This window comes from Clostridioides sp. ES-W-0018-02, assembly GCF_020658175.1.
Classification (GTDB): domain Bacteria; phylum Bacillota; class Clostridia; order Peptostreptococcales; family Peptostreptococcaceae; genus Clostridioides.
Genome location: NZ_JACVVY010000002.1, coordinates 403700 through 519042, shown reverse-complemented (window position 1 = coordinate 519042; position 115343 = coordinate 403700). Strand labels below are relative to the sequence as shown.

Sequence of the window (115343 nt, the reverse complement as noted above, 5' to 3'; positions counted from 1 at the left end):
TAAAATGCTGTTGGGTCTTCTTTTACATATGATGCTATCAAGCCATGTAATTTTGTTGTCATATTTTCCAGATAATCTGAATCCAAGTACTTGGTTACTATTTCTTCTAGATATTCATGATACTTAGCTTTATATGTATCATTTTTTAATAATGCAGATATTAAAGGTCTATCTTCCAAATTACCTGTTGTAGGTTCATCAATAGCTATAGATTGACTACCTCCACCAAAACCACTAAATCCACCAAATGACATATTAAAGTCCCATGGCAACATAGAAAACACTCCATCTTGTTCATATAAATAGTAATTATGAGCGAAACTACCTTGATAACTATCAAGATTTAATAAAGCTGTACTTATTGCTATATTTTTGAGGACAGAATCTACATCAAGATATTTTTCAATATCCTCACCTGTATCTAAAGATTTTAGTAGTTTTGTAACTTTAGACCAATCAGCAGTTTTCTTGTCACTTTCAACGATTAGATTTGAATAACTATCTGGGTCATCACCCTCATATTGTAATGAGGCTCCTTCATCTGATTTGTATAGGTCTCCAGTTACATCTCCAAAATTATTTTCAAGATAAGATTCCTTTAACCCTTCTACTGCCAAATATAATCCATGATATTCACCATTTATAGAAACTTTAGCATATGCAAATTCTGGAGTAGCTAATCCCATCTCCTCACAGACACTATAAGTTAAAAATTCTCTCATATAAGATGGGTCAGAATAACAGTTATTAAGGTTTAATTGAGTAAGACCTTCCATACTTTGACTAGTATTATATTTATCGAAATTAATCTTATAGCTATATCTATCACTATCACTATTTGCTACAGATGTAAGACTTGAATTTCCTTTAGTTCTTATACCAACGTTTCCATATGTGTCTCCATTTACAGTTACTTTTGCAACTTTAAATTCTTCTTTTATAGCATTTTCATTCATATCTTCCAAGTCACTTTCATCTATTTCTATATTAACTTCCATAACCTTGTCTCTGTCAAAATATTTTTCAATATATACATTGCTATATAAATCAACATTTTTATTACCATATGTACTGTAAACTCCAACTACTGCACATAAAAATATAACCATAATTGAGATAAGAAGGGTAAATTTTTTATCTTTCATAAAAGATTACTCCTCTCTATGCTACATAGTCACCATTATAACTTACAAGAACTGCATTAGTAACTCCATCGACTTGGCTTAAGTCATTTATAAGACTTGTTTCTCCGTCTTTCATTCTTACTTCAAATACCAATTCTATACCTTTTTCTGGTGTAACACTTTTTGATTTTATTTGATATTTAGAAAATACTTTTTTAATTTTGTCAGTTGCAATATCTTCTGAATTCTCATTATTACAATTTACCATCAATATATATGGTGTTTCAGATATTGTTTTGTTTGAAAAGAATATTAGAATCAATCCCATGATTATTGAACCCATAACAGCTAATGGAATCAAACCTGCACCTAAAACTATGCCTGAGCCTAATGACCAAAATAGAAATACCAAATCCATTGGGTCTTTAATTGCTGTTCTAAATCTTACTATAGATAAAGCACCAACCATACCTAGAGATAAAACTACATTTGATGTAACTGCCAATATTACGAAAGTTGTAAGCATTGTAAGTGCTACAAGTGACACATTAAATGGTCGAGAATACATAATACCCATATAGGTTTTTTTGTAAATCATATATATAAACAAACCTACTAAAAATGCTGAACCTAGAGCTAAAGCACTATCTACAAATGAAAAACCTGATACATTTTCTATAAAACTTGATTTAAAAATATCGTTAAACGTCATAACTAAAATCATCCTTCCTATTTTTTAATTTTTTTATTTTATTTGGACGCTCTTTACCTAAAATTTGAATTTAAATCCTATATATACAATCTACTTGATGCATACTTTGAAACTGCTGTAGAAGTAGTTTTATTAATCTGAACCAAATCTTTTATAAAATCTGGTATAAACTCATCATATTTAACTTCTAATACAGTCATATTTTCATCAATAACTGATACTGTTGGCAATTCTTTATTGAATAAATTGACTGAATTTACAGAAGTCTTAATATTGCTATCGATTGTAACTCTTACATTTCCAAGTGGATAGACAAAAGCTTCTCTATCATAATCAACTATACTTTTTGCCTCCAATCTTTCACATTTTATTTTTAAATAAAATTCTCTTAATAAGCAGTTTGTCGATTCTTTTAAAAACTCAATGTCATTTTTTAATATCTTCTCTACTTCTTTTTTAGTTAAACTAGCTGACAGTTTTGATGTCATATTATAATGTTTTATTTTCTTCTCCAATTTTATATAAGAAAGGTCATTATTATAAAATCTTATTCTAAACTTTTCTCTCATTGCAACTCCATTTAACTTATCTAAAAGTGCTTTATCTTCAGGAGTGTCAAAATATAAACTTCTGATAAGATACTTTCCATCTTTTGATGCATTTCTATCTTTTTTCATTATTGGATAAAGCCTTGATTTTAAAGCTAGGACATCAGCTTCAGTTATTTTATGTTTCATCTCAAATCTATAGTTTAACTTCTTATCCATTATTATCACCTCTCAATTCATTTAACTATGTTTGATTTATTTTATATTTAGAGTATACTTCACTTGACTTTGTTAAATCTCCGTAAAATAAGTGCATCTTTATGGCATATATGTGGCAAACAAGATTAAGCTGATGAGATTTCTATAAATTTATTAAATTTTATATGGTATTAGATTCTGTATAGTCAATGAATAGTTGTTTTAGAGGTAAAAAAAAGAAGATGTTATTTATAGATAAATTAAATATTTCAAATAAAAAATCAAGTTTCTTATTCAAAATGATATAATCCATAATTCCATCTTCTAAATTTATAATACTAAATAATTAAATTTATATGCTTAATTATGTTAAAATTAGTTTTACTGCACTCCAAACAAGTACTAGTGCCATAATAATATTAATTACTTTATAATGCTTGTTTATATATTTTTGTAAAATACCTCCTGCTAGAGCCCATGTCAAAGTCCCAGATATGCCTACAATACTATTACAAACTGCTGCTGATAATAAATATTCAACTGACTGTGACACAGGTATTACATACCCTGTATATACAGTAATAGCAAATATTATAATTTTTACATTGACAAACTGCAAAATAAATCCAGTCCAAAAGGATTCTTTCTTCACATCACTATCATTGTTTGGTTTGCTCTTAGCTACTTGTATTGCTAACCAAATAATATAAAGTGCTCCTATGTACTTCATAATACCAGTAATCATTGGTATAAACTTTGATAATTCAAGGCATCCAAGAGCACATATAAACATAATACATATAAATCCCATACTAATTCCTATAACCACTGACTTTCCTTTTTTCCATCCATTATTACTAATTGTGTTTAATGCAAGAATATTATTAGGTCCTGGTGTAAAACCTGTAACAAATGCGTATGGTAAAAAAGACAATAAAACTTCACTCAACACTTGTAATCACTCTCCTTTTATATTATAATACTATAAATCAAACAATAAAAAAAATCGAAATATTTAAATCTATACTTCAATTATATTGAATGAAATGAGGATGAGCATGTATTTTAAATACCTACAAACTTTTAAAACCATAATAGAAGAAGGTAGTTTTTCTAAAGCAGCAAATAAACTCAATTACACACAATCAACAATAACATTCCAAGTGCAACAGTTAGAACAAGAGCTATCTACACACTTATTTGAAAAGATAGGAAGAAAAATGGTTCTAACTAAAGCTGGCAAAAATCTAATACCTTATGTGGATGACGTTCTATGTTCTGTTGATAAAATGAAGAATTTTGGTACTGACTTGTCTGAGTTACGTGGTGATTTACATATCGCAATGGGAGAAACTCTTATTTGTTATAAAATACCTCCTATTTTAAAACGTTTTCATGAAATGGCACCAAATGCAAGGCTATTTCTTCGCTCAATGAATTGCTATGATATTAGAAATTCTTTGCTTGCAGGAAGCATTGATTTAGGAATATTTTATAAAGATATTGGAGGCTTGGGAAATTCTATTTCTACCTATACTGTTGGAGAATCACCTTTGACACTAGTTGCATCTCCAAAAGTAAAAAAACAATTCCCTGATTTTATTACTCCAAACCAAGAATTAGATATACCTTTCATAATAGATGAGCCAGCATGTATTTTTAGACAAATGTTTGAATCATATTTAAATGAAAAAAATATTACTCTAGACCATACGATTGAACTCTGGAGTATACCTACTATTAAAAATTTAGTAAAAAATGATATGGGAGTGTCATACCTTCCTACGTTTGCAGTAGAAGATGATTTGAAGACAGGAGAACTATGTGCAATAGATACAGAGTTAGATGATAGAAGCATTGTAGCAGTATGTGGCCATCATAAAAATAAGTGGATTAGTCCCCTTATGCAATTATTTATTGATTTAGTTGTTTCAAATGAAAAATAGATAGACTTATTTAAAATAAGTCTATCTATTTCTTATCATATTAATTATTTTAATTACACAACTTCTTCGTCATATTCACTTGAAAATTGGCTATTATAAAGTTCTTCATAAAATCCTTTATTTTCAATAAGTTCTTTGTGATTTCCTTGTTCAATAATAGTACCTTCTTTCATTACTAATATTAAATCCGCATCACGAATAGTGGATAATCTATGTGCAATAACGAAGCTAGTTCTTCCCTTCATTAAGTTATTCATTGCCTTTTGAATCTCAACCTCTGTTCTAGTATCTACGCTAGAGGTTGCCTCATCAAGAATTAACACTGATGGGTCTGAAAGTATTGCCCTGGCAATTGTTAAAAGTTGTTTCTGACCTTGAGATAGATTAGAAGCATCCTCAGTCAATACGGTATCATAACCTTTAGGTAAAGTTCTTATAAAGTGGTCTACTCTTGCTGATTTTGCTGCATTTACAATCTCATCCATTGTAGCATCTGACTTACTATAAGCAATATTTTCTTTTATACTACCATTAAATAGCCATGTATCTTGTAGAACCATTCCAAACATAGTTCTAAGTTCTCCACGTTTTAAGTCTTTTATATTAACTCCATCAATAGTAATTCTTCCACCTTGTATCTCATAAAACCTCATAAGTAAATTTACAAGAGTTGTCTTCCCAGCTCCTGTAGGTCCAACAATTGCAATCTTATCTCCTGCATTCAATTTAATATTAATATCTTTCATAAGAATAGAATCATCACTATATCCAAATTTAACATGTTCAAATTCCACTTTACCTTTAGGCATATTGATAACTTTTGAATCTTCTTTGTCCTTTATTTCTTCAACTTCATCCATAACTTTAAAAACTCTCTCTGCAGATGCAATTGCAGCTTGAAGCATATTTACAATATAAGATATCTCTGTAGTAGGCTCTGATGCTTGATTTACATATTGTATAAACGCCTGTATACTACCAAGAGTCATTGCTCCAGTTGATGCAAATACACCTCCCACAACTGCTATAATAACATACCCAATTTGATTTATAAATCTAATAATTGGAGATATAGCATATGATGAGAATTGAGCTTTTCTACTAGCATTATAAAGATTTTGATTTAATTCTTTGAAGTTTTTTATAGTATCTTTTTCTTTACTAAATGCCTTGACTACTATTTGACCAGTAAACATCTCTTCTATATTGCTATTTAATTCTCCCAATGCTTTTTGATTTTCTGAAAATCTATTTTGTGATTTTCTTGCAATTATAACAGTAATACCTAAGGAAACAAGCAATGTTACAGCTGATACTATTGTAAGTGGTATACTTATGCTTATCATCATTACAATAGAACCAATCACTGTGACCACTGCCGTAATAAGTTGCATTAACCCTTCTTGTAAACTATCTGCTACCTTCTCTAAATCATTTGTGACGATACTAAGTGTTTCCCCTTTTTTGTGGGAATCATAGTACTTAAGAGGAAGCTTATTTAATTTATCACTTAAATCTTTTCTCATGTTAAGAACTAAATTTTGTGCAACCCCTGACATAATATATTGTTGTATATATATGAATACTGCACTAATCAAATATAACCCTAGAAGTATTGATATTATACCTCCCATAGTACTAAAATTCACACTGAACTTTGTACCTGTTTGAACTGCAGTTTTAATCCCATTAAATAATTGGTCAATAACTTTTCCCATAACCATTGGTGCTAAAACTGTAAGAGCTGAACTTACTAATACTGAAATAAAAATCATTAATAACTTAAATTTTTGTTTCTTCATATATTTCAATAATCTTTTAGTAGTCTTTTTTGCATTTTTAGCTTTTTCTGCTGACATACCATCCTCAAAACTAAGTACATCTACATCTTGTTTTTCTGTTATTTTTTCACTCATATTACACCTCCAAATACACAGATTGATTCTTCACTCTATGCAAGTTCTTCTTTACTAAGCTGTGAATCTGCGATTTGCTTATAAACTTCACAATTTTCAAGTAACTCTTTATGTTTTCCTATACCTACAATTTCTCCATCATTCAAAACTATAATCTGATTAGCATCCATAATTGTACTTATACGCTGTGCTATAATTATGGCTGATGAATCTTTAATTTCATTCTTCAATGCTTTTCTAAGCCTTTTATCTGTATTGAAATCTAATGCAGAAAAGCTATCATCAAAAACATATACTTCTGGTTTTCTAACTAATGCCCTTGCAATAGATATTCTCTGTTTCTGGCCGCCAGATAAGTTATTTCCTCCTTGTGCTACGAACGAATCATACTTATCTTCCATATCAGAAATAAATTCATCAGCTTGGGCTACATTTGCAGCATATTTTACTTCTTCAATACTTGCATCTTCTTTTCCATATCTTATATTTTCTTCTATTGTCCCACTAAATAAAAAGGCTTTTTGTGGTACAAATCCAATCTTGTCTCTAAGCTCTTTTTGAGGCATGTTCTTAATATCTTGACCATTTATAGATATTTCTCCAGATTGAATTTCAAAAAAACGTGGTATTATATTTGCAATAGTAGATTTACCAGAACCAGTGCTTCCTATAATTGCAGTTACTTCTCCAGATTTTGCTTCAAATGTTATATTGTTTAAAACAGGTTCCTCCGACTGTGAATATGAAAAAGTTACATTTTTAAATACTAAATGGCCTCTTTCTGAAGTAATATCTTTATATCCATTTCCATCTACAATTTCAGGTTCTATGTCTAAGATTTGGTTTACTCTATCTGCACAAGCTCCTGCTCTAGGTATGTACATAAATACCATTACTCCCATAATTAAATAAAATAATATTAAGATACAATACTCAACCAGTGCCATTATATGACCTATCTCCATATTTCCATTACTTACTCTCATACCACCAAACCAAATTATACTCACTATACCTAAGTTCATTATTAACATTACAACAGGCATAAGTACTGCAAATATTTTATTTATTGAAATTGCTGTTTCAGAATAATCTATTGCAGTTCTATCAAATCTCTTTTTTTCAAAACGACTTCTATCAAAAGCTCTTATAACTCTTACTCCAGTTACTACTTCACGTAATACTCTATTCATATTATCCATCTTTATTTGCATCATTTTAAACAATCTGATAACTTTTTTACCAACCAAAAACGCAGATAACATGAATAGAAACATTACTGTAACAATAATAATTGTCATTACTTTATCTATAGAATATGCTAAGAATAAACCACAAACTGTTATGATTGGTGCTGGTAATACCAACTGAATAAACATAAACAAAGATTGACCTATTAAAGTAATATCACTAGTACTCCTAGTAATCATTGAAGCTGTTCCTATTTTATTAAAATCATTTATTGATAAATCTTGTGATTTTATAAATACTGCTTCTCTAATATCTCTACAAAATCCAGATGAGAGATTTGATGATACTTTGCAAACTAAAACAGCTGATAAAGCTGTTATACCTGCTGCTATCAACATAATTAAACCTGTCTTTACAATATAATCTACATCCCCCTTTACTACACCATTATTTACTATACTTGCTGTAAGTGTTGGTATATATAAAGTTCCAAGAGTTTGTAAAAATGTAAACATCAGCACTGTAACAATTAAAACTCTATATGGTTTTAAAAAACGAATTAATTTTTTCATACAATCACACTCCTTTATAGAATATTATGATAAACTATACTGTAACAGGATAGTCAAGGAGGAATTTTAATTATGAGTCAAATTTCGAAAAATTATTTCACAACTGGAGAATTTGCAAAGATTTGTGGAGTCAATAAAAAGACGCTTTTTCATTATGATGATATAGGTCTTTTCTCTCCAGAGTTAAAGAAGGAAAACGGATATAGATACTACTCATACCATCAACTCAGTATTTTTGGTATAATTTCTTCTCTTAAGGAAATTAAAATGCCTTTAAAAGAAATTAAAGCTTATATAGATAAACGAACTCCGAATTTACTAATTGAACTTTTAGAAAAGAAAACTCTTGATATTAACAATGAAATTGAAAAATTGAATAATATTAAGGCTTTAATGGAGTCTACTATTTCATTTACTAAAAAAGCATGTAATATAGATGCAAATACGATTACTTTAGAAGAACATGAGGAAGAGTATTTAGTCAAAACGCCTCTTACTTATAAAGAACCCTTTCTTGGAGATGATGATGAAAACTTTTTATATGAATGTATTAACTTTATGGATAACTATGATTTAGGTGATGATGGTATGATTGGTTCAATCATTAAAGGCGAAGATATAATGAATAGAGATTTTGAGTCATATTCATATTTATTTACAAAAGTTAATAAAGACTATAAGAAATATCCTACATCAATCAAACCAAAAGGGCTTTATGTAACTGCTTATCATAAAGGAAGTTATGAAACTATTAATAAAACTTATGAAAAACTATTAGAATTTTTCAATCAAAATAATTTATATATGGGAGATTTTGTTTATGAAGAATATCTTCTATATGATATAAGTGTAAGAGATTCTAATGAATATCTAACTCAAATATCAGCAGAAGTTAAAATGTAAAAGGAGATACTAAAGAATACAAAAATGAATGTAAAGATTAATAATGAGTATAGCAAATTAAATAAATTTTATAATAGTATTATCTAAAGCATACAGAAGTTTATTTAAAAAGATGTAAGTGATTTTATATAAAATCACCTACATCTTTATTTATATTTAAACTAATTTCTAGAGTTATCTAATAGCCATTTTTCTGCATCTTTATAAAGTCTATCAACCTTCTCTGGTCTATCTATTCCGGGGAGTTCTTGATTTATTTTATATCCATCTGTACTAAGCATATAAGAAAGACTTGCATATGAAGGTCTATAATCCTTTATATCTTCCTTAGAAATTTTGACATCCCCATCCTGATAAACAGGTAAAATTATATCTTTTTCATATATAGCATCCATAGATATTATATACCACATATCGTCTATCTTTTGAGTCTTATACAGAAACTTGACATCTGACTGAAGTTCAACTAAATTTCCATCTATTTCATTTCTAATATGGATAGCTCCCATTGTAATTGATACTGCCTTATCTTTATTTACCCAAACTAATGTATCACAAATTTTATGTGGCGCATAAGATTTCATCTTACTTGATTCTTCTACGAACCCCTCTCCACTACCTTGATACCAAGATATTGAAACAGTAGATTCCTTTGCAAAACATTTTTTCATTTCATCCCATAACGCATTATCTCTACAAAACCTTTCAAATTCTATAAGCTCTTTTACACTATTTTTATCCACTATATCTTCTATAGAATTTTTTCCTGGTCTACTTAATAACATGTTCTCAATCTCCTTTAACATAAACTTCTTTTATTTTTAACAATACTCAATTCATTATCTTACTTTATTACCCTTTATCCATACACCTTTTATATTTCTAGTTGCTGCTATATCTTTAATTGGGTCACCTTCAACCATTACTAAATCAGCTCTTTTTCCCTCTTTTATTACTCCACGGTCATTAAGACCTAATAATTTTGCTGGTAAACTTGTTGCACTCTCAAGTACTTCAATTGTATTAAGACCTGCCTTAACTAATAATTCAAATTCACGATGAAGAGATTCCCCATGTTTCACTATACTAATAGAATTTTCATCATTATTTGCATCAGTTCCAGCTAATATCATCACTCTAGCTTTTTTCAATGTAGCTGTATTTTCTATTGCTGTTTCTAACCTAACATCTTCTCTTCCTGTAGCTTTTTTTATATTTGATACTATACTTTCCATCATAACTATAGTTGGAATTGATATAAGATTTTTCTCTTTTATCCTTTTGGCTACATCATCAGATAATTTACCTATAAAAGGAATATGATTTATTACATCAACATTTGCTTTTTCTGCATATTCATAAGCTATAGTTGTAGGTGCATGAGCAAATACTTTTTTACCATGTTCATGAGATATTTCAACTACTCTTTTTATTGTCTCAAAATCAAAAGCCGTTTTAGATGTTTTAGGGTCTTCTATTATGATTTTTACAAAATCTGCTCCTTGTTTAATTTGTTTCTTAGCAAAATTTTCAGCATCTTCAATAGTGTGTATTTTACTATCTTTAAACCCCATTCCCATAAGATGAGGGTGCGATTCTGGTGCAACAGGTTCATATACACTACGAATATCAGTTAATCCGTCTAAATTTCTTAAAGATTCTACTACATCTTTACTATTAGTTGCCATATCAAGCATAGTAGTTATACCCCAATCAGTTGCGTCCTCCAAGTTTTTTAAACTATCCAAATGTATATGAGAATCAATAAATCCTGGAAGTAAAGTGCATCCTTCTCCATCTATAGTAATATCAGATATTGTTTTTGATGATATCACACCATCTTCTATTACAACACTCCTTTGTTCTGAAAGTTTTTCTCCATCAAATATTTTAACATTAGTAATTTTAGTTATTGCCATACTTCACCCTCCCTTTATTTTTATTTATTAAAAATTTAATTCTTATTTAATTAAAAATTTCTTACTTTGATATTTTCTTAATTTATATAACTAATTATATATAAATTAATTTACCTAAACTATGTGTTATAATCTAAACTTTAATGTAAAATATACTATATTGATTGTGCTATAGTACAATCAAGTATAATTAGAGAAGGTTTAGCATGAAATTAACAGATTTAATGAAAGATATATCTCAATATATCTCAGTATTAAAGCCATTTCCAGATGAATATATAGACATTACTAGCTTGAATATTTATAAGAATAATCAAACTGAATTTACTACTGGATGTTTATATTTAGGAAATATATCAGATATTACTGTGGATTTGAACAATATAAATTTTTTAGGTATATTTATACAAAATGAAGTTAACATTGATTTAGAAAGATATAATTTAAACTCAGATATTTGTATCATAAAATCAAAAAAAGAGAAATATGACCTTTTTAGTGAATTGTTAAATATTATGAATCAAGAAATACGTCTTAGTTTATGTTCTCAAAGGTTTTTTGATGTGGTTTCTGAGAATAAAGGCATACAATATTTAATTGATATAGCACATGAAGAATTTGGCTATCCCATGATAATTCGTGACTCTACCTTCAAAATTTTAGCTCATTCTTATGATGTTAGTGATATATTGCAACTTACTGAAGATTCTAATGGAGATAAATATTTAGACGAAGAAACTATAAATTACATAAAATATCAAAATATACATAAAAAAATACATTATAATAAATCTATTAAAGAAGAAAATAAACCAGACAACTGGATTGGTACATTAATCTCATCCGTGTGTGTAGAAGAAATTGAAATAGCTCATATAGCTATCTGTGAATGGAAAATTCCATTTAATAAATTTCACTTCAAATTATTAGAATCGCTTAATAAAGCTTTATCTCTAGAACTGCAAAAAAATAATCTGTTTAATATAGATAAAAAACTTATTCCTAATTATATACTTTCTGATTTGTTGGAAAAAAAGTATCTAGATGATGATACTATAAGCAGAAGATTTCATTATCTAAATTGGACTAAGTCAAATTCATTAAACATAATGGTAATAGTAAACAAAGATAATAATTACTTTGACAGTAAAGTTCCTTTTATTATGCAGTCTTTAAGTGCATTTATACCATCTAATAATTGTGTAGTATACAAGTCTACTTTAGTTGTTTTTATTAATGATTCTTTAATTCATAATTTAATTGAGCATGAAAATAAAGACTTTATTAATTACTTAAAACTAAATTCACTTTATGCTGGAATAAGCCCAAGATTTTCAAAGCTATCTGATAGTTGGAAGTATTATATTCAAGCCAAAAAAGCTAGTGAAATTGCTCAAAAATATGACATAAACTTTTCTCCATTTGGGAAAAGCATACCATATATCCTCTACGAGCTACTTAGTACCAACTATGATTTATATGACCTCAATCATCCTGCTGTAACCAAACTAATTGAAGAAGATAAAAAAAATGGTTCTAATTTTTTAGAGACCTTAAAGCAATATATCTACTTTAATAATTCACCAAGCAAAGCAGCTGAAGTTTTAAATATCCATAGAAATACTCTGTTTTATAGAATTAATAAAATAAAAGAAATTACAGGTATTACACTAGATTATGCTGATGAAATACTTCAGATTTATATTTCTATAAAAATGATTGAAATTAACTCAAGAAATAAGACCTGTTTCAACACATATACAGGCATGTAAAAATATTTTGACACACTTAAATCACTATTGTAAAAGATATTTGATAGATTTTATCCTCTCAATATGACAAAATAATTATAAAAGGAGCGATAGCTACATGGAAATTGGAAAGAAACTGAAAAATGCTCGTATAAATTCTGGATTGACACAGGAAAAAGTTGCAGAAAAAATTAATGTATCACGACAAACAATTTCAAATTGGGAAAATGAGAAATCTTATCCAGATATTATAAGCGTCATCAAACTAAGTGATTTGTATTCAATTAGCTTAGATGAATTATTGAAAGGAGATAATAAAATGATTGAACATTTAAAAGAAAGTACAAATCTAGTTAATAGTAATAAAAAGTTAATAACTGCAATTATTATCAATATTATATTACTTATTTTATTTGTGCTATTTAATAGCTTTATACCAGACAACTACTACTTTATGGTTAGTGTATTTTGTACAGCAATAATAAGTTCATCAGCATTGTTCTACCAAATTATAAGAAAATTTTAGGAGGTGTACTCATTATGGAAGTGAATAAAACTATGCTTATTTTGATATGTTTTGCTGTAGCTCTTGTGGGTTCAGTTGGTGTTGTATATCAAATTTATCATATGACTGTGATTGATGCAAAAGCTCGTGGATTAAAACATCCTAAATTGTGGGGATTATTTGCTATGAATGGTAATAATTCGAGTGGTTTAATAATATACTTAATAGGTAGACGAAAATACCCTATTATAGATATGTCTAAAGAAGATTGTAAAGAAATTGAATCTAGAAAAAAATCAGTTGGAGTTGGATTGATTTTTTTGGCTATCAGCGCTATAGGTTTGGTAATATGTATTACATTATTTTGAGTTAAGAAAATGCTAATTGCTTTTGGAGATACAGATACACAAGAGTATATTGATAATCCTAAAAACATGACAATTGTAGATTTTAATACTCTTGTTAATATTGAACCAACTACTTTAAATATTTTTTATATGCCTATAGGAACAGACCTAGAATTTCGCTCTGATAAAAGTGGAAAATATTTTATTGACACAAACACAAGGAAAGAAATTAGAGAACTAGTTAAACATCCTGCACAAATAGCATTTGAAAAGAATCTAAAATTTTTAAATCAGGAAAATTATCCAGTAGAATTCTTTCAAAACTTGTTTCAGAAAAGCCACAAACTTGAACCCTTCATTGTGGGAGAGACAGATTTTCCAAGTGGAGAAGTCACAGAACTTACAATACCATTTATGAATCCTACATATTTTTAAACTATAAAACTTATTGACAATTTGGTTTTAATAAATAGAATTCTTTTAAAATACATAGTGCTTAATTAGACATGAAAATAAGGCTATGCTTTTTATGGTCATAGCCTTTAACAAATACTTACAAATTCACTACATGAGTCAATTTTTTTAATAATTTAACTATATACTCAAACTATATCTTCTAAATTCACTGTATATATAATTCTTCTTCAAATAAACAGTAAGAATTTTTTCCAGAGGCCTTTACATTATAAAGAGCTCTATCTGCATTTTTAAACAATTCTAAAAATGAATTTCCATTTTGAGGATGTCTTGCAATACCTATACTAACAGAAGCCTCAAAGCTAAAACTTAAATCATTGTAGTTCTCATAAAGTACTCTATTTAATTCTTTAGCTTTTTTATGCAAATTTACTTCTGAATGATAATCTTGCATATATACTACAAATTCATCTCCACCAATTCTTCCAACTAAATCTTCATTCCCAAAACTATCTTGTATCTTCTCAGCAAAAGTTTTTAATACAAAATCACCAAATGGATGCCCAAAATTATCATTTATTTCCTTAAAATCGTCCAAATCAATAATGAATAATGCATCTTTTTTATTGCTTTTATTTGTAGATATAACTTCTTCTACTAATTTTTCAAAGGTACCTTTATTGTATATATTTGTCAATGAGTCACTTTCTGCTCTAGTTTTCAACTCTTCGTATTTTTTTATATCACTATCTACATCTACAATTACGCCTACAACCTTCAAAAGTTCATTTTCATCATTAAAAATCTTTGTTACTGATGTTCTACACCAAAGGTATTCGCCATTAGATTTTTTTAAACGATAGATTACCTGATTATGTTTGTTATTTTCTTTAATACACTTAAGAAACTCTTCAAATCCACTATAATCTTCCTGATGAACTAATTCTTTATCCATAATCTCTTTTAAAAGATTGTCACATTTACTACTATATCCAAATTTTTCATTCCATGCTTGAGATACAAATGATTTATTTTCTTTAGCATTCCATTCAAAGACAACAGAGTCAGTCTGTTCAACAATAATTTTATAACGTTCATTACTGAGCCTTAATTCTTCCTTATGAATTATTTCTTGCTCAAGTATTTCATACTTCATAGATAATTTAGTTTTATCTATAATAGATTTAAATAGATAAAACACGATAAAATTAATATATAAAATACCAACACTTGATATTAAGTTTAGAAATTTTAAACTTTCAGAACTAAAAAAATTATTTACATCAAAGATAGAAATAGTCAGAAATAAGCTGAACAAAGGTATTGCAAGTAAAATAACCCAATACTTTATTGGCATATCTGAATGTACATCTTTTTTAAATAAACAAACTATCTTGCATATAAATAAAAAAACTATCTTAGATAAAATTGTGGCTGGTACTCTTATAGTATTGTTTTCAAACATTATTTCGAAGCCTTCTTTTATAAATAAAACAAAAATACTTGTTACCACAATTTCTGATAATATAAAGAATACATTTAATAAAACAGTCGCAAACAATCGTGTCTTTGTATTTCCTTCATATAAAAATGATGATGAAAAAATAAGGATGAAAATTAAAGGTGTTGTGATTACAGGATTTAAAGTTATTAAATTACAGACTCCTAAACATATTATAAAACCCAATCTAGCATATCTTACAGCTCTTGTATATCCTTCTTTCTGACCTAAAAAATCTGATAAAAACATATGGACAACAAAAGCTTCAAAGATAACTGTTACTAAATTTGTAATATCAAAAAGCAGTTGTTCTTTCATACATATTTTTTATAAAATAAGAAGCTTACTTAAGCTAAATACACTTCAGATTTTACTTTTCCTTTCTGCATATATATTTAAGCACCTACTTTAATTGTCAACCATTATAATATATGTCAGCTTAATATTGTTCTTTTTTCAACAGTATACAATAGATATATGTAAAAAACAACTTCAAATATTGACATATTTCTTTAATATATATCAATATTATCTTTATAACTTAAATACTATAGTAAACTTAGCTCCTTTTTTACCATTTTCCGCATATATACGTCCACCATGTTTATTTACAATAGATTTAACTATTGATAATCCAATTCCATGATTTCCCCCAACTCCCTTATAAAATCGTTCAAAAATATGAGGTAAATCGTCTTTATTAATCCCAATCCCATCATCTTCAACTACAACAACTATATTTTTTTGATTATATTTACATACTATTTTAATTTCACTCTTAGCATACCTTAAAGCATTTTCTATAAGATTCATAAATGCTTTGGATACATTTTTTTCATCACATTCAAATAGAACCATTTCTTCATCAAACTCATAAATAAATTTTATACCTTTATTTGCCGCTCTTACATTTTGTCTAGAACCACAGTTTGAAAGTACTTCCCTTAAATCACATTCTACAAGGTCATAATCTTTAGTTATGTTATCAATTTTAGAAATATATAACAAATCTTCAACCATATCACTCAACCTATCACTTTCTTCAAGTATTATATCACTTGCATGTTTGCTATCTATTACATTATACTTTATGGCTTCTGCATAACCTTTAATGGACATAAGTGGAGTCCTAAGTTCATGAGAAGCATTTTGAAAAAATATTTTTTGTTCATTATCATACTTATCAAGATATTCAGCACTCTTATTCATAATATTTGAAAGTTCTACTAATTCCTTATCTGAAAAGTCAAAGTAAGTTCTTTTAAAATCTCCTTGACCCATTTTTTTTGCAAAACCACATAACTCTTTTATCGGCTTAGCAATTTTTTCAGATAAAACTACTGCTGTAAATATTGCTAATATCCCCGCAAAGCACATTACAAATATCAATACAATATTTATCTTTTGAACTAGATTTAAAGTCTTTGATATATCTATAAAAAGAATCAAATATTTATCTTGTTCTCCATATATACTAGTAATTTTTACAGTAGAAATATAATAATCTTTACTTCCAGTGGATATACGTGTGTTTTCATCTGAGTTTAAGTCGAATTTTTCATTTTGGATACACTTTTTAATCGATTCCATCTCATCAATATTCTTTAAGAAATCATCCTCTCTTGTTGGAAATATCAAGTTATACTTTGAATCAACCACCATAGCATCAGCATCTGATTGTGTTTCTGCCATCCTAACTTTATCTTGTACATTTCTCATAAAATTAGATAATGCTTTTGGAGGAAGCTTTCCATCATCTTGAGGAGGCTTAATAGGTCTAAAATTGCTATCCATATGTTCTACTATTTCTGTAGATTTTGTTAGTTCTTCATTTGCAGTCGTTTTTATGTACGTATCAAGCAATATATTAAAAGATACTAATATTATCATAAAGACTACAATTATTAAACACAATATGCTCAATAAAATTCTAGTTTTTATGCTTATATTTTTCTTTGAAAATTTTAATTTAAATATGGATTTAATCTTATTTCCTCTCTTTTTATCATTTTTATTTTCCATCTGAATTTTTCTCCTTTAATCTAAACCCAAAACCCCAGACAGTTTCTATCAAAATATTTGTATCTAAAATTTTTTTACGTAGTCTCTTTACCGTATCGTCAGCAGCTCTTGTCTCAACTTCTATATCATATCCCCATATTTTATTTAATAATTCATCTCTAGAAACTGCTCTGTCTCTATTTTCAAACAAATAAGTTAATAAGTTGTATTCATTTGGTGTTAAGTCTATATTGTCACTTTTATTTGTAACGATTTTATTTTTTTTATTTATTGTTATATCACCAAATTTCAATTCCATATCTACAGAATCACCATACTTATCATAAATTTGTTTCTTTTCAAATTCTATCCTTCTAAATATCGACTTTACTCTCATAACTAAAGACATTGGGCTAAATGGCTTTGTAAAATAATCATCACTACCCAAAGTTATCCCTGTAATATAATCTATATCTGTATCTCTTGCAGTAAGCATTATTATTGGAACAGTACTCTTCTCACGAAGTTTCGTACATACATCAAAACCACTTAAACCAGGCATCATTATATCTAGGATTACTAAGTCACACTCTTTTTTATTAAATTGCTCTAAAAGTTCGTCACCTGTTTTAAAATCCATAACATCATGGCCTTCATTTTTTAAGAATGTCTTTACCAAATTTCTTATATTATCTTCGTCATCTGCTATATAAATTAACTTATTCATACACTCACTCCTTAATAAACTCTTAATTTAAATTAAATAGTATAAATACATTGATTAAACAATAAAATCCCAATATGTAATATAAATAATATTTTTTACTATATTTAAATTATATCAGCTTTTTATGGTACATTAGTTTTAAAATTGTTTAGATTTTAAGGCAATTTTAAGGCAAAAACAAATTATTATAGAATTTATCAGACTCAATACAAAATGTTATAAAATAATAATCCAACTTCTAACTATATTTATTCATTTTCTACCAAAACTGATATTTCTCAGACTTTTTATTGAATATTCAAACAATTAATATTATAGTTATATTAAGTAATACAGTTTACTTCAAGCATAAAAAACATTTATTCATATATCATACTTATTCCATTCTCAATTAATTTTATGGATTTCTTAAACTCATTGACAAAATTATATTTCAACAAAATAAAACTAGGTAAAGTATCTCTGAAGGGAGAATTTAAAATGAAAAAAACGCTTAGATATCTTTTATTTTTAATTATTCTATTAAGTATGTATTTTTTAGCTGTTAAATTGAATTTTGACTTCTATCGTAAATTTGGCACTGGTTTTATGCAAGACTTTAAAAAATTTATTTTTATTAATTTAATCTCCTCTGGTGGCATTGGTTTATTGTTAGGAACTGAATTATTTATTAAGGAGTATAAAAAAAATGGCAATTGGTATATTGATATTCCAAGATTAATCCTTCTCTGTCTTCCATCTTTTTTACTAACATTAATGCCTGTATTAATATTTATGTTTCCAGTTGGCAAAATTCCAATTATAGGTAGTTTTATTATGCTTGACCGAATACCACTTAATATAATAATTTTTAATATATTATTTGGATACTTCTTGATAACGAGTTTTCGTAAAAAATAATAACTAAATAACTTAAGTAAAAAATAGCTATCTTTAAATAAATTTTATTATTTAAAGATAGCTATTTTTTACTTAAAACCAATTATATTCTTATACTAATTTATAATCTTTTGGATTCAGTTTACTTGCTGCTGCTTCATCTACTATAACTATAGTATCTTTGTGAAGTTGAAGTATAGAACCAGGAACTTCTGGAGTTATATCCCCATAAACAGTTTTATATACTGCATCAGCTTTTTCTTCTCCTGAAGCTAAAAGTAATATTTTTTTAGATTTTAAAATTGAACCAATTCCCATACTTACAGCTTTTTTAGGAACATCTTCTCTTGATTCAAAGAATCTTGCATTAGCTTCTATTGTAGATTCTGTTAATTCAACTACATGAGTTCTTTTTGCAAATTTATTATCAGGTTCATTAAAACCTATATGAGCATTACGACCTATTCCAAGTACTTGTACATCTATACCACCTGCTCTATCAATAGAAGCTTCGTAATTTATACATTCTTTTTCAATATCATCAGCCATTCCATTTGGTAAATGAGTATTTTCTGACTTAATGTTTACATGATTAAACAGATTTTCTTTCATAAAATAATCATAACTTTGGTCATTAGATATTGGCAACTTATAGTATTCATCTAAATTAAAGCTTATTACATCTGAAAAATCTACTATATTTTCATTATATTTCTTAACTAAATCTCTATACATACCTATTGGTGTACTTCCCGTAGCTAATCCTAATATTGAATTTGGCTTTAAAACTATTTGAGCTGCTATCATTTCAGCTGCTTTTTTACTCATTCCATCATAATCTTTACATACTAATACTCTCATTTTGTTCCTCCTAAATTTTAGCTAATACTTTAATTGATATAAGTTTAATTTATTACTATTTTTATATAACTTTTATTTTATTTAAAGCTTATTTTTTACATTCTACATATTTTTGTATACTACTTCACCCAAGCATAGAGTCATCTTGCAGTCCAAGTTTTCATCAAACACAGCTATATCTGCATCTTTACCTATATCTAGACTTCCTTTTTTATCATTTATGCCTAAAGATGTTGCTGGGTTCAAGGATGCTAAATTAATTGCTTCATTTACTCTAAGGTTTGTATTATTTAAAAAGTTAAGTACCATTTTATTTAAAGATAATACACTACCAGCTAATGCACCATTTTCAAGTCTTGCTTCATTGCCTTTTACTATAACTTTTTGACCTCCAAGAGCATAGTTTCCATCTTCAAGCCCACCTGCTTCAATAGAATCCGTTATTAAAATCAATTTTTCTCTACCTTTATTGTTCAATATAAATTGAAATAAATCTTTATTTATATGGATTGTATCTGCTATTAATTCACTATATACATCAGTTGTAAGTGCTGCACCAACAACACCAGGATCTCTATGGTTTAATCCAGTCATTGCATTAAACATATGAGTTATATTTGTTACACCTAAGTTTATAGCTTCTTTAGCTTGCTCATAACTTGCATTACTGTGACCTATAGATAAAACTATATTTGTACATCTTTTGATTTCTCTAGTAAAGTCAAAGTCTATATCCTTTTCTGGAGCATAAGTTATTACCTTTATAACATTCTTGTATTCTTTGATAAATTCATATTTTGAATTTATTATAAATTTTTCATTTTGTGCCCCCTTATAATTTTCATTTATAAAAGGTCCTTCTAAATGTGCTCCTAATACTTGAGCTCCTCCAAGTTTTCTACTTTTAGCTTTTTTGATAACTTCAAGTGCATCATAAACATGCTCTTTATCCATTGTCATTGTAGTTGGAAGAAAAGATGTTACACCATGTCTCATTATTGATTTTGAAATTGTCTCTATAGATTCATCAGTTGAATCCATTGTGTCTTTTCCCATGTTTCCATGTATATGAATATCAATAAGACCTGGAGAGATATATTTACCACCAACATCTATAACTTCACAATCATTTGGTATCTCATCAGATATATCAATTATTTTTTCATCAAATACTAGTACTTTGTTTTCTAAAATTTGATTCTTTAATATTATTTTCCCATTAATTAAACATTTCACCTTATTCACCTACTCACTCAATACTATTTCATATTGATATTTATCTGTTCTAAATATCGATATGGTATACTCTATAGGATTACCTTCTTTATTATAAGAATTCCTATGAAGTTTAAGGGCTAAAGAACCTTCTTCTGTTTCAAGTAGCTTACTTTCTTCATCTGAAAGTATAATTGGCTCCATTACTTGCTCAGCTTTTTGTATCTTATAGCCATATTTCTCATTCAAAACTCTATATAATGAAGAATTATCTAATATTCCTTTTGTAAGACCTTTACACATTTCTTCTGATAGATACACTATTTCTAATCCAAATGGCTCTCCATCTGTATATCTAAGTCTAATAATTTTATATATATTTGTTGTATTATCACTTATTCCAAGCTTTCTTTTTACTAAATCGTCTGGTAGTTCCATCTCAAAGGATAATATATCAGTTCTTATGTTTACTCCTTTTTCTTTCATTACATCAGTAAAACCTTTTACATTTGAAAACTGATACTTCTTTTTTTGCTTTGCGACGAATGTACCCTTTCCTTGTACCCTATAAAGAAGACCTTCTGTAACTAAGCCAACAATAGTTTTATTCACTGTCATGCGACTTACATTTTGTATATTACAAAGTTCTCTTTCTGGTATTATTGCATCACCTTCTTTAAGTTCACCAGTTTCTATCATCTCTCTTATTATGGCACTTAGTTGAGTATGCAATGGTATATTACTAGATTTATCCACTATTTTCATAAAATCACCACTTTTCAATATGGTATATACCAATTTTGGTATATACCAATTATACTTTAAAAGAAAATTTATTTCAATACTTTTAACTTATTTTGTAAAAATTTTAGGGAAATCTAAAGACAAAAAAGAAATTGGAGTTTATACTATATAAGAAGCTAAATAATTGAAAATGCATGAATAATTACATTATTTATTATAAATTTCACTAATACTAATATATATACTGTGAAACACTACTACATAAGAGTAGTATAACTAAATTGTAAATATAAAATGAGAGGATGATTTTAATTTGATAAAAATAGGTGATTTTAATAAACTTATAGTAAAAAGAAAAACAGAATTTGGATATTTCCTAGATGGACAAACTAATAACACCAAGGATGATGTGCTTCTTCACAATAGATTAATAGGAAAAAATGAAATAAATATAGGCGATGAAGTAGATGCTTTCATATTTAAAGATTCTGATGACAGAACTGCTGCAACTTTAATACCTCCTTTAGCTAAAGTTGGAGATGTTGCTTATCTAAAAGTGGTTGATAACACTGACATTGGTACTTTTATAGATATGGGGCTTACAAAAGACATACTAGTTCCTTTTAAATCTAAGACCTATCCATTGTTTAGAGATGAAAAATATTTATTTTATATATATTTGGATAAAAGCGGAAGAATCGCTGCTACTACAGACATAGATTCATATTTAGAAACAGACCATACTTACAATGTAGGAGATATGGTAAATGGAGTTGTATATGGGTTCCAAACCAATAACTCTGCTATGATATGTGTTGACAATAAATATGCTGGTGTAATCCTTCATAATGAATACTTTACAGAATTAAAAGCTGGAGATGTTCTTGAAAATTTACATGTTATAAAAATATATGATGATGGTAAATTAGGGCTTTCTCCTAGAGGAAACAGAAAAGATGAACTTGATACCTTAGAAAATAAAATTTTAAGCTATTTAGAAGGTTCAGATGGATATATGAGATTTAATGATAAATCTGACCCTAAAGATATTTCTATCTTATTTAATTCAAGTAAGAAAAATTTCAAACGTGCTCTTGGAGTACTTATGAAGAAAGATTTAATTTATCAAGATGAAGATGGAACTTATTTAAAATAAATTATATAACACAAAAATCGAAGTAAAAATGAAAGATATTTTCTATTTCATATTTACTTCGATTTTTTATTTAGGTTACTACCTATATTTATTGTGCATTTACTACATCTATTATGTCTAGTTCACAAATCTTTTTAATTGGTTTTCTTACTGAAAGTAAAGTTATTATTATCATAGTTACCACAATGATAAACAGCAAATCAAAAGGTATTTGCCACTCTATATGAAACTTTAATGTTACTAAAGATACAAATATATACCTATGTAATATTAATCCAAGTACACTCCCCAGTAAACAACCACTTAAAGCATATGTACTTGACTCTACTATTACCATTTTTCTTAATTGCTTATTGGACATGCCTATTGCACGCATAATACCATAGTAATTTATTCTACTTGTAACACTTATATTCATACTGTTTATGATATTAAACATACTTATAATGGCAATTATAAATACAAACCCATATACAAAAATTGCCATAGTGTAAAATGAATTTCTAGCTTCTAAGTTACCTTGTCGCTTATCTCGAACCTCTAAATTATCATCTAGTACACTTCTTATATTTTGAATTAAATTTCCAGGAGCATCTTCATCAACTTGAGTATCAATTATTACATAGTCTTTCATACCTGTTACATTTGTAAAAGTATTTTCAGATGTTATAATATTTCCAATATATTTATCTTTATTAGTAGTGAATACTACTGGTATTTTTGATTTATCAACACCCATACTATGTAAGTATCCAGCTATATTATAATCATGTTCTACCAATGCTCTTTTATAATCATTGGTTATATTTACAACTACTATTTGACCTACTACTATAAACATCAATAAAACGGATATAATAACCAAAAAAAATATTTTTATGTCTTTATTAGAAAATATCTTCATATTAACACCCTCACTTTATAACATTCCATTTGTAACCCATTCTTCTAACTGTTAATAGAAATTTTGGATTTTCAGGATTATCTTCAATCTTATTTCTAAGCCTTCTCACATATACTGACAGAGTGTTATCATCTACAAAACTACCATTTCCATCCCATAACTTGTCCAATATATTTTTTCTTGTAAGTACGATATTTTTATTTTTCATAAATAGGCACAATAATTTATATTCTGCTGTAGTAAGCTCCAGCTAAATTTCATTTTTAAAAACACGATTTTCAAGTAATTTAACAGTAATACTATTTGACTTTAGTTCAGTTACATTTTCATTTGTAAAATTATAACGTCTAAGTAAAGCTTTTATTCTTGAAATTAACTCATTTAATTTAAAAGGTTTTGTTATGTAATCATCTCCACCCATATCAAGCCCCATGACTACATTTACTTCTTCATCAGAAGCAGTTAAAAATATAATTGGCACATTAGAAACTTCTCTTACCTTTTTACAAATATCAAAACCATTACCATCAGGTAAGGATACATCCAAAATCAGTAAATCATAATTTTTTTCTTTGTACATTTGCAATGCTTCTTTTACTGTTCTTGCTATATCAACACTAAAGCCACTCTTTTGTATGGAAAATTCTAATCCATATATCAAGCTTAAATCATCTTCAACCAACAATATACTACTCATCTCAATCACTTCCATTTTATTTATTTTTATTTTTCATTTATTATATACTTAACTTATTATATTTTTACTCTTTTAAAAATACAATACTTTGAAATCCTAATAATTAAAAAAGCTTAAAATACACTAAGTATTCTAAGCTTTTTTTAATCACATTTTATCTATTTGTATTATTTATTTTTTAAAATACTATTTTCAATACTGACTTTATCAAACATTTCACTATCTTTACTATTATCTATAAAAATATCACTTATATTTCTAATATTTGTTGAATAGTTACCACTAAGTCCCATCTTATCGAAATTCATATTCCCTAGCTTTTGTATCACAAATCCCATTGATGCAAGTAAAATAGCAAATATTATATACTGACTAAAGTTACTCATATAATAATTTATAATAGTATATTCATTTCCTGTGAATGCCAACTGTTTTGTAGATAGCATAGTATATATGTATTCAGTACAATTTATAAATACATATATACCATAAATAACCAACATGACAGATAAACAATACATTGTAATTGAAACCTTTGATATTTTTTTTAATTGTTTAACTCTAAAAGCTTTTTTCAACTTCTCAATAAAATCTTTCATTTTAACTCCTCCAATACATTATTTAATAAAATATAATAATATTAGTATATAGAGTTAATGTGTTTATAGTATTAAGTTTTCATGAAGTTTATATGAGTTATTGATTTTGTATAAGCTTATTTCCAGCGTTTTAATTTTGGAAAGAAATTATTCATCATACTTCTTGCTTCATCTTCAGTCATACCTTTATTACTTTGAACCATAGGAGGTATACAGATTTCTATCATCTCTTCCATACTTATATCAGCAGTAAATTCACCATCTTTAAAACAATAACTACAGTAATCATCACTTTTACTTCCATCTTTATTTGTTCCATACAATTCATTAGTACATCCCATTGGCATGCCACAACATTGACAAAATCTAGTTTCTTCCATATATAATCACTCCTTGTATATTTTTCTTTGGCTCTTGACCATATTTAAATTATAGCAATATTAATATGACATGATTATGTCATATTAACAATAAAAAGACTAATAAAATTATATATTAATATATAAATTCTATTAGTCTATATTTTATTTACTCACTTAAGTTTTGGATTCTTAAATAAAAATTATATTCTATTTACTTTAGTCTTTATTGCTGCTTCTTTAACTGCTTCAGCAACATTTTTTACTACATTTTTGTTAAATACATCTGGTAATATATATTCTGGACATATTTCTTCATCAGTTATTGTATTAGCAATTGCATATGCAGCTGCTATTTTCATTTCTTCATTTATTTCTTTAGCTTTCACATCAAGTGCCCCTCTAAATATTCCTGGAAATGCTAAAACATTATTAACTTGATTAGGGAAATCTGAACGACCAGTTCCCATTATAAACGCTCCACCTAGTTTTGCTTCCTCTGGCATTATTTCTGGAGTAGGATTTGCCATTGCTAATATTATTGGTTTTTCAGACATACTTTCAACCATTTCTTTTGTTACAGTTTTTGGACCTGAAACACCTATGAATACATCTTTACCTTTTATAACATCTTTCAAAGAACCTTTTTCATTTCTTATATTAGTTACATCTAACATTTCTTTTTGAACCAAATTTAATCTTTCCATGTTGGCTTCCAGTGCACCACTTCTGTTACATAATACTATATTTTTAACATTCATTTTAAGTAATATTTTTGCTATTGCTATACCTGCAGCACCTGCTCCATTTATAACTATTTCTAAATCTTCTATTTTTTTGTTTTCAATTAACTTTATTGCATTTATTATTGCTGCTGCCACTACTATTGCAGTACCGTGTTGGTCATCATGAAAAACAGGTATACTCAAAGATTTTTTTAATCTATCCTCTATTTCAAAACATCTTGGAGAAGATATATCCTCTAAATTTATTCCTCCAAATACTGGTTCCATTAATTCCACAGACTTAACTATTTCATCTACATCATTAGTCTTTAAACATATTGGAAAGGCATCTACATCTCCAAATTGCTTAAATAATATAGATTTACCTTCCATAACAGGTATAGCTGCTTCAGCACCAATATTGCCTAATCCAAGTACAGCACTTCCATCACTAACTACTGCTACTAAATTACCTTTAGAAGTATATCTATAAACATCCTCTTGATTTTCATGTATTTTTAGACAAGGCTCTGCAACACCTGGCGTATATGCTGTTGATAAATCATCCTTAGTTTTAACTTCTACCTTACTTTCTACATTTATTTTCCCTTTATTAATTTCATGCATTTCTAATGCCAATTTTGCATAATCCTTAGACATCAATCTTCCTCCTTAAAATGTTTACAATTAAATTGTTTTGTATATTTAGTATTTATATAAATTTTCAAAATTTATTTACATTCATAAATTGCTCTTCCTTGTTCATAGATATTATTTCCATAACTATCTATAGCTACTGTAAGTTTAAGGTCTTCTACTACAATCTTTCTTATAGCTTCAGGTCCTAAGTCTTCATATGCAATAATTTCACATGATTTTATAGAATTTGAAATGTATGCACCAGCTCCTCCTATTGCTGCAAGGTAAACTGCTCCATACTTCTCCATACCTTGTATAACTTCTTCACTTCTTTTTCCTTTACCTATCATCAATCTAAGACCTCTCTCTAAAAGAGGTATCGTCAAATCATCCATTCTATAACTCGTCGTTGGACCTGCTGCTCCTATAACTTCTCCTGGTTTTGTTGGAGTAGGACCTACATAGTATATACCTTGACCATTTACATCGAATGGTAACTCTTCACCTTTATTTATACAATCTATCAATCTTTTATGAGCTGCATCTCTTGCTGTATAAAGTATACCACTTAGACTAATTGTATCTCCACAATTTAACTTAGCTATATCAATCTCACTTACAGGTGTAGTTATCTTTATCATTTTATTTTTCCTCCTAAATTACTACCTTTTTATGTCTTGATGCATGGCAGTTTATATTTACAACAACAGGAAGACCTGCTATATGTGTAGGAAAAGTCTCTATATTTAAACCTAAAGCTGTTGTAGTTCCTCCTAACCCCTGAGGTCCTATCCCCAATTTATTAATAGAGGCTAATAATTCACTTTCTAATTTTGCAATATTTTCATCTTCATTAAATTCGCCTAGTTCTCTAAAAAGTGCTTTTTTAGCTATTTGAGCACATTTATCTACAGTTCCACCTATACCAACTCCAATTACCATAGGAGGGCATGGATTAGGTCCAGCTTCTGAAACTGTATCAATAATAAATTTTTTAATTCCTTCTAATCCATCTGATGGCTTTAACATCTTCATTTTACTCATATTTTCGCTTCCAAATCCCTTAGCAGCAAACTCTATTTTAATTTCATCGCCTTTTACCATTTCATAATGAATAATGGCAGGAGTATTATCCTTTGTATTTATTCTACTAATTGGACTTACAACAGATTTTCTCAAATATCCTTCCTCGTACCCTTGTCTTACGCCCTCATTTATAGCATCAGTAATTGTATCTCCTTCAACTAAAACCTCTTGTCCTATTTCAACAAAAAATACAGCCATACCAGTATCTTGGCATATTGGTATATTTTTTTCCTTTGCTATTTCAGCATTTTCAACTAATATATTTAATATGTTTTTTCCCACTTCACTTTTTTCAGTTTTAGCTTTCTCTTTTATACAGCTTAAGACATCATCTCCTAAGTATAAACTAGCTTCTATGCAAAGTTTTTTTACTTGTTCAACAATTTGTTCAGATTTTATCTTCCTCAAGCGAACATCCCTCCATTACTTTATAAAAAATATTCGTAATCATATTTACACTTTACCATCATTTTTAAAATTTCTCAATATTTTTATATCAATTACATAATAGTAGTTAAATGTTTATTTTTAAGTCATTATTTATTTTATTAATCATATAATTTTTTGTCATCAATTTTTTATCTGAAATATCTATTTTTTTATTACATCTGTAAACTCTACTTTTATAAGTTTCTGTAAATCAAGTGGTGATAATTCTATTTGGTATCCTATTTTTCCAGCACTTACTATAATTGTATCTAATTGTTTTGCACTTTCATTTACAAAAGTCTTATAAAGCTTCTTCATCCCTACAGGAGAACAACCACCTCTAATATATCCTGTAAGCTTATTTATATCTTTTACATGAATCATATCCACACTTTTTTCTTTAGCTACTTTTGCAGCTTTTTTTAAGTCTAAATTTTCATGTACTGGTATTACATATACATAAATACTATTACTAACTCCTTGAGTTACTAGAGTCTTATATACTTCATTTACATCTCTTCCTATATCATGTGCTACCTCTACACCATCTACATGTTCACTTTTGACTTCATAAGATAGTACCTTATAATCAATTTTGTTTGAATCTAAAATTCTCATAGCATTAGTTTTTACTTTAATCATACATTCACTTCCTTTTTATAAAATACGAACATTATCCATATTTTCGAATATTCTGTACTATTTTAATAGAGTATTATAGTTAAAATAATTATATTTTAAAACAACAATATTATTATAACTCTATATTAACTTCAAAACTTCATTTTTTTCCAATTCACTAGAATTTTTTAGTTCTTTTTTTATTCTCATAGGAGAATCTCCTAAAATAAAGATATTATCTGCTAAAAATAATGCTTCTTCAATATCATGAGTTACAAATAAAACAGTTCTTTTTTCTTTTTTAAGTATGTCTTTAAAATTATCCATTATTATTTGTTTATTCTTTGCATCAATAGATTTAAAAGGTTCATCCATTATAATAGTCTTTGATGGATAGATAAATGCTCTAGCAATATTGACTCTTTGCCTAAGCCCTCCACTAAGCATCTGAGGATAAAAAATTTTATATTTAATAATTCCAACCAAATCTAAATATTCATCACAAATTTTATCTAATTGAGTTTTACTGTAGTATTTATTTACAACTATCTTTATATTTTCTTCTACAGTTAGCCAATCTATTAGCCTATCTTCTTGAAATATGTAACTTACATCTAGCTTACTCCCAATTTTATTTGAACTTTCTTTAATATTTAAATTACAAGTATCATTTTCTATAATACCACTTATTATATTTAAGAGAGTAGTTTTTCCACATCCAGATTTCCCAAGTATACAGTTAACATTATCTATATAAAAATCAATATTAAAATTTTTAAATATAATATGATTATCATATTTTTTATTTATATTCTCAATACTTAACCTTATCTTTTCCATAAAAAAGCTCTCCTTGACAAAAATTTTTGAGCTACTTGTAAAATGACTGATATTAAAACTATTATAATTATCCATGCAAATATCCCAGATGTATTAAAATTAATTTTTTCAGTTTGTATCATAGTCCCAATACCATATGTAGGTTGACTATATACCTCTCCTGCTATAGCGACTTTTAAGCTTAATGAAAATGTCGATACTAATATAGATATAATTTGAAATTTTATAGCTGGTAAATAGATTTTCAACACCTTATCTATAAACCTTATCTTATACACGCTTGCCATTTCTAATAAATTTTTATCAATATTCAATATTGCTCCTAAAACACTCTCGTATAAGATTGGAAAAACTATAGTAAACCCAACTATAAAAGGTGTAGTATCTTTTTTAAACCAAATTAGTGCAAGTATTACTAATATCATCGTTGGTATTGAACGTGCTAGAGCATTAATTGGCTTTAATAAATTTCTAAAAATCCTGCTTAAGTATGCTACTATAGACAATATGATAGCAAAAATCAAAGCAAATAAAAAACTAAAAAAACATCTACCTATTGAGTAAAGTATGTCTATATAGAAATTAGAATTCAATGCTATTTCTTTGATACTACTAGAGACTTGATTTATAGTTGGCAAGAATATATCATTGTTAATTTTTAAAGCAATAATTTGCCACAAAAATAAGAGGATAACACAAGAAAGTGTTACCTCTAATTTGTCTATAAATTGTTCTTTAATTTTCTTATTTTTCAACAAAGTATATTGCTTCATCTGGCACTTTGCCTCCTACTGTCTTATCATCAAAATTAGCTAATTTTTCATAGTAGTTTTTGTAATCATTAATCATATCTTTAACTGGAATATACTTTAAATTAGCTCTTTCAAGAGCTTTGCCTATTATTTTAGGTTCAGTAGATATTTCTATCTCCTCAGAATATTTACCTAATTCCTCAGGATTTTTATTTGCCCAATCTACACTATTTGATAATTGTCCTAAGAAAGAATCTACAAATTCTTTATTATCTCTTAAAAAATCAGATTTGATAATTAATGTAGATTGAGGATATCCATCCTTTGAACCACTTACTTCTTTCCATGAATCATTTAAACTTTTTATAATTTTTATATTTGGATTTTTGGACATTAAAGCACTAAGTGCAGGTTCTGGAACAATCCCTGTTGTAATTTTTCCTGTAGCCAATAATGGTACTAATTCACTTGCAGAGTTTACATAATTAAAATTTATATCTGCTGGATTTATATCCTTTTGTGATAAAAGACTTCTTATTGTTATATCTGGAGTAAGACCTTTCCCTGTACATCCAACTTCTTTCCCAATTAAATCAGAATAATCCTTTATATCATCTGTTGATACTAAATAAAGAGACCCCATACCTACAGTACCAACTATATTATAACTTGAAGTTTTATTATATGCTATTGCAGCCATATTTGATGGAACTATAGCTATATCTACATCTTTTTTCATTACTCTAGTAGAAATTGCCTCTGGTGTTTTCTCAATGCTATAAATTGTTTCATATCCATCTTTAATTGCTGGATTTTCATTTGCTAATTTCGCTACTGCTACCGCTGGCAATCCATCTGGAACAGCTACCTTTACTTCTTTAACAACTGCTGGTTCTTCTTTTGGCTTTTCATTTTGTCCTTGTGAACACCCCACTAAAAAAATTACACTTAATGCTGCTGATAACATTATATAAATATACTTTTTCATCTCTTCCTCCCGAAACTAACTTTTTATAAAATAATTATATTTATTTATATTAATTTCTGTTAATTTATCGAATAATCCTTCTTATTTAAATAATTTTATTTACTATTTACCTACACTCTATTTTAATATTTTTTCTTTCTCTTACTTGGACTTTTTTGTTGTTTTTTATTGTTTCTATTATTTGCATTATATTTTTTATTTTCAGTAGAAGACTTAGACTTATTTTTATTAGAATTATTTCTATTAAAATAAGGTTTCTCATCCTTTGGTTTTATTAGACATCTATGTCCAAAACCTATCAAATCCTCTCTTCCAGCTTCAACTAGTGCAGAATATACCAAGTCATAGTTTCTAGGTGCTCTATACTGTAATAAAGCTCTTTGCATTGCTTTGTCTCGTTTTGATTTTGGGACATAAACTGGCTTCATTGTAAGTGGGTCTATTCCTGTATAAAACATTGTAGTTGACAGTGTCCCAGGAGTTGGATAAAAATCTTGAACTTGCTCTGGTTGATAATGAGTATCCCTCAAATATTCAGCTAACTCTATGGCACTATTTAGTGTAGACCCTGGATGACTAGACATTAAATATGGTATCAAATATTGTTTTTTACCTAATTCTTCATTTATAGCAAAAAATTTCTGTCTAAACTTATCATAAGTTTTTCCTGCTGGCTTTTGCATATATTCTAAAACTTCTTCTGATATATGTTCTGGAGCCACCTTCAATTGACCACTTACATGATGTTCTATTAGCTCTCTAAGAAACTTATTATTTTTATCTGCCATTACATAATCATACCTAATACCAGAGCGTACAAACACTTTTTTTATGTTAGGTAATTTTCTTACAGCTCTAAGTAAATGTAGATACTCACTATGGTCTGCATCTAAGTTTTTACATGGTGATGGTGATAAACATTGTCTATTTTTACATGCACCTTTAGTAATTTGTTTGTTACATGCTGGTCTTCTAAAATTAGCTGTTGGACCTCCAACATCATGTATATATCCTTTAAAATCATTTAATTTTGTTATTCCTACTGCTTCATCAATAATTGATTTCTCACTTCTACTTTGAACAGCTCTTCCCTGATGAAAGGTTATTGCACAAAATGAACAACTACCAAAACACCCTCTTGAACTTACTATGCTAAATTTCACTTCTTCTATAGCTGGTATACCACCAGATTTCTCATATACAGGATGATATGTTTTTTGATATGGTAATCCATAAACTTCATCCAATTCTTCTCTATTTAGAGGTTTCTCTGGCTTATTTTGAACTAAATACTTACTTCCATGAGGTTGAACAATTATGTTTCCTCTAAATGGGTCTTGTTCATCATATTGAATTTTAAAAGCCTCTACATATTTCATTTTATCTTCACATATTTCTTTATATGATGGAATCAATATATAGTTATCGTATATTTCTTCTAGTGTATCTGCAACATAACATGTCCCATCAATATGTCTAATATATTTGGGGTCATATCCATCATTAAGTGCATTAGCTACATCCACAATCTGCTTTTCACTCATTCCATAAACTAATAAATCTGCTCCACTATCTATCAACATTGACTTTCTAACCTTATCACTCCAATAATCATAATGGGCAAATCTTCTTAAACTAGCTTCAATTCCTCCTATTACTATTGCAACATCGCTATATGCTTCTCTTATTTTATTACAATAGACTATTGTGGCTCTATCTGGTCTATAACCCATTTTTCCACCAGGAGAATACATATCCTTATCTCTATGCTTCTTACTCACTGAATAGTGATTCACCATTGAATCCATATTCCCTGCATTAACCAAAAATCCAAGTCTAGGCTTTCCTAATTTCATAAAATCATCTGTCGTCTTCCAATTTGGTTGTGCTATTATACCTACCTTATATCCAGCATTTTCTAAAACTCTAGATATTATTGCTGTACCAAAACTATGATGGTCTACATATGCATCACCTGTAACCAACACAAAGTCTAGCTCTTCCCATCCTCTATCTATCATATCTTGTTTACTTATTGGTAAAAACCTATTTTCCATATCATCACCTGCTCAATGTATATTTAACAAATACTTTCTTAAAATTAAAAATATCTTTTAATTTTGTTCTTAACGCTTAATTATAACACAAAAAATACTTAAAACCACAACTTAAATAATTTATATGAACGTTTTAGGTTCAATAAATCAAAATTGTGATTTTAAGTAAATCTATAATACAGTAGTTTAAACGTTTTATTCAATTAGTTAGGAAATCTTTACAAGAAGCTCATTTAAATATTTGCTTCAGACTCAACACTATTTACTTCACTACCAAATATTAAACATGCATCTTTACCATCAAACCATTTTAAAGCTGTTGCCGTTATATTTACATTTACACCAAACTTTTTGTTACGCATAAATGATTTACAAGTATCAGTTCCATCTTTTAAACAACTCATAGGGCATTTTCTACATTGTTTATTCTGATTGTTCCATAGTACTTTATAACATAAATCACCTACATGTGTATCTGGGGCTGACTCAAGCATCTTTTTATTGATAAATAACAGTTCATATGTGTTTCTGTCAACAACATAAGCCCATATGTCCATGTTATCCATTACAGACTTTTGAACTTCTAAAGATTCCTCTAGCTTACTTTGGATACGCATTTTTAATAAAAACACACTAAGCGTCTTGGAAATAAATGTCAGTGTATCCACTTCATCACTGGTCCACATACGATTATATGAACATTCATCAAATCCTACAAATCCTCTAAATTCATTACCTTCTAAAATTTTACATTGTAATATTGAACATATCCCTTGTGCTTTAAGCAAATTTTTTAAATCGCTATTGAGATTATCAACATCATTACAATAAAATAATCCATCTGCATTAAAATTTAAAAGATAATTGCCTAAATGACCATAGTAAATATTCTTAAGATTATCAATTTCTGCTGTTATTCCTTCATTACACCATTCAAATGTATTTTTACAGTAGAGGTTATCATCTGAGTTTTCAAATATATAGACACGACTCACATTAAAATGTTTACCCACAATATCAAGAATCAAATTTACAGCCATTTCTATATTATTTGATTCATACAATATATCAAATATATAATTTGTAATATGTTCCTTAAAAGACCTTGCTACATTGGTATTTTCATCTGTATTTCTTGTATTTGCTATATATTGTACTTTATCAATTTTTTTATCATACAAGGCATAACGATTCTTTCCTTTACCCTTAGCTGAATAAAGAGCTATGTCCGCATTTCTAAATAACTGCATGTAATCTGTTCCATCTTTTGGAAATCTAGCAATCCCTACACTCAAAGATATTTTATAATTATATCCTTTACCTACAAAAGACCTCTCAAACGTTTTGACCAATTCCTCTGCTTTGTTCATAATATCTTTTGTTTCAGAAATATCTTTCATAAAAACAATGAACTCATCTCCACCAATTCTTCCTACTATATCAGATGCTCTAAATAAATTTATTAAATCACTTGCAATTTCACTTAATACAGCATCACCATATAAATGACCTAAATTATCATTTATACCTTTAAAGTCATCAATATCAATAATCATTAAAGTACCTTGTCTGTTTTTATCCAATGTTATATATTCTTCTATAAGTGCTTGTGATGCTTTTTTATTATATAAACCTGTTAGTGGGTCTTTTTCCGCTCTCTCTTTTAATTTTTCAGCTTCTCGTTTTGATTCATCAATATCAGTTAAACTACCTACAACTTTATAAGGTATCCCATTATCATCAAACAGTGTCGTTGCTTTTATACTAAACCATGCATAAGTGGTATCTCTAAGTCTAATCTCACACTCCTCATACTCACTTCCTGATGAAGTGAGCTTAGTTAATAAAATAAACTTATCTATATCATCATGATATATATCAACTGATTTAATTATATTTTTCGTTGCATTTTCAGTTATAGGGTCATAACCAAATTTATTATACCAATTAGGAGAAATACTCATTTGGTCTTTTTCTATATTCCATTCAACTATAATATTTTGTGTCTGCTTTATAATAATCTCATGACGTTCTTCACTCTTTTTAAGCTCTTGCTCTAATAATTTAGCAGAAGTAATATCGACAATTACACTACATAGTACTGAGTTTCCATTTTCATCAACTATTTTTCTTCCTTTTAATAAAATCCATATAATACTACCATCTCGTTTTTCAACTCTTCGTTCGCATGCAAATGTATCATTTACTTTAAGTTGCTTATTTATATCATCAATCATTCCAGCTCTATCATCTCTGAAAATCAGCTTGATTAATTTATTATCTAATTCATCTTCTAACTGTTTACGTGTGTATCCAATCATATTTAAATAACCTTCATTTAAATATATACTATCAAAATCATCATTTATCTCAGTTATCACTATTCCACCAACAATGCTATCATTGATAGTCTCTATTTCAAACCTTTTTGAGTCTAATTCTTCTTGTATTTTCTTGAGTTCTGTTATATCAGTTAAGACTCCTTGTATATATTCATTCCCTTTACTCTCTTTTATAGATTTACTTCTATCTAAAACCCAAATTATACTTCCATCTTTTTTTACAATTCTATATTCAACTTCAATTTTATCTTGTCTTTTTAATTGATTTAAAACGATACTATTAACCTTGTCTACATCTTCTTTATAAATCATATTTTTAAATTTATTTTTAAAAACTACATCTAAATCCTCTTCAGAATAACCTGTAAGTTCCAAAAACCCCTGACTTACATAAGTCATAGTCATATATTTATCTTTTAAGCAGTTTTTAACACCTCCTAATATATTATCAGTAAGTGCCTTAAATTTTTCTTTTTCATTTATAATAGTCTTAGTATTGTTATTTATAATATAAGCTATATATACAACAAAAATTAATATAACTAATAATATTTCTAATGCAAATATGTATACATCATACGAAATATTATCTGACTGAATATATACTACTTCACTTGGTACAACAGAAAAAATATACCAATCATTAATTCCAAGTGGTTGATAATTTAACATAAATTTCTTATTATCTAAATTATAGTTAGAATATCCAGATTTATCATTTTTAATATTTTCTTTTATAACTTTTAAACAATTTACTTCCTCACAATTATCCTTATTAAAAAGTTTAAATACACATGATAACATTTTACTATTTTCGTTTGTATTTTGAGCAATTACATCTCCATTTTTTTTGGCAATATAAACGTGTGCTTTTTTATCAAATGCAGATAAGCCTAATAATTCATTTAATTTAGTTGAATCATAAGCTCCACTTAAAACACCTGCTACTTTTCCATCTTTATAGATAGGAGTAGCTAAAACTATTATTTCTTTCTTATCAATAATGGATTTTAAAGATTCTGATATGTTTTTTTCTCCATTTTTAGCTTTTTTAAAATAATCTCTATCTTTTAAATTAGTAATAATTCCATCATTAGAATAACTTTTTCCATCCAGTGTAGAAACAGACATTCTAATTAAAGAACTTCGCTTTACTCCAGACTCCATTAAATTAATCATCATATCATTATTTATATTATCTAAATTTCCCATAAAACTAGCAATAGATTCAAGCATGTCAAATTGACCACTAAGTTTTGTCTTAAGATTAATTATGTTATGCTCCGTAAACTCTGACAAATATGTATGCGTGGTCTCTTTCAACTTATTATCCAATTTAAACTTAAACTTAAAAATAGCCCCACAGGTTAAAATAATTATAATAATAAACAAGATACTAATACCTAAAATTTTTGGCTTTAGTCTGTTCACCATACTCACATCCTCATTACATATAATATATTATATGTTTATATTATATCTTCCTATTTTTATACATATTTTATTTCTTCCTATATTAGAATCAAACAACATATAGTTAAATTTATCTATAAAATTTTCATTTTACACTTCTTTTAATTATATATTAATTGATGTATAAAAATTATTCTCTTTTATAATACTTATATTAATAAATTCCTTATAATTCTTTTCATGCTTATAAATACCTCAATCAATTTTTTAAGTTCCTCTTAGATAAGATACTATTTAACATTGTCCCACTTTAATTTAAAGATAAAATTAAACTCAATATATCCTCATTTTCAACACTTTAATTTTAATGAATATTTTAAAAATATAACTTAATTTTCTTTTGATTTTAATAAGGCTTAATAACATAGTATATACTAATTATTATTCATTATTTTTCTAATTAATCACTATACTTTTTATATAATCAATCCTGTTTCCAAATTGAATTACCATTTTCTTAAGCTTCAACACTATAAAATAATTATAAGCTTCATACTCATCCTTGAAACTTAGTTTCCGAATAATAATTCTAGCATGTCACTTTAATATCCTTTTATTTTTCTAATTTTGCTCATATAACAATATAGTCTATAATAATAACAAATATCTTTTAACGCTTATTATAAATACTGTCTATATAAATTTCCATTCTAAATTATAACATACAATATTACTCTATTTCTGTTAAATGTAAATTTTTACCATATAAAAATCTAAAAAAAAAGATAGCTTTTTAGAAAAACTATCTCTTATAATTTAAAATTACTATACTATTATTTTTAATTAAAAATTAAAGGCTAAAAAGTAGTAGAGTTTACTTTTTAGCCTTTAATTTTATTAATTATTCATTTATTTCGTGTAAGAATAGCCCACATCTTACCTTAGGTTCAAACCATGTTGACTTAGCTGGCATTATCTTGCCTGCATCTGCTACTTTTATTAAATCCTCAATACTAGTAGGATACATTGCAAACGCTACCTTCATATCTTCATTAACTCTTCTTTCTAATTCCTCAATTCCTCTAATTCCACCAATAAAATCAATTCTTTTATCTACTCTAGGATTTTCAATTCCTAAAATAGCATCAATCACATAATTTTGTAGTATAGAAATATCTAATGAGTCAACTGGGTCTTCTATGTCTAATAAATTCTTATTTGCCTTCATTTTGTACCATTTATCACCTAGATACATTCCGAAAGTTCCTTTTTTGTCAGGTTTATATTTTTCTTTACCTTTCATTTGTTCTACATCAAAATTTTCTTTTATTTTATTTATAAATTCTTCTTCATTTAAACCATTTAAGTCTTTGATAACTCTATTATAATCTAAAACCATTAGATTTTCATCTGGTGCAATCATTGCTATAAAATAATTAAATTCTTCTTTTCCAGTATAGTTTGGATTTTTAGCTCTCATTTCTTTAGCTACATTTTCTGCTGAAGCTGTTCTATGATGACCATCTGCAATATATAAATAATCTAATTTTCCAAATGCATTTACTAAATTACATATTATATCATCATTATCAATCTTCCACACTGTATGCTCTATCTTGTCATCTGTTATAAAATCATATAAAGGCTCATGATTATCCATAAAATCATTTATCATATCATCTATTAATCTTTGATGTTTGTAAGTTACAAGTATAGTTCCCGTATTAGCATCACAGTATTTTATATGATTAGTTCTATCAACTTCCTTTTCTGGTCTAGTGTACTCATGTTTTTTTATTGTTCCATCTAAGCTTTCATCAACTGAAATACATGCAACTATACCAACTTGAGCTCTGCCATCCATAACTTGTTTGTATATATATATACAATCTTTTTCCTCTTTTACTAGAATTTCTTGTTTTCGAAATTCGTCCAAATTTTCTCGTGCTTTTAAATAAACTTTTTCATCATATAAATTTATATTTTCATCTAAATCAATTTCTGATTTATCTATATGCAAAAATGAATATGGATTCCCTTTTGCAATTTCTCTAGCTTCTTCACTATTCATAACATCGTAAGGAAGTGCTGCTACTTTATCTACTATATATTTATTTGGTCTAATCGCCTTAAATGGTTTAATCGTTGCCATTACTAAATTCCTCCTAATTGTATAAAATATTTTATAATGCTACCCCTATTAGATTGTTGAAGTCAAGAAAGTAGTCTTGAATCACATTTACAATTTCTTCTCCAATTCTTTCTTGAGCCTCTACTGTAGATGCTCCAATATGAGGTGTAGGAGAAACTCTTGGGTGATTTACTAAATCTAGATTTAATGTAGGTTCTTGCTCATAAACATCTATAGCTGCTGCTGATAATTTACCCTCATCTAATGCTTTTAGTAAATCTTTTTCGTCCACCAAACCGCCTCTTGCACAGTTTATTAAATAAGCTCCATTTTTCATCTTATTTATTTCTTTTTCAGTTATTACTGCCCCCTTATTCTTATCAAAAGGTATGTGTAAAGATAAGAAATCTGCTTTTTGTAAAACTTCTTCCATATCACAGAATCTATATTTGTTAAAGCCTTGTGCTTCACCCATTATATCAGTATATATGACATTCATTCCTAATAGTTCTGCCCTCTTTGCAACTTCTTTTGCAATTCTTCCAAAACCTATAAGTCCTAATGTTTTTCCATTAATTTCTGTACCTTTGTATTTTTTCTTTTCCCATTTTCCATCTCTCATAGTTACATTTGCAGTATTTATGAATCTTGCAAGTACAAATAATTGACCTATTGTAAGTTCTGCAACAGATATACTGCTTGCATTTGGAGTATTCATGACTTTTATTCCATTAGCTTCTGCATATTTAACATCTATATTGTCTAATCCTACCCCACCTCTTACTATCAATTTTAACTTTTTACCTTCTAATGCTTTGTCTATTACATCCTTAGTAACCTTAGTAGCTGAACGTACTACAAGCACATCAACATCTTTAAGTTTATCTCCTAAAACATCTTTTTCATAAAACTCTTCTATCACATTAAAATCTAACTCTCTCAATTTTCTCGCTGCATCTTTCTCTATTCCATCAGTAATTAATATATTATACATAACAAACTCCTCCAATTATATTCACTTAATTTTTCCAATTTTTATTTTTTAAAGTATTTTCATCACTAAAAAACTTTATTTAATTACACTTTCTATTTATATAATTTTCAAAATATTTTTTATTAAAGTCATATCAAATTTCATTAATGTTTGTTAAAAATTTAATATGTAATTTTCATAAAACACATTTTATTTTATATATTTTAAATTTAACTTAAAATACACATAATTTTGTAATATTACTTATTAAAACCTAATATATCATCAATATTATCTAATAATTCTTGTACATCTTCGACAGTATAGTCACCCATATGTGAAATTCTAAAAGTTTTTTCTTTTAAATTGCCATAGCCATTTGCTATTTGGAATCCTCGTTCTTGTAATTTTGAATTTAAATTTGATACACTAATACCTTGAGTATTTTCTATAACAGTAAGTGTATTGGATAAGTGATTTTCATTGGTAAAAATTTGGAAGTGTTTTTTAGCCCAGATTCTAACTAAGTTTGCCATGTCTTCATGTCGTTTGAATCTGTTATCTAGGCCTTCATCTAATATATTATCTAATTGGAAATCTAAAGCGAACATGTGAGAAAGAGATGGTGTTGAAGGGTATTGGTAGTTTTTCTTGATTAAGTATTCATACATTTCTAACAAATCAAAATAAACTCCTCTAAAAGGTACTTGCTTAGCTCTATCGATTGCTTTTTGAGAAAATGTGCAAATAGACATTCCTGGTGGTAATCCCAGTGCTTTTTGTAATGATGTTATACAAATATCTATTCCAATCTTATCAACCTCGACTTTTATTCCACCGGCTGAACTTACAGTGTCTACACAGTAGACCACATCTTTATATTTTTTAACAACTTCTCCAATTTCTTCTATTGGATTTCTTATTCCAGTTGAAGTTTCATTGTGAGTTACGGTTATTAAATCATATTCTCCGGTAGAAAGCACCTTATCAACCATTTCTGGTGTTGTTGCCTCTCCTAATTCAACTTTAAATATATCCGCTGGGACATTATTAGCCACTGCCATTTTGTACCATCTATCACCAAAGGACCCACAGGAAAATACTGCTGCCTTTTTGGATGTACAGGAACGAATGGAGCCTTCCATTAAACCAGTTCCGGACGACGTGGATAAAAGTATCGTGTTGTTGGTATAGAATAATTTTTGCATTTTTTCACTTATACTTTTTTGAAGTATAGATGCATCTTTCCCTCTATGTCCTATCATTGGTGTAGCCATCTTTTCCAAGACTTCTGCTCTAACATCAATAGGACCAGGAATAAATAATTTCTTACTCATTATAATTCCCTCCTTTTTTAGTTTGTAATATGGATAGTGTGTTTACTGTCCTTATTTTTAATATCTATAATATCAAGCTAAATTAAGTATGTCAACATAAAAATTATATTTTATATATAATTTATTTTCTATATTTTGTGAAATCATCCATTTTATACCTCATCATTAGTTTGAATTTTCTGAATTTTTCCCATAAAAAAAATACACTTTTTAAATATATAAATTATTTTTTTTAACGTGTAAATTTAATGCTATTATAAGAATTTTTTTTAAGTATAGCTAAGTTATTTTTATCTTATGTTTTTCAATTTTATATTTTTTTACACATCATTTTACATAGCAAATATGTAATCACTTAAATCTCAATATATTCAACTTTTTCTTCTGATTCAGCAAAGAACCATTCTTCATCAGAAAAATCACCTTCTGCTATTTGACCAATAGGCATCTTCATATATTTTCCAGTTGCTGTTACTGCTATCTCTCCATTTGGCAAAATTATTTCTCCTGTACCTTCAAATAATTTTCTATTTTCTTTAGTTATCCTTCCAACTACTTTTATAGTAGCATCTGTTGGTACTGGCTTTTTATATTTCAATTCCAAAGATACTGTAACCCCCCATATTTGGTCATCATTTATACTTACAGCTCTTCCAATAGTCTCATCTAATATTGCAGCAGACATACCTCCATGAACTCTCCCTGGATAACTCTGATGCCAATCTTTTGTATTACAAATTGATACAAGTTCTCCATTTTCAAGTTCATAAAAATCTGCTTTTAATCCTAATTCATTTTGCGTTCCACAAACTAAACAAGATTTACTACTATTTTGCTTTTTTAAAACCTTATATTTTCCCAAAAACTCCATCTCCTAACTAATATTGACAGTCACTTAATATTCATAATACTAAAATATATTATATAATATTAATTAAATCCCTGCAAATTTCTAATAAACAAAAATAGGCTATTTCAGCATTAAAATCTTAATCCAAAGTGTTATTTTATAAAAAAGCACAACGTGATTTTATGTAATTAAAATTACCTAAAATCATGTTGTGCTTTAAAAATAAAATATCTCTTCTACCCCAAATATAAAACTATTTCACAATAAATTTTTTACTAATGCCCCCCATTATATGACCAAATCGTATTATATAAATTAAACTATAATTCTAAATTTCATTTACTATTAATTCTCCCATTTTCTTTGTACCAACAACAGTTCCTATACTATTATATATATCACTAGTTCTGTATCCTTTTCTAAGTACATTTTGTACTGCATCTTCAATGCATTTAGCTTCATCTTCTAGATTAAAGCTATGTCTTAACATCATTGCGACAGATAAAATAGTTGCAATTGGATTTACAATATCTTTTCCAGCTATATCAGGAGCACTCCCATGTATTGGTTCATACATTCCAAAGCTATCTTCTCGAAGTGATGCAGATGGTAACATACCTATAGAACCTGTAACCATGGATGCTTCGTCAGATATTATATCTCCAAAGATGTTATTAGTCACTATTACATCAAATTGGCTAGGGTCTTTCACAACTTGCATAGCAGCATTATCAACATACATATGTGATAGCTCTACATCATCAAATTCTTTAGCTAAGTTCTCCATAATACCTCTCCAAAGTCTTGAACTTTCAAGCACATTTGCTTTATCTATACTGACAAGCTTCTTCTTTCTATCTCTAGCGATTTCAAAAGCCCTTCTTCCAATTCTTCTTATTTCATTTTCATTGTATACCTCTACATCATAAGCCTCTTCAACACCATCAATAATCTTTCTTCCACGTTCTCCAAAATAAATGCCCCCTGTTAACTCCCTCACAACAACAAAATCAATGCCTTTTTCTACTATATCTGCTCTAAGTGGTGAAGATTCCTTTATACTTTCATATATAGTTGCTGGTCTCAAATTTGCAAATAAGCCTAAGGATTCTCTCAATTTCAAAAGACCTGCTTCTGGTCTTGCATCCCCTTTACATTTATCCCACTTTGGACCCCCAACAGCTCCAAGTAATACCGCCTCGTTTTTTCGACATATTTCAACAGTTTTATCAGGTAGAGGTTCTCCAGTTTCATCAATTGCACATCCTCCAGCCAATACATATTCACAATCAAATTTATGATTAAATTTATAACAAATTTTATTTAAGACCTTTATACCTTCTTTTATAATTTCTGGCCCAACACCATCACCTTTTATGACTGCTACTTTACAATTCATACACCATTACCCCCTGTTTACCTTTATTGAGTTAATTAAACCTTCATTTGTTATGATATTTTGCATAAACTCAGGAAATGGTTCAGCCTTATATTTTGTTCCTTTTGTTATGTTTTTTATTACACCTGTTGAAAAATCCACTTCTATAGTATCACCTTCTTCTATGCTATTAGCTGCTTCCTCACATTCAAGTATTGGAAGCCCTATATTTATAGAATTTCTAAAAAATATTCTAGCAAAAGTTGATGCAATTACACAGGATACTCCACTTTCTTTTATTACGATTGGAGCATGTTCTCTTGATGAACCACATCCAAAATTTTTAGTTGCAACTATAATATCTCCTGCCTTTACTTTAGATACAAACTTATCATCAATATCTTCCATACAGTGTGTTGATAGTTCCTTATAATCAGCTATATTTAAATATCTAGCTGGTATTATTACATCTGTATCTATATTATCACCAAATTTAAAAACTCTTCCATTAGCAATCATAAACTTTACCTCCCTTAAATTATTTCTGATGGTTTTGATATTTTTCCAGTTATAGCTGATGCTGCTGCTACAGCTGGACTAGCAAGATAGACTTCTGAATCAACATGACCCATTCTTCCTACAAAGTTCCTATTTGTTGTTGAAACTGACCTTTCTCCTGCTGCAAGTATACCCATATGACCTCCAAGACATGGTCCACATGTTGGTGTAGAAACAGCTGCTCCTGCTTCTATAAAGATAGTAATATATCCTTTTTCTATTGCTTCAAGATATACTTTTTGAGTTCCAGGAAATATCATCACTCTAACCCCATCTGCAACTTTTTTACCTTTCATGATTTCAGCTGCAACTTCAAGGTCTGATATTCTTCCATTTGTACAAGAGCCTATTACAACTTGGTCTATCTTTATATCGTTATCAATCTCATCTACTGTTTTAGTATTTTCAGGAAGATGTGGAAAAGCTACTGTTTCTTTTAATGTAGCTAAGTCAATTTCATATACTTCATCATAAATTGCATCTTCATCTGCTTCGTATACATTTAAAACTTTTTCTGTTGTTGTACATTTATGTGAATTTATATATTCTATAGTTTTATCATCTACTGGAAAAATTCCATTTTTAGCCCCTGCTTCTATTGCCATATTACAAATAGTAAATCTATCATCCATAGATAGATTACTTACTCCATCTCCACAAAATTCCATTGATTTGTAAAGTGCCCCATCAACACCTATCTTCCCTATTATATGAAGTATCACATCTTTTCCAGTTATCCATTTATTTGGCTTATTCTTTAGGACAAATTTTATTGCACCAGGTACCTTAAACCAACATTTTCCTGTAGCCATGCCAGCTCCCATATCAGTTGAACCTACGCCAGTGGAAAAAGCGCCTAATGCTCCATATGTGCAAGTATGAGAATCGGCACCTATGACTACATCTCCTGCTGTTACTATACCTTTTTCAGGAAGAAGAACATGTTCTATTCCCATATCCCCTACATCAAAGAAATTGACCACTCCTTTGGATTTTGCAAAACTTCTTGTAAACTTACACTGCTCTGCACTCTTTATATCTTTATTAGGTGTAAAATGGTCCAAAACTATTGCCACTTTAGATTTATCATAAACATCCTCAATTCCTAACTTTTCAAATTCTCTAATAGCTACTGGTGATGTTATATCATTGCCTAAAACTATATCTAAGTTTGCTTCAATCAATTGTCCTTTCTTAACCTCATTTAAATTAGCATGTTTCGCTAAGATTTTCTGCGTCATAGTCATCCCCATTTTCTGCTTCCTCCTCAATATAACTTTTATTTATTGCATTCATAAGAGCATTAATAGCTGCTGTATTTATATTTTCTGATATGCTTACCCCAAAATAAACTTTATCATTATGTTCTATTCCCACATAGGCCACACCTCTTGAATGTGAACCTTCCTCTAATGCATGTTCCCAATAATATCTAAATTTATAATCTTTCATTCCACATTGTTTTAATGCATTATTAAATGAATCTACTGGCCCATTTCCTATTCCAACAATCCTTTGTTCATTACCCATATAAGTTACTCTTGCAGTCATCTCAATCATATTAGTATCATCAGAATCATCACTTTCATAGTTTATCTCATCCATTGATTTTATCTTATATTTCTTAACTTTATATGGACTCTCAACATCAATATATTCCTTCTTGAATAAGTTAAATATTGACTCACTGCTAAGTTCCGCTCCTATTCTATCAGATTCCATTTTAACCACATTTCCAAAATCAGCATGCATATTTTTAGGTATCATGAAACCATAATCTGTTTCCATTATATAAACAGCTCCACCTTTTCCAGATTGGCTGTTTATTCTAATGATTTCTTTGTATTCTCTTCCTATATCATGAGGGTCTATTGGTAAATATGGAACTTCCCAACAACCATCATTTCTATTGCTAATTGCTATCATACCTTTTCTAATAGCATCCTGGTGAGAACCTGAAAAGGCACAATGTACAAGATTTCCTGCATATGGATGTCTATCATGTACTGTAAGTTTTGTACAGTCTTCATATATTTCTATCATTTTATCAATATTACTAAAGTCTAATTCTGGGTTTATTCCTTGTGTATAAAGATTAAGACCCACATTTACTATGTCCATATTACCAGTTCTTTCACCATTTCCAAATAATGTACCTTCAAGTCTATCTGCTCCAGCTAATAATCCAAGTTCACTTGCTGCTGTACAAGTTCCCCTATCATTATGAGTGTGTAAACTCATTATAATAGAATCTCTACAGCTTATATTTTCACAAAACCATTCTATTTGGTCTGCATATATATTTGGTGTTGCCATTTCTACTGTTGATGGAAGATTTATTATAACTTTCTTTTGTGGCGTTGGTTTCCACACATCTATAACTGCCTCACATATCTCAAGTGCATAATCCATTTCTGTACCTGTGAAACTTTCAGGTGAGTATTCAAAAATAAACTCTGTTTCAGGATATTTCTTTGCTTCTTCATTGAATAATCTTGCTCCCTCAACTGCTATATCTATGATTTCTTGTTTACTCATATTAAAAACCACTTCTCTTTGAAGAACAGATGTAGAATTATATAAATGTATTATTGCTTTCTTACATCCTTTTACTGATTCAAATGTTTTTTCTATAAGATGAGCTCTAGATTGTGTAAGTACTTGTATAGTTACATCATCTGGAATCATATTTTCATCTATTAGCTTTCTTAAAAATGTATACTCTGTATTTGATGCTGATGGAAAGCCTACTTCTATTTCTTTAAACCCTGTATCCAAAAGCATTCGGAACATTCTGACTTTTTCTTCTACATTCATAGGTGTTGGCAGTGATTGATTTCCATCTCTTAAATCGACACTACACCAAACTGGAGCTTTTGTTATTTCGTTATCTGGCCATTTACGATTTACCATTTTCATTCTATTATATTTTTTATATTTTCCATATTTCATGTTATTTTCCCCCTTTTCTGTTTTTTGTATTCAGTATACCTTATATCGACGCAATTCTACCCCTTTTCAATTCATAAGTACAAATGTTAGATTTATCATTAGAATAAAAATAACCCCATCTCTAGTAAAACTAGAGACGAGGTTTTGCTCGCGGTACCACTCTATTTAGCTTTTTAAAAAGCTCCCTTAGTAATAGCTACTACTAATTATTATAATAGCTATTTTTCCTATAACGTGGAAATACGGTTATCCTAAGTTACACAACTCAGGAAACAGCTCCTAGACAAGTTCAGAATTATCAACTGCTAAATCACACCATACTTTAGCTCTCTGGAAGTTTCATGATTCTTACTACTTCTATTCATCGCTTTTAAAATCATTTAAATTTTCTAAATATTTTGATTTAATAGTTATTATATACACATTAAAATGTATTGTCAACATAAAAAAATAATTATCTGTATTTTTTTATTATTTATTTTTGTCAAGTAATATTCTAAATCATGCTAACTATTGAAAATAGTATGGTATTACCCCTTAAATTTTTTTATCTTTTCATCTATTGTACTCAATAATTTTTTTTCATCTTCCAAACTCAATGCATTTAATCTAATTTTGTAATTAAAATTATCAGAACATATATTTAATATATTTTTTGTTACTTCTATTTTTTCTATTACTTTATAGTTAAATTTTTGATTTTTTCTAGCTTTTATACTGAAAATACATTGATTATTTATTGATATTGAATGATTATCAAGAGTAAGATATACTTTTCCCTTATATCTATTTGAAAAATCACGACCTTGCTTAAAAAGAAAAACCGCTGTTATTATACATAAAAGATATAAAAATGTTGTTGAGTATATAAAAATTGTGGCCAAAATTATAAGAGCTAAAACCATATTTATAACCATTCCCTTTTTGAAATAACCATTGTCATAATAATTCATGTAGATAAACTTATTTTTACTCAAATTTTCTCACTCCTAAAATTCTAAAAATTTATATTAAAAAACTCTACAATTTCATCTTCATGATAATTTATTACTAGTTCTTCTGGAAAATCCACTGATTTTAAAACTTTCTCTGCACTTTCAAATTCACCTATAGAGTAACATATATGCGAATCTGTACCAAGAATAACTCTTACACCATATTGTTTACATAATAGTAACATTTCACTTGCATTTTCCCAAGTTCCAGTTCTATGAGAATTTGAACTTAATGAAGAGTTATTTATTTCTAAAAGAATATTTTTATCCTTTGCTTTTTTTACTATAGACTCATAATCTAAAGGATATCTACTATCATCTGGATGCCCAATTATCTTTACTCTAGGTTTATCCATCACTTTTAAAATAGCATTTGTATTTTCTTCTTTTGTACCTGAAGCTATACAAGGTCTATGCAAACTTGCAATTATATAATCTAAATGTTGTAGCATGTCTTCTGGAACATCTAAGTTTCCATCATAATCCATGATATTTCCTTCTATACCTCTAAGAATTTTTAAATCTTGTATTTGGCGTGGAAGTAGATGTAAATTATAGAAGTAAAATGGATGTGGTCCTCCTGGCATATTAGGACCATGGTCTGATATGCCTAAATATTTTATATTTTTTTGAATTGCTTCTTCAACATTTTCTTTAAAAGTACTATGTGCATGTCCACTTATTAAAGTATGACAATGTACATCTATAATAGCTTTTTTCATTAATTTTCCTCCTAATACTGTATATAAATTTTTATAGATAGTTGAAGGGCTATTTTAAAACTAAAGCTGTCAAAATAGACAGAGTAATGTTTTAAAACAGCCCCCCTTTTTGATTATTTTATATTTCTAAGTCTTTAAATTTATCTTTAAATAATTCTCCAATACTTCCTAGAGATTCTTCTACTTCTAAAAACTCTGTTATATCCTCTTCTGGCTCTCTAGTTGCTTCTTTTATCGAAACTAACATTCTCTTAGTTTTTGGTTTAAAATCAAGAATTTTAACTTTAATTTCGTCTCCAATATTAACAACATTAGTAACTTTAGCTACTCTAGTATCACTCAATTCAGAAATTGGTAAATAAGCATCTACACCTTCTTCGATTTGGACAAAAGCTCCCTTTTCTATAATTCTAAGAACTTTAGCATTAACAACATCATCAACTTGTAATTCTTTTGCTATTAAATCCCATGGGTCATTGTTTATATCTTTTAATGCTAGTGCAATTTTTTTAGTTTCTTGATTTACATCTAATACATAAACTTCCACTTCTTGACCTTCAGAGACAACATCTTCCACACTTTCAACTCTTGTCCAAGATAGGTTATTTATATGTGCTAATCCTTCAATTCCACCAATATCTATGAATGCACCATAAGACATTATCTTTGTTACTTTACCATCTCTTTTCTGACCAACTTCAAGGGAATTAAACAATTCTTCTTTAGCTAATTTAATACGAGCTTTTTCTTCTTCTCTTTCATGTTTTATTCTAGCTCTTTCGGCTTCCTTTTCTGCCTTAATTTGAACTCTTCTTTCTTCTCTCTCTTTATTTATACGTTCTTGTAATACGTCTCTATGAGATGCTACAAATCTATTTTTTCTAGCATCCATTTCTTTTATATATACTTCTAAGTTACGACCAACAAATTTAGACGTATCTGTAATAAACTTTGTGTCAAGCTGAGAAATTGGTATAAAAAATGTATATGTATTGTAATTAGCAAATACACCTTTTTCTATATTTTTTTCAACGTTTACAGTTATTATTCTATGTTCATCATAAGCTTTGTGTAAATCAGCAAAATCATTTTTTCTATCTAATTGTAACTTAGATAAAGTTATTGTTCCATCTTTTTGAGATACTTTTGTTATTATAGCAGTTATTTCATCATTTATATGATATAACTCTTCTATAGATTGATTTTTTTCTATGTTTAATTCACTTATAGGTATTATTCCATCAAACCCATAACCTAATTCTAGTTGTACTTCATCATTTCTCACTGCAGTTATTTTTCCAGTTATCAATTCCCCAACTTTCACTTTGCTGAACACTTGCTCTTGTTGCTCAAGTAGCTCTTGCATTGTTAAATCATTTTCCATTATATAAACATCCTTTCCTCTTATTGATTATCATATCTGTAAATATTATACCATTAATATTGCAAATACTTACATTTTTCTTACTATAATTTTAAATTTTAATTCTAGTTTGTATCTTTGTAAATTATAAAAAATATCTTCTTAAATTAAAATACAAATTTTAATTTTTAACTAATAATATATGCTCCTAAAAACTTTCTACTATTTATATTTTACTCCTCTATTACTTTAGGTTTTGATAGAGAACATTTATAAAACACAAAGAAACAAATTGCTGTAATAGTGGCTGCTGTTATATCTGCAATCGGCTCTGCTAAAAGTACAGCAAAAAGTTTTTCATCAAAAAACATTGGAAGTATAAATATTAAAGGTATCAAAAGTACAACTTTTCTAAGAAGAGCTAAAATTAAAGATATTTTTGCTTTTCCAAGCGCTAAAAATGTCTGCTGGCAAGCTAATTGTATTCCAAACATAAAAGAGCCAGCAAAATATATTTTTATACTCCAACTAGTCATACTAAGTAATTGTGGGTTTTTGTTAAATATACTTACAAAGAACGTAGGGAATATCATAAGTAAAATCCACAAAATTGCAGAGTATGTAAAACATGATAATAAACATAACTTAAAAGTCTTTTTTACTCTGTCAATCTGTCCTGAACCATAATTGTAACTTATTATTGGTTGTGCCCCTTGTGTAAATCCCATGTTAGGAAGCATAAGAATTTGCATTATACTACTCATTATTGCCATTGAACCTACTGCTAAATCTCCTCCATACATCTGTAATTTGCTATTTAGGGCTATAAGCACTAAACTTTCTGTAGATTGCATTATAAATGGAGAAATTCCCAGACCTAATACTGGCAAAATAATACTTGCTTTAGGCATCATGTATTTCTTTTTTATCTTAAGTATACTTTTCTTTCCAAATAGAAATACCAATACCCAAATAGCAGAAACTCCTTGTGCAATTATAGTGGCTAATGCAGCTCCTTTTACCCCCATACCAAATCCAAATATAAAAATTGGGTCTAGTATTATGTTTATCAAAGCTCCTATAGCAACCGTAATCATACCAGTTGTCGCAAATCCTTGAGTATTTATAAAGGTATTCATACCTAGTGAAATTTGAACAAATACTGTCCCTATTAAATAAATATTCAAATAATCCATTGAATATCCAATTGTAGATTCGCTTGCTCCAAATAGCCAAAGTAAGGGTTCTTTTCCAATCTGAAAACCTATAGTCAATAGTATCGCCAAAATAACTAATACAGAAAAACTATTACTCATTATTTTCTCTGCCCCATCATTATCTTGTTCCCCCATTTTTATAGCAGCTAAAGGTCCTCCCCCCATACCAATTAAATAACTACATGAAGTTATTATAATTATTATAGGAAATGCTACTCCAACACCTGCCATAGCAACTTCGCCACTTTCCATTCTACCAATAAAGATTCTATCTACTATGTTGTACAAAACATTCACAATTTGTGCAATAATAGCTGGTGTAGCCAATTTAAAAAGCAATTTGCCTACATTCTCACGACCTAAATCAGTATTTGAATTTTCCATCTTAAAACCTCCTTAATAATTTAATGTTTAAATCTATTACTATTAAAAATACATTTTATATAAAAACTTTATTTTATTGATAGGCAAGTTTAAATTAATTTCCTCATAAATACTACTATACTATATTTCTTTTATGATAGTAAACATTTTAAGACCAAATGAATTTAAATATTTTGTCTAAATAAAAAATATTTTTCACATATTTTCATAAAAAAACTATCCAATAGTATATTTGGATAGTTTTATATTATATGTAGAGAAAGGGCTGACACTATGACTCCAGACAATAAATTTCCTAAAAATACTCCTATAAAAGCATCTTTTATTCTCATTTTTAGTATTGAGGCTATCGCAGACGCAGTCCATGTTCCTGTTGTTGGAAGTGGTATGCCTACAAATAGTATTATACCTATTATTGAAACGCTTTTTAATTTCTTCATTCTTGAATTTATTTTTTTATCAATTGTGTTAGCAAGTCCCTTAAATAACTTTTTACCTTTCAAAAATTGCAATATATGTCTAAATGTCAATATCAAAGGAATTGATACTAATGTAGAACCAATCACACTAAATACATAAACCCATATAGGATTTAAGCCCATTGCAATACCTATAGGAATGGCTCCTCTTAACTCTGTTACAGGAACCATAGACAAAATTAATATGTGCAAATATCCCAAACTATCCCCTCCTATTCTAAGTGATATAAAGCTATGAATTTATTTGTTCTATAACCTCACCATTTTTCTTATTAACCAAAAATGCATTTTTAGCTAAGGAAAGCATAGGTAAATCACTTTTAGAGTCTGAATATGCATATGAATTTTCATAATCAATCTCAATTCCAAGTTTATCTAATACAGTATTTATTCTCTGTATTTTTTCAATTCCCTTGCAGTTTTCGCCAATGAATTGGTTTTTGTATCTTGAATTTTCACAAAATAGCTCAGTGCCTATAACCTCATCTGCGAAATCATAATACTTAAAGTACTTCATATATGCATATGGAGATGCAGTTATCATAATTACAACATTATGCTCTTCTTTGTTTTTATAAATTACTTTTTTTATAGACTCATTAATTTTTTTCATTATACAACTATCAAAAAAATCTTTTAACTCGTCTTCGCTAAAATCTACTATTGGATAAAAGATTGCCTCTTTTGCTTTTTTCAAAGGTACTATTTTAACCAAATACATCATTAGAGTAAAAATTATGTATGGCAATTTTATAATAGTCTTAAGTGTTTTATTTTTTAAAGAATAAATAAAAAAGTCTACCATACTATCAGTATTTATAACAGTATAATCTATATCGAGCAATAATACACTTTTTTTCATAAGTATTTTCCCATCCTATCACTAAAAAATTAATATTATTAAACATGTAATTACCCATAAGATTACGTTTATTTTTAAAGCATTATCTTTTAGTATAATGTCAGTAGGATTTCCTTCATTTGTTTTGTTAATTATATAATTATATCTAAGTACACCATAAACTACAAATATTGTTGTAAATATCATATCTGGTTTTTCTGGATTACTTGTAGAATATAATGCATAGCATACAATTGTAGAACTTAGTATAACTATCATCATTTGATTTAAATTTTCTATATCATAATCTTCTAGTATTTTTCTATGCTCAACTGCATTATCTTTTAAAATTATGATTTCTTTTTTGCGCTTTCCAAGAGCTAAATACAGAGATAAAAAAAATGTACATAATATTATCCAGTTTGATAATCTAACATCTATAGCTACACATCCTGCATAAACTCTAAGTATAAAACCAAGAGATATAGAAAACACATCTAATAGAATTATATTCTTTAACTTAAGAGAATATAATATATTATTTATCAAATATAAAATGAGAATTATAGTTAATTTAAAATTAATAACCGTTGACAAGCAAATTGAAATTAAAGCTAAAACAACAAATAATATATTCGCACTTCTTTTACTTATTCTTCCACTTGCTACTGGTCTATTACGTTTTTTAGGATGTCTTTTATCTTTATCCATATCTATAGCATCATTTAATGCATATGCTGATGATGATATCAAACAAAAACACACAAAAGCTATAAATGTATTTAACAATAGACTTATATTTAGTATATTGTTTGAAAATATTATAGCAGCAAATATAAATAAATTCTTTATATACTGCTTTATTCTCATTAATCTTATATAATCTGAAATTTTAGTAAGAAGATTAATTATTATATTTGTCTGTTTCATAAACTTACTACCCTTTCAACATTATTTTTTAAACAGGATATGATTTTATCCCAATATTTAAAATTTCTATAAATCCATTTATATTACTAATTATTATAGTGACTAGCAACAATGATAAAAATATATTGTACATACTTTTTTCATTTTTTCTAAGTGCTTTAGTAAAGTAAGCTAACAAAACTATAACAGCAAAACTAAAATTTATAGTCATTATACTTGAATTAGTCAGATTGTACCCTATTATACCATGTAAAACTAAATTAAATAAAATTATTCCCATACACAATTTAGGAACTCTTTTTTCTGAGTTCTCAATAACAGCTAAAACACAAAAACAAAATGCTAATAAAGTAAGGATAACTGGTATCGTTGCAACTTCTCCATTTTGTAAAAATAGTCCTTTTTTAATCTCTGCTCCAGGAAAATAAAAAACTGAATACAATAATCTTTCTATAATCATTGCAACTTTTTCTAAAATAGGCTCTCCACTTATAAACTTTGTATCATATTGTATTACATTTCCAAGATTCATAAAACTTTCATAAGATTTTGTTGAAACTACACAAATATATGCCATTAAAATAAATGTAATTAAATGCTTTAATATTTTTCCTATTTTTAATTTAAATTCAAATATTATGTTAAGCAAATACAAATATATATTACTAATAGTTATTCCAAATAATGGTATAGCTGCTAATTCTACTAAATAAGAGTTTTTTCCGTTCATTTTATTTGCAATAAATATAAAAAATATTAATGTAAACTGACTATATATAAATCTTTCTACATTTAAGGTCATAAATAGTTGTGGAAAAGAAAATATCATTATCATAGTAAGTAAAATTAAGGTTAACCTCTGCATTTTTATTTTTTTAATATGATTAAAAACTAAAGTTATAGATATAGCACTAGTTACTATTTGTAGACAAATCAATCCAAATCCATAAGCAGTATTAAAATCGGTTGTCCCTGGATTTGCTATCGAAGTACATAGTAAATATATTGGATATGCAAAAATTGATATAATAGCTGAAAATAATACGTGCTTGCTATTGTCTTGATTTATAGCAAATACATTTAAATTGAATAGTACACCTGTATCTGTATCTAATAACACATCATAAGTGTTGTTCAAATCATAAAATATTGTAGTTTTAGAAAAGAATGCTATTGTTATTATTAAATAAGTTATTATGACTAATATAAATAAAAACATCTCATTTTTATATTTAAATATATTATTTTTCAATATATATCACCCTCCATTCATTATATAGGATTTGTTACTACCTACAATTTATTCTTTTAATTATAATAATCACTTTTATAATATCCTTACTTGTTTTATTGTAATTGAATAATTCCTTATTTACAACCACAATATTTACTTTATTAAAAGCTATAATTAAATAAAAATTATTTGTGTAATATATATTGAAAGCTTATAAAATTAGAGTTTGCAAGTAATTTTATTGTAAAATATTGGAATAATTCAATGTGAAAATAGATACTGTCAGTTAGTATAGATAAAATTTACCCATAATAAATTAAAGCATAATATATAAGGAGACAAAATCATAATTTGTCTCCTTATATATTAAACCTTATTAAATACTATACAAATTTTAAGTACAATATAAACTGACTATACTGTGACATTATTGACTCCATGTTCTTCCCATTGCTTAATTTCTCTTAATCTGTCAATTATCGGTAAATGTTGAGTACACTCAATTTCACATTTTCCGCAAGCTATACATTCTTTAGCTTTTGCTTTACTATTCATTGTATAATTCCAATGTGCTAGCCCATAGACCGATTTTGTCATTTCTTCATCACTCTTTTTAAACATCTGTTTTTCATTATAAAAAAGCATATATGCTGGAGTGTTTATATCTTTTGGACATACTTTACAATATCCACAACCTGTACATATTTCATTCATATTTTTACTTAATCTAGTTTCAATATCATGTATATCTTCATCTGAATATATTTTATGCTCATCTGCAATTTTACAAGCATCATCTATATCCTGCTTTTTATTAACTCCTATTAACGATATATTTATTTGTGGAATTCCTATGTTAAATCTTAAGGCTGATTCTATAGTACTTTCACCTTCTCTTGCTAGAAAAGAAAGCTCTTCATTGTACTTTGGAATAGTTCCACCACTTAATGGATTCATAGCTACAACACCATATCCATTTTCAATAGCATGTTTAGCACCTTTTAATCTATATGGAAAGTTTAGTATATTAATTCCCATAGTAACACCTTCAAACTTATTTTCATCAAGAACCTTTATGACTTCATCTCCTGGCTGATGAGATGAAAATACTATGTGGTCTATCAATCCTTCTTCTTTACATTTTAATAGACCCTCATACTGACCTCCAGGTCTCATTGCAAATTCATAATGTTCCATCTTTCTAATATTCCATATATGATAGAAATTTATTTTAGATACGCCCAATCTTTCTATTGACTTTTTCACAGCATCTATTGCTTTTTCTGCTGTGTCGTATACTTTTGGCTTTCCTTTTGTAGATACGTAAAAGTCTGTTTTACCTTCTTTTATCATTTGTCTAAAAGCTAGTCCAAATATATCTTCGCTTCTGTCATCACAATACCCTGGTGCTGTATCAAAATAATTAATGCCCTTTTCATATGCATATTTAATTAAATCTGCATTTTCTTGGTCATTTTTTTCTAAATCAAATCTTAATCCTCCATATCCAACTACCGAAACCATTTTCCCAGTCTTTCCATATTCAACGTATCTCATAATAAATTCCTCCTTAGGTATATTAAGACTTAATTTCTCTATAAAAAATATTATACCATAAATATTTTCTGAAAATATTTATGGTATAATATTTTTTTTATGAATTATAAATTTTTATACTTATGTCTTTATAATCAAATTAAAAGCTATAAAAAGGTTCAATATGCACTATTACCTGAGCATTTTCATTAATTTCTTCTTGTATTTGTTTCTCAATTTTATGTGTTAAGTCATGTGATTGCTCTACACTTATAAATGGGTCTACCATTACATGCATATCAATATAAATAACACTCTTACTACCTCTACTTCTAATATTATGAACATCTCTCACTTCATTAAATTCAAATACAATTTCCCTTATATACTCTTCATCTACAGCTACTCTATCAACTAAAATTCCAATAGACGGTTTAAATATTCCATAAGCTGAATAAATTATAAACCCAGAAATAATAATAGGAACTACAGATTCTATTATTACTGGAAATCCTAACTTAACACCAACTAAAGTAACCAATACTCCTAAAGACACAAATATATCACTTCTTGTATGCAATGAGTCTGAAATTAAGACATAACTATTCAGTTTAGTTCCAACTCTATACTCATATATACAGACAAAAATATTTATAAAAAGAGTAATGACTAGAGCAATTAAACTTTCTATAGTTATAGAAGGTGTAACTGGGTTTGCCAGTCTTGATATAGAACTAAGAATTATCTTAACTGCTATAACAAATAGCATACCACTAATAAATAAACTGGTTATAATTTCAAATTTTTTATGCCCATAAGGATGATCTTTATCTTTTGGTTTAGATGCAAAAAAAATACCTATTAATCCTACTATATTAGATGCTCCATCTGACAGAGAATGAAACCCATCTGCTGTCATACTATAACTTTTAATTTTATTACCAATAATTATTTTTAATAATGCTACAGCAAAATTGGCAAATAAAATTATCCATAACACTTGCTTCACTTTTTTATAATTATCCATAACTGTATACCTCCTCCCTTCGACTTAATCGAAAAAAGACTATGTATCAATATCAATTGACTAGATAAAGCAAATTGTATATATGCACACTTACTATATTTATATTCAAAGTTGGTTGTACTTGTTCATTCAATTTAAAAATTAATTATGAATTAAAAATCATAATATAGGTTTTGTATACAAAAAAATAAGTTATAAATAGTATTTAAAATACTATCTATAACTTAAGTTCATAATATAAACTATTAATTTTCTATACTAAACCTTCTTTAACTAAGAATGAATGAGCAACCTCTTCTGGTGATTTTCCAAGCTCATCAACTTGATAGTTAAGTTCTCTCATAGTTTCTTCATTTATTTTTCCTGAAAGAATATTCATCACTTTTTCTAACTCAGGATATTTCTTAAGAGTATCTTGTCTCACTAATGGAGCCGCATAATATGGAACAAAGAAGTTTTTGTCATCTTCTAATATCTTAAGATTAAACTTCTTAATAAGACCATCAGTTAAAAACGCATCTACAACTTGAGATTCATTATTATCTAAAGCTGTATATCTTAAACTTCCATTCATAGCTTTTATATCTTTGAATTTTAGACCATAATCTCTAGAAATACCTACAAAACCATCTTCTCTATTTTCAAACTCTAAAGTTGGTGAGAAAGTAAAGTCACTACTATATTTAGTTAAATCAGAAATAGTGTTTATTCCATATTTCTCAGCAGTTTTAGGCATCATGGCTAATGTATAAGTATTGTTAAATCCAATAGGGTCAAGTAAAGTTAATTGATTCTCTTTTTCCATAGTATCTTTAACAACTTTATATGCTTCATCAGCATCTTTAATTGGAGCATGCTTCATTACATTTACTAAAAGTGTACCTGTATAATCTACATACATATCAAGTTCACCAGATTTAATAGCATTAAATGCAACAGATGAACCACCTAGATTTAAATTCTTTTTAACATTAAGGTCTGTATTTTTCTCTATCAATTCAGCATAAACATTACCAAGAATAAGTTGTTCTGTATAATCTTTTGAACCTATAGTTATTGTCTCTTTTTTGCTTGAAAAACTTGAACCAAAAGTAACAAATAACATTGCAATAATTATTATAGCAGATACTACTTTAAGCCCTATATAATTTTTCTTTGGAGCCTTTGGATTTAAGCCTTTTGGAGTAACTGCAACTTCAATCTTACTAAATAAATAATCAACTAGCAATGCAATTATACATGATGGAATTGCTCCTGCTAAAATCATATTGTTATTTACAGTTTGTACACCTGAAAATACTAAATATCCCAGACCACCAGCACCTATAAATGCTGCAAGAGTCATAAGACCAACCGCTGTAACAGCAGAAATTCTAACCCCACCCATTATTATAGGCAAAGCTAAAGGAAACTGTATTTTAAATAAAGTTTGATTTCTTGTAAGACCAATACCTTTAGCCGATTCTAATACTACTGGGTCAATACTTGTTATACCTATATATGTGTTCTTTACAATTGGTAATAATGAATATACTACTACCATAAATATTGCTGGTTTGCTTCCTATACCAAGTACTGGTACAAGAAGACCCAAAAGTGCCATTGATGGAACTGCTTGAACTAAGTTTACAAATCCAAGCACAATTTTTCTAAGAGATGGTATTCTTGAAATAATTATTCCTAGAGGAACACCCACTAGTATAGCTATCAAAATAGATGTAACAGTTAAGCTCATATGTTGTATCAAAAGCTCTATAATCTTATCTTTTTGCAATAGTATAAAATTAAAAAAATTATCCAAGGACACTCACCTCCATCTCTAGGAATTGCTCACTTAAAACAGAAAGTAAACTACTTCTAGTAATCAGTCCTACTAATTTATTTTCACTTGAAACAACTGGAATATATCCAACTGAATTACAGTTCATTATATTTAGTATTTCTACTAAATTATCACCTTCATTTACATGCAAAGGCTCTCTTGACATAATATCACCAAGCAATGTCGATTTATCATGACGGTCTTTCATATCTTTTACAGTGACAATACCTTTTAGTGTTCTAGCTCTATCTATGATTAGTAAGCTATCAACCTTACTCGTTCTCATAATTTCTATACCTTGAGTTACAGTTCTTGTTGAATTAACAGCAATAGGATTTTTTATCATAATATCTTTTGCTTTTATATATTCTGGATTATCCCAGACTCTATCTTCTCCAATAAAGTCTTTTACAAAATCATTTGCTGGATTTCTAAGTATGTTCTCTGGAGTATCATACTGCGCTATTCTTCCATCTTTCATAATACAAATCTTATCAGCTATCTTTAAAGCTTCATCCATATCATGAGTTACAAATATTATAGTTTTTTTCAGTTCATCTTGAAGAGAAAATAATTGTTCTTGTAAAGATGTTCTTGTTATTGGGTCTAAAGCACTAAAAGGCTCATCCATTAATATTATTTCAGCATCAGTTGCAATGGCTCTTGCAACACCAATTCTTTGCTGTTGACCCCCACTAAGCTCTGAAGGATACTTATTTAAAAAATCATCACTATCAAGACCTACCATTTCAAGTAATTGTAAAGTTCTTGCCTCAATTTCTTCAACTGACTTTTCCTTTTTTAAACGTGGAATTAACTCTATATTCTCTTTTATTGTAAGATGAGGAAATAGACCTGTGTTCTGTATAACATATCCTATTTTCCTTCTAAGTTCTATTTCATTTTCTTGAGAAATTGGTTTACCATTAATATATATTTCACCAGATGTAGGTTTTATTAATTTGTTTATAAGCTTCAAAGTAGTAGTTTTCCCACAACCACTTGAGCCAATTAAAACTACCAATGTGCCTGTTTCGACAGCTAGAGAAATATCATCTAATATTACATTATTTCCCATTTTCTTGGTTACGTTTCTTATCTCTATCATAATTTATCATCCCCTCTTTCGACAAGCAACCCTTGCCAACGCAATAAGTTGTTTTTATAATTATATCACAATATCCCCTTTATGTAAACAAAGTACGACTTTTGGGTTAATACATATTAGTAAACATTACTATAAATATCAAGTATTTGTATACAATACTCAAATTTAAAAGATATAAAAAAAAATAAAAAAATCTTAATAAAACAATACAACACTAGCCTTAATTATATATAATTAAGGCTAGTGTTAATTCATTCATTTAAACAAATAGTCATCACTGAATACTATCCATATACTCAAATAAAGTAATGTCTTTGTAAGTTTCTTTTTTGTCGCTTAAGTTTGATATTGTAACTCCTAATAGTCTAATTTGTTTTCCATTCATTTCAACATTTCTCAATAAATTGTCAACACTATTTCTTATATCATTATATTCATCAATATAATGTTCTAAACTAAGACTTCTAGTTATCTGTGTAAAATCCTCATACTTAACTTTTAATGTCAACGTCTTTCCAAATTTCTCAGAGTTTTTTAATCTATGGCACACTTCCTCACAAAGTTCATCAAGGATATTACGTGTTTCCTCTTCGTCAATATCCAAGTTATGACTTAGTGTAGTCTCTGCTCCAACAGATTTTCTAACTCTATTTGGCTCTACTGGTCTATCATCTATACCCCTTGCAAATTTATATAAGTCATATCCTTTTTTCTTAAATATGTTCTCAAGTTCAAATAAATCTAAACACCTTAAATCATATCCTGTTTTTATCCCTAAATTTTTAAGAGTATTTGAAGTGACTTTTCCAACACCAAAAAATTTATTTACAGGCAATTTATCTAAAAAATCCTGAGCATTTTCTTCATTTATTACAGTCAAACCATTAGGCTTTTTTAAGTCTGATGCTATCTTAGCAAGAAACTTATTATATGAGATACCCGCTGAAGATGTAAGTCCAACTTCCCTAAATATATCTCTTTTAATTTGCTTTGCTATTTCAATTGATGAATCAATATTCTTTTTATTTTTTGTTACATCTAAATATGCTTCATCTAAAGATAGTGGCTCTACTAAATCTGTGTATCTATAAAATATATTTCTTATTTGATTTGATACACTTTTATATACCTCAAATCTAGGTCTTACAAAAACTGCATATGGACATCTATTGTAAGCTACAGTGGATGGCATAGCTGAATGTATGCCAAATTTTCTAGCCTCATAAGAACACGTTGCAACTACTCCTCTGCTTTGTGGATTTCCACCAACAACCACAGGTCTACCTTTTAATTTTTTATTGTCTCTTTGTTCTATAGACGCATAAAAAGCATCCATATCTATATGAATTATTTTTCTATAAAATTCCATTCTTATCACCTTAAAGTATAACTAGATTAAATTTATTTACATCACTGTTTTAATTATACCAAACTTATGTTTCTTTATGCTATTTTTTCATCTATTTTATTTATATGTCAATACTTTCTCTTACTAAAACAGTTTATAATCAATTAATTCAATACAATTTATAAAAAATCATAAAAAACACTTGCAAAAACTAGGTAAAAGCTTTACAATAGGTATTCCAAGGAACTAAATTAAAATTCCTTATGGATAACAGTATATATATTAATTTAAATGGGATGTTTTAAAAATAAAAGACTGCCTTATACAAGACAGTCTACTGATTTTATTATAATTGTAATGGACTGCTCAAACTATTACTTTAAAACAGCCCATATTTTTTTGTATAATTATATTTTTAGCTATAGTAAAGATTTTGTGAAGGATACTCTGGGTCACAAGTTACATCTATACCAAGCTTTCTAAATGTTTGTTCATCATCTCTATTTAATATAGTAGTAGAATGTGCTTGACACCCTTTTAATAAAGCTAACTTTTCCATAGCAAATTGTGCAGTTGGATTAGTTACAGCACAAATACTAAGAGCAGTTAAAACCTCTTGACAACTAAGTGAAACATTTCTACTTGCTAAAGTTTTTGTTTTTAAATTTATAATAGGCTCTAATATTACAGGTGATATTAAGTGCATATCATCAGATATATTAGCTAAATGCTTAATTGCATTCAGTACTGCTGCTGCTGTTCCATTCATTAAGTCAGAACCTTTACCAGTTAATATTGTCCCATCTTCTAATTCTAGTGCCACTACAGGACAAGTATCATTTTTATCAGCATTTTCTTTTAACTTATTACTGTAATTTCTAGCAGGTAAAACAACGTTTCTATCTTCTGGCTTTAAATTAAGCTCTTCCATAATCATTTTCATTCTATCATAAGCACCTTTATCAACTTGTCCCTTTTTATACTCACAAGCAGTTTTAAAGTATCTTCTTATAATTTCTTCTATAGAAGCTTTTCTTATTACTTCATCATCTATTATTCCAAAACCAACTCTATTAACACCCATGTCAGTTGGAGATTGGAAAATTGATTCTTTTCCAGTTATTTTTTCTATTATTTTTTTTAGCACTGGGAATAACTCTAAATCTCTATTATAGTTTACTGACATTTCACCATACGTTTCAAGATGGAATGAATCTATCATATTTACGTCTTTTAAATCTACTGTAGCTGCCTCATAAGCTATGTTTAAAGGATGTTTCACAGGTATATTCCAAACTGGGAATGTTTCAAATTTAGAATATCCAACTACATTTCCTCTTTTATTTTCATGGTATAACTGACTTAAACAAGTACCAAGTTTTCCACTATTAGGTCCTGGTGCTGTTACTACTACAATTGGCTTTGTAGTTTCTATATAATCATTTGCTCCATATCCTTCATCACTAACTATAGTTTCAACATCTGAAGGATATCCCTTTGTTGGATAATGTTTATAAACTTTGATTCCTCTACGCTCTAACTTATTTATGAATACAGTCGTTGCAGGTTGTCCCTCAAATCTAGTGATTACTACACTGTTTACATCTAGCTCATAACCTCTTAAATCATCTATTAATCTTAAAACTTCCATATCATAAGTGATACCAAAGTCACCTCTTATTTTATTTCTTTCTATATCTCCTGCATACACACAAATTACAACTTCAACTTTTTCTTTCATATGTTGTAATACTTTTATCTTTGCATTTTCATCAAACCCTGGAAGTACTCTTTTTGCATGAAGGTCTCCCATTAATTTTCCTCCAAACTCCAAATAAAGCTTGTCAAAATTATTTACTCTTTCTAAGATATATTTAGACTGCTCTTCTAAATATTTTTTGTGGTCAAATCCTATTTTCATCTTAACACCTCACTAAATTAAATTTCTTTTTGATAACAGTATATTTATATATATTTTTTTAGTAAAACATCTTATAAAAAAATGTTAATACTTTTTCACTCAAAGTAATATTATACATTTAAGATTAATTTTTTTCAAGATAGTTTTATGGTAAATAAGATATACTTATATTATTAATAAAATAAGAATATTATATTTAAATATATAAAATATAATATTCTCATCTTAACATTAATTTATTTTAATATATTTATACATGCTTTATTCTAAATTTAAAACTTTCCTAATATCTTCTATCCCTTGATAAACTTCTTGTTTAGAAAAATTCATAGCCTCTAATTCTTCATCAGTTTTTTCCATAAGCATAGTATAAAATTCTATTGCTATATACTGCATATTTTCACTATTTACAGTTTTAGCTTTATCAAATAAAATTTCTTCTGCTTCATTCACATTTCCCTGGAAAACTAATCTTTTCAAGGTTATTAATATAACTTCTTCTTCAGTATTATATACTAAATCTTTCTCTTCATATTCACTGTATTTTTTCCCCAATAAGAATCTTGCAACCATCAATTTTATCTCATTGAAAATCTTATCCACTATAGCCATATTTACATCTCCTATAAATAAAATTTATTTTCTTTTTAATTATACCAAACTTTATAGAAAAAATTATTGTATGTAAATAAAATGATGAATAAATAAATTTTAAATAATAAAAAAAAGAAGGTAGCGGGGGATCTCCGACTACCTTCAAACACTAGATTGTGATTGGTTTGGTATTTTGTTTATACCCACCATAAGCTTTTTTAAATCATTTAAATTGATTTTTTTAGCATCCACATCCTCCATCAAAACCGTCACCACATTCGCAAAGTATTAATAATAATATTAAGAAAGGTATCCATGCACATAAGTCCATCTCAGCCCAACAGTCTTGGAATGCTAAGAATAAGAAAAATAATATTATTATCCACCAAGCACATCCGCCAAATCCGCCTTCACCAAAAAATCTATCCAACATAATATGTTACCTCCTAGTTATTTTGTATGTGGAGTTTCAGCTCCTAAAATATACTATGTTTAAGGTCTTATATTTGCTAATGATTTTTTTAAATTTTTTTATACAATTTTTCAGAAAACACTATTGACTTACACTTAATTTATTTCCATCACTATCTATAACTATCTCTCCATTATTAAGTAAGAAAAGTTTTTATATCTAATTTTTTTAATATTTCTAATACTTCTTTATCAGGTTCTTTTTTTTGTGAGCAAGTAATAGCAGCATATTTTGGTGAAATAGATTTTAAAAATGCTTCACTTAATTTATCATACCTTCCATGATGAGGAATTTTCACAAAATCGTATTTTAAAGTATTTTCACTTATAAATTCAGCTAAACGTTCTTCTTCTGCATCTCCTGCAAATAAAAAATTGTGTGTGCCATAATTTATACTAGTGATTATTGAGTAATCGTTTGAACTCTCATACTCACTTTTTAAAGCTGGTTGTATGCTTATATTTGCATTATTAACTACAATATTCATTTTTTCTTTCAATATTATGGGCTCTATACCAGTTTTTTTAAGTGAGTTAACATATTCATCATATTGTTTACTGTCTTTTTTATAATTTGCTTGTATTAAATTATTCACTTTAACACTGGACAACACACTATCAACTCCACCTATATGGTCTTTATCTAAATGAGTTAAAATTAGATAATCAAGTGTATTTATTCCTTTTTCTTTTAACTTATTAACTATTTGTTCACCATCTTTATCTTCTCCTGTATCAATCATTATGGCTTTTTTGCCTATCTCAATTAATATGCAATCTGACTTTCCAGTATTTAGTATAGTAGTTTTAAATGCAGTATTTCCTATATCATTTTGAATATTATTTTGACTCATACTATTTTTCTCACTATCTAAATAAGATTTACTTGTTGACTCTGTCTTACCATTAGCAGTTACATTTACTACAATCAATAGAACTGCAATCAAAGATACTGTTGTAATTAAAAACATGATGTCTTTTAATATTATTTTCTTCATCCAAAAGCTCCTATAAATTTTATTTATTACATATTTATAGTATAGCAATGCTGACATAATAAAATACACCTAGAAAAAGGGCAAATTCTAGGCATATTTGTGGCATTAAATATAACAAATAGTTTAGTTTTATAATTGTAACTAAGTATTTTTTAAAATATTAATTAATACTATCTTTCTAAATTTAAATCTTCAAACTCTTTTATTTTATCATTAGATAAAACACTCTTCTTAGTTGACTGTCCATTTTTTCTATCAAAAGTATTTTTAGCTTTTGCACCTGATAAGAACTTACCAGCTCCATTAATACAGCCTTCTTCGCACATCATTCCTTCTATAAAATTACCTTCTAATCTACCTAATTTAGCCATTGTCATTGTTTTCTTAATTTGTCTTGGTCCAGAAACTTTTATAGTCTCAAAATCAAAACTGATACCTTTTTCAGCAATATAATTTTGTATTGATTTTGTGAGCCCACCAGATGCTCCAAATCCTCTTCCAAAAATTGAACCATCATTTATATCATCATTTGAGCATTTTGACAAATCTACATTAAAAGCTTCAAATAATGCCATTAATTCTTCAAAAGTAAGTACATAATCTACTGCATCTTTTAAACATTCCTCAGTTGCCTCACTCTTTTTTGCAGTACATGGACCTATAAATACTACCTTAGCATCAGAATCAAATTTTTTTACGAATCTTCCTGTGGCTACCATAGGTGATACTGTAGAAGATATTTTATCAACTTCATCTGGGAACATCTTCTCTATATACTTAAAGAAGCCAGGACAACATGAATTGGTCATATACTTATCTCCAGATTTTATTCTTTCAATAAATTCATTACTTTCATGAACTGTAACTGCATCTGCTCCACAAGAAGCTTCTATCATATCTATAAATCCTAGTGATTTTACAGCATTTTTTAATTGTCCATATGTAATATTACTATCAATTTGACCTGTTATTGCTGGAGCTACTATAGCATACATATTTTCTTTTCTTGCAAGTTTTTTTGCAACTGGTGCTATCAAACTCTTGTCACATATTGCTCCAAATGGACAGGCTGACATGCATGCACCACAATTTATACAATTATCTTCATGTATCATAGCCTTCATAGTATCCCTGTTAAAATCTAACGCCCCAGTTGGGCATACACTTTTACATGGTCTTACAACTTCTGAGATAGCATCATATTGACATGAACTTTTACACATTCCACAAGCTTTGCATAAATCATGGTTTATATAAGCTCTTCCATTTATATAAGAAATTGCTCCAAACTTACAAGCTTCTTTACATCTATGTGCCAAACACCCTCTACAAAGTTCTGTTACTGTAAATTCATTTATTGGACATCTATCACATGCAGCTTCTACTATATACATAATTTGCTCATTAGAACCTAAATTTACTGAATCTGGATTTATATTTTCATATTTAGCATTTGGTGTCAAACTCAGTGCAAGCTGTGCTCGTTCAAGAACTACCTCTCTCTCTTTATAAACGCAACATCTATATCTTGCTTTCTCTCCTTTAATTATTTCATATGGAATTTTTTCTATATTTTCTTTTGTTAAATTTTCTTCAATTGATAACTTTGCTACAACTGTTAAAACTTCATGTTTTAATCTTTTTAGCTGTGTTTCGAACTCAAACATAAGTACTCCTCCCTATAAATCACCTATTTCACCTATATTTATACTATTATGTATATTGTATTTTTTATTTATTTCCATAAATTATTATAACACAGGCATAGTTTTTGTTAAGTTATATACAAAATATTATATATCTAATTTTTATTTTAAGTACTTAAACATCTTGATATAAATCTAAATAAAAATAGAGTTATCCTAATGTTAAATTACAACTTAGAACAACTCTATTCTCCATCTATATTTTTTATGATTATCTATAGATTTATTTTTCTAGATTTATATCACTAAAATCTTTTATTTTTGTATTTGCTAAAACACTTTTCTTAGTTGATTGAGAATTTTTTCTATCAAATGTAGCTTTAGCTTTTGCTCCTAGTAAGAACTTACCAGAACCATTAATACATCCACCTTCGCACATCATACCTTCTATAAAGTTTCCTTCTAATTTCCCTAAATTAGCCATAGTAATTGTCTTCTTAATCTCTCTTGAACCAGAAATTTTTACAGGTTCGAAATTAACTCCAATACCTTTTTCAGCAAGATAATTTTCTATAGCTTTTGTAAGTCCGCCAGCAGCACCAAAGCCTCTTCCAAATATTGATGCATCATCTATATCTTCATTTGAACACTTAGCTAAGTCTATATCAAAGGCTTCAAATAGTGCCATTATTTCTTCAAAAGTTAGTACATAGTCAACAGCTCCTTTTAATTCCTTTTTAGCTGCTTCATTCTTTTTAGCTGTACAAGGACCTATAAATACTACTTTTGCATCAGGTTCATAATTTTTTATAAATCTTCCACTAGCTATCATAGGAGATACAGTAGAAGATATTTTTCCTACAAGGTCTGGGAATGTCTTTTCTATGTAACCAACAAATCCTGGGCAACAAGAGTTTGTCATAAAAGTGTCTCCTTTTTCCATTCTTTCAGCAAACTCTAAACTTTCATGAACTGTAACTGCATCTGCTCCACAAGCTGCCTCTAGTACATCGACAAAACCTAATGATTTTATAGCATTTTTTATTTGACCATATGTAACATTTGCTTCAACTTGACCTGTTATAGCTGGAGCTACTACTGCGTACATTTTTTCTTTTTGTACTAATTTTCTAGCTACTGGAGCTATCAAACTCTTATCAGATATCGCTCCAAATGGGCATGCTGACATACAAGCACCACAGTTTAAACATTTATCTTCATGTATCATAGCTTTCATATTTTCTCTATCAAACCCTAAAGCATTAGTTGGACATACGCTCTTACATGGTCTTACAACCTCTGAGATGGCATCATACTGACAAGCTTTTTTACACATTCCACAAGCCTTACATAATTCATGATTTATATAAGCCATTCCTCCAACATGTGTAATAGCCCCAAATTTACAAGCTTCTTTACATCTATGTGCTAAACAACCTCTACAGATATCAGTTACTGTAAATTCATTTATTGGGCAACTATCACATGCTGCTTCTAAAATATATATTATTTGTTCATCTTCTCCTACATCCATTGTATCTAAATCTATTTTATCTTGACCTGGCAATAGTCCCATACTTACATTTACTCTTTCAGATATTATAGCTCTTTCTTTATAAACACAACATCTGTATGTAGGTTTCTCGCCTTTTATTATTTCATATTGAATATTATCCATTGCTTCTCTTGTAAGGTTATCTTCTTTTCCAAGCCTAGCTATTGCAGTTAAAACATCATGTCTTAATTTGTGTATTTGTGTTTCAAATTGAAACATGTTAATACCACCCCCGTAAATAATTTTATACGGTATTATTATAGCATAATATTTCCTTTTATTAATATATATGTAAAATATTATATATTTAATTTTTATTTTATCGAATTCATATATTGTTTTTTTATTTTATTATATAATAATAGTGATATTTCTGAAATTTCACTATTTTTAAATTTTATTTTTAACCTATTTTATAATATTTTTTATTATTTTTTTAAATTTTATTTTTTATTTTTCAATTTATATATTACATTTTTTGATATTAAATTTACCAGACTCTCTCAGATTTCTATTTTATTTTCTTTCATTATTAATATATTTTTTAATAAATTTTTTTAAATTATAAAATTGATTAACTTTTTTTAAAATTTCAATTGCTTTTTTTTAAAATTTATGCTATATTAATAGAACAGACTTAATTTATTTAGTTTGTATTTTTTAATAAAGCGGAGGTTTTTTTATAATGAAAAACGGAATAGTAAAATGGTTTAATAGTGAAAAAGGATTTGGATTCATATCAGTAGAAGGAGAAGACGATGTTTTTGTACATTTCTCAGCTATACAAACTGATGGATACAAAACTTTAGAAGAAGGCGAAAAGGTTAGCTTTGATATAACTCAAGGTAATAGAGGACCTCAAGCTGAAAACGTAAATAGAATATAATTATTTAATTTAAATATATATATTTTAGAAAAAGGAGCTACATAAGGCTCTTTTTTATTGTTTAAATTTATTGTTTAAAAAATAAAGAAGTTACCTTAAAAAAGTGCTAAGCTTAAAACAACTTATTTAAAGTAACTTCTTTATTTTATAGTATATTATTTATACAGACTTCTCTACCTAAATTTACTTGATATTATTAAACATAATTCTCTCAATACTTTGCATGCTATAACTGTTGATACTCCTGTCGTATCATAATCAGGGCTAAGCTCTACAATATCACAACCAACTATATTTATATTAGATTTTTTTATAATCTTAAAAACATCTTGAAATTCTCTATAATTTATACCACCAGGTTCTGGCGTGCCTGTTCCTGGAAATACAGATGCATCCAACACATCTAAATCTATAGTTAAATAAACATTTTTCCCATTCAATTTATTAATTATCTTTTCAAATGTATTTATTCCACCGACTTCCATATAGGTATGTTTTTGTTCTATTGCAAACTTAAATTCTTCTCTTGTTCCAGACCTTATTCCAAATTGAAATATTTTATCATCTCCAACAATATCCCATACTCTTTTAATTACTGTTGCATGAGAATTTTTACTGTTATTATATTCTTCTCTTAAATCTGTGTGAGCATCAAAATGAATTACATACACATCATTATACTTCTCATAAACTGCTTTAAAGGCTGGTAAAGTAACTAGATGTTCTCCACCAATCATAAATGGAATCTTTAAATCTTCAACTATACTAGCAGTTTCATCATATATTTCTTTCAAAACTTGTTCTGTATCTCCAACACTAATTTCCAAATCTCCACAATCACATATATTATAATCTTCTAAATCCAAGTCTAAAAAAGGACTATATGTCTCAAGACCATAAAATTCTTTTCTCATTGAGCTACTTGCAAATCTAGCTCCAGGTCTATTTGAAGTAGTTCCATCAAACCCTACTCCAAACACTATCAGATTTGATTCTTCATAACTTTTATCCATACCCATAAATGTATTTATATGATAGAAATTACTCTTCATTTAGCATCTCCTTTACATATTGAGGTAACATAAATGAACCTAAATGGATATCACTATTATAATACTTCGTTTTTAAATTTAATTTTTCCCAGCCATCTCTATCTTGATTCTTTATTGGGTCTAGTTTTTTTGAAGCAAAGCCAAATAACCAGTGTCCAGATGGATATGTTGGTATATGTGCTTGATAAACTTTAGCTATTGGAAATATCCCTTTTAACTTATCGTTGGCTCTTTTCATTTCCTTAGCATTAAACTCAAAATAAGGACTTTCACTTTGATTTACTAAAATTCCATCATCAGTTAGTATTCTATAACAATCTCTATAAAAAGCATTTGAAAAAAGTCCTTCTCCTGGTCCTATTGGGTCAGTTGAATCTACTATTATCAGGTCATAAGATTTGTCATAAGCTTCCTTAACAAATTTAACTCCATCTTCAAAATATAAATTTACTCTTTCATCATCTAATTTACATGAACATATATCTATATACTCTTTAGACACATCCACAACCATTTTATCTATTTCAACCATATCAATTTTTTCTATTTTAGGATAACGACTTAACTCTCTTACTGTACCACCATCTCCACCACCTATAACTAAGACTTTTTTAATATTTAGATTTGTAGCCATAGGAACATGAGTTATCATGTCATGATATATAAACTCATCTTTATATGTCACCATCATTAAACCATCTATTGTCAGAAACTTACCAAATTCCTCACTATCAAACACATCTATTCTTTGAAATTCAGATTTTCCTTCAAACAAATGTCTATCTACTTTTATAGAAAATCTTACATTTTTTGTCCATTCCTCTGTATACCAAAGTTCCATATAATAATCCTCACTTTCATTTATCTATTTTACGTTTATACTGCTTCAGGTTTATGAGTGATTTTACCTAAATCTTTTTTTGAATATTTTTTTATTTTTGTTGTCAATCCTCTTGGAATTTCTGTGGACTCACTTCTTTCTGATTTTAGAAGCTGTTCCAATAATTCAAAACTTTTCCATGGGTCTATATCACCACAAGTGAAAAAATCCGCCGCTGCATAACCATATTCAGGCCAAGTATGTATTGTCAAATGAGATTCAGCAATTATTACAGCACCTGAAACCCCCCAAGGATTAAAATGGTGAAATACAGAATCAACAATTGTAGCCTTTGCGTTTAATGCTGAATCATTCATAAAATTTTCTATAAGATGTGGGTCTTTAAGTATACTCTCATCACAGTTATAGTATTCTACTAGTATATGTCTTCCTAGTGTTTCAAATTTCATTTCAATCCCAACTCCTTTTACATATTTATATGTACTATTGTATTTATCCAATAACACAATTTATTTTATAACGAGTATTGTATCTAAGTTTTTATCTTGCATATCAGTCAAATATGCATTACTCTTTTTTAAAAAAACAATATACTCCATAATTTCTTTTGTTATTAATTCTCCTGGAGTAACAATTGGTATGCCTGGTGGGTATGCCATTATTGATTCTCCACAAATTCTACCTATGCATGACTTAATATCTATGCTTTCTTTAGATGCATAAAAAGCTTCTCGCGGATTAAGCTCAATAGTTGGATTTATTTGAATCATATTAAACTCATTTAACTTGGTTTCTTTTCTATAATTTTTTTCAATTATAGAAAGAGCCTTAACCAATCTGTCAATATCTGATTTGTTGGTTCCAATAGACACAAGTGCCAAGATATTGTACAAATCGCCTAGTTCTACTTGAATTGAAAACTTTTTATACAACAAATCATACACTTCAAAACCAGTTAAATTTAACCCTTTTACATTTATACATAATTTAGTTTCATCTATAAATTTAACACCTTTTCTTTTTAATATTTCGGTAGACAAAACATCTATTCCATCTATTTTATTTAATCTAGCTTTTGCATATCTAGATAAATTTAATGCTTTTGATAATTGTTCTTCTCCATTTTCAACTAGGTTAACTCTTGCTCCATCTATACTTGCCATAAGTAAATAAGATGCAGATGTAGACTGTAACATGTTGATTGACTGAAGTACTTTTTCAACTCTTATATTTTCTCTATTCAATAAAAGTGCTGAAGATTGTGTCAATGCTCCTCCAGTTTTATGTATACTTACAGCCACCATATCTGCTCCTAAACTTATTGCAGAAGGAGGTAAATCTAAATGAAATGGAAAATGAGCACCATGAGCTTCATCTACTAATACTAAAAGATTATTTTTATGACATAATTCTATGATGCTCTCAAGGTCTGCACAAGCACCATAATAAGTTGGATTAAGTAAAAATAAAGCTTTTATATCGCAGTTTTTCTCTATTTCCTCTTTAACTTTCTCAATAGTAATATTTAAACTTATACCTAATTGCTCATCAAATTCTGGTTGTATAAATATTGGTATTCCTCCACAAAGTATTAAAGCATTTATTACTGACTTATGAATATTTCTTGGTAGCAATACTTTTTCTCCTGGATTTATTACACTTAAAATCATTGCATGTATTGCTTGTGTAGTACCATTAGTTATAAAGAATGCTTCATCAGCCATATAAGCCTGTGCTAATAAATCTTGTGCATTTTTTATGACTCCAGTTGGATTAGATACATTATCCATAGTGGGTGATGAGTTTATATCCATTTTCATGAGATTTTCACCTAGATATTTATTTAATATATCTACACCTCTATTTTTCACATGTCCAGGTACATCAAAGCAAGCTATATCTCTTTTTGAATATTCTTTTAATGATTCCAATAATGGAGCACATTCATAGCTCAATTCAACTGCATTTGCGAACTCACTGTCCATGACTTTAAATTCATCCCCTCTCTATATTCTAATATTTTCATTGTTTTTATTTATTATTTCTATTTTTTATTTTTACTTTTATTAAACTCATGATATTTATTATATTAACAAACAAGTATTTTTACAAGTATTTTTTTATTTCATATCAAAAACCTATACCTTAGTGTTATCAATATTTATAAACTTTTATATTTTTTATTGTTTATATTAATTTTTTTTAAAATTAGTATTTGTAAACTTTCTTATTTTTAGTCAATTTCTTATTTTTATTTTTTTCAAGTTTTACTAACGCTTTAAGTTTAATATTTTTAATTAGTATGTATTCTATTACTAAACTTTTATACTATTTTTATTTTATATATTAAAATCCATAGTTTAGTGTAACTAAATAATTTTCATATTTGTAGATTTAAATTTTTTATAAAAATTATTAAAATTTAATCTAATACTATAGAATAAATTCTATTTATGCAAACAAAAATAGAGTAGTAAATAAATTCACTACTCTAGATTTATAGTATCATAACATTATAGACTTATAGCATTTTTTGTACATTCCTTTATATTTGCTACTTTACTCATAATTATAACTGTTAAAAGTTCTGAAACAGCCATACTTACCCATATTCCATTTACTCCAAATAACTTAGAAAAAACAAGTAGTATAATTGGCAACAGTAGGATTGAACGTAAAACGCCTATAATATTAGAATGTACTGGCATTTCTATCGCCTGATAATACATCATAGTTGTCAAATTCTTCCCAATCATAAGATAGGCTAAATTAGCCATATTAAGTGCAACATAGGCCATTAAAATAATTTCTCTATCACTTGTAAATATTTTTATAATTTCTTTTCCAAATAAAAAACATATTACTGTAAACATTATAGATACAAAGAAACTCATTTTTGTTGCCATATTATAATAGCCTAACATTTTTTTACTTTCTTTAGAACCAAAATTATAGCTTATAAGTGGTTGAACACCTAAAGTTATACCCATTAAGAGATTATAAATATTAGTAGTTACATAGTTTACTACAGCATAAGCAGAAAGACCTACATCTCCAACAACTCTTGTCAAAACTATATTATGTGCAAGTATAATTATTGAAAAAGCACTCTCTGCAAAGAATGAGGGAAATCCTATATTAAATAATTCTTTTAAAACATCCTTTTCTATCTTTGCTGAACCAAAAGATAACTTACCTTTTTTAAACATAAAATGAGGTAACATTATTAAAAGTGTGGATAGTTGACCTAAGCCACTTGCAATTGCTGCACTTTTTACACCAAATCCAAGCTTAAATATAAATAGATAATTTAAAGTTATATGAAATATTGTTCCTGACACAGTAGCTATCATAGCAAGTTTTGGTCTTCCATCATTTCTTAAAAAACTACAAAAAACAAGACCTAGCAAATTTGGTAGACAGAAAATAGCATAAAATGTTAAATATTCAGAAGATAATCCTACTAAATTTTCTGTTGCTCCCATAATTCTAACTATATGCTCTGAAAAAAGTATACAAATTATTGTAAGAGATAAACTACCTATTATTAAGATTTTTATCACTTGTCTAAATATATTTACAGCCCTTTCATCATCTCTAGAACCAAATTTTTTGGAAACTAGTACTCCTCCTCCAACTGCCATTAAACTGGATAATCCTAAAAATACCATTACAAGAGGCATTACTATACTAACAGCTGTAAGTGCTGAATCGCCTAGTCCTTTTCCCAAAAATATTCCATCTAATATTGTATTAAATGATGATACAAACATAGCAAGAGCTGATGGTATAGCATACTCTAAAAATTTTTTTGCCATTAAAAATCTCCCTCCCATAGATTATTATAATAAATATTATTTCACTATATAAAATACTAATCTATCCTCTGAGGGTAGAGTCAAGTTTTTTTGTATACTATTTTTTTCTTATTTCTAATTGAACCAATGTCTTTTCTTTTGTATCTGAATCTACTCTGGAAAGCATCCATATTTCATTAAAATTTCCAACAAGTTCTATATTATTATTCTTTGCATAATCTATTATTTTTTGATAATAATCATAGGCATTATTCCAATTATCATCATATATAATTGTTAAATATTCACCTGCTGGTAAAATATGCTCATTCTCATATTCTTCTCTTTCTTTAAAATCTACTATATCATCATATAATAATGCTTTACCTTCTTTGATTACTTTCTCATATGAAATACTACCTGAGATTATAGGATATACATCATTATACTTATCTTGAATGTGTAAAATAATATGTCTCAGATACATCTCAAGTTCCACTTCATCCTTTGAATTACATTTATATACATTTACTTTTCTTTCTTTATTGTATTTTATAAATACATTATTTAAATCATATTTTAACAATTCATTTACTTTAAATTCTATATCATTTAGATAATTTTTCACATCTGATAGTTCTTTTATTTTATTTTCTATCATTTTATTTTGTCTATCAATTGTATTCATCATAGAATCAATTGAACTGTCTGAATCAATTAATTTTTTTATATCTTCAAGAGCCATCCCCATAATCTTACAGTACTTAATTACATCTATACTCATAAATTGTTCTCTTGAATAATACCTATATTTATTTTCTTGATTTACATATGCTGGTTTTAATATACCTACTTTATCGTAGTATCTTAGAGTTTTTATTGATAAATCAAAAAGTCTAGACACTTCTCCTATTGAAAAATATGTTTTTATATTATCCCCTCCCTTTATATTTTGCATTAAAATAGTACTACATTAACCTATAAATATCAATATAAAATTAATTGTATTTTTAATTAATTTTATATTGATATTTATATATTAAAAATAATAAAATAATGATAGAATTATAAAAAAATAAGAGAAGCTTTTAAAAGCTTCTCTTATTCCATCTCTGCTATAGGTATCGTTTTCCAATGTTTTCTTAAAATTGCTTCAACATTTTCTGAATCCTTTGCTCTCATAAACTTCACTGCCTCAATATGTTGATTATTGCTGTAAGTTAGCATTTTATACAATTCTTCTTCATTGTCGCTAGTATATGACTTTGACATAAAATTATATCTAAGAGAGTTCAACATATTTATTAACACCTGATTATCTGATTTTGCTATGTATATATCGTGAAATTCATTGCTTAGTTTTAAGTAGTTATTGTAATTTTTATACTTTATAGAGATAGCCATCATTTCTGTTAACTCGTCCATTTTTATTAAATCTGATTCAGTTAAATTTTCTAAAGATGAAGAGCCTGCTAACGCATCTAACATACCAATTACAGAGTATGTGTCTAGTTTTTCCTTTTCCTGAAACTCTTTTACCACAAATCCCTTATTAGGTATCTTTTCTAGTAAATTTTCACCTGCCAACCTCGTTAGTGCTTCCCTTGCTGGTGTTCTACTAACTCCAATAGAGTTACAAATTTCAGATTCAGTAATTCTCTGATTAGCTTCATACTCTCCATTTTGGATTTTTTTTGATATATAGTCATAGACTTGAGTTGTAAGTGGATCTACTTTCATAAGACACTCCTCCATATTAAGATTATAAAAGTTAAATCTCCCTACAACTTCAGTAGAGAGGTTTTGTTTTATCTTACTTATCTATATAATATCATAACTTCTATATTTTTTACACTTCTTTGTATATTTTGAAATACTAAAATTTTTATGATAATTTAAAACAAAAATGTAGCAAAACCTTTGATAAATCAAAATTTTTGCTACATTTTTATTTTTAACTTAAATTATTATACTTAAAATACACTAAAAATAATAAATGATTTAGAATCCATATGGATTTTTAATTCATTGTTTTCTATCTGTATATTTTTATTTATATTTTTAAGATTATACTTTATAGGTATTTCCTCTATAAAGTTACCTTCTATATTTAATGATATATTTTCAGGATTGTTACTTCTATTTATTAAAATCAGTATCCTATCATTATATTCATTAAATCTTATAAATGCAAACACATTGTCATTTTTAGTATATATGAATTCTGTTTCTCCAGAACTTAAAATTTTATTTTTATTTCTGATTTTTATAATATTTTTATAAAAATTTAACATATCTTCATCTTCATTTTTCCATGGATATGTTCTTCTATTGTCTGGGTCTACATCTCCACAAAGACCTGCCTCATCTCCATAGTATATATATGGTACTCCTTCAAAGGTCATCTGCGTAGCTACAGCAAGTTTCATCAAATCTATATCATTATTTAATTCAGTTTTAGCTCTTGTGACATCATGTGTTCCAATTAAATTTAAATTAGACTTAAATGATTCTTCTGGATAATTTTCTTTAATTTGCATATATTTATTGCTAAGTTCATATGAATTAATTTCTCCTTTTAAAAATGAAAACATATTATTTCTAAATGGATATCCCATAACAGAATCTAATTCTTCACCTAATAAATAGCTTCTCCTTTGACCATAACTAATCTTATTTGAGGCATCTTCCCATACTTCCCCTATAAGTATAGAGTCATTATCAGCTTCTTTTAGTTCCTTTCTCAGCTCTCTTATAAACTCAGTTGGCAGTTCATCTGCAACATCCAATCGCCATCCTTTAATCCCCATATTCATCCATTTGTTTATGACACTATCCTTGTCATATATTATATAATCCATATAGCTTTTTTCTAATTCATTTGTATTTGGCAAGGTCTTTATATCCCACCAACTTTTATATTTATGAGGAAATTCTTCAAACACATACCATGAATAATATGGTGATTCTTTTGATTGATATGCACCTAAACTATCATAATTTCCATACATATTAAAATACTTACTATCTGCTCCAGTGTGACTAAAAACACCATCAAGTACTATTGATATATCTTTTTCTTTTGCTTTATCAATTAATTCTTTAAATGTATCTTCATCTCCAAACATAGGGTCAATCTTTTTATAATTTCCTGTGTCATACTTGTGATTACTAGAAGCTTCAAATATAGGACTCAGATATAATATACTCACTCCTAATTTTTTTAGATACCCAAGTTTATTAATTATTCCCCTTAAATTTCCACCATGAAAATCCCATCTTATAATATCCCCTCTATTGTCCTTTATGTACATAGGTATATCGTCCCAATTGCCATATATAAAGCTGTTTTTTTTAGGATTATCAACCTTCCCATTACGATTTCCATTGTTAAATCTATCTACAAATATATGGTAAAGTACTCCTTCTTTGTACCAGTTTGGCACTTTAAAGTCTCTATAAACAGTAATTTGATATTTATTGATATCATTATAATTATATTCACAAGTGTATCCATTTTCTCTATTCTTTCCATAGAATACAGTCTTTTTCTCACCATTTATTTCAGCAATCACTTTAAAATAATAAAAATAAACACCAGTTATATCAAATTTTCCAACCTTACAATAAAAATACTTTCTAAGTGTATTATTGTTTAATTCTTCATTTAAAATTATTGTTTTTGATTCATCTTCTTTGTTTATTTCTAGGGAAATAGACTCAACATTATATCCTTCATTTACTTTGACATTAATCATCAATTCTTCATCAAATTTTAAAGCTCCAAACGGAGCCTTAAAATTTTTATCCCAAGAGTTATATTCTATTATGTTTTGCATTTATAATCACACCCTTTTAAACCAAATGTCTTTTGCATATTCAGAAATTGTTCTATCAGAAGAAAAAAATCCTGAATTAGCTATATTAACCAAAGACATTGTATTCCATTTTTCTTTATCACGATATAGTTTGTTTATATTTGCTTGAGCTTGCCCATAATTTTCAAAATCCCTCAATACAAAGTATTCATCATTGTAAGTGGTAAGTGAATTATAAATACTTCTACCTTCTTCACCTAGGTTAGGAATAAATCCATTTATTAAGTCATCTACTACTCTTTTTATATCCATGTTAGAATGATACAAATCAAGTGAAGAATATCCACCAAACTTATTATAATTAAGTACTTGCTCTGCACTAAGTCCAAATAAAAACATATTTTCTTTTCCTACTTGTTCACATATTTCTACATTTGCACCATCTAATGTTGCTAAAGTTATAGCACCATTCATCATAAACTTCATATTACTTGTTCCTGATGCTTCTTTTGTTGTCGTTGAAATTTGTTCACTCACATTTGCTGCTGGTATTATTATCTCTGCTAATGATACACCATAGTTCTCTATAAATACGACTTTTAACTTGTCCTTTACTCTAACATCATTATTTATAGTACTTGCAACTGAATTTATAAATTTAATTATGCACTTGGCTAAATAATATCCTGGTGCAGCTTTTGCTCCAAATATAAAAGTTCTTGGGTCAATATTTAAATTAGGATTGTCAAGTAATTCATGATACATATGGAGTACATTAAAAATATTCAATAGCTGCCTTTTATAAGCATGCAACCTCTTAACCTGAACATCAAATATAGAATTAGGGTCGATATTTAAATCGTATTTATCATTTATAAAATTTGCTAAATTTACTTTATTATTGTATTTTATATCATCAAGTCTTTTTAAAACAGAAGAATCATTTTTAAATTTTTCAATATTCTTTAGCTGTAAAGTATCTGTTTTCCATGAATCACCAATTAAATCTGTTATTAAATTGCTAAGTTGCGGATTTGAACTTATAAGCCATCTTCTATGTGCAATTCCATTAGTTTTATTGTTAAATTTATTTGGTTCGTCTTGATAAAAATCTTTTAAAACTTCTGTTTCAAGAATTTGAGTATGAAGCTTAGCAACTCCATTTACACTGTGACTTGTTACAATACATAAATTTGCCATATTTATGTTGTCCCAGTCTATTATACTCATTCTTCTTATTTTATCTTGGTCATATCCTTTATTATTTAATTCTTCTACATACCTTCTGTTTATTTCTTCTATTATCATATAAATTCTTGGTAATAACTCTTTTATCATACTTACAGGCCACTTTTCCATTGCTTCTGACATTATAGTATGATTAGTATAAGATACTGTTTTTTTAGTTATCTGCCATGCTTCATCCCAAGATAAGCCTTCTTCATCAAGTAAAATTCTCATAAGTTCTGGTATACACAAGGTAGGATGTGTATCATTTATATGAATTGCCACCTTATCAAATAAATTACTGATGTTTAGTTTATTCTTTTTATACTTCCTTATTATATCTTGTACACCTGCACTTACAAAGAAATACTCTTGCTTCAGTCTCAATAATTTTCCTGCATAATTTGAATCATCAGGATACAACACCTGTGAAATTTCTTCAGTATAGTACTTGTGTTTTAGGGCCTCTTCATAACTTCCTGAATAATTTAGAGCATTTGAAGTAAGTTCTCCAAAGTCTCTTTTTGGTATCTCACTTTTAAATAATCTTAAAGTATTGATACACTGATTCTGGTATCCGATTATTGGTATATCATAAGGCATTGCCATTACAGGAAGATAGTTTTTATGGACTACTTTTAAATGGTTTCCCTCCTTAATCAACTCTACTTCTCCACCAAACTTTACCATCGTCGCTTCATTTGGTCTTACAGTTTCCCATGCATAACGTCCTTCTGTAAGCCAGTTATCAGGTACTTCGACCTGATAACCATTTACAAATTTTTGTTCAAATAAACCATATTTATATCTAATTCCATATCCTTGACCACTTATGTTCAAAGATGCCATAGAATCTAAAAAACATGCTGCTAATCTTCCAAGACCACCATTCCCTATAGCTGGGTCTACCTCAGCTTTGATTAAATCATCTAAGTTAATTCCTAATTCTAGTAATCCTTCTCTAACTTCTTCTTCAATATTTAAATTTAGTAAATTAGATTTTAATTGTCTTCCTATTAAAAACTCTAGACTAAAATAATAAACCTCTTTTTTCTTATCTAATTTCGTAGCAACCCATTTTTTTGCTATTTCATCTTTCAGTAGACTACATAATACATTTAACAATTGTTCATCAGTAGCTTCCTTGATAGACTGTGCATATAAGCTATACATTTTCACTTCAAATTTTTGCTTGAATTTCTTTTTGCTTATTGTTACCAAAAAAACCACTCCTTTAATCACATATGTCTCTATATGTTTCTATATACTCCTTAGCTGATTTTTTCCAACTATTATCAGTATTCATTGCATTTTCAACTACTTTAATCCATTTTTCTTTATCTTTAAAAACTTTAATTGCATTTTGCAAACAGAAAAACATCTCATGAGCATTGTAATTTTTAAAACTAAATCCATTACCTTCTCCAGTAAATTGATTGTAAGGTATTACAGTATCTTTAAGTCCTCCAGTTTCTCTAACTACTGGTAAAGAACCATATCTCATAGCTAGCATTTGACCTATACCACAAGGTTCAAATAGTGATGGCATCAAGAATATATCACTTGCAGCATAAATTTGTTGAGCCAACGATGCATTGAATGTAATTCTAGCAGATACTTTATCTGAAAAATTAGAATCATAATAATTAAACATTGATTGATATTGATGTTCCCCAGTTCCTAAAATGACAATTTGTAAATTTTCCCTCATAAGCTCAGGCATCATATAGGCTATTAAATCAAATCCTTTTTGAGAAACTAGTCTTGAAACTATCCCTATTAATGGAATAGATGAATCCTTTTTTAATCCTAATATATCTTGTAATCTTAATTTATTTTCCAATTTTTTCTCAATAGAATTTACATTGTAATTGACAAATATATCCTTATCTTTCTCAGGGTTATTCAGGTCATAATCTATGCCATTTAATATCCCTTTTAATTTGCCTGATTCCTTTCTAAGTAAACCATCTAATTGTTCTCCATAAAAAGATGTTTGTATCTCATTTGCATAAGTAGGACTAACAGTTATAACTTTATCTGCAAAATTTATTCCAGCTTTCATAAAATTTATTGAACCATAATACTCTATATCTCCATTATCAAAATATTTTTCAGGTAAATCTAATATATCATTTAAGACATACTTATCAAATACACCTTGATATTGTAGATTATGTATAGTATACATAGTTTTTATATTTTTATACCCCTCAAGGGTTGCATATCTCTCTTTTAAAATTAATGGTAACATACCTGTGTGCCAATCATTTATATGTATTACATCTGGATAAAAGTCAATTCTACTTATAGCTTCTAAGACAGCATCTGTAAAGAATGTATATCTTTCTGCATCATCTCCATACCCATAAATACTCTTTCTCTCATCTTCTCTTCTAAAATAAAATTCATTGTCTATAAAATAAAATTTAACACCATCTAGTTCCATTTCTAAAAGACCACAATATTGATTTCTCCATCCAACGCGTACACTAAAAACGGCTATTTCTTTTAATTGATCTTTTAAATAACTTGGTATAGTTGAATATTTAGGCATTATTACCCTTACATCTACACCTTCTTTTTTTAATTCTTTAGGCAATGCATAAGATACATCTCCTAATCCTCCAGTTTTAGCAAAGGGCCAACACTCTGCTGTTACATAAAAAACCTTCACTAGCTATTCCCCCTTCTAAAAAATATTTTTATATATTCGTATTTTTTTCTACTACAATAGGATATTTTTCATCTCCTTTTAACTCTTTTCCTTTTGATACACTTGTATTTTTATCTAGTATTGCATTATATAGTTTTGCATTTGACTTTATTACACAATTTTGCATTACTATTGAGTTTTCTATAACTGTTCCTTTTTCAACATTAACTTTTCTAAATATAATGCTATCTTTTACAGTACCTTCTATTAAGCAACCTGATGCTATAAAACTATTTTCTACCTTTGCACTATCTGTGTAAATTGTAGGTGACTCATTCTTTTCTTTAGTAAATATTTTTCTTTCAGAATACAGTAATTCATCAGCCACTTCTATTTCTAATAAATCTTTGCTCATTTGAAAATATGATTCAACAGAATTTACACATTTCAAATATCCTGTATACTCATAAGCTCCTATTTTCATATTTTCTGCTTCTTCAACAATGAACTCTTCTAAATAACAATAATTCCCTTTATTTACAATATTATATATACATTCTACAAAATCTTCACGTTTCATAATATATGTTTCCATACATATATTTGCTCTAGGGAATTTTCCTAAATTATTTCCTACATTTATTACTCTGTTATTACTATCTAAGTTTAAGGTTAGATTACCAGCAAAATCTTTATTTGCATTGTTTACATTTTTATATATTATAGTTATATCATTATGAGATTTTTTATGGTACTCCAAAGCCTGAGAGTAATCTAGGTTACATAACATATAACTTGGAGCTATTAAAATGTATTCTTCTTCACTTTTCTCTATATAATCAAGATTAGCTAGTATTGTGTATATATCTCCTTCTCTATGTGAGTAAGTATTTCTATACTTAGTATTTTCTGGGCTAAAAATTGATAAACCGCCCTTTTTTCTACTTAAATCCCAATCTTTTCCACTACCTATATGGTCTGTCAATGATCTATACTTTTCTTTTGCGAATATTCCAACTTTTGTGATTCCTGAATTTATCATATTAGATAGAGCAAAGTCTATTATTCTATATCTTCCAGCTATTGGTGTAGAAGCTATCGGTCTTCCATAATTAAGTTTATTTATTGCAGGGTCTCCTTTTTTGTTTAAATTTATTATACCTAAACATTCATTTCTCATCTTAAAGACCTCCTTCTATTAATACGCATCTAGGCTCTATATTTTCATATTCAGAAACTACATTTATCTCATTATTTACATTTTTTATCTGAACATTGTCATTTATAGTTGCACATTCACCTATCATAGCTTTTTCTATAGTTACATTTTCTCCTATTACAACATTTGGCATGATTACTGAATCAATTACTTTACTTCCTTTTCCAACAACAACTCCATGTGATAATACAGAGTTTCCTACTTCTCCTAAAATTCTACAACCATCAGCTATCATTGATCTATGAACATTTGCACTTTTGCCTATATATTGAGGAGGCATTGCCATTGTATTTGTATATATCTTCCATTTAGGGTCTGATAAATCCAGTGTTTCTGGAGATTTAATTATATCCATATTTGCATCCCATAAACTTTGTATAGTTCCTACGTCTCTCCAATACCCCTTAAATGGATATGCATACATTCCAACATTATCCTCTAACATTTTAGGTATTAAATTCTTTCCAAAATCATCATAATTTATATCTGAATTTTTTTCTGCTTCTTTAAAATAACTTCTCAACATTTTCCAATCAAATATGTATACTCCCATAGATGCCAAATTACTTTTAGGTTCACCTGGCTTTTCTTCAAATTCATAAATACTTGAATCTTCATTTGTATTCATTATGCCAAATCTAGAAGCTTCATCCCAAGGTACTTCAATTACTGCAATCGTAGCCTTAGAGCCTTTTTCTTTATGAAATTTTAGCATTTTACTATAATCCATCTTATATATATGGTCACCAGATAATATTAATACATATTCTGGATTATAGGTATCTACAAAATCCATATTCTGATATATAGCATGTGCTGTACCATTATACCAATTTCCCTCTTTTTCATTCATAAATGGTTGTAATACATATACTCCACCATTTATTCTGTCTAAATCCCAATGACTTCCCATACCTATATGAGAATTTAATATCAGTGGTCTATATTGAGTTAAAACACCTACAGTATCTATACCAGAATTTGAACAATTACTTAAAACAAAGTCAATAATTCTGTACTTTCCTCCAAATGATACAGCTGGTTTTGCAATTCTCTTTGTGAAAACTCCAAGTCTTGAACCTTGCCCCCCTGCCAAAATCATAGCTAACATCTCTTTTTTCATTTAATGACACTCCCCTCATCTAGTAATTAATATTTATAATTGCATTTTTACCTTTATAAACTTTTAGTCAATAAATGTTGTGTATAAATTTTGCCCAAATGATAATGTAATAAGAGTAAAATAATATAAACTATACAATTTCTATAATGTATACCCCATAATTACTTTATTGAAGTATACATTATTTTCCATAAGTGCTATAGTACTTATAATATTCAATTCCTAGTTAGAAAATAATATAAACATTTATTTTATAGATATAAAAAATATTTTTTATAAATCAATTTATATCATACAAACGTACTTAAATTTTTATGCTTTTTTGATTTGATAATAATAGAACATAATATGACATGATTATCTAAAAATCTTTAAATAATTACTAGCTAATTTTATTTTTTGTTATTTGCTCATCTATGATTAAATCATTGAATTATAAAATTTTAGTTCTATTGTTAGACATATTCATTATGTTTGATATTTTTATAACTATATATGTTATCAATATAAATATCCAAATTAAAGTTACTTTCTTTTCCTATATGTTTTATTTAATATTATATAACACTTTTTACATTAGTAAAGGGTAAATTGTATAAAAATTCTGTTAATTTATTTTTAAAATCGCGTTTTATAAATAAAAACAAAGAAGAAGACCTAAAAAACTATAAGTCTTCTTCTTTTCAATGTGCATTCTATACTATATTTAATTAATTCGACATTTAATTTCCATTTCCTTCCTACTATAAAAAAACTCTTTTATTTTTTTAATGAATCATTTCCACTAAATGCATCTTTTACATCTAATATATCATTTTTATCATCACTCATGACTTCTTTTATTCCTTTGAATGTTCCTAAGAAATTAACTGCTTCTGAAGGTAAAACCAATTTTGTTGACTTACCTTCAGCCATTTTTTCAAGTGCTTCCATAGATTTTAATGCTAAGATATTATTGTCAATGTCAGACTCTTTCATAGCTGAAAATACTAATTTCAAACCTTCTGCAGTAGCCATTTGAGTTCTTTTAATCATTTCAGCTTCACCTTGTGCTTTAGCAATAGCTGTTTGTCTTATAGCCTCAGCTTCACCTTCTGCTACCAATATAGCAGACTCTTTTTCTCCTTCTGCTACACGTACCATAGCTTCTTTTCTTGCTTCTGCTGTTAATATAGCAGATTGTTTTTCTCCTTCTGCTTGTAATATAGCAGCTGACTTATTACCTTCTGCTTGAAGTATTGCTTCTCTTCTTTCTCTTTCCGCTCTCATTTGCTTTTCCATCGCAACTTGAATATCATGAGGAGGCATTATGTTCTTTAACTCTACTCTATTTACTTTTATTCCCCATTTATCTGTTGCTTCATCAAGGATTGTTCTCATTTTTACATTTATTATATCTCTTGATGTTAGTGTTTCATCTAAATCAAGTTCACCAATTATATTTCTTAAAGTTGTAGCTGTTAGATTTTCAATAGCAGCTATTGGATTTGCTATTTCAAATACATATCTAACTGGGTCTGTAACTTTATAATATACAACTGTATCAATCTGCATAGTTACATTATCTTTAGTTATAACTGGCTGAGGTGGGAAATCTATTACAATTTCTCTCAAGTCAATCACATATGCCATTTTATCTAAAAATGGTATCAAGAAATGTACTCCTGTTTCAGCCACTTTTTGAAACTTACCAAGTCGCATTATTATACCTACTTTAGATTGTTTTATTACTCTTATACAAGTTAAACTTATTGCTACTACTACTATTATTAATACAATACTTAAAACAACTTTCATGCCCATAAATATATCCTCCTTTTATTTTATTGATTCGTCACACTAGTTGCAGAATTTACTTTTTTAACAACTAGTTTTACCCCTTCTATTTTTAATACTTCTACTGTAGAACCCTTATCAATCTTTTCATCATCTATAGAAATAGCAGTCCATGTTTCATGTTCAACTACAACTAAACCAGTTTGATTTGGAGAAATTTCCTCTGTAACAACACCTTTTTTAGATATCATTGCTTGTAAATTGGTGTTAGATTTATAAGTTTTATCTTTTTTTACAATTTTCTTAGTAGCTACAACTAACATAGCTATAGAAATTACAGCAAATATTAAAACTTGTAAAAATATACTCTTTATAAAAGTACTTAAAAATATAAGTATTACTGCTCCCACACTAAACCATATTAGTGTTAAGCTTGGAGTCAACATTTCTGCTATTCCAAATAAGACTGCTACTATTAACCATATCAACTTCATACTATCTACCCTCTTTTCATATGAATTATCAAACACTATATAAATCATATTCTTTATACAATATATTTGAATATGATTTTAAACAATCAACCAAAAACCAATAAAATAAGTCAATTTGAGATTAATTTAATAGTATTATATCAGCATACTTTGTTAAAGTTGTTACAAAGTAGTATCAAATATTAGTAATTAAATAATCAAAAACTTGTTCATTGTTAACGAAATGTTACTTATTAAATCTGTTGCATTTACTGTATACATACTTTTTCCTAACTTATCTCCTATATAACCATGTACATATGCTCCACTCACTGTAGCTTCAAGTATATCCATACCTTGACCTACAAAAGAAGTAATCATACCAAGTAAACAGTCTCCCATTCCACCAGTTGCCATACAACTATTTCCTGTAGGATTTATATATGTTTCTTTACCATCTGTTATGATAGTTTGATATCCTTTTAAAAGGACAACTACATTGTATTTTTGAGCAAATTCTTTTGCCACATCTACTCTATGTTCTCTTATATACCCAATTGAGTCACCTGTCAACCTGGCCATTTCTCCCAGATGTGGAGTAATTACAAACTTATTTTTCCACTCTAAAAACTTATAGCATCTATCCTTCATAACATTTAATCCATCTGCATCCAATATTATTGGACAACTAGAGTTTTCTACTACTCTAAGTAATCTCTCAAAAGTTTTGTGATTATCTCCCATTCCTGGACCAAAACCAATTGCATTGCTAGAGCTCAATAGTTTATCAACTCTCTCTTCTTCAAAATTTACAGTCATTGCTTCAGTGAGTCTAATAGATACTTTTTCTTGTACATCTTTACTACTAATCAAAGTTACAAGACCACTTCCACTTTTAACAGCAGATTCAGTTGCTATGAAACTAGCCCCATAAAATCCTTTTGAGCCTGCAACTATAGATACTTTTCCAAAATCACTTTTAAATCCATTCTTATCTCTTCTTCTAATATTATTTTTTACAAAACTCTCATCAGTTATGAATTCATCATTATGGTATTTTCTTGTAATAAAATCTGGAATACCTATTTTTTCTACAATTACATCCCCAATAAGTGAGTTTACATCATAATTTAAAAAACCTCTTTTATAAAACTCAAAACTAATTGTTTTTTTTGCTTTAATACAAATTCCAAGTATACTTCCTTTGTCACTATCTATACCAGATGGTATATCTATAGAATATGTATTTTTGCTGTTATCATTTACTATATCAATTACTTCTTTAAAAATACCAGTTATTTCTCTCTTTAGTCCTGTTCCAAATATTGCATCTATTACAACATCACTTTTAGATACTGCTTCCTTAAACATTGTTAAATTTTTATTTTTAATTATACTCTGTTTTTCTGTTTCAATAATTTTATCTACTTTATTTTTATTTATATAGTCATTATATTCCTCGCTTAAATCATTTTTATCAATATTTATAATATTAATCCCCATATTTAAAAGTATATTATAATTGATTTTAGAACATTCACTTAGTTTCTTGATATTACCAATTAAAAAGACATTTACATTTTTTTCTTTTAGCTTTAAATGTCTTGCTATTCCAAGACCATCTCCACCATTATTTCCAACACCACATACAATTGTATAATCATTATATATATCTATATCCATGTTTCTCATTGCAGATATTACTGCATTTTCCATCAATACAATCATTGGAATTCCCAATTCTTCTACGCATGCATTATCAACACTTCTACTTAAATTCGCTGTACCTATCAACACATATCATCACTCCTATAAAATTAAATACTTCCTAAAATATTTAAATAAAAACATATAAATATCTACTGAAGTCTTTTTAATCTTGTAAACATCTTGAATAAAAACATCAAAAATAAGATTCCTAAAAATAATTAAAAAAATAATAAAAATTCTGAATTGAAATAATCATTCAATTTATTATATCATATAATTTTGGTCATTATATTACTTCAAAATCTATTTTCATTAATTCTATAAAAAGTTTACCTTTTGCTCAATTTGTTTCTAAAATCCAAATGAATTTTAATTTTTATTTATAAATTAAAATTTAAGAAAACTACCCAATCCTATACATAAAACTTTTTTTATTCGAACTCAATTTTCTGACAATTTAATAATTTTTCAAAATTTATTGTTGACTTTTATTTTTTACTGTATTAAACTAATTACTATACAAAATATAAAACAAAATTTTCAAAATTATTAAATTAAAAGGAGAGGTAAATATGAAGACTTTATTAAACAAACAAGTACGATTTTTTAGTAGCCAATTTAGTTAGGGTTTGTAGCTAAGTTAAGACAAATTGTCATAACATAGATACAGACCCCTTAGGATTACCATTTTTAAGGATTGTATCTATGTTGGCTATAGTGATTGTTGTTAAAGTTTTTATTTTATCATCATATTATAGAGAGCCACATGGATTATACTGTGTGGCTCATTCGTGTTTTTGCCATACAGTTATATGTACTGTGTGGTTTTTTTATATCCAAAATTTAATTTTCAATTATATTTAAAAAATTATTTTAAAATATTTTCAAAGGGGTGTTTTATTTATGTCAGGTATTATATCTGTAATGACGCAAAGTTTAATTTTATCAATCATGGCACTGGGGGTTTATATAACTTACAAAATCTTAGATTTTCCCGATATGTCTGCTGATGGTAGCTACACAATGGGAGCTTCTATTGTAGCATTTTCTCTTACTAATGGGATTTCTCCTATAGTAGCAACTTTAATGGCTATTTTATGTGGTTGTATTGCTGGTCTTGTAACTGGTATACTTCACATTAAATTTAAAATATCTAACTTACTTTCTGGTATTTTAGTTATGGGAATGCTCTACTCTATCAACCTAAGAATAATGGGAAAATCAAATATCCCACTATTTAGTTTTAAACATTTATTCAATGGAGAAATATCTCCTATAGTTTTAGCTCTAGCATTTGTACTTATCTGTAAAGTACTTTTGGATTTATTCTTAAAGACAGGTCTTGGATACACTCTAAAAGGTGTTGGTGACAACTCTCAAATGATTAAATCTTTGGGTATAAACATCGGTTCTATAAAAATATTAGGGCTTATGATTTCAAATGGACTTATAGCTTTATCTGGTAGTTTGATGGCTCAATTCTTAGGATTCTCAGACGTAAATATGGGTATCGGAACTTTAGTACTTGGAATTGCATCTATCATAATTGGTATTACATTATTTAAGAAATTTACTTTTATTAAAAATACTACTGCAATAATTGTTGGTTCTTTCATATACCAATTCACTATATACTTTGCAATGAGTTTAGGTATGTTATCAACTGATTTAAAACTAATAACTGCCATAGTTATAATAGCTTTCTTAGCTACTGGTAACTTAAATATCTCACTAAAAAAAAACAAGTGCAAGGCTAGTACCAAAAATAAATCTGAAAAAAGAGGTGTTATAGATGTTACAAATTAAAAATATTTCAAAGAGTTTCCCAAATCCATATGGTCAACCTAATACTATATTTGAAAATTTATCCCTTAGTATAGAAGACGGTGAATTTGTAAGTATCATAGGTAGTAATGGAACTGGTAAATCTACTTTATTAAATATAATATCGGGATTATTAAAAGAATCCTCTGGTGAAATCACTCTAGATAATACTAATATAACAAATTTAGCTGAACACAAAAGAACTCAAATAGTAAGTAGAGTTTTTCAAGACCCAAGCTTAGGAACTTGTCCTTCTATGACAGTTAGAGAAAATTTATCTTTGGCTCTTAATAAGGGGAATTTGCTAAATTTAAAGAGATGTCTTCGTCATAAAACAAATGACTTAGAACACTTACTTGAAGGAATTTCTCTAGATTTAAAAAAATACTTAGATATCAAAGTACAATATCTTTCAGGAGGTCAAAGACAATCACTTTCACTAATTATGTCTAGTTTAGCAAGCCCTAAGGTTCTATTATTAGATGAGCATACAGCAGCACTTGACCCAAAGACATCAAATGAAGTAATTGAATTAACTGATAAAATTATAAGAGAAAAAAATATAACTACACTTATGGTAACTCACAACTTAAAGCATGCACTTCAATATGGAGATAGATTGATAATGCTCCATAAAGGTGAAGTGGTCTTAGATGTAAAGGGAAAAGAAAAAGAAGAATTAACAGTTGAAGAAATCTTAGAAAAATTTGAATATGCTGTTTAAAAGTATGTATTATGATAATTTAATTTTAGCTTAGTTACAAATTAGTTTATTTATAAAATAATTGTAAAATCATAATATTTTTAGCAATACTACAACCATTCATATGAATATATGAACATATATAATAATAAAATTTTTGAGGGGGATATAAAAATGATTAATAAAAAAAGATTGGTAAGTTTAATTTTAGCTGGTACTCTTGGAATATCTATGCTCACTGGATGTTCTCAAAATGGAGGCTCAGATGCTTCAAAAGACAATGAAAAAACAGACAAGAAAGAAATAAAAAATATAGGAATCACTCAATTAGTAGAACATCCATCTTTAGATAAGGCAAAACAGGGATTCATAAAAGCACTAGAAGATAAAGGTTATAAGGATGGAGATAATATAAAAATAGACTTCCAAAATGCACAAAATGATATGCCTACTACACAAAGTATTGCAAGTAAATTCGTATCTGATAAAAAAGATTTGATATATGCTATATCTACACCTTCAGCTCAAGCAGCTTATAATGCTACTAAAGATATACCTATAATCATGACTGCTGTTACAGACCCTGTAGAGGCTGGCTTGGTTAAATCTCTTGAAAAACCAGGTGGAAACGTTTCAGGTACATCAGATTATCTTTCAATTGATAAAACACTTGAATTGGTTAAAACTTTAACTCCAAAAGCAAAGAAAATAGGCGTTATATACAATACTAGTGAAGTTAATTCAAAAATACAAGTTGATTCTCTACATGATTATGCTAAGAAAAATAATTATGAAGTTGTTGAAAAAGGAATCAGTTCTTCAAGTGAAGTTAACCAAGCTATTTCTAGTTTAGTTGGCAAAATAGATGTTTTATATGTTCCTACTGATAATTTAATAGTTTCTTCTATGCCTATAGTTTCTAAAGTAGCTAACGAAAACAAAATACCTATAATAGCTTCTGAAGAAGGCTCTGTATCATCTGGTGCTTTAGCTTGTTGTGGAATAGACTATGAAAAACTAGGTTACAAGGCTGGAGAACTTGCTATTGAAGTGTTAGAGGGTAAATCTGTTGGTGATATACCTGTTGCTATGTTAGATGAAACTGAAATAATAATCAATGAAGATACACTAAAAGCACTTGACATGCAAAAGCTATCAGCAGATAATATAAAGTATATAAAGTCAGATAAAAATGCAAAATCTGCAGAGTAAAATGTAGTAAATTCAAAAAAGTAGGTAATATGAAAACTTTATATAGTAAGTACTCTTATCCACCCTAACCCTTTGAAAATTGTACTTATTGTAGCAATTTATTGCATATAAAGTTATTCATTTTCCATAAAGTCGTCTATTTTGACGACAGATTATGAAAGTTATATAACTTTCTAATCATTATTTGAGCTGTCTAAATAGAAATTTAAATTTCTTAGACAGCTTTTTTTTATAAATTTTAATATCTACAGCTTTATCTTCATTCCACATTTTTCTTTAATTAAATATTTTTTCACAAAATTCCCATTCAATTTATAAGTTTAGGATAACGTTTTTTCCAATTGATACATTTTCTTTTAAAAATTCCAAGTATACACTATGTAGTATCTTAATTAAATTTAGCAGTTGACTTTTATTATTGTATAATTTATAATTTATAACAAGTCAAGAATACATATAATTTTCTGACTAATTAAAATATTAAAAGGGAGAGATAATTATGAATACTTTATTAAACAATAAAAAATATTATTATTACTATAGCCACTATTTCTAGGGTTTGTACCTACGTTTTAACATAGATACAGACCCCTTAAGACTAGCAAAACTTTGGGATTGTATCTATGTAGGCTATATTGTTTATAGAGTTTTCATTTAACTATATAAGAGCCACATAGATTATACTATGTGGCTTATTCGTGTTTTTACCACATAGTTGTTTATACTATGTGGTTTTTTTATATACAAAATTAACAAATAATTAAAATTATAAAAATATTTTTAAAGGAGTGTTTTATTTATGTCAGGTATTATATCTGTAATGACGCAAAGTTTAATTTTATCAATCATGGCACTGGGGGTTTATATAACTTACAAAATCTTAGATTTTCCCGATATGTCTGCTGATGGTAGCTACACAATGGGAGCTTCTATTGTAGCATTTTCTCTTACTAATGGGATTTCTCCTATAGTAGCAACTTTAATGGCTATTTTATGTGGTTGTATTGCTGGTCTTGTAACTGGTATACTTCACATTAAATTTAAAATATCTAACTTACTTTCTGGTATTTTAGTTATGGGAATGCTCTACTCTATCAACCTAAGAATAATGGGAAAATCAAATATCCCACTATTTAGTTTTAAGCATTTATTCAATGGAGAAATATCTCCTATAGTTTTAGCTCTAGCATTTGTACTTATCTGTAAAGTACTTTTGGATTTATTCTTAAAGACAGGTCTTGGATACACTCTAAAAGGTGTTGGTGACAACTCTCAAATGATTAAATCTTTGGGTATAAACATCGGTTCTATAAAAATATTAGGGCTTATGATTTCAAATGGACTTATAGCTTTATCTGGTAGTTTGATGGCTCAATTCTTAGGATTCTCAGATGTAAATATGGGTATCGGAACTTTAGTACTTGGAATTGCTTCTATCATAATTGGTATTACATTATTTAAGAAATTCACTTTCATTAAAAATACTACTGCAATAATTGTTGGTTCTTTCATATACCAATTCACTATATACTTTGCAATGAGTTTAGGTATGTTATCAACTGATTTAAAACTGATAACTGCCATAGTTATAATAGCTTTCTTAGCTACTGGTAACTTAAATATCTCACTAAAAAAAAACAAGTACAAGGCTAGTACCAAAAATAAATCTGAAAAAAGAGGTGTTATAGATGTTACAAATTAAAAATCTTTCAAAGAGTTTCCCAAATCCATACGGTCAACCTAATACTATATTTGAAAATTTATCAATTGACATAGAAGACGGTGAATTTGTAAGTATCATAGGTAGCAATGGAACTGGTAAATCCACTTTATTAAATATAATATCGGGTCTTATAAAAGAATCTTCTGGTCAAGTATTATTAAATAAACACAATTTATCTAATTTGGCTGAACATAGAAGAACTCAAATAGTAAGTAGAGTTTTTCAAGACCCAAGTTTAGGAACTTGTCCCTCTATGACAGTTAGAGAAAATTTATCTTTGGCTCTTAATAAAGGTAAGTTATTAAATCTAAAAAAATGTCTTCGTTATAAAAGAGATTTTCTAGAAAATTTATTAGAAGGAGTTTCTCTAGATTTAAAAAAATACCTAGACGTACAAGTACAATTTTTATCAGGAGGTCAAAGACAATCACTTTCACTAATTATGTCATGCTTAACAAGTCCTTCAGTTTTATTACTTGATGAGCATACAGCAGCTCTTGACCCAAAGACATCAAATGAGGTAATTGAATTAACCGATAAAATTGTAAGAGAAAAAAATATAACTACACTTATGGTAACTCACAACTTAAAGCATGCTCTTCAATATGGAGATAGATTAATTATGCTCCATAAAGGTGAAGTGGTCTTAGATGTAAAGGGAAAAGAAAAAGAAGAATTAACAGTTGAAGAAATCTTAGAAAAATTTGAATATGCTGTTTAAAAGTATATATTATGATAATTTAATTTTAGCTTACTTACAAATTAGTTTATTTATAAAATAATTTTAAAGTCATAATATTTTTAGCAATACTACAACCATTCATATGAATATATGAACATATATAATAATAAAAAAATTTTTGAGGGGGATATAAAAATGATTAATAAAAAAAGATTGGTAAGTTTAATTTTAGCTGGTGCTCTTGGAATATCTATGCTTACAGGATGTTCACAAGGTGGAGACTCTAGCAATTCTAAACAAGAAAATAACTCTAAAGACAAAGAAGTTAAAAAAATTGGTATAACTCAATTGGTTGAACATCCAGCATTAGATGCTACTAAAACAGGATTTGTAAAAGCCTTAGAAAAAAATGGATTTAAAGATGGAGAAAATATTGATATAGATTTCCAAAATGCTCAAAATGATATGCCTACTACACAAAGTATTGCAAGTAAATTTGCATCTGATAAAAAGGACTTAATATTTGCAATATCTACTCCATCTGCTCAAGCAGCTTATAATGCAACTAAGGATATACCTATACTTATAACTGCTGTCAGTGACCCTGTCGCTGCTGGCTTAGTTAAATCAATTGAAAAACCAGGTGGAAATGTATCTGGAACATCAGACTTTGTTTCTGTAGAAAAAGGATTAGAACTACTTAAAATATTTGCTCCTAAAGCAAAGACTATAGGAGTTATGTACAATACTAGTGAAGTTAATTCAAAAGTTCAAGTTGATGCTTTAAAAGAATATGCTTCTAAAAATGGTTTTAAAGTTGTTGAAAAAGGAATAACTACTTCAAATGAAGTCAATCAGGGAATTTCTAGCTTAGTTGGTAAGATAGATGTTTTATATGTTCCTACTGACAACTTAGTAGCTTCTTCTATGCCAATAGTTTCTAAAATAGCTACTGAAAATAAGATTCCAGTTATAGCAGCTGAATCTGGTCCAGTTGAAAAAGGTGCTCTTGCTTGTCAAGGTATAAACTATGAAAAACTTGGTTACAAAACAGGTGAAATGGCTGTTAAAATTTTAAATGGTGAATCAGTTTCTGATATGCCTGTAGCTACATCAGATGATACAGATATCATTGTTAATGAAGATATACTAAAAGCTTTAGGTATGGAAAAACCTTCTAATGAAAATATTTCTTATGTAAAAACTAAACAAGAATAAATATAATAGATTTTTATGAGGGAGTGGTCAAAATGAAGTCCAGTAAGTTGATAAATTTAATTTTAATTGGTGTTCTTAGTGTATCTACCATTACAGGTTGTTCTAAAAATAATGAAGGTGAGTCAAATAAATCATCTGATAAAAATAATGAAATTAAAAAAATTGGTATTACTCAATTAGTTGAGCATCAAGCTTTAGATGCATCCAGAGAAGGATTCATTAAAGCTCTAGAAGATAATGGATTTAAAGATGGTAAAAATATAGAAATAGATTATCAAAATGCTCAAAATGATATGCCTACTACACAAACTATAGCTAGTAAATTTGTTTCTGATAAAAAAGATTTGATATTTGCTATATCTACTCCATCTGCTCAGGCATCATACAATGCTACTAAAGATATACCTATACTTATAACTGCTGTAACTGACCCTGTTTCAGCTGGATTTGCAGATTCTTTAGATAAACCAGGTAAAAATGTTTCTGGAACTTCTAATTTTACACCTATTGATAAGAGTTTAAAGGCTCTTGATATACTAATCCCACAAGCAAAGACTATAGGTGTTATATATAATACTAGTGAGGTAAATTCTAAAGTTCAAGTTGATAACTTGAAGAAATATGCAAATGATAAAGGTCTTAAAGTTGTTGAAAAAGGAATTAGTTCTTCTAGTGAAATAAATCAAGCTGCTTCTAGTTTAATGGGTAGCGTAGATGTTATTTATGCTCCTACAGATAATTTACTTGCATCTTCTATGCCTATCGTTTCTCAACTTGCTACTAAAAATAAAATACCTATAATAGCTGCAGAGGAAGGTATGGTAAAAGGTGGAGCATTAGCTTGCCAAGGTATAGATTATGAAAAATTAGGTTATAAGACTGGTGAGATGGCTGTTAAGGTCCTAAAAGGAGAATCTAAAGTTTCAGATATGCCTATAACAAGTTTAGAAGAAACTAATTTAATTATTAATGAAGATACTCTAAAGGCACTTTCTCTAGATAAACCTTCTGACAAGAACATAGTTTATATTAAAACTGAAAATAAATAATTTGACCACTCTAATTAATATAAAATATGAAAATAAAGTAAAATTTAATGATATTTTTATATACAATCAATATGCCTGTTTCTATGAATCTTTCCAAACATAAAAACAGGCATATTTTTTTATTTTAATATATTGTCTATTCAATTTTACATTGATATATTTCTTATCCAAAGATAATATATTAATAATCTTAACTTATTTATATAAATAAAATTATTCTTCTATATGTTTTATTACTCTACATGGATTTCCAACGGCTACAGTATTTGATGGTATATCTTTTGTCACTACACTTCCTGCACCTATTACCACATTATCACCTATAGTAACTCCTGGAGTTATAATCACGCCTCCACCTATCCATGCATTATCTCCTATCTTTACAGGTGAACCATACTCTATTCCTGAAATTCTAAGCTGTGCCTCAATTGGATGATAAGCTGTATAAATTTGAACATTTGGAGCTAACATTACATTATCACCAATTTCAATTTTACATACATCTAAAAAAATACAGTCATAGTTTGCAAAGAAATTTTCACCTACATGTATATTATATCCATAGTCACACCTTATATTTTGTTCAACATTTATTTGATTCCCAACTGAACCAAATAGTTTTTTTAAAATATCCACTCTTTTTTCATATTCATCTTCCAAAGAGTTATTAAACAACCTAGTTAATTTTTTACAATACTCTCTTTCTTTTACTAGCAATTCATCATTTGCATAGTAACCTTTCCCTGACAACATTTTTTCTTTTTCAGTCATATAAATTACTCCTTTTCTTTGCAATTGTACTTAAAGCAAAATAAATATTCCTGTGGAAAATCTAAATAAATGCTGTCTCCCTTATCAAATTTCATTTTGTTTTTTTCTAATTCTATCTGAATAGGCATACTTTTGCTAGATAAATTATTGTTTATAGCATATATAGTGTATGTAAATGGATTTTCTATAATGTTAATTAGTCTAAAACATAACTTGCCATCTAAATTTTCACTAGAATCTAAAACCTTAATATGATGCTCTCTGATTCCCACATATTCTATATTATCACCTATGTTTCCAGTTAATGTCAACTTACATCCCCAATCTGTAGCATAAATAGTATTGTTATCTATTCTATTTAATCGAGATATATTTTTACATCCTGTTATTTTTGCTTCTATAAGATATTTTGGAGACTCAAATAGTTCTTTTTTAGGTCTTTTTGGAAGACCTTCTCCTTTATTATAAACCATAATATCATCACAAACTCGGTAAGCTTCTTCAATATCATGAGTAACAAACAATATATCTCCCTTATAATCTTTTAACATATTCATAAGTTCTTTTTCCATATTACTTCTCAAATGATGGTCTAATGCAGAAAAAGGTTCATCTAAAAGTAGTATATCTGGAGATGTAGCTAAGGCTCTAGCTAGTGCTACTCTTTGTTGCTGACCACCAGATAATTGCCAAGGGTATCGACCCTCAAATCCATTTAATTTAAGTATTTCTAAATATTTCATTATTATTTCCTTTTTTTCATCTTTACTTAACTTTGAAAGACCAAGTTCGATATTTTGGCTTACAGTCATGTGAGGAAATAATGCATAGTTTTGAAATAAAAAACCAATGTTTCTTTCTTGTGTTGATAAATTTATCTTTTTTTCAGAATCAAACAATACTCTTTCATTTAATATAATCTTACCTCTTGTAGGTTTTTCAAGTCCTGCTATACATTTTAATGTCATACTTTTTCCAGAACCAGATTCACCTAAAAATCCTAAAATTCCTTTTTCCTGTTCAATTTTTACTTTTAATTTAAAAGAGGATAAATCTTTTTCAATATCTACATATAAACTCAACTATCTGCACCTCTTTCCTATTATTTTCTGCTGGAATTCTGACCAATAATTTAATAATAAAATCATTGCTATAGATATCGCTACAATAATCATAACCCACATCATAGCTTTATTCATATCTCCACCTTCAACTGCAAAAAATATAGCGATTGGCATAGTTTGAGTTTTTCCAGGTATATTTCCAGCTATCATAAGTGTAGCACCAAATTCTCCAAGTGCTCTAGCAAACGACAACACAAGTCCACCTATTATCCCAGGCCAAGCTAATGGTACTGCAATCTTTAAAAAAACTTTCCATTCATTAAGACCTAAGGTTCTAGCAGCAGACAACATGTTGCTATCAATTTGTTCAAAAGCTGACCTTGAAGTTCTATACATCATAGGAAAAGATACTACTACTGCTGAGATTACAGTTGCTGTCCAGCTAAATATTAAGGTTTTATCAAAATTCAGTAAAAATTTACCTACAAAGCCATTTTTCCCACATAACAACAATAAAAAGAATCCAACAACTGTGGGTGGCAAAATTAATGGAAGTGTAAAGATACCATCTATAATACCTTTCCACTTACCTCTATAGTTAGCCATAATATATGACACAAATATTCCTATTATAAAAGTTATTATCGTTGACAAAAAAGCTGTCTTAAGTGATATCCATAAAGGTGACCAATCTGTCCCCATTTTTTCCCTCCTTAATTTAAATGGAAATAGTGAAATTAATAAATATATTAATTTCACTATTTCCATTTTATTATAATATACAATTATTTTCAATTTTCATTTATTTATATACAACTTCTTTTTAATTACATATAAATTATTTGTAAGCTTATTCTACTTTTTTATATCCAAATTCCTCAAAAATCTTTTGTCCTGCATCACTCAACAGGAATTCTTCAAATTTCTTAGCAGCATCTGCATTTTTACTAGCTTCAATTACTGCAACTGGATATGTAATAGGTGAATGAGTTTTTTCATCTGTTTTCTCAACTACTTTTATTTTATCATTATTCACAGTGTCACTAAAATAAACGAATCCAACATCTGCATTACCTGATTGCACCCATGCTAAAACCTCTTTTACATCTTTTGCAAACACCAATTTATCTTTTAATGTCTCTTTTAAATTTAAATTAGTTAATACTTCATCTGCATATTTACCTGCTGGAACACTTTCAGCCTCTCCAACTGCAATTTTCTTTACTTTATCTGTAGTTAAGTCTTTCATACTAGATACATCACTACCAGCTGAAGAAATAAGAACTAAATCATTTTTAACTAAATCTTTCATAGTATCAGAAACCAATAACTTTTCTTCATCTAAAGCTTTCATTTGTTTCTGACCTGCTGAAATAAATAAATCACATGGTGCACCTTGTTCTATTTGCTGTTGAAGTGAACCTGATGCTCCATAGTTAACTGTAAGCTTTACATTGGAATCAACTTTTTTGTATTCTTCTTCAATTTTTGCCATTGCTTCTTTTAAACTTGCAGCAGCAGATATGTTTAGTTCTACTGTCTCACTGCTTTTATTTGTTTTTTCTTCTTTACTATCATCTTTTGGACTTTCTTTACTACTACATCCAACTGTCCCCAAAGTTAAACATGCAACTAATCCTAATATTCCCAATATTTTTTTCATAATACTCTCCCTTTTTGTAAATTTGATACATATTTTAATTCGTTTTATCATGTTTTATCACGTTTTGTTATGTATAACTTAATTATATATACCTGCTAATAAATTTTCAAGTAAATTATTTATATTACTTTTAAATATTTTTCTACATTTTTCTTTTTTTAATGTTAAAATAACCTTATATGGAGGTGGATTATGGACTCATTATCATCTTTGACACCTGTTGAAGTAGCTGAATTATTAAAGATAACAAAAAATACTGTATATGAATTAATCAAAAGAGGTGAACTTCCTTCTTACAAAGTAGGTAAAAAAATAAGAGTTGATATTAAAGATGTCGAAGAATATATCAACAATCAAAAAACTGGTAAAATTAAAGATACACATTTTAACAATAAAAATATAGATATTGATAATAATTGTAAAATTATTATTTCTGGTCAAGATGTAATATTAGACATTTTAGCTAGGTCTGTTGAAAAAAGATTAGATAGAGTAAATACATTTCGCTCTTATATAGGAAGTTATAATGCTTTATATGAATTATATAATGGCAGGGTTTCTATAGCATCATCCCATCTATGGGATTTTGAAACAGACGAATATAATAGTACTTTTGTTAAAAAACTATTGCCAGGAATCCCATGTGTACTTATAAATCTAGCATATAGAATGCAAGGTTTTTATGTTGCTAAAGGAAATCCTAAGGAAATAAAAGGTTGGAATGATTTAACCAGACCAAATATAACACTTGTAAATCGAGAAAAAGGGGCTGGAACTAGAGTTTTGCTTGATGGCAAACTTAGACTTTTAAATTTTAATGGCACTGATATAAATGGTTATTATAATGAAGAATTATCGCATTTAGGTGTAGCAAGCAAGGTTTCTCGTGGTATAGCTGATGTTGGATTAGGCAATGAAAAAGCTGCTCTACAAGTAAACAATATTGACTTTATTCCTCTTCACAAGGAACGTTATGATTTGGTTATTAAAAAAGAAGACTTGAAAAACCCTGTCTACCAAACTATAATTAGTATAATTAATTCAGCTGAATTTAAGGCCGAACTTCAAGGTCTTGGTGGATATGATTTGATTGACACAGGCAAAATCATAGCAGAAGTTTAAAAATAAAAATCGCAATCTATTTTTACATGATTTATAAATTAATTGTAAAGTAAATTGCGATTTTTATGTATGCCAAAAACGTACATCAAAAAACTCAGTCTATCATAAAAACCTATATTGTTCATTTTGGTAGCCACATATAAAATTCAATATACTAAATAGTTAAATATATTAATATATATTTACATAATAGTAATTTTCCTTAATGTAGATTAACGTATTATGTGTTTTTGATATGAATAATTTTCCTATCTTGTATACATGTGGTAAAATAAATGAGTTTAATAGGTTATATACAAAGTTGCTTTCTTCTTGTATCTTCTCAACTAATAAATTATTAATAAAATTATCTTTTTCATTTTCAATAACTTCACTCCAATTTATTTTAACTTTTAATATGTATCTTCCAACTAAGTATACACATTCTGTAACAAATAACAATAATACTATATAATCAGCTCCTCCTGATTGATATAAACTTCCTGATACTAAGGGTTTAGCAAAAAAGTTATAAAAATTTAAAGTATCTCCTGTATAGTCAAAAAATATTAATAGTAATCCCAAAACTCTTAATACTCTCATATTCAACATGCCTTTTTCTTTATTATTTTTGTTTTTCATATATACTACCTCTCTTTTCGTTAGATTTTATTGTATATAATACTAACTCTTTTATTTGAGGTACAGGTGAATTTAATTGGTAGTTATTTTCATTTTCATAATCAATTAATTCATATTAAATATTTATATTTAATATGAAAAATAGCTTATTTATTTTGTAATAAAATAAATAAGCTATTAAAATATACAACTAATTTCTATTAATTGATAATACTACTATCTATAAACCTAAAAATTCTATTGAAATATGCTCTACTATCAGAGTCATATCCAGCAACATGTTCAATACCTTCTATGAGCCATAGCTCTTTTTTATTATGCTTGACTAAGTCATACATGGTTTGGCTATTTTGATAATTACAAACAGTGTCTTTTGTTCCATGTATAAATAGTATAGGAACATTACTCTTTTCGATTGCCTTATATGGTTCTACATCACTATACCAAAATCCAGATTTAAATTTATTATACACATCCCCACATGCTACGACATAATTTACTAATACATTTGGTATATGTTTTTCTATTACTACCATTCTAATGGCATCCTTCATTTCAGAATATGGAGAATCCAATATATAAAAATCGACCTCTTGACTTTCTGAGTTTATAGCTGTATGCATAGCAGCTGTTCCTGCACCCATAGAAAATCCATGGATTCCCAATTTACCATCTGGGAATTTATTTTTTACAAACTTAACTATACTATCTAAATCATATCTCTCATAAAGACCAAATGTATAATTGTCGCCTCCACTATTACCAGTATTTCTTTGATTGTAAATCAATACATTATAACCTTTATCTAAGTATTCATATGCTATTTTTAGCATTTCATAGTGATTACTTCCCATTCCATGAACAATTATAATAGTATTTTTTGTTTTTATATTTGAATTCATAAAAAGACTTTCAAGTTTGTAATTATTAGAACTTTGTATCATCAGCTCATCTGTCTTGTAGTTTTTCAATTTATCTAAGGGCTTATCTTTCCTCTTAGAAAATACTTTTAATACATCTTCTTTTTTTATTAACTGTTCTGAGCCAACTGAGCTATCGTACACCAATTTGCCAAATATATACGATATGATTAACGGTATTAACAGAAATACAACTGATACAATTATTACCTTATTTCTTAAACTAATATAATTCTTAAAACTATTTTTCATATTTATTTACCATTTAATTTTCCTATATTTTGTTTTTTAAAAGTAATACAATCGCTACTTATACTACTCTTATGATTTCTATTATACCTATTAATCTACTAAAATTACAAATTATATTTTATCAATCATTAATATTTATAAGCTATTGCCTTATCTAATAAATATTACTAGATACTTTATTGGCAAGTGCTATCTAAATATTCTTCTATATTTTTCTTCTTCCTCTTCTGTGAATACATTAAATACAACTTTTAAATTTTTCTCAGGATTTTCTTTTAGCCATAATCTCACTCTATTTACAGCAAGATTAGCTGCTTCTTTTTTTGGATATCCAAATACCCCTGTAGAAATACCACAAAAAACGATATTCTTTATTTCATCAATTTCTCTTATAGTATTTAGAGATGATTTGTAGCAATGTAGTAATTGTTTTTCCTGTTCTTTGCTTGGCTGACCACCAGATACAATAGGTCCAACAGTGTGTACTACAAATTTTGCAGGTAGACAATAACCTCTAGTTATTTTAGCATCTCCTGTATATTCTAAATGTCCTTGTTTTTTTATTATTTTGTCACAATCTTCTCTAAGTCTAGGACCTGCGCATGAATGTATCTCATTATCTACACATAAATGTAATGGTTGTAAACATCCTAATAGCTTATTGTTTGCAGCATTTACTATTGCATCTGCTTTTAAATTAGTTATATTGCCTCTCCATATAGCAATGCCTTCCTCAACTTCTTCTATATCATTTACATCTACTAACTCTCTTTCTTCACATTCAATTAACAATAAGTTATGTAACATACTAAGTATCTCTGGAGCAATTTCTTTTGGTGGATATACATTAAGAAGTCCTCTAAGTATATCTCTAGGCTTGATTTCATCATTTGATAAATTGTATATTTTAGAAGGAACTTCTTTTGAAAAATATGCAATTAAAGTGTTTATATTTTTCTTTCTTTGTTCGTCAGTTAGAGGTTTGATACTTCTATCAAAATCCTCAAATAAGTTTACATCATCAGCATAATCTCTCCACTTCATAGCTATCTCTCCATTCTTTTATTTTAGAATTATAAAAAATAATTATGTATTATGTACATACTTATTTATTTCTATAAACACTTACATAAATCCTGTTAAAAGTGTAAATTTTTTAATATTAATATATTTAAAGACAAAATATAGAACAATTTTAAGTATTTTATATAAACCTTTATAAAATAATATGCTACTTGCTAACACTTTAATCATAAAATTTTTAAATATAATAATTAAAGGGAACGTTCTAAAGCTTACACTTTTACACATAAATTTACATACATAAAAACCACTCTAAATAAGCAACTCTTACCTAGAATGGTTTTTACACTAAACAACTTTTAAATTTTGTTGGTATTTATTTATATCTGATTTAGAAGCATATACAAAATGACCATCTGAAACCTCAATCCAACTTGATAACTCATCACTTGAACAATTATACATACTATAATTATATTCCACTCTATTTCTTACCTTAGCATATCTTGGGTCAGGAATAGGAATTGCAGAAAGTAAAGACTTTGTATATGGATGTATAGGATTATTATACAACTCTTCTGAATTCGCTAATTCTACTAATTTTCCATTATGCATAACTCCTATACGGTCACTAATATGTCTCACCATAGATAAATCATGCGCTATAAATAAACAAGTTAAATTCTTTTCTTTCTGTAATTTTTTAAATAAATTTACTATTTGTGCTTGTATAGACACATCTAAAGAGGCTATCGGTTCATCAGCTATTATAAACTCTGGGTCTACTGAAAGAGCTCGAGCTATACCAATACGTTGTCTTTGCCCACCTGAAAAGTCAGAAGGATATTTATTTGCATAGCTTCTATCAAGTCCCACTAAATTTAACATCTCATAGACTTTATCCAGTCTTTCTGCTTTATTTTTACAGACACCCTGAATTTTAAGTGGCTCTGAAATTATATCTCCAATTGTCATACGAGGATTTAATGATGAGGTAGAATCTTGAAAAATAATCTGCATACTTTTATTTACATCTTTTTTTACAAATTTATATGATTTTTTATCTGAGATACAATTTCCCTTATAAATTACGTCTCCACCAGTAGGCTCATGTAACTTTATTATAGTTTTACCAGTTGTAGATTTTCCTGAACCAGATTCTCCTACTAAACCAAATATCTCTCCTTTATATATATCAAAACTTATATCATCAACTGCTTTTACAATAGTACTTTTATCCAAATGAAAATATTGTTTTAAATTTTTTATTTCTAGTATTTTTTCTTTATTCATTAGAAATCACCCTTCCCCCATTTACCCTAACTGGTATATTTATTTTAGGTGCATCTGGATGCAATAACCAAGTTGCTGCACTGTGTGTATCATTAATTTTAAACATTGGTGGCTCCTTTTCATAATCTATCCTAAGAGCATTTTTATTTCTTACTGCAAATGCATCCCCCTTTGGAGGATTTAATAAATTTGGAGGCATTCCAGGTATATTATACAAATAATCTTCTTGTGAATCTAAAGTAGGTAATGAACCTAATAATCCCCAAGTATATGGATGTCTAGGGTCATAAAATATATCTTCTACTGTTCCTATTTCTACAATCTTACCTGCATACATAACTGCTATCCTATCAGCCATAGTTGCAACTACACCTAAATCATGAGTTATAAATATTATTGATAAGCCTATTTTATTTTGTAGTTCTTTTATTAAGTCAATTATTTGAGCTTGTATAGTCACATCCAAGGCTGTTGTAGGCTCATCAGCAATTAATACTTCTGGATTACAAGCTAGTGCTATAGCAATTACTATACGTTGCCTCATTCCTCCTGAAAAATGATGCGGAAATTGTTTAAATCTTTTTTCAGGATTATCTATCCCAACTAATTCAATAAGCTCTATAGCTCTTTTCTTAGCTTCACTTTTACTTATGCCTTGATGGATTACTATAGCTTCAGTTATTTGCTTTCCTATTGATATGGTTGGATTCAAAGATGTCATAGGGTCTTGAAATATCATTGATATATCTCTTCCTCTAATATCTTCCATTTCTTTCTCAGATTTTTTAACTAAGTCCTTTGATTTAAATAGAACCTCTCCACTTTTGATATATCCATTATATGGAAGTATCTTTATCAAACTTTTGCATAATACAGATTTTCCACAACCAGATTCTCCAACTATAGCTAGTGTTTCACCCCTTTTTAGGGTAAAGGACACATCTCTCACAGCCTGTACTTCGCCTTCTTCTATTTTAAAGCTTACAGATAGATTATTAACCTCCAATAAATGTTCCAAAAACCATCAACCCCTATGCTATTCAAACCTTAGGGATATATTTCATCCCTAAGGTTTCTAATTAATCTAACTATTATTCTATTGTCCAATCAGCTATGTTCCAGAATATCCCTACACCATGATGACCTAAAACTGTATCAGGTGTTAAACCTTTTATATTTGGTTTTCCAACATATATAGCATCTATATAAGCAATAAATGTATATGGCATATCTTTAGTCATCTCTACTTGGAATTGTTTATATAACTTTAATTTTTCATCTTTATTTTCTGTTTCTCTTGCTTGTTGAAGTATTTTGTCTATAGTAGGATTAGAATAAGCACTGTAGTTTGCACCTTTATCTGTTCCAAATACTTTATATGTATGGTCATCTGGGTCAAATGGACTTCCCCAACCGATTAAGTGCGCATCTTGATTAGCCCAATCTGTTTCAGTTACAACTACAGCTTTAGCATCAACACCTATTTCTTTTAGCTGTTGTGCACATATTTTAGCCATATCAACTCTAACTTGGTCACTTTCGCCAGCTGTTATTTCAAAAGCTAATTTAGTACCTTCTTTTTCATATATTCCATCAGAACCTAACTTCCAACCTAATTTTTCAATTTCTTGCTTAGCCTTTTCTGGATTATATTCAAATTTCTCTATATCAGGATTATTATATGGTCCCATTTGTAAAGGTGAATATGCGGCTACACCATGACCCAATAATACACTATCAACTATTGCTTTTCTATCTATTGCATAACTTAAAGCATTTGGTAATCCTTTAGTCTTTTCATCTTTAAAGAATTTAGAATTGAAGTTATATAGTATACCTCTATAATCTGCAGTTTTCATTATATTTACTTTAAAATTCTTTTCGTCTTTCTCAAAATTAGACATATCTTTAGGAGTTACTTGTGCTAAATCTAATTCACCTGATTTTAATTGCATTGCTTTAGCTTTGTCATCTGGTACAATCTTAAATACTACTTTATCCAGTCCTGGCTCTTTTACAAAATAATCACTATTTTTAACAAGTGTTATACTTTGCCCTTTATCCCATTTTTCAAGTTTGAATGGTCCAGTACCTATTGGTTTTTGATTAAATCCATCAGTAGTTATATCTTTACCTTCTAATGCATGTTTTGGTAATATTCCAACTGTTAAATAATCAAGCATTGCTGTATTTGGTGCTTTTAAAGCAATTTTTATAGTAGTATCATTAATTACATCAATTTTTGTTATATCTTCATAATTTGATGCTATTTCAGAAGCATTGTCTGGATTCATTATAGTTTCCATTGTGAATTTAACATCATTTGCTGTAAATTTCTCTCCATCATGCCACTTAACATCATCTCTTAAATTAAAAGTATATGTATTTGTTGCTTCATCAAATTTCCAATCTTTTGCTAGACAAGGAACTACTTTATTATTTTCATCATGAGCTGTTAATCCATTAAATATCAATGAATTTATTTCGCCATGTTCATATAGTGCTGGATTTATACTTGTATAGTCATTACTTCCATAAACAAGTACTTTACCATCTTTAGGTTTATCTGTTTTTTTGTCCCCATTTCCTGCACTCGAACAGCCTGCCATTAGACTAAGTATCATTACTAGACTTAAAACTTTTAATTTTTTTAATTTCATGATGCTCCCCCTTTTGCTTTTAATAATAAATATTTTTTAAAGCTTTGACCCCATTTATTTAAATAGATATTTCAAATACCTTAGTATTTGCTTATTTAACACTTAAAACGCTGATTTATAAATTACTTGATTTTTTATTATTGCTCTTTCTTATATAATTACCAATATTAGTTATACAGACCAATGTAGTAACTAAAAATATACCTGGAATTAGGATAATCCACCATCTATTTGAAAGCAGTGCTTCTTCTGATAAAGATAGCATACTTCCCCAAGAAACAATTTCTATTGGCAAACCAATTCCTAAAAAACTCAGTGTTGACTCAGTTCCAATAGCTGCACCTATATTTGTTACTACCATAAACATTATTGATGCAACAAAGTTTGGAAGTAAGTGCTGTTTTAATATATATAAAAATCCTCCACCCATACTTTTAGCTGCTAGTATGTACTCACTATTTCTTATTTGTCTAACTTCAGTCCTTACAATCTTAGATATATTCATCCAACTTGTTATCCCTATTACTATGGACATAGATATTGGATTTGAATTCCCAAGTATCGCTTGTACAAATATTATAATTAATATTGATGGTATACTAAGTATGATTTCTGTAAATCTCATCATTGCATCATCTACAAGCTCAGATGCTGAACCGCTTATGCTACCATAAACAATTCCTATAATAGTTGATATTATTGTCGAAAATATTCCTATAAATAAAGATATTTTTCCTCCATACCATATCATAGAATATATATCTCTTCCCATTGAATCTGTTCCAAAGAAAAAATCTTTACTTGGAGCTAAATTAGAACTTACTAAATCCATATATGTTGGCTCATGTGTCATTATCAAAGATGAAAATACACTTCCAATAACTATAATGGATAAAATTATGATTGATATATATGGTAACTGTTTAAATTTTTCAAACAGAGTTTTTTTTATTTCTATTTGTTCATCTTTTACTACTGAAATATAATTTTCTCCTACAATCTCAAAATCACTACATTGCGGCTTCATTGTTATCACCTCTATCGTACTTCATTCTAGGGTCTATTTTATTGTTTATAATTTGAGCTAGCATATTTCCAAATACCACTAAAGCTCCTGTTATTAGACATAAAACTAATAACATATTATAATCGTGATACTTTGCACTCTCAAAACAAAGAGTTCCTAACCCTGGATAAGAAAAAACCTTTTCAACTACATAAGTTCCTCCTAATATATGAGGTATTGAAATAGCCATGATACTTATATATGATGGCATTATATTTCTCAGGCAATGCTTAAAAACAATGGTTCTATTGTTTAAACCTTTTGCTTTACATAGCAATACATAATCTTCTCTTATTTCTTCTAGCAATTTATTTCTTATCATATATGTGTAATACCATAAATGGCTCAATATAAGTACTGTAAGAGGTAATATTAAATGAGATATCCTACTTGATATACTATATTCCTCTCCCATTGAATAAGCTCCACTACTTGGAAGTATACTTAGATTTATACTGAATATAAGTATAAGTACTAAAGCAACCCAGAATGATGGAATACAATTGGTTATCGTACCTAGTTTACATATAACCCTATCTATAAGCTTATCTTCATGCAATGTACAAAAAATTCCTAAAAGTAATGCTAGAACAAAGGTAAGTATGTATCCTGAACCACCTAATATGATAGTATTTATATAAACATCATTTATAACAGAAGTAACATTTTGCTTATATTTAAATGAAATCCCAAATTCTCCTTTTGATGCATCTGAAATCCATTTTATATATTGACTGTATATTGGTTCGTTTAGACCAAGTTTTTTCATAGCATTTTCTTTTTCTTGAGTACTCATTCTTTCTACACCATCTCCATAGTAAGAAATTAATGGGTCTCCTGGAGCAAGTCTTGCCATATAAAAAACCACAAAAGATAATAAAAACATTACTAAAATAAACTGCAACAACTTTTTAACTATATCCTTTAACAAACCCCTATTCCCCCTTTGTTGCAATAAAAAAAACCACCAAAAGCAAGCGTCAATCGACGTTTAAACCTTCGTGGTTTTATTATCATTAAATAAAAATTAAATTTTAAATATTTATCTATAAACCAATTTTAGCATCATTTATGTTGTGTGTAAACAAACTTTTGAAAAATTGTTAAAATTTCATCAAATTGTTTTATTTTTACCTAAAATTAAATTTTTATGATATTACTAATCTCTTATTTATTACATAATTATTAAATTTTATATTGACTATTTACTGAAACTATATTATATTAGTTTCTATGCAAACTATCTAAGAGGTGATTTTATTGAAAACTAATTATGATTGTTTTAGAATAGCTATGCTTCTAAAAGAACTCTATTCTAAAACAATGTACACAGTAGAGGAAAATTTTAAGGAAAATGGATTAACACATCAACAGATTATAGTTATAAAGCTAATAGCTCATAATCAAGAACTAACAATTTCACAACTATGCGATGAGATGTCTTTAGCTAAAGGAACGGTATCAGGTATAATCAGTAGATTAGAGCAATTTGGATATGTAGAAAAGTTCAAAAAATATGATGATAAGAGAAATACATATGTTAAATTTACAGAGGATGGACTTGAATTCGCCACAAATTTTAAAAGTAAAATGCAAGAAAGCTTTGATGGTATTTTTAAAAATTGTGATGAAAAAGAATTAAATGAATTAGTAAAAAATCTTAGAAATATATTAGCAAAAATAAAGGAGAGATAATTATGAGTTCTAAATTAATACTTGCAATAGTGTTTATAACATCAGCTTTAATTTTTTACACTATAGGTGTATTTGGAGAAAGAAAAGCTAAAATTTTAAAAAAGAAACATGTAATTATATTTTGGCTTGGTTTAATATTTGATACTTTAGGAACATTTACAATGAGTAATATAGCTAATAGCCACGCTTTTGAAGTGAAGTCTGTATTGTCCCAAAATCTTCATAGTATAACTGGTCTCCTAGCAATTGTGCTTATGCTTTTTCATGCAGGCTGGGCTACTTTTGTTTTGTATAAGGACGATGAAGATAAGAAAAAATTCTTCCATAAGTTTAGTATAGTTGTATGGACTATCTGGTTAATTCCATACTTTATAGGTATGTTTATTGGTATGGCTGGATAATAAATAAAAAAAAGTGTGTAGGAAAATGAATATACACTTACACACTTTTTCATATATATCTATAATGTTTTACTTACTCTTTTACACAGCTTAATAAATCCTTATGTATAATTTAAATTTATTAAACACCTAACACTTGAGTTACTCCTGGAACTTCGCTTACCAAAACATTTTCAATAACAGCTTTTATTGTCATAGTTGCTCCTGGACATCCACTACAAGCACCTTGTAATCTAACTAAAACTACACCATTCTCATTTACATCTATAAGCTCTACATCTCCACCATCTCTTTGTAATACAGGTTTTATCTTTTGTTCAAGTACTTTTTCAACTTGTTCTCTCATAGTTATTCCCCCCCAGAAATATTTTTATTACCAAGATTATACCAATGGTTTAAATTTTTGTCCATCTAATGATTTTTCAAACTCTATATTTGCCTCATCAATAATCTTAGTATTCATAAATACATCATAAGCACTACAAGCCAATACCTTAGCTGAATTTATCATAGCTGAAAATCCTATACTTGAACCAGCTGATGCACATGACTGCCATGTGTGGCTTGCCACACCAACAGGCCATGCTGCCATTGCAAATTGAGCTACTGGTATCACATAACTTACATCTCCAACATCAGTAGAACCAGCTAATCCCTTATCTTCTGCTCCATCAGCTATACCATGATGTATATAACTGTCCACAATAGATTTATCGTCTTGGAATGCTGTAGCTACACCTAGTCTCTCATCCTTAGTAAGAGTAGCACATAATTTTTTTGCAAATTCTTCTTCTTCAGGAGTAGTTTTAGGAGTTCCAACAAGAATCATATTATCGTATACTAAATCAGTTAAACACTGATTTGGTATATAATCATAAATCCCATCAGTAATTACATACTCCATTTCAGTCTCTGTCATCATAGCTGCTCCTTGTGCCACTTTTATTAGCCTATCAAGAACATTCTCTGCATCCTTTGCTTTTTTACCTCTTATAAAATACCAACTTTCCGCAAAACCAGGAACTACATTAGGTCTTCCTCCACCATTAGTTATAACATAATGCATTCTTATAGAGTCAATTACATGTTCTCTTAAATAATTTGCTCCTACATTCATAAGTTCAACAGCATCTAATGCGCTTCTACCATTATGAGGGGCTTGAGCTGCATGTGCTGTTATTCCCTTAAACTTAAATCTAGCAGATAAATTTGCCAGACTTCCACCTCTCCATGTGCCATTTATATCAAAAGGATGCCATGTAAATGCGCAATCTACATTATCAAAACATCCATTTACACACATTACAGTCTTTCCTCCACCTTCTTCTTCAGCAGGACAACCAAAATATTTTATTGTTCCATTAAATTTATTTTTTTCCATAAGTTCTTTGATAGAAACGACTGCTCCTACACCTGCTACACCCAATAAATTATGACCACATCCATGTCCAGATTCTCCCTCTACCAATGGATTTTTTTCTGTACTCACAGATTGTGATAGTTCTGGCAAAGCATCATATTCGCCAAGTATTCCAATTACTGGCTTACCTTCTCCAAAACTCGCTATAAATCCAGTGGGTAAATTGTCTACTTCTTCAATTTCAAATCCTTTTGACTTTAGATATTCCTTTTGAATACTGCTTGCATACTTTTCTTCAAAAGCTAATTCTGGATTTTCCCATATTTTTTTAGATAAATCAATTAATTCTTCTCTTATCTCCTCAATATTATTTATAATATATTCTTTCATAGTCTCCTCCACAGATATGTATTTTTGATATGCTTTACAAATTATATTATATACTAACATTCTATTTATTCACAATTTTTTGTTAATTAATTTGATTTA

Annotated in this window: 101 protein-coding genes, 2 pseudogenes and 1 other annotated feature (2 of these 104 running past the window's edge); of the genes and pseudogenes, 19 read left to right on the top strand and 84 right to left on the bottom strand. The window is 28.1% G+C overall.

The window, feature by feature from the left end; genetic code table 11:
* The 4 genes from IC219_RS08765 to IC219_RS08750 form a co-directional block, all read right to left on the bottom strand.
* Nucleotides 1-1145, bottom strand: the 5' portion of a protein-coding gene (locus tag IC219_RS08765; RefSeq protein WP_227831596.1) for a CotH kinase family protein. Its footprint begins 736 nt before the window's first position; the window shows 1145 of its 1881 coding nt (coding positions 1-1145); its start codon is at nt 1143-1145; its stop codon lies beyond the left edge, outside the window.
* A gap of 16 nt (nt 1146-1161) precedes the next feature.
* Nucleotides 1162-1836, bottom strand: coding sequence for a DUF4956 domain-containing protein (locus IC219_RS08760; protein WP_407812130.1), 675 nt, complete (start codon nt 1834-1836; stop codon nt 1162-1164).
* 77 nt (nt 1837-1913) lie between these two features.
* A complete protein-coding gene (locus IC219_RS08755; protein WP_227436630.1) occupies nt 1914-2603 on the bottom strand; it encodes a polyphosphate polymerase domain-containing protein in 690 nt (229 codons plus the stop codon).
* 343 nt (nt 2604-2946) lie between these two features.
* Complete coding sequence (locus IC219_RS08750; protein ID WP_227436633.1) at nt 2947-3534, bottom strand: LysE family transporter; 588 nt, start codon at nt 3532-3534, stop codon at nt 2947-2949.
* A 106-nt stretch (nt 3535-3640) separates the two neighbouring features.
* Here IC219_RS08750 and IC219_RS08745 point away from each other — a divergent pair, with 106 nt between their 5' ends.
* Nucleotides 3641-4528 carry a LysR family transcriptional regulator gene (locus IC219_RS08745; RefSeq protein ID WP_227436635.1) on the top strand — a complete coding sequence of 296 codons (888 nt, stop codon included), beginning with the start codon at nt 3641-3643 and terminating at the stop codon, nt 4526-4528.
* A 53-nt stretch (nt 4529-4581) separates the two neighbouring features.
* On the opposite strand, the gene IC219_RS08740 is transcribed toward IC219_RS08745, so the two are convergent.
* Both IC219_RS08740 and IC219_RS08735 read right to left on the bottom strand, forming a co-directional pair.
* Nucleotides 4582-6444: an ABC transporter ATP-binding protein gene (locus tag IC219_RS08740; RefSeq protein ID WP_227831595.1), complete on the bottom strand. Its 1863-nt coding sequence runs from the start codon at nt 6442-6444 to the stop codon at nt 4582-4584.
* A gap of 35 nt (nt 6445-6479) precedes the next feature.
* Nucleotides 6480-8207, bottom strand: a complete 1728-nt coding sequence (locus tag IC219_RS08735; protein ID WP_227482925.1) for an ABC transporter ATP-binding protein — start codon at nt 8205-8207, stop codon at nt 6480-6482.
* 72 nt (nt 8208-8279) lie between these two features.
* Between IC219_RS08735 and IC219_RS08730 the strand changes: the two genes are divergently transcribed.
* Nucleotides 8280-9110 (top strand): MerR family transcriptional regulator, encoded by an 831-nt coding sequence (locus IC219_RS08730; protein WP_227482926.1) that lies wholly within the window; start codon nt 8280-8282, stop codon nt 9108-9110.
* Nucleotides 9111-9271: 161 nt separating this feature from the next.
* Here IC219_RS08730 and IC219_RS08725 read toward each other — a convergent pair whose 3' ends face one another.
* On the bottom strand, nt 9272-9895 hold the full coding sequence (locus IC219_RS08725; protein ID WP_227482927.1) for a hypothetical protein: 624 nt from the start codon (nt 9893-9895) through the stop codon (nt 9272-9274).
* A 54-nt stretch (nt 9896-9949) separates the two neighbouring features.
* On the bottom strand, nt 9950-11029 hold the full coding sequence (locus IC219_RS08720; protein ID WP_227482928.1) for an amidohydrolase family protein: 1080 nt from the start codon (nt 11027-11029) through the stop codon (nt 9950-9952).
* A 206-nt stretch (nt 11030-11235) separates the two neighbouring features.
* Between IC219_RS08720 and IC219_RS08715 the strand changes: the two genes are divergently transcribed.
* From IC219_RS08715 to IC219_RS08700, 4 genes are all read left to right on the top strand, one after another.
* On the top strand, nt 11236-12801 hold the full coding sequence (locus IC219_RS08715; RefSeq protein WP_227482929.1) for a helix-turn-helix domain-containing protein: 1566 nt from the start codon (nt 11236-11238) through the stop codon (nt 12799-12801).
* Nucleotides 12802-12898: 97 nt separating this feature from the next.
* Nucleotides 12899-13306, top strand: a complete 408-nt coding sequence (locus IC219_RS08710; RefSeq protein ID WP_227436649.1) for a helix-turn-helix domain-containing protein — start codon at nt 12899-12901, stop codon at nt 13304-13306.
* A gap of 14 nt (nt 13307-13320) precedes the next feature.
* A complete protein-coding gene (locus tag IC219_RS08705; protein WP_227436650.1) occupies nt 13321-13653 on the top strand; it encodes a hypothetical protein in 333 nt (110 codons plus the stop codon).
* Between the two features lie 9 nt (nt 13654-13662).
* Nucleotides 13663-14067 carry a DUF2185 domain-containing protein gene (locus IC219_RS08700; protein ID WP_227482930.1) on the top strand — a complete coding sequence of 135 codons (405 nt, stop codon included), beginning with the start codon at nt 13663-13665 and terminating at the stop codon, nt 14065-14067.
* 187 nt (nt 14068-14254) lie between these two features.
* Here IC219_RS08700 and IC219_RS08695 read toward each other — a convergent pair whose 3' ends face one another.
* The 3 genes from IC219_RS08695 to IC219_RS08685 form a co-directional block, all read right to left on the bottom strand.
* Nucleotides 14255-15868, bottom strand: coding sequence for a sensor domain-containing diguanylate cyclase (locus IC219_RS08695; protein WP_227482931.1), 1614 nt, complete (start codon nt 15866-15868; stop codon nt 14255-14257).
* Between the two features lie 216 nt (nt 15869-16084).
* The gene (locus IC219_RS08690) at nt 16085-17572 is read right to left on the bottom strand and encodes a sensor histidine kinase (RefSeq protein ID WP_227482932.1); all 1488 of its coding nucleotides are present in this window, start codon (nt 17570-17572) and stop codon (nt 16085-16087) included.
* Nucleotides 17562-18278, bottom strand: coding sequence for a response regulator transcription factor (locus IC219_RS08685; protein WP_054269556.1), 717 nt, complete (start codon nt 18276-18278; stop codon nt 17562-17564). The genes IC219_RS08690 and IC219_RS08685 overlap by 11 nt, the downstream gene beginning before the upstream one ends.
* A 480-nt stretch (nt 18279-18758) precedes the next feature.
* Here IC219_RS08685 and IC219_RS08680 point away from each other — a divergent pair, with 480 nt between their 5' ends.
* On the top strand, nt 18759-19178 hold the full coding sequence (locus tag IC219_RS08680) for a hypothetical protein (RefSeq protein WP_227482933.1): 420 nt from the start codon (nt 18759-18761) through the stop codon (nt 19176-19178).
* A 90-nt stretch (nt 19179-19268) separates the two neighbouring features.
* Here the strand turns inward: IC219_RS08680 and nagB are convergent, their stop codons facing one another.
* The 3 genes from nagB to IC219_RS08665 all read right to left on the bottom strand — a co-directional run bounded on the left by nagB (nt 19269) and on the right by IC219_RS08665 (nt 21998).
* Nucleotides 19269-20018, bottom strand: a complete 750-nt coding sequence (gene nagB, locus IC219_RS08675) for a glucosamine-6-phosphate deaminase (RefSeq protein ID WP_227436662.1) — start codon at nt 20016-20018, stop codon at nt 19269-19271.
* 102 nt (nt 20019-20120) lie between these two features.
* Nucleotides 20121-21254 (bottom strand): N-acetylglucosamine-6-phosphate deacetylase, encoded by a 1134-nt coding sequence (gene nagA / locus IC219_RS08670; protein WP_227436664.1) that lies wholly within the window; start codon nt 21252-21254, stop codon nt 20121-20123.
* Nucleotides 21255-21263: 9 nt separating this feature from the next.
* Nucleotides 21264-21998, bottom strand: coding sequence for a GntR family transcriptional regulator (locus IC219_RS08665; RefSeq protein ID WP_227436666.1), 735 nt, complete (start codon nt 21996-21998; stop codon nt 21264-21266).
* Nucleotides 21999-22290: 292 nt separating this feature from the next.
* Between IC219_RS08665 and IC219_RS08660 the strand changes: the two genes are divergently transcribed.
* Nucleotides 22291-23133 (top strand): S1 RNA-binding domain-containing protein, encoded by an 843-nt coding sequence (locus tag IC219_RS08660; protein WP_227482934.1) that lies wholly within the window; start codon nt 22291-22293, stop codon nt 23131-23133.
* Between the two features lie 88 nt (nt 23134-23221).
* On the opposite strand, the gene IC219_RS08655 is transcribed toward IC219_RS08660, so the two are convergent.
* From IC219_RS08655 to IC219_RS08460, 40 genes and pseudogenes are all read right to left on the bottom strand, one after another.
* A complete protein-coding gene (locus IC219_RS08655) occupies nt 23222-24037 on the bottom strand; it encodes an ABC transporter permease (RefSeq protein WP_227482935.1) in 816 nt (271 codons plus the stop codon).
* Nucleotides 24038-24047: 10 nt separating this feature from the next.
* Nucleotides 24048-24734: pseudogene (locus tag IC219_RS08650) on the bottom strand (response regulator transcription factor).
* A 167-nt stretch (nt 24735-24901) separates the two neighbouring features.
* Nucleotides 24902-25333 (bottom strand): hypothetical protein, encoded by a 432-nt coding sequence (locus IC219_RS08645; RefSeq protein ID WP_227436674.1) that lies wholly within the window; start codon nt 25331-25333, stop codon nt 24902-24904.
* A gap of 116 nt (nt 25334-25449) precedes the next feature.
* On the bottom strand, nt 25450-25713 hold the full coding sequence (locus IC219_RS08640; RefSeq protein WP_227436676.1) for a zinc ribbon domain-containing protein: 264 nt from the start codon (nt 25711-25713) through the stop codon (nt 25450-25452).
* Between the two features lie 182 nt (nt 25714-25895).
* Nucleotides 25896-27077, bottom strand: a complete 1182-nt coding sequence (locus tag IC219_RS08635) for an NADP-dependent malic enzyme (protein ID WP_227436677.1) — start codon at nt 27075-27077, stop codon at nt 25896-25898.
* Between the two features lie 71 nt (nt 27078-27148).
* Nucleotides 27149-27697, bottom strand: a complete 549-nt coding sequence (locus IC219_RS08630; protein WP_227436679.1) for a Fe-S-containing hydro-lyase — start codon at nt 27695-27697, stop codon at nt 27149-27151.
* A gap of 13 nt (nt 27698-27710) precedes the next feature.
* Nucleotides 27711-28550 (bottom strand): fumarate hydratase, encoded by an 840-nt coding sequence (locus IC219_RS08625; RefSeq protein WP_227482936.1) that lies wholly within the window; start codon nt 28548-28550, stop codon nt 27711-27713.
* Between the two features lie 183 nt (nt 28551-28733).
* Nucleotides 28734-29213, bottom strand: coding sequence for a Cys-tRNA(Pro) deacylase (ybaK, locus tag IC219_RS08620; RefSeq protein WP_227482937.1), 480 nt, complete (start codon nt 29211-29213; stop codon nt 28734-28736).
* Nucleotides 29214-29333: 120 nt separating this feature from the next.
* On the bottom strand, nt 29334-30032 hold the full coding sequence (locus IC219_RS08615) for an ABC transporter ATP-binding protein (RefSeq protein WP_227482938.1): 699 nt from the start codon (nt 30030-30032) through the stop codon (nt 29334-29336).
* Nucleotides 30020-30805, bottom strand: coding sequence for an ABC transporter permease (locus IC219_RS08610; protein ID WP_227436688.1), 786 nt, complete (start codon nt 30803-30805; stop codon nt 30020-30022). Before IC219_RS08610 ends, IC219_RS08615 begins: the two co-directional genes overlap by 13 nt.
* Entirely contained in the window at nt 30777-31772 is a 996-nt protein-coding gene (locus IC219_RS08605) for an ABC transporter substrate-binding protein (RefSeq protein WP_227436690.1), read from the bottom strand. Before IC219_RS08605 ends, IC219_RS08610 begins: the two co-directional genes overlap by 29 nt.
* Before the next feature lie 122 nt (nt 31773-31894).
* Nucleotides 31895-33829, bottom strand: a complete 1935-nt coding sequence (locus IC219_RS08600) for a YgiQ family radical SAM protein (RefSeq protein ID WP_227831593.1) — start codon at nt 33827-33829, stop codon at nt 31895-31897.
* A gap of 233 nt (nt 33830-34062) precedes the next feature.
* Nucleotides 34063-37605: a diguanylate cyclase domain-containing protein gene (locus tag IC219_RS08595; protein WP_227482940.1), complete on the bottom strand. Its 3543-nt coding sequence runs from the start codon at nt 37603-37605 to the stop codon at nt 34063-34065.
* Between the two features lie 880 nt (nt 37606-38485).
* Nucleotides 38486-39736 carry a DUF1015 family protein gene (locus IC219_RS08590; RefSeq protein WP_227482941.1) on the bottom strand — a complete coding sequence of 417 codons (1251 nt, stop codon included), beginning with the start codon at nt 39734-39736 and terminating at the stop codon, nt 38486-38488.
* Nucleotides 39737-39767: 31 nt separating this feature from the next.
* Complete coding sequence (locus tag IC219_RS08585) at nt 39768-40709, bottom strand: D-2-hydroxyacid dehydrogenase (protein WP_227436698.1); 942 nt, start codon at nt 40707-40709, stop codon at nt 39768-39770.
* A gap of 239 nt (nt 40710-40948) precedes the next feature.
* The gene (locus IC219_RS08580) at nt 40949-42025 is read right to left on the bottom strand and encodes a pyridoxal-phosphate-dependent aminotransferase family protein (RefSeq protein WP_227436700.1); all 1077 of its coding nucleotides are present in this window, start codon (nt 42023-42025) and stop codon (nt 40949-40951) included.
* Nucleotides 42026-42380: 355 nt separating this feature from the next.
* Nucleotides 42381-42896, bottom strand: a complete 516-nt coding sequence (locus IC219_RS08575; protein ID WP_227436702.1) for a PaaI family thioesterase — start codon at nt 42894-42896, stop codon at nt 42381-42383.
* A gap of 307 nt (nt 42897-43203) precedes the next feature.
* A complete protein-coding gene (leuB, locus tag IC219_RS08570) occupies nt 43204-44274 on the bottom strand; it encodes a 3-isopropylmalate dehydrogenase (RefSeq protein ID WP_227436704.1) in 1071 nt (356 codons plus the stop codon).
* Nucleotides 44275-44280: 6 nt separating this feature from the next.
* On the bottom strand, nt 44281-44772 hold the full coding sequence (gene leuD, locus IC219_RS08565) for a 3-isopropylmalate dehydratase small subunit (protein ID WP_227436706.1): 492 nt from the start codon (nt 44770-44772) through the stop codon (nt 44281-44283).
* A gap of 14 nt (nt 44773-44786) precedes the next feature.
* Nucleotides 44787-46064, bottom strand: coding sequence for a 3-isopropylmalate dehydratase large subunit (gene leuC, locus IC219_RS08560; RefSeq protein WP_227482942.1), 1278 nt, complete (start codon nt 46062-46064; stop codon nt 44787-44789).
* Complete coding sequence (gene leuA, locus IC219_RS08555; protein WP_227436712.1) at nt 46021-47763, bottom strand: 2-isopropylmalate synthase; 1743 nt, start codon at nt 47761-47763, stop codon at nt 46021-46023. Before leuA ends, leuC begins: the two co-directional genes overlap by 44 nt.
* 129 nt (nt 47764-47892) lie before the next feature.
* Nucleotides 47893-48137 (bottom strand) — a binding site (T-box leader).
* Between the two features lie 156 nt (nt 48138-48293).
* Nucleotides 48294-48740, bottom strand: coding sequence for a hypothetical protein (locus IC219_RS08550; protein ID WP_227482943.1), 447 nt, complete (start codon nt 48738-48740; stop codon nt 48294-48296).
* A gap of 20 nt (nt 48741-48760) precedes the next feature.
* A complete protein-coding gene (locus tag IC219_RS08545; RefSeq protein WP_227482944.1) occupies nt 48761-49480 on the bottom strand; it encodes a phosphatase in 720 nt (239 codons plus the stop codon).
* Nucleotides 49481-49598: 118 nt separating this feature from the next.
* Nucleotides 49599-50864, bottom strand: a complete 1266-nt coding sequence (locus IC219_RS08540) for a 30S ribosomal protein S1 (RefSeq protein WP_227436716.1) — start codon at nt 50862-50864, stop codon at nt 49599-49601.
* A 212-nt stretch (nt 50865-51076) separates the two neighbouring features.
* The gene (locus tag IC219_RS08535) at nt 51077-52444 is read right to left on the bottom strand and encodes an MATE family efflux transporter (RefSeq protein ID WP_227436718.1); all 1368 of its coding nucleotides are present in this window, start codon (nt 52442-52444) and stop codon (nt 51077-51079) included.
* A 242-nt stretch (nt 52445-52686) separates the two neighbouring features.
* Nucleotides 52687-53124: a COG2426 family protein gene (locus tag IC219_RS08530; RefSeq protein ID WP_227436720.1), complete on the bottom strand. Its 438-nt coding sequence runs from the start codon at nt 53122-53124 to the stop codon at nt 52687-52689.
* 31 nt (nt 53125-53155) lie between these two features.
* Entirely contained in the window at nt 53156-53785 is a 630-nt protein-coding gene (locus IC219_RS08525) for an HAD family hydrolase (protein ID WP_227436722.1), read from the bottom strand.
* A 21-nt stretch (nt 53786-53806) separates the two neighbouring features.
* Nucleotides 53807-54694, bottom strand: coding sequence for a decaprenyl-phosphate phosphoribosyltransferase (locus tag IC219_RS08520; protein WP_227482945.1), 888 nt, complete (start codon nt 54692-54694; stop codon nt 53807-53809).
* A gap of 28 nt (nt 54695-54722) precedes the next feature.
* The gene (locus IC219_RS08515) at nt 54723-55946 is read right to left on the bottom strand and encodes a DUF6080 domain-containing protein (protein WP_227436727.1); all 1224 of its coding nucleotides are present in this window, start codon (nt 55944-55946) and stop codon (nt 54723-54725) included.
* 396 nt (nt 55947-56342) lie between these two features.
* Nucleotides 56343-57485, bottom strand: coding sequence for an aldo/keto reductase (locus IC219_RS08510; protein WP_227436728.1), 1143 nt, complete (start codon nt 57483-57485; stop codon nt 56343-56345).
* A 139-nt stretch (nt 57486-57624) separates the two neighbouring features.
* Nucleotides 57625-58491: a cation diffusion facilitator family transporter gene (locus tag IC219_RS08505; RefSeq protein WP_227436730.1), complete on the bottom strand. Its 867-nt coding sequence runs from the start codon at nt 58489-58491 to the stop codon at nt 57625-57627.
* Nucleotides 58492-58744: 253 nt separating this feature from the next.
* Nucleotides 58745-60292, bottom strand: coding sequence for a glycine betaine ABC transporter substrate-binding protein (locus tag IC219_RS08500; RefSeq protein WP_227482946.1), 1548 nt, complete (start codon nt 60290-60292; stop codon nt 58745-58747).
* Nucleotides 60285-61421 (bottom strand): ABC transporter ATP-binding protein, encoded by a 1137-nt coding sequence (locus IC219_RS08495; protein WP_227436734.1) that lies wholly within the window; start codon nt 61419-61421, stop codon nt 60285-60287. The genes IC219_RS08500 and IC219_RS08495 overlap by 8 nt, the downstream gene beginning before the upstream one ends.
* Before the next feature lie 274 nt (nt 61422-61695).
* Complete coding sequence (gene dinB / locus IC219_RS08490) at nt 61696-62790, bottom strand: DNA polymerase IV (RefSeq protein ID WP_227482947.1); 1095 nt, start codon at nt 62788-62790, stop codon at nt 61696-61698.
* 394 nt (nt 62791-63184) lie between these two features.
* A complete protein-coding gene (locus IC219_RS08485; protein WP_227436738.1) occupies nt 63185-64690 on the bottom strand; it encodes a DUF1846 domain-containing protein in 1506 nt (501 codons plus the stop codon).
* Between the two features lie 261 nt (nt 64691-64951).
* Nucleotides 64952-65302 carry a DUF6483 family protein gene (locus IC219_RS08480; RefSeq protein ID WP_227436740.1) on the bottom strand — a complete coding sequence of 117 codons (351 nt, stop codon included), beginning with the start codon at nt 65300-65302 and terminating at the stop codon, nt 64952-64954.
* A gap of 223 nt (nt 65303-65525) precedes the next feature.
* Complete coding sequence (locus IC219_RS08475; RefSeq protein WP_054272897.1) at nt 65526-65717, bottom strand: hypothetical protein; 192 nt, start codon at nt 65715-65717, stop codon at nt 65526-65528.
* 120 nt (nt 65718-65837) lie between these two features.
* Nucleotides 65838-66753: pseudogene (locus tag IC219_RS08470) on the bottom strand (ComEC/Rec2 family competence protein).
* Between the two features lie 170 nt (nt 66754-66923).
* A complete protein-coding gene (locus IC219_RS08465) occupies nt 66924-68420 on the bottom strand; it encodes a 4Fe-4S dicluster domain-containing protein (protein ID WP_227853317.1) in 1497 nt (498 codons plus the stop codon).
* Nucleotides 68421-68682: 262 nt separating this feature from the next.
* Complete coding sequence (locus IC219_RS08460; RefSeq protein WP_227482949.1) at nt 68683-70173, bottom strand: 4Fe-4S dicluster domain-containing protein; 1491 nt, start codon at nt 70171-70173, stop codon at nt 68683-68685.
* A 466-nt stretch (nt 70174-70639) separates the two neighbouring features.
* Here IC219_RS08460 and IC219_RS08455 point away from each other — a divergent pair, with 466 nt between their 5' ends.
* Complete coding sequence (locus tag IC219_RS08455; RefSeq protein WP_227436749.1) at nt 70640-70840, top strand: cold-shock protein; 201 nt, start codon at nt 70640-70642, stop codon at nt 70838-70840.
* Between the two features lie 173 nt (nt 70841-71013).
* Here IC219_RS08455 and speB read toward each other — a convergent pair whose 3' ends face one another.
* The 15 genes from speB to IC219_RS08380 form a co-directional block, all read right to left on the bottom strand.
* The gene (gene speB, locus IC219_RS08450) at nt 71014-71892 is read right to left on the bottom strand and encodes an agmatinase (RefSeq protein WP_227824767.1); all 879 of its coding nucleotides are present in this window, start codon (nt 71890-71892) and stop codon (nt 71014-71016) included.
* Nucleotides 71882-72733: a polyamine aminopropyltransferase gene (speE, locus tag IC219_RS08445; RefSeq protein WP_227831592.1), complete on the bottom strand. Its 852-nt coding sequence runs from the start codon at nt 72731-72733 to the stop codon at nt 71882-71884. The genes speB and speE overlap by 11 nt, the downstream gene beginning before the upstream one ends.
* A gap of 35 nt (nt 72734-72768) precedes the next feature.
* The gene (gene speD, locus IC219_RS08440) at nt 72769-73182 is read right to left on the bottom strand and encodes an adenosylmethionine decarboxylase (protein ID WP_227436754.1); all 414 of its coding nucleotides are present in this window, start codon (nt 73180-73182) and stop codon (nt 72769-72771) included.
* Nucleotides 73183-73242: 60 nt separating this feature from the next.
* Entirely contained in the window at nt 73243-74718 is a 1476-nt protein-coding gene (locus tag IC219_RS08435; protein WP_227482950.1) for an aminotransferase class I/II-fold pyridoxal phosphate-dependent enzyme, read from the bottom strand.
* A 528-nt stretch (nt 74719-75246) separates the two neighbouring features.
* Nucleotides 75247-76551, bottom strand: coding sequence for an MATE family efflux transporter (locus IC219_RS08430; RefSeq protein ID WP_227482951.1), 1305 nt, complete (start codon nt 76549-76551; stop codon nt 75247-75249).
* A gap of 97 nt (nt 76552-76648) precedes the next feature.
* The gene (locus tag IC219_RS08425) at nt 76649-77488 is read right to left on the bottom strand and encodes a MerR family transcriptional regulator (RefSeq protein ID WP_227436759.1); all 840 of its coding nucleotides are present in this window, start codon (nt 77486-77488) and stop codon (nt 76649-76651) included.
* 143 nt (nt 77489-77631) lie between these two features.
* A complete protein-coding gene (locus IC219_RS08420; protein ID WP_227436760.1) occupies nt 77632-78270 on the bottom strand; it encodes a GntR family transcriptional regulator in 639 nt (212 codons plus the stop codon).
* Nucleotides 78271-78503: 233 nt separating this feature from the next.
* Nucleotides 78504-80369: a glycoside hydrolase family 13 protein gene (locus tag IC219_RS08415; protein ID WP_227482952.1), complete on the bottom strand. Its 1866-nt coding sequence runs from the start codon at nt 80367-80369 to the stop codon at nt 78504-78506.
* A gap of 6 nt (nt 80370-80375) precedes the next feature.
* Nucleotides 80376-82796, bottom strand: coding sequence for a glycogen/starch/alpha-glucan phosphorylase (locus tag IC219_RS08410; protein WP_227482953.1), 2421 nt, complete (start codon nt 82794-82796; stop codon nt 80376-80378).
* Nucleotides 82797-82809: 13 nt separating this feature from the next.
* Nucleotides 82810-84252 (bottom strand): glycogen synthase GlgA, encoded by a 1443-nt coding sequence (gene glgA, locus IC219_RS08405; protein WP_227482954.1) that lies wholly within the window; start codon nt 84250-84252, stop codon nt 82810-82812.
* Between the two features lie 28 nt (nt 84253-84280).
* Nucleotides 84281-85411 (bottom strand): glucose-1-phosphate adenylyltransferase subunit GlgD, encoded by a 1131-nt coding sequence (glgD, locus tag IC219_RS08400; RefSeq protein WP_227436767.1) that lies wholly within the window; start codon nt 85409-85411, stop codon nt 84281-84283.
* 1 nt (nt 85412) lies between these two features.
* Nucleotides 85413-86573, bottom strand: a complete 1161-nt coding sequence (locus IC219_RS08395) for a glucose-1-phosphate adenylyltransferase (RefSeq protein WP_227436768.1) — start codon at nt 86571-86573, stop codon at nt 85413-85415.
* 759 nt (nt 86574-87332) lie between these two features.
* Entirely contained in the window at nt 87333-88376 is a 1044-nt protein-coding gene (locus tag IC219_RS08390) for an SPFH domain-containing protein (RefSeq protein WP_227436770.1), read from the bottom strand.
* 20 nt (nt 88377-88396) lie between these two features.
* A complete protein-coding gene (locus IC219_RS08385; protein WP_227436772.1) occupies nt 88397-88843 on the bottom strand; it encodes an NfeD family protein in 447 nt (148 codons plus the stop codon).
* A 189-nt stretch (nt 88844-89032) separates the two neighbouring features.
* Nucleotides 89033-90619: an NAD(P)H-hydrate dehydratase gene (locus tag IC219_RS08380; RefSeq protein ID WP_227482955.1), complete on the bottom strand. Its 1587-nt coding sequence runs from the start codon at nt 90617-90619 to the stop codon at nt 89033-89035.
* 816 nt (nt 90620-91435) lie between these two features.
* Here IC219_RS08380 and IC219_RS08375 point away from each other — a divergent pair.
* From IC219_RS08375 to IC219_RS08345, 7 genes are all read left to right on the top strand, one after another.
* Nucleotides 91436-92338 (top strand): ABC transporter permease, encoded by a 903-nt coding sequence (locus IC219_RS08375; protein ID WP_227482956.1) that lies wholly within the window; start codon nt 91436-91438, stop codon nt 92336-92338.
* Nucleotides 92325-93080 (top strand): ATP-binding cassette domain-containing protein, encoded by a 756-nt coding sequence (locus IC219_RS08370; RefSeq protein ID WP_227482957.1) that lies wholly within the window; start codon nt 92325-92327, stop codon nt 93078-93080. Before IC219_RS08375 ends, IC219_RS08370 begins: the two co-directional genes overlap by 14 nt.
* Before the next feature lie 153 nt (nt 93081-93233).
* Entirely contained in the window at nt 93234-94271 is a 1038-nt protein-coding gene (locus IC219_RS08365; RefSeq protein WP_227482958.1) for an ABC transporter substrate-binding protein, read from the top strand.
* Between the two features lie 799 nt (nt 94272-95070).
* Nucleotides 95071-95973 (top strand): ABC transporter permease, encoded by a 903-nt coding sequence (locus IC219_RS08360; protein ID WP_227482959.1) that lies wholly within the window; start codon nt 95071-95073, stop codon nt 95971-95973.
* On the top strand, nt 95960-96715 hold the full coding sequence (locus IC219_RS08355) for an ABC transporter ATP-binding protein (RefSeq protein ID WP_227433316.1): 756 nt from the start codon (nt 95960-95962) through the stop codon (nt 96713-96715). The genes IC219_RS08360 and IC219_RS08355 overlap by 14 nt, the downstream gene beginning before the upstream one ends.
* 156 nt (nt 96716-96871) lie before the next feature.
* On the top strand, nt 96872-97894 hold the full coding sequence (locus IC219_RS08350) for a CD0873 family tyrosine ABC transporter substrate-binding lipoprotein (protein WP_227433317.1): 1023 nt from the start codon (nt 96872-96874) through the stop codon (nt 97892-97894).
* A 32-nt stretch (nt 97895-97926) separates the two neighbouring features.
* The gene (locus IC219_RS08345) at nt 97927-98943 is read left to right on the top strand and encodes an ABC transporter substrate-binding protein (RefSeq protein WP_227433318.1); all 1017 of its coding nucleotides are present in this window, start codon (nt 97927-97929) and stop codon (nt 98941-98943) included.
* 213 nt (nt 98944-99156) lie between these two features.
* Here the strand turns inward: IC219_RS08345 and IC219_RS08340 are convergent, their stop codons facing one another.
* The 4 genes from IC219_RS08340 to modA all read right to left on the bottom strand — a co-directional run bounded on the left by IC219_RS08340 (nt 99157) and on the right by modA (nt 102441).
* The gene (locus tag IC219_RS08340; protein WP_227433319.1) at nt 99157-99714 is read right to left on the bottom strand and encodes a sugar O-acetyltransferase; all 558 of its coding nucleotides are present in this window, start codon (nt 99712-99714) and stop codon (nt 99157-99159) included.
* A gap of 5 nt (nt 99715-99719) precedes the next feature.
* Entirely contained in the window at nt 99720-100796 is a 1077-nt protein-coding gene (locus IC219_RS08335; RefSeq protein WP_227433320.1) for a sulfate/molybdate ABC transporter ATP-binding protein, read from the bottom strand.
* The gene (modB, locus tag IC219_RS08330) at nt 100797-101480 is read right to left on the bottom strand and encodes a molybdate ABC transporter permease subunit (RefSeq protein WP_227433321.1); all 684 of its coding nucleotides are present in this window, start codon (nt 101478-101480) and stop codon (nt 100797-100799) included.
* 148 nt (nt 101481-101628) lie between these two features.
* Nucleotides 101629-102441 carry a molybdate ABC transporter substrate-binding protein gene (modA, locus tag IC219_RS08325; protein WP_227482961.1) on the bottom strand — a complete coding sequence of 271 codons (813 nt, stop codon included), beginning with the start codon at nt 102439-102441 and terminating at the stop codon, nt 101629-101631.
* Nucleotides 102442-102633: 192 nt separating this feature from the next.
* Here modA and IC219_RS08320 point away from each other — a divergent pair, with 192 nt between their 5' ends.
* Entirely contained in the window at nt 102634-103563 is a 930-nt protein-coding gene (locus tag IC219_RS08320; RefSeq protein ID WP_227482962.1) for a helix-turn-helix transcriptional regulator, read from the top strand.
* A 171-nt stretch (nt 103564-103734) separates the two neighbouring features.
* On the opposite strand, the gene IC219_RS08315 is transcribed toward IC219_RS08320, so the two are convergent.
* From IC219_RS08315 to IC219_RS08280, 8 genes are all read right to left on the bottom strand, one after another.
* Entirely contained in the window at nt 103735-104184 is a 450-nt protein-coding gene (locus IC219_RS08315) for a hypothetical protein (protein ID WP_227433324.1), read from the bottom strand.
* Nucleotides 104185-104384: 200 nt separating this feature from the next.
* Nucleotides 104385-105356: an alpha/beta hydrolase gene (locus IC219_RS08310; protein WP_227853318.1), complete on the bottom strand. Its 972-nt coding sequence runs from the start codon at nt 105354-105356 to the stop codon at nt 104385-104387.
* A gap of 189 nt (nt 105357-105545) precedes the next feature.
* Nucleotides 105546-106400 (bottom strand): protein-ADP-ribose hydrolase, encoded by an 855-nt coding sequence (locus IC219_RS08305; RefSeq protein WP_227433326.1) that lies wholly within the window; start codon nt 106398-106400, stop codon nt 105546-105548.
* A gap of 327 nt (nt 106401-106727) precedes the next feature.
* Nucleotides 106728-107672, bottom strand: coding sequence for an ABC transporter ATP-binding protein (locus IC219_RS08300; RefSeq protein WP_227433327.1), 945 nt, complete (start codon nt 107670-107672; stop codon nt 106728-106730).
* Nucleotides 107665-108690, bottom strand: a complete 1026-nt coding sequence (locus tag IC219_RS08295) for an ABC transporter ATP-binding protein (RefSeq protein ID WP_227433328.1) — start codon at nt 108688-108690, stop codon at nt 107665-107667. Before IC219_RS08295 ends, IC219_RS08300 begins: the two co-directional genes overlap by 8 nt.
* Before the next feature lie 73 nt (nt 108691-108763).
* A complete protein-coding gene (locus tag IC219_RS08290; protein WP_227433329.1) occupies nt 108764-110332 on the bottom strand; it encodes an ABC transporter substrate-binding protein in 1569 nt (522 codons plus the stop codon).
* Between the two features lie 115 nt (nt 110333-110447).
* Nucleotides 110448-111359 carry an ABC transporter permease gene (locus tag IC219_RS08285; RefSeq protein WP_227433330.1) on the bottom strand — a complete coding sequence of 304 codons (912 nt, stop codon included), beginning with the start codon at nt 111357-111359 and terminating at the stop codon, nt 110448-110450.
* Entirely contained in the window at nt 111343-112329 is a 987-nt protein-coding gene (locus IC219_RS08280) for an ABC transporter permease (protein ID WP_227433331.1), read from the bottom strand. The genes IC219_RS08285 and IC219_RS08280 overlap by 17 nt, the downstream gene beginning before the upstream one ends.
* Before the next feature lie 329 nt (nt 112330-112658).
* Between IC219_RS08280 and IC219_RS08275 the strand changes: the two genes are divergently transcribed.
* Together IC219_RS08275 and IC219_RS08270 are read left to right on the top strand one after the other, a co-directional pair.
* Nucleotides 112659-113093, top strand: a complete 435-nt coding sequence (locus IC219_RS08275) for a MarR family winged helix-turn-helix transcriptional regulator (protein WP_255605859.1) — start codon at nt 112659-112661, stop codon at nt 113091-113093.
* 2 nt (nt 113094-113095) lie between these two features.
* Nucleotides 113096-113494, top strand: coding sequence for an HsmA family protein (locus IC219_RS08270; RefSeq protein WP_227433332.1), 399 nt, complete (start codon nt 113096-113098; stop codon nt 113492-113494).
* Between the two features lie 121 nt (nt 113495-113615).
* Here IC219_RS08270 and IC219_RS08265 read toward each other — a convergent pair whose 3' ends face one another.
* The 3 genes from IC219_RS08265 to IC219_RS08255 form a co-directional block, all read right to left on the bottom strand.
* Nucleotides 113616-113840 (bottom strand): NifU family protein, encoded by a 225-nt coding sequence (locus IC219_RS08265; protein WP_227433333.1) that lies wholly within the window; start codon nt 113838-113840, stop codon nt 113616-113618.
* 36 nt (nt 113841-113876) lie between these two features.
* A complete protein-coding gene (locus tag IC219_RS08260; protein WP_227433334.1) occupies nt 113877-115244 on the bottom strand; it encodes a M20 family metallopeptidase in 1368 nt (455 codons plus the stop codon).
* Between the two features lie 82 nt (nt 115245-115326).
* Nucleotides 115327-115343, bottom strand: partial view of a DUF6179 domain-containing protein gene (locus tag IC219_RS08255; RefSeq protein ID WP_227482963.1) — the end only. It continues 1498 nt past the right edge of the window; the window shows 17 of its 1515 coding nt (coding positions 1499-1515); the start codon falls outside the window, past its right edge; the stop codon is at nt 115327-115329.

Excerpts from the sequence above, each read along its gene's own strand:
- IC219_RS08760 (WP_407812130.1), bottom strand. The coding sequence starts at position 1,836 with ATGACGTTTAACGATATTTTTAAATCAAGTTTTATAGAAAATGTATCA.
- IC219_RS08755 (WP_227436630.1), bottom strand. The coding sequence starts at position 2,603 with ATGGATAAGAAGTTAAACTATAGATTTGAGATGAAACATAAAATAACT.
- IC219_RS08745 (WP_227436635.1), top strand. The coding sequence starts at position 3,641 with ATGTATTTTAAATACCTACAAACTTTTAAAACCATAATAGAAGAAGGT.
- IC219_RS08740 (WP_227831595.1), bottom strand. The coding sequence starts at position 6,444 with ATGAGTGAAAAAATAACAGAAAAACAAGATGTAGATGTACTTAGTTTT.
- IC219_RS08735 (WP_227482925.1), bottom strand. The coding sequence starts at position 8,207 with ATGAAAAAATTAATTCGTTTTTTAAAACCATATAGAGTTTTAATTGTT.
- IC219_RS08730 (WP_227482926.1), top strand. The coding sequence starts at position 8,280 with ATGAGTCAAATTTCGAAAAATTATTTCACAACTGGAGAATTTGCAAAG.
- IC219_RS08725 (WP_227482927.1), bottom strand. The coding sequence starts at position 9,895 with ATGTTATTAAGTAGACCAGGAAAAAATTCTATAGAAGATATAGTGGAT.
- IC219_RS08720 (WP_227482928.1), bottom strand. The coding sequence starts at position 11,029 with ATGGCAATAACTAAAATTACTAATGTTAAAATATTTGATGGAGAAAAA.
- IC219_RS08715 (WP_227482929.1), top strand. The coding sequence starts at position 11,236 with ATGAAATTAACAGATTTAATGAAAGATATATCTCAATATATCTCAGTA.
- IC219_RS08710 (WP_227436649.1), top strand. The coding sequence starts at position 12,899 with ATGGAAATTGGAAAGAAACTGAAAAATGCTCGTATAAATTCTGGATTG.
- IC219_RS08705 (WP_227436650.1), top strand. The coding sequence starts at position 13,321 with ATGGAAGTGAATAAAACTATGCTTATTTTGATATGTTTTGCTGTAGCT.
- IC219_RS08700 (WP_227482930.1), top strand. The coding sequence starts at position 13,663 with ATGCTAATTGCTTTTGGAGATACAGATACACAAGAGTATATTGATAAT.
- IC219_RS08695 (WP_227482931.1), bottom strand. The coding sequence starts at position 15,868 with ATGAAAGAACAACTGCTTTTTGATATTACAAATTTAGTAACAGTTATC.
- IC219_RS08690 (WP_227482932.1), bottom strand. The coding sequence starts at position 17,572 with ATGGAAAATAAAAATGATAAAAAGAGAGGAAATAAGATTAAATCCATA.
- IC219_RS08685 (WP_054269556.1), bottom strand. The coding sequence starts at position 18,278 with ATGAATAAGTTAATTTATATAGCAGATGACGAAGATAATATAAGAAAT.
- IC219_RS08680 (WP_227482933.1), top strand. The coding sequence starts at position 18,759 with ATGAAAAAAACGCTTAGATATCTTTTATTTTTAATTATTCTATTAAGT.
- nagB (WP_227436662.1), bottom strand. The coding sequence starts at position 20,018 with ATGAGAGTATTAGTATGTAAAGATTATGATGGAATGAGTAAAAAAGCA.
- IC219_RS08665 (WP_227436666.1), bottom strand. The coding sequence starts at position 21,998 with ATGAAAATAGTGGATAAATCTAGTAATATACCATTGCATACTCAACTA.
- IC219_RS08655 (WP_227482935.1), bottom strand. The coding sequence starts at position 24,037 with ATGAAGATATTTTCTAATAAAGACATAAAAATATTTTTTTTGGTTATT.
- IC219_RS08645 (WP_227436674.1), bottom strand. The coding sequence starts at position 25,333 with ATGAAAGATTTTATTGAGAAGTTGAAAAAAGCTTTTAGAGTTAAACAA.
- IC219_RS08640 (WP_227436676.1), bottom strand. The coding sequence starts at position 25,713 with ATGGAAGAAACTAGATTTTGTCAATGTTGTGGCATGCCAATGGGATGT.
- IC219_RS08635 (WP_227436677.1), bottom strand. The coding sequence starts at position 27,077 with ATGTCTAAGGATTATGCAAAATTGGCATTAGAAATGCATGAAATTAAT.
- IC219_RS08630 (WP_227436679.1), bottom strand. The coding sequence starts at position 27,697 with ATGATAAAGATAACTACACCTGTAAGTGAGATTGATATAGCTAAGTTA.
- ybaK (WP_227482937.1), bottom strand. The coding sequence starts at position 29,213 with ATGATTAAAGTAAAAACTAATGCTATGAGAATTTTAGATTCAAACAAA.
- IC219_RS08615 (WP_227482938.1), bottom strand. The coding sequence starts at position 30,032 with ATGGAAAAGATAAGGTTAAGTATTGAGAATATAAATAAAAAATATGAT.
- IC219_RS08610 (WP_227436688.1), bottom strand. The coding sequence starts at position 30,805 with ATGAAGCAATATACTTTGTTGAAAAATAAGAAAATTAAAGAACAATTT.
- IC219_RS08605 (WP_227436690.1), bottom strand. The coding sequence starts at position 31,772 with ATGAAAAAGTATATTTATATAATGTTATCAGCAGCATTAAGTGTAATT.
- IC219_RS08600 (WP_227831593.1), bottom strand. The coding sequence starts at position 33,829 with ATGGAAAATAGGTTTTTACCAATAAGTAAACAAGATATGATAGATAGA.
- IC219_RS08595 (WP_227482940.1), bottom strand. The coding sequence starts at position 37,605 with ATGGTGAACAGACTAAAGCCAAAAATTTTAGGTATTAGTATCTTGTTT.
- IC219_RS08590 (WP_227482941.1), bottom strand. The coding sequence starts at position 39,736 with ATGGCAACGATTAAACCATTTAAGGCGATTAGACCAAATAAATATATA.
- IC219_RS08585 (WP_227436698.1), bottom strand. The coding sequence starts at position 40,709 with ATGTATAATATATTAATTACTGATGGAATAGAGAAAGATGCAGCGAGA.
- IC219_RS08580 (WP_227436700.1), bottom strand. The coding sequence starts at position 42,025 with ATGAGTAAGAAATTATTTATTCCTGGTCCTATTGATGTTAGAGCAGAA.
- IC219_RS08575 (WP_227436702.1), bottom strand. The coding sequence starts at position 42,896 with ATGGAGTTTTTGGGAAAATATAAGGTTTTAAAAAAGCAAAATAGTAGT.
- leuB (WP_227436704.1), bottom strand. The coding sequence starts at position 44,274 with ATGAATTGTAAAGTAGCAGTCATAAAAGGTGATGGTGTTGGGCCAGAA.
- leuD (WP_227436706.1), bottom strand. The coding sequence starts at position 44,772 with ATGATTGCTAATGGAAGAGTTTTTAAATTTGGTGATAATATAGATACA.
- leuC (WP_227482942.1), bottom strand. The coding sequence starts at position 46,064 with ATGGGGATGACTATGACGCAGAAAATCTTAGCGAAACATGCTAATTTA.
- leuA (WP_227436712.1), bottom strand. The coding sequence starts at position 47,763 with ATGAAATATGGAAAATATAAAAAATATAATAGAATGAAAATGGTAAAT.
- IC219_RS08545 (WP_227482944.1), bottom strand. The coding sequence starts at position 49,480 with ATGAAAAAAGCTATTATAGATGTACATTGTCATACTTTAATAAGTGGA.
- IC219_RS08540 (WP_227436716.1), bottom strand. The coding sequence starts at position 50,864 with ATGGAAAATGATTTAACAATGCAAGAGCTACTTGAGCAACAAGAGCAA.
- IC219_RS08535 (WP_227436718.1), bottom strand. The coding sequence starts at position 52,444 with ATGGAAAATTCAAATACTGATTTAGGTCGTGAGAATGTAGGCAAATTG.
- IC219_RS08525 (WP_227436722.1), bottom strand. The coding sequence starts at position 53,785 with ATGAAAAAAAGTGTATTATTGCTCGATATAGATTATACTGTTATAAAT.
- IC219_RS08520 (WP_227482945.1), bottom strand. The coding sequence starts at position 54,694 with ATGAAACAGACAAATATAATAATTAATCTTCTTACTAAAATTTCAGAT.
- IC219_RS08510 (WP_227436728.1), bottom strand. The coding sequence starts at position 57,485 with ATGAGATACGTTGAATATGGAAAGACTGGGAAAATGGTTTCGGTAGTT.
- IC219_RS08505 (WP_227436730.1), bottom strand. The coding sequence starts at position 58,491 with ATGGATAATTATAAAAAAGTGAAGCAAGTGTTATGGATAATTTTATTT.
- IC219_RS08495 (WP_227436734.1), bottom strand. The coding sequence starts at position 61,421 with ATGATAGAGATAAGAAACGTAACCAAGAAAATGGGAAATAATGTAATA.
- dinB (WP_227482947.1), bottom strand. The coding sequence starts at position 62,790 with ATGGAATTTTATAGAAAAATAATTCATATAGATATGGATGCTTTTTAT.
- IC219_RS08485 (WP_227436738.1), bottom strand. The coding sequence starts at position 64,690 with ATGAAAATAGGATTTGACCACAAAAAATATTTAGAAGAGCAGTCTAAA.
- IC219_RS08480 (WP_227436740.1), bottom strand. The coding sequence starts at position 65,302 with ATGGCTATAGTGGATAAGATTTTCAATGAGATAAAATTGATGGTTGCA.
- IC219_RS08475 (WP_054272897.1), bottom strand. The coding sequence starts at position 65,717 with ATGTTGGATAGATTTTTTGGTGAAGGCGGATTTGGCGGATGTGCTTGG.
- IC219_RS08465 (WP_227853317.1), bottom strand. The coding sequence starts at position 68,420 with ATGTTTGAGTTCGAAACACAGCTAAAAAGATTAAAACATGAAGTTTTA.
- IC219_RS08460 (WP_227482949.1), bottom strand. The coding sequence starts at position 70,173 with ATGTTTCAATTTGAAACACAAATACACAAATTAAGACATGATGTTTTA.
- IC219_RS08455 (WP_227436749.1), top strand. The coding sequence starts at position 70,640 with ATGAAAAACGGAATAGTAAAATGGTTTAATAGTGAAAAAGGATTTGGA.
- speB (WP_227824767.1), bottom strand. The coding sequence starts at position 71,892 with ATGAAGAGTAATTTCTATCATATAAATACATTTATGGGTATGGATAAA.
- speE (WP_227831592.1), bottom strand. The coding sequence starts at position 72,733 with ATGGAACTTTGGTATACAGAGGAATGGACAAAAAATGTAAGATTTTCT.
- speD (WP_227436754.1), bottom strand. The coding sequence starts at position 73,182 with ATGAAATTTGAAACACTAGGAAGACATATACTAGTAGAATACTATAAC.
- IC219_RS08435 (WP_227482950.1), bottom strand. The coding sequence starts at position 74,718 with ATGGACAGTGAGTTCGCAAATGCAGTTGAATTGAGCTATGAATGTGCT.
- IC219_RS08430 (WP_227482951.1), bottom strand. The coding sequence starts at position 76,551 with ATGGCAAAAAAATTTTTAGAGTATGCTATACCATCAGCTCTTGCTATG.
- IC219_RS08425 (WP_227436759.1), bottom strand. The coding sequence starts at position 77,488 with ATGCAAAATATAAAGGGAGGGGATAATATAAAAACATATTTTTCAATA.
- IC219_RS08420 (WP_227436760.1), bottom strand. The coding sequence starts at position 78,270 with ATGAAAGTAGATCCACTTACAACTCAAGTCTATGACTATATATCAAAA.
- IC219_RS08415 (WP_227482952.1), bottom strand. The coding sequence starts at position 80,369 with ATGCAAAACATAATAGAATATAACTCTTGGGATAAAAATTTTAAGGCT.
- glgD (WP_227436767.1), bottom strand. The coding sequence starts at position 85,411 with ATGAGAAATGAATGTTTAGGTATAATAAATTTAAACAAAAAAGGAGAC.
- IC219_RS08395 (WP_227436768.1), bottom strand. The coding sequence starts at position 86,573 with ATGAAAAAAGAGATGTTAGCTATGATTTTGGCAGGGGGGCAAGGTTCA.
- IC219_RS08390 (WP_227436770.1), bottom strand. The coding sequence starts at position 88,376 with ATGGGCATGAAAGTTGTTTTAAGTATTGTATTAATAATAGTAGTAGTA.
- IC219_RS08385 (WP_227436772.1), bottom strand. The coding sequence starts at position 88,843 with ATGAAGTTGATATGGTTAATAGTAGCAGTCTTATTTGGAATAGCAGAA.
- IC219_RS08375 (WP_227482956.1), top strand. The coding sequence starts at position 91,436 with ATGTCAGGTATTATATCTGTAATGACGCAAAGTTTAATTTTATCAATC.
- IC219_RS08370 (WP_227482957.1), top strand. The coding sequence starts at position 92,325 with ATGTTACAAATTAAAAATATTTCAAAGAGTTTCCCAAATCCATATGGT.
- IC219_RS08365 (WP_227482958.1), top strand. The coding sequence starts at position 93,234 with ATGATTAATAAAAAAAGATTGGTAAGTTTAATTTTAGCTGGTACTCTT.
- IC219_RS08360 (WP_227482959.1), top strand. The coding sequence starts at position 95,071 with ATGTCAGGTATTATATCTGTAATGACGCAAAGTTTAATTTTATCAATC.
- IC219_RS08355 (WP_227433316.1), top strand. The coding sequence starts at position 95,960 with ATGTTACAAATTAAAAATCTTTCAAAGAGTTTCCCAAATCCATACGGT.
- IC219_RS08350 (WP_227433317.1), top strand. The coding sequence starts at position 96,872 with ATGATTAATAAAAAAAGATTGGTAAGTTTAATTTTAGCTGGTGCTCTT.
- IC219_RS08345 (WP_227433318.1), top strand. The coding sequence starts at position 97,927 with ATGAAGTCCAGTAAGTTGATAAATTTAATTTTAATTGGTGTTCTTAGT.
- IC219_RS08340 (WP_227433319.1), bottom strand. The coding sequence starts at position 99,714 with ATGACTGAAAAAGAAAAAATGTTGTCAGGGAAAGGTTACTATGCAAAT.
- modB (WP_227433321.1), bottom strand. The coding sequence starts at position 101,480 with ATGGGGACAGATTGGTCACCTTTATGGATATCACTTAAGACAGCTTTT.
- modA (WP_227482961.1), bottom strand. The coding sequence starts at position 102,441 with ATGAAAAAAATATTGGGAATATTAGGATTAGTTGCATGTTTAACTTTG.
- IC219_RS08320 (WP_227482962.1), top strand. The coding sequence starts at position 102,634 with ATGGACTCATTATCATCTTTGACACCTGTTGAAGTAGCTGAATTATTA.
- IC219_RS08315 (WP_227433324.1), bottom strand. The coding sequence starts at position 104,184 with ATGAAAAACAAAAATAATAAAGAAAAAGGCATGTTGAATATGAGAGTA.
- IC219_RS08310 (WP_227853318.1), bottom strand. The coding sequence starts at position 105,356 with ATGAAAAATAGTTTTAAGAATTATATTAGTTTAAGAAATAAGGTAATA.
- IC219_RS08305 (WP_227433326.1), bottom strand. The coding sequence starts at position 106,400 with ATGAAGTGGAGAGATTATGCTGATGATGTAAACTTATTTGAGGATTTT.
- IC219_RS08300 (WP_227433327.1), bottom strand. The coding sequence starts at position 107,672 with ATGAATAAAGAAAAAATACTAGAAATAAAAAATTTAAAACAATATTTT.
- IC219_RS08290 (WP_227433329.1), bottom strand. The coding sequence starts at position 110,332 with ATGAAATTAAAAAAATTAAAAGTTTTAAGTCTAGTAATGATACTTAGT.
- IC219_RS08285 (WP_227433330.1), bottom strand. The coding sequence starts at position 111,359 with ATGAAGCCGCAATGTAGTGATTTTGAGATTGTAGGAGAAAATTATATT.
- IC219_RS08270 (WP_227433332.1), top strand. The coding sequence starts at position 113,096 with ATGAGTTCTAAATTAATACTTGCAATAGTGTTTATAACATCAGCTTTA.
- IC219_RS08265 (WP_227433333.1), bottom strand. The coding sequence starts at position 113,840 with ATGAGAGAACAAGTTGAAAAAGTACTTGAACAAAAGATAAAACCTGTA.
- IC219_RS08260 (WP_227433334.1), bottom strand. The coding sequence starts at position 115,244 with ATGAAAGAATATATTATAAATAATATTGAGGAGATAAGAGAAGAATTA.